The following is a 115,343-nucleotide window of genomic DNA, read 5'->3' on the forward strand; positions in this document are numbered from 1 at the left end:
GTGGCGAGCAGGATGCAATTCAAGCTGCTCGCCAGTACCCCTCCTTGCCAGCCATAACGGTAGGCCATGAATATGGTTGGCAACATGATGATCAGCAGCGCAAATGGCTTCATTTGATCCAGCAGAGTCAGTTCAGCCAGCAACCCTAAGGCGAAGAAAAATAGGCTCCAGACCAGCATTTTTGGCTTCAGTTTTACATCCTGATGGATGAGTTGCGGTGTCAGGGGCGACCAGGTCTGATGGCGCAGGTAGTCAGCGACCAGATAGAGAAACGGCGTCAACACAATTCCGCCGGTCAACGATGCGACCGTGACGGCGGTGATGGTGTCTGCGTTGATGCGAAGTGGCTTACCGAGCAGCACGAACGTCAGTCCGGTGGCGGCGCTATGTACGATGACCAACGCGACAATCAACAACAGTTTTTGCCAATAGAGAGTGAGGTGTTGCCAGCGCTTGCGGGCAAAAGAGGTCGCAAACCAGGCGACAAACGGCATTAGCAACAACACCGAATCCGCCTCGGTGGGCAGATACACCAGAATCGCACCCGCCAGTAGCAGATCGCTGAGGATCAGTACCCAGAGGTAAGCGGGCTTCACCAGCAGATAAACCGCCAATCTCAGGCCCGTGGGAAATAAGAGATACGCGTGCAGTGGGGCTTGACTCAGATATTGGCTGATGTTCCACAAACTGAACTGACTGATGCTGTAGAGCAGAAAGCTGAAGGTCAGCGTAAACACGAGTCCCGGCATACTCAGCCTTCCGCTAACAGATGGTGCTGTATGGCAAAACGAATCAGGTCGACATTATTGGTCAGATTGAGTTTGCTGAGGATGTTTGCGCGGTGCACATGCACCGTTTTGTGGCTGAGAAACAGTGCCTGCGCAATCTCTTTGACCTCTTTGCCTTGTATCAGCTGGTCAAACACTTCCAGCTCGCGTTTGGTCAGATCGGCCAGCACATTGTTGATGTCTGGGTTGCTGAGATTGACCAGCGCATCGGCACACAAATAGCGCTTGCCTGCCGCCACGGTGCGGATGGCGCTCGCCAGTTCACTCGGGCCACACCGTTTAGACAGATAGCCTTGAGCGCCGGCATCAAGCGCCTTTTTAACAAAAGAGGCGGAATCGTAAATGCTGAGAATGATGGCTTTGAACGCTGGATCGTGCTGGCGAAGCCTTTCCAACAGACTCAAACCATTTTCGTCCGGCATCGAGATGTCGATGACCGCCACATCCACAGGCGTTTGAGTTAATCCGCGAAAGGCGTCGCTGGCGCTGTCAAATTCGCCGGCAACAGCAATGTCTTGCTCCAGATTCAGTAACTGAGCGAATCCGGAACGTACGATGGTATGGTCGTCAATCAGAGCTATTTTTATCATTGTGGTTTATTTATGAAGCTTTTGTGAACACTCTCAATAATGATTGGCAGTCTATCGAGTATTGCGTTGCGTTATCGAGAGGTACTGCACAGCGCGATTATTTGCCTATTCGTGTTGTGCAACCTACGGGCTTTCCCTCTCGCCCAGTCTCTTAGTGAAAAGCGTACTCAACAAAGCACTGAAAGTTGATCTGCACAGGGGATTTTATGCAAATGATATGTGTTATCATTCTCGTTAAATTTTCTAAGACAATGTGATACGACAGGCAGGCTTTAACGGTATGAATCAACACGAATGGGATCAGGTCAATATTCGTTGGACGGATCATGATGTTCCGCACATCGAAGCGCAGAATTATGCAAGTTTGGGTTTTGGCTACGGTTACGTGCATGCGCGCGACCGCTTGTGTGAGCTCTCCGGGCAGGTGATCACCTTGCGGGGTGAGCGCTCAAAACATTATGGTGCGGAGCGTTTCTCCACCATCGGTTTTCTCAAAACCACCAACCTGAATTCCGATCTGATGTTTCGTTTACGTCTGCCGCTTGAGTGGGTCGAAAATGAACTGGCAAAGCTCGGCACGCAAACGCGTGAGTACGTGCAAGGCTACGTACGCGGATTGAATCATTATGTTGATCAGATGCCAGCAGAGGAGAAACAGCGTTGGCGCGCCGATGAGCCACTGGTGACCTTTACCGAGCAAGACGTGGTAAGGGCCGCGATGCGTTTTGGCATTATGAAAGAACTGGTGGAAATTGGCCCGCACCTTGTTTCGTCGGCGCAGCAATGGCGTGCGGAATCTGCACCTGACACGGCTGATTCACCGCATGCGACACCGGTTGAAGTGGAAGGCGGCTTTGGCAGTAACGCCTGGGCATTTGGTGGCGATGTTGTCACCGGAGAGCGTGCGATCTTGCTTGGCAACCCCCATTCGGCCTGGAAAAGAACGCCGCATCAGCAACGCATTTACATGCATCAATACCATTTGACTATTCCCGGCGAGCTAGACGTTGCAGGCACGTCATTTCTTGGTTTCCCGCTCCCGATGACTGGCTATAACGCCGATGTGGCGTGGAGCATTTTAGATGCGGCGTCGGTGACGCCGTTTGTGCTGCAGAAAATGGCGATTCACACGTCAGGCAATACACTGAGCTATCGAGTCGATGGCGAAAACCGCCCATTATCGATTCGCGCCGTGGCGGTCGAGGTGTTAGAAGCGTCAGGCGAAATCGCGACACGCCATTATGAGTTTCTTGAATCAGAACTCGGGGTGCTCTATCACCTGCCGCATCGCGCGGGCAAACCGCAAGGTTGGTATGCCATCACCAACCCCGGAGAGCAGAATGCGCGCGGGCTGGATCAGTTTCTGGCAGCAGCGAAAACCACGTCGACCCGGGACTTTGTTGCGGCCATCGAATCGCAGCGGGGGATTTTGTGCCAGTTGGTGGTGGCCGACCGCCACGGTGAGGTGGCTTATGTGGTCGCGGGCAACGTGCCGCCGCTGAATGATGACGCCATGGCCCAGCGTCATGTTGGCGATGCGGAATCGGCGTTTAATGTGCTGGATGGTACTCGATCCGATGCTTTTTTGCGTGACAGCGACGGCCGACCATTGCTGCCACCTGCGTCGTTTTACCCGACGGTTATCTCGCGCGGTATCATTCAAAACACCAACAACAGCTACAAATTTTCCGAATACGGGGCCGTTCAACCGGACTTTCCGTCGGTATTTGGCCAGCATAAAGCGGCGTATCAAGTCGGGAAACACATTGCCGCCGGGCTGCGTTATGACCCAAGGTTGATCATGTCAACGCGCCGACTGGATGAACTCACGGCCGAAGGTTCCATCACGCCAGACAAGGTGTTGCCGATCATCTTTGATAACCGCAACTACGCCGCAGAAACGTTTCTTGATCAGATCTTAAGCGTTGGGCGCATTTCTGCTTCCGCCGCGGTGTGCCAAGCGTGCGAAGTGCTGAGTCGATGGGATCGCAAAAACAATGCGACCAGCCAAGGCGCGCTGTTATTCCATCTGTTCTGGAACCGTATGGTGCAACTCAATGTGTTGAGCGTCCCCAGCAGTGGCGATCCGACACTGGGCTCTCAGCTGGACACCCGTGAGGCGAATGGACCGGTCATCACACAGGCGTTAGCCGATGCCGTTGATGAGCTGAATGCGTTGGGATTTGCGCTCGATACCGCGTGGGGCGAGGCGCTGTTTGAGACGGCGGATAACACCAAAATCGCCTTGCATGGCGGCTCGTATCAAGAAGGGCTCCTCAATGGCGAAATGCCCGCTCCGCTTGAACAAAACGGTTTTCCGCATATTTTGTTTGGCAGTGCGTATATCCAGTTGGCAACGTGGGATGAGCAGGGCATCACTGTTCAAGGCATTCTCAGTCACGGCCAGCGCGATGGTGTTGAATCTCTGGGCAGAACAACGCAGTTGCAGCAGTTTTCCCATAAACAACTGCACGACATTCCCTTTACTGTAGCGCAACTCGACGCGGCAACGTTCACCGAAACTGCTTCGCTGCGGATGAGTTAGTGTCCCTTCTTTGAATGGCATGACTTGAATAAAAAACGGCGCCATCAGGCGCCGTTTGACACATTAGAAAGAGGCTTTGTACCAAGTATTGGGTTGGTATCTAAGCATATCGTCATAAGCGTCTTGTTGTTGCACCGAACTGAGCAGAACGAGTCTATCCGCGTAAGAGGTTGAGTTGATGCTGCTACTGGTAATCGCGTATGCATTGAGGTGGCCATAGATAAATGCATCGTAGCTGTCACTTGAGTCTGCTTTCAACAATGAAATCTCATACGTTGATGCGGTTGCAGCAGACCAGAGGTCATCGATTGTGTCATCAAACGTCATGGTTGGTACTGACGTGTTGTAATCAGAATAAATCACTTGGGTCGCGCTGTTGGTGCCATTCGTGACGGTGATCAATAGGCGCTGGATTGTATCGGCGTGCGCAGTAGTGTCAGAGGTAGTGTCGAGGCAAGTACCGAGTGCGGAGCTGCTGCATCCAACGATCGACACCGTTTCTGGTGATGGCAGTCCGACAGAAGACATCGACGTCGATGAATCGTGTGCTCCAGACGGTGAGTCCAACGATTCGGTGTGGGAGAACGCCCAGCTATCGAACTCACCCGACATATTCAGGAAGTAATTGTCGTCATCAATGTCTGAACTGTAGCTGTACACACCGTCGCTTGAGGAAAGGGGTTGCCACAATAATGCGCCAGTGCCTGACTGGTAAATATACATGTTGGCATCAGTCACTGAAGTTGTGTCGGTGGGTGCAGTCCACGTGAGATTGGTCTCTGAACTGTTGAGTTCTGTCAATACAATTGGGTTGGAAATACTGTAGCTGTCGACTTGGGAAAGTGTCAGTATTTTATACGCTTCTAAACTACCGATGGCAGTGCGGCTACCCCCACTCCCATCGCCATAGCGTACAGCCATCACGCTTTTATTTGATAGCGAAGAGAAAGCGATGCCATCGGCGTTGAGGCCGTACTCTGCGTAATCGTTAGTTAGGTCGGATAAATCCTGATTGTAGGTGTTGAAACCATAGAAATAGTAGCCAGAAGAAGCGTTGCTGATATACGATTCTTTGTCTTTTGTGCTGGTTTCGGTGGAAGCAATACAACTGCTGCCAGATGTTGTTGTTCGGCGCACCGCCAAGTCGAAACTGGTGGGTAAAAGAGATTTGGAGAACGTCGTCACTTCATAGGAGTCAACCGCTGAAGAACTTTTGCGAATGAAACTGACGTAGCCATCAGAAGGCACTGATGATTGTTTGAACTTATAGCTGGTTTTACTGGAACCCCAGTCGGCTGCCGTCATGGTTTTCACGATCGAGCCATCCGCATTGTGAATGACAATCGCGAAACTATACTCATCAGAATCTGCAGTTGCAGCGTAACCGATCACTTTATTCGTTGGCGTTTCATTATCGTCATAACCAAACGTTTGACACTTGGTCGCGCTGCCATAGCTTGTCGAAAACAGTTTAACAAAGTCGACAGAAAAGTATTTTACTGGTGTGGAGGATGAGGAACTTCCACCGCCACCCCCGCCGCCGCCACATGCCGTCAGAAGCATGGTTATTGCTAAACTCGTTGTGGTTAATTTGAAATTCATTTCGTTTCTCTCGATACAAATAATACAACGATAAAGCAAAAATTATGCCTTGTTTTATTTCTATTTAATTCAGCATATTACATTTATTTACGTCGATATTAGTTGCAGTTGGGCAGCTTGTTTCCGCTCGACGATCTTGGGTTGTTATCCAAGAGGCAAGTTTATTCCGCTGAGCTGATGAAAGAGCCTGCCGCATGCTGTGCTCAGGTCTTTCCGAACCTAGAGGGAGAAGAGTGTGAGAGTGTAGTTCGTGCCCTCCTTTGATGTAAGGAGGACACGGGTCAGTTGAAGTTGCAACTACGCTTGGCTTTCGCTGTCCGTTGGATGGCCTCGGTGTCGACGACCTTCACCACGGTGATCGCCGCGATGCATCCCATGACGGTGGTGGGCGTGGCGGCCATGACCGCGGCGACGCAGCGCGCCTTCGTCATCGTGTTCGCTGACGCGGCTTTTGACGCGCTTCACCGTCGACAGGCTGCAATCGCAGATTTGTGCGACTTCTTCCAGAGTTTTGCCTTCCAGCAGCAGGCCTGCGATTTTCATGTGTTTCTCTTTGTTGGCCGGGCGGCCGCGGAATTTCTCTTTCCACGCGCGGCCATCTTCGCGCAGGGCGCGGCGGCCCATTTCTGCGGCGTGTAAGCGATGGCGCGTGTCCGCTTGTCCATACCCTTCCAGCACCAGTGCAATTGCCGCGGCTGTTTCGCTGCCCGGAGTCACTGTTATGGCGGGTTTGGTGGTTTTGAGTGTGACGTTTTTCTCCATCAGCAGTTGCAATACGTGTTGGCACTGTTGGAAATCTTTGCTGATGCTGCTCAGCCAGTTGACGGCCAATGTGTCGCCGCTTTGCAGTGTGTCGACTAACGCGACAAAGTCCGGGCGTTCCATGGCTGGCATACGGCCGCGAGCGGAATCTTCAATGTGTGTGGCGTCGGGAAAGGCCGCTTTGAGCGCTTCCATATCTTGCTGAAAATCTGGGTTGCGGGGTGAAAAGCGCGAGTAGGTATAGATAGTCATTTCATCACCTTTTGGTTTATTTGATGTTATGGCTCATAAATATACGCGCTTGAATTCTGTTGTAAACACCAAATGAACCAATAGAGTTTTCGATTGAGTGCTAACTTTTACATTAATGATTGAATTGAATGAGTATTTTAGCTGTGTAAAATCATGTAAAGAAAGCGGCGCAAGGCCGCTTTGATAGGTCATAAATTATAAAGGGCTGTTTAACTTACAACGTTTAGCTGACAAAGAGCCAAATGCCTACGGCCATCATCAGGGAACCGGAAACGCGATTCATCACACGGACGTTTTGCGATTTGCCCAAGGCGCGTTTTAACCCTTTACCGCCAGTGGCGTAGAGCGTCATACAGACAAATTCGGACACCATGATGATCGACACGAGGAAAATTAATTGCGGTGTCAGGCTGGCCGATTGATCGATAAATGGCGGTAGTAACGAAATCATAAATGCCCAGCCTTTCGGGTTGGCTATTGCGGTGACAAAGCCCTGAACAATTAAGCCCCAATCACTGCCCTGATAGTGCGTGTCGGACTCGGAAGTGAGCGCCAATTTGCCTTTGGATCGCCACATTTGCACGCCAAGGTAGAACAGATAACAAGCACCGACAGTTTTGAAGGCGGTAAACAGCCACGGGTAATTGAGCATGACGGCTGCAATTCCCACCACGGCCGCGACGGCAACCAATGCCACGCCAATCAACTCGCCAATCATCATCCATAGCGTGCGTTTGTAGCCGATGCTCATGCCAAGAGTCAGGGCCAGTGTCATACACATGCCCGGCGTGATTGAGACCAAAAAGAAGGTGGGAATAAACATGCCCAGAAGTGCGGTGTTCATGAAGGGCTCCAAATGAAAAGAGGACGACAAAGGCCAAACAATAAGCGCAGCCGCGCGAATGCGCAATACGATTCACACGCTGGCAACATGAGAATTAGTTATAGCCACTATACCCTTCCTACTTGAAGCTGCAGCGGTGTTGGCTGCATTCATTCACCCCAATCACATAGCGTATCTATGCTCATGGGGACTCACTCATTTGCCGCCTACCTGCACAAGTTGTTTGGGTATATGCCGCCATGGCTCACATCGGCACGAATGCAGTATTTCAGGCTGCCTTGTGGCTAGCAGCCTGCAGGTAGGTGTCGAACCGTATCAGGAAGGCAGATCCTGAAGGGTTTGAATGGCGTCGAGAATACGCTCTGACAGTTTGGCTTTGGTGCCGTTTTTAAAATCAAACATCACCACGGTGGCACTGCCGGTGGTGGTCACTTTGCCGAGCTTTTTACTCACGACTTGGTATTCCATCGAGAAACGGTCCGCCTGCACATCGCTCACCCGTGAGCCGACTAGCAGCGTGTCGGGAAAAGTCACCGGGATTTTGTAGCGGCATTGTGTTTCGCTCAGCACGGGCCCTATTTGCGTGATTGCGATGTCTTCCATCAACTGAATATGACGAAAATAATCGATGCGCGCGGTTTCAAAATAACGGAAATAGACCACGTTATTGACGTGCTGTAAGGCATCCATTTCGCCCCATGCCACCGGGATTTCGGTCACGACTGGAAAGTCCTGCAGTAAGTTTTCCATCTTCTTTTATTCCTTGTTTGGGCTGTGATTAGACTAATTATTCTAGCCGTCATCGCATAGAGTTGTCGGTGAGTGTGTTAACAAAACATTAACCTAATAAGTAAGGCAAAAACTTTACTTAATGAGTGAAGGGGCGTAACGTCACTCAAAGACAATCGGTGAGGAGAAACGTCATGAGTCAATTCGCAGGGTTTAACCCCGTACACGTGATCGAACGTATCGACTGGACGCCAGAGCAGTTTTCGTTGCGCGTTCGCGGCGCTGCGTTGCCATTTGCTGCAGGGCAATTTACCAAATTGGGGTTAAGTGATGAGGAGGGAAACCTCGTGAGTCGCGCCTATTCGTTGGTGAATGCGCCAGAGGCTCAAACGGATGAACATGAATTTTTGATTGTGGCGCATCCACAAGGCAAGCTCTCGCCGCGCCTGCAATCACTTCGCGCCGGTGACGCTTTATGGATGGGCGATTCGGCCTACGGCGATCTGATTCAGCCGTCGATTCCTGAGTTCACACAAGATCTATGGTTATTGGCAACCGGGACGGGGATTGGCCCATTTCTGTCGCTGCTCGCGGATCAGCGCCTGACCCAACCGAATATCGTATTGGTGCACGGCGTGCGTTATGACCGTGACCGCGTGTATCGCGAAGCGATTCAAACGCTGGTGGAACAGTATCAGGGGCGGTTGCGTTATCACAGCGTGGTGAGCCGTGAAGCGGTCGACGATGCGATGAGCGGACGCATGCCAGCTTTGATTGCGTCGGGCGAGTTACAAAACGTGACGGGGTTGGCGTTGGCGCCAGAACGCAGCTTTGTAATGATGTGTGGCAATCCGGAGATGATCAAAGACACCGCCAGTACCTTGCGCGACAAAGGGTTGCCGCCATTTCGTCAGGCGACGGGTGGGAACTACATTCACGAACGTTACTGGTAAAGAAAAACGCGGCCTTTGCCGCGTTTTTCCATTTTACTGTGTTTCCTGCTTATCCCGCTTCCCCATCGAGCGCATCGGCGCTGCCTGTCTGCGTGATGCAGTGCTGCGCGAGTTGCTGATATTGGGTTTGCATGGCGTCGATAAAGTGCTGCGCGCTGGTAAATCCGGTTTGCGGCTCACCGATCACCACATCGCAGTTAAACGGCACCAGCATTGCAGTTCCTTTGGGCAGTGAGCGCCCAAGACCTCGCATCACCACCGGAAGCACAGCGACGCCGGAGTGCTCGCGCACTAAATGATAAATGCCTTTTTTCAAGCCGCTCATGATCTCCGGCTCCCCGCGGCTGCCCTCGGGGAAAATAATCAGAATTTCATCGTTATTTAATGCCGCATGACAAGCGTCAAAAACGGCGTCGCGCTGGGAAGCAGATGGCGCGCGGCGAATCGGAATGATGCCAATCACATTCAGGGACAACCACGCCACAAAGCGATTGGCGAGAAAGTAATCGGCAGCCGCCACCGGGCGCACGCGATGCACCATATGAATCGGAAACAGCGCCAGCAACACCAAGGTATCGAGATGACTGTTGTGGTTGGCGGCGATGATCATCGGCCCCTGCTCGGGGAGATTGTGTCGCTGTATAATGTTGAGCCCCAAACCAATAAACACCAGCGGCTTGACGATCAGCAGCACAAACAGCAGTTTGAGTAGTCTTGCCATGAGGGCCTCAGTAATAGAGATAGTAGATGTAATGGAAGAACAGCGGCGCCGTGAACATCAGACTATCGATGCGATCCAAAATGCCGCCGTGCCCTGGAATAAACTGGCTGGTGTCTTTGATACGCAGATCCCGCTTAACCGATGAAATCACCAAATCGCCAATGAAGCCGCTAAACGCGATGATCATGCCGGCCACCAAGCCTTGCATCGGGGTCAGTGGCGTCAGGTACGGGGCGGCGAAATAGGACACCACAATCACCGTCGCACTGCCACCGATAAACCCTTGCCAGGTTTTGTTCGGACTGACTTTCGGCACGATTTTGTGTTTGCCAAAGCTCTTGCCCCACACGTACTGACACACGTCGTTAAACTGAGTCATCACCAGCAAAAACAGCAACATGCCTAATGACCCCGCATTTGGATTCAGGCTCGGCAGCACCAGCAGATACGCCATGTGGCTGATGCAGAATACCGTCAGCATCATGGCCCAGTGAATGATACCGGCCGAGCGAATAAACCCTTTGGTATCGCCAATCAACACCATCACCATCGGCAGGTACAAAAAGATGTACACCGGAATGAAGATGATGAACATGCCGTACCAACCAATCGACAACCAGTAAAATTGGAACGGAATGGAAAGGTAAGCCCAGAAAATGACGCGGCGGTCGGTCATGCGAGTTGGGACGATAGATAGGAATTCTTTCAGCGCCAAAAAGCTCAAAAATCCCATGAAAAACAGCGTGTAGTTGAGCGGCAGTGCCAACACCACAAACGCGATGGCCACCATCCACCACCAAGAGCGAATGCGCAGTTTTAGCTCGAGATAATCGCGATCTCGATGACGACGTGACAACCACAAATAGCAGCCCGTGCCGACGAGCAGTACGGCGACGATCGCCAGCATGACGTGTTGAGCGTGAACGGGAAGGTTAAACATGTGGCTGGGCGTCCTGCTTTGCAAATTGTGCGTGATGGAAATGATAGATGTGCTCCAAGCGGCGCCACGTGGTGATCACCAAGCCGCACAACATCAGCGCCAGCGCGAAATCGAGGGTATAGCTGAGGAAATGCAGCGGTAGGTGCAGCCCTTGATAGACGCACAAAATCACCAGGGATGCGGTCAGCAAGGCCATGCGATGTTGTTTGGCCATCGGGCCGCAGAAATCGGCTGGGCCGTTCATGCTGACGCCCAGCACGCGTACATACGCCGTGAGGACCGCGAGAATGGCGCAGATCCAAGCCAGATCCATGCCGAACAGTGAGTGTGTGGCAAAGCCTGCTCCGACGATAAACAGCGGATCGGCAATGCGGTCGGGGACATCATTAAACAGTTCGCCAGCGGGTGTTTTTTTCCCGCCTTCAACGGCGACCATGCCATCAAACAAATTGCACAGTAAGCGCAGTTGGATACAGCCTGCGGCCAAGAGTAATAACAGCGCAGACGGATAGAAATGATGCAGCATCAAACTGATAAAACCCACCAGCGCGAACGCGATGCTGAGTAATGAGATTTGATTGGGCGTCACCTGTTTCTGGCTCAGCCAGATGGCGATGCGTTTGGTGAGTTTGAGTTCTCGGACAGCGAGCGGTCGACGGTTCGCCTCTTCCGGTGTTGGGGTAGTCATAAAGCCTCTGACGTGTGATTGGTTATTTTTGATAGATTAATTATTAAACAAGTTTTATAAGAGGCGATGTATTAACATGGATTGGTGTATTTTTGAAGCGTGGTCACGCCAGTTCTGGGAGCAGCTAACACGATTGGCGATCCCACGTAGCCCGTCTCATTCAGCAGCGCTCAGAACCGGCTGGGCACGCGCGAAATATTGATCGCTAAAGCGGGCAAATTCTTCTTTGGTGACCGGTTTAGAAAAGTAGTAGCCCTGAAACTCATCGACGCCTAATTCTTGTAGACGATGAAGCTGCGTTTCATCCTCGACGCCTTCAGCAACCACTTTGATGCCCAATTGATGCGACAGGGTCACAATGGCCGAAATGAAGAACTTCTGTCGCTCCAAACTATTAAGGTCGCGTACAAACGATTTGTCGATTTTCAGTTTGTTAAACCGCAGATGGTTGAGGTTGTACAGCGATGACCAACCAGTTCCAAAGTCGTCGAGGGATAAGCGAATGTTGATGTCTTCCAACTGACGAATAATGCTCACACTGCGATCGATTTCGTCGAGCGTCATGGTCTCGGTGATTTCCAACACGATGGCGTCGAGATAGTTGATGTTGGAGGCAAAAATATCGGACACCAACGCCGGTAACTCTTCATCGAACAGCGAATCGGACAAGTTGATGGCGACTTCAATGCGCGAATTAAACGCAAGCCAATCGACCGACAGCGCTTGATAAACTTGCTGCATGATCCAGCGGCCCAGCGCTTTAGCAAGCCCCGACTCTTCGGCAATCGCAATCAGGTATTCCGGATTGATAAAACCATGAGTGGGGTGATTCCAGCGGATCAACGCTTCGCAGCCTAAGCGTTCGCTTTGACGCAAGATGATGGGTTGAAAGGCCATGTACAACTGCTTTTGATGGCTGGTTTTGAGCAGCACTTCCAATTCTTCTGACAGTTTCCGTTTCTTGCGATGCTCAATCTCCATCTCTTTGCTGTAATACACCACCGATTCCGTGGGGTGGCGCTTGGCGATATGGAGTGCCAAATCGGCGTTGTTGAGGATCACGGAGGATTTTTTCAGGTAGCGTTTGGTGTGCTCGCTCATCTCATGGCTCAGTGCGATCCCGGTTGAGAGCGTCATGCGTTTCGAAGGGTCGAGTCGGTGAAGTACCGTGGTTAAATCGCTTAGCAGTGACTTGACGAAAAACTCAAAGTTGAACTCGCTGCGGTTAATCAGAATCGCAAATTCATCCGCGCCGACTCGCGCGCACAGAAAGGAAAACTTATCGCACTTGTCTTGAATGCGCTCGCTGATTTCCATCAGAATTTTATCGCCATATTCATAGCTGACGATGTCGTTGATCTCTTTGAAGTGGCTGATGTCGAGCAAGATCAGCGCGTAGTGATGGTTGCGTTTGCTCAACTCTTCGATCTGCTTGAGCAGGTAGTTGCGGTTCTTCAATTTGGTCAGCGGATCGTGCCATGCCATAAATTGTTGATACTTCGCATCGCTATAGACCCGCAAGGAAATGTACGCCAGCACAAACAAGATCAGCAGCATGTCGTACAGCACGGTTTGTTTGTTTTGGGCGATGATGGCGCGATTGCGCGCGGATTCTTCGCCGGTGAAATTCACAATCATGAGGTTGCGAATGCCCGGCATCAACGTTTTCAGTTCTGCAGAAAAGTCTTTCAGTGCGGTTAAGTCGGATTTCAGTACCGCATTTTCATACCGACGCAGCACGTCAAACGCAGCGGCAACCACTTCGCCAGAGCCAAATTGTGAGCGAATTTCACGCGTCTCATCACTGTTGAGGAAGGTGTCGTAACGGTTCCACAAAATGTCGTATTTCAAATTGAGTTTGCTGGATGAGCGCGTGTCATTGACCAGGTAGGTGTCGAGTTGCGAGGAAAACTCCAGCGTTTCGATTTCGAGCTGTGCCAGAGCCCACGCCGACAACTGAGTGTGCTTCGTCAGCATGTTATAGGTGTCGTTGAACTTCACCAACGTCCAGATGGAGAAGATGAACAGTCCAAACACACATAAGATGAAGAAAGCGACGCTGCGACTCATAGGGCACCTGCACACTCAGTTGGTTGCGGTTAACGCAACGTTTCGATTTGGCTCACTTGCCACACCATCCGGCTGTGTAGCACTTCGTTATTGAGTTCATTGAACTCGGTGAGCGGGTAAATGACCCAGATCGGCCCTTTGTCACGCACACTCATCACGTCATCGTTCTTTTTGACGGCAAACAGCGGGTTGTATTTTTCGATGTCGTCATAGGGAATCGTCGACCAATAGTTGTTGAGTGCCGTCACTTTGAGATCGGCCTTTTCGACGCCAATCATATGCAGTAACGCTTTGGCTGAAACGCCAACGAATTTGGTGGAATCGTCCGTCCATGGCGTGTTGGTGACGATCTCTTTGTCGGCATGCGTGAGCAACTGCTCAAGGCTGAAATACGCTTTCTGACCTTGATTGTCGACGGTGAGGATCGCATCGCTGCTGGCGAAAGCCGCCAGAGAGGTAAACCACAGAAGCAACACAGCAGATTGACGGGAAACAAGGGCGTTTAACATGGCGTAGTCCTCACCAGTAATTAGGGCATAAAGTGGGATATTGCTCGCAAAAATTTGCGGGTTCTCTATAGGTATAAAAAGTTTATGCACGAAGTGCAAGAGGGGGCATAAGCCACTTATACTAAAGGAGTATGAGTGTTAATTAATTGAAATTTAAAGGGTTGTTGATTTGCAAAATGCGATGCTTGTTGCACACGAGACGTGGGAAGGGGTAACTCGCTGATCGGAAAAGTGGCGTGATTACCAAATTGAAAAAGCATGCGCTCCGCAAAAAATGGGGAGCGCATGCTGGTCAGACTAGTTATTGTGACGGTTCTCAACAAGTTTCATCACTTGGTGTGGGTGAAACCGCCATATAAATCCATGCGCCTATGACGCAAGTTGGTCACCGAACCCTCAGTATTCAATTGCTTTAACTTGTCGAGATCCACATCGGCAAAGATGATCATTTCGGTGTTGGGACTGGCTTCTGCGATGGTGGCATCGTGCGGGAAAAAGACGTCTGACGGCGAGAACACCGCAGATTGCGCGTACTGAATATCAACGTTATCGACGCGCGGCAAGTTGCCGACACTGCCGCCAATGGCGACGTAACATTCGTTTTCGATGGCACGTGCTTGCGAGCACAAACGCACGCGTTGGTAGCCGTTTTTGGTGTCGGTCCAGAACGGCACGAAGATGATCTGCACGCCTTGCTCGGCCAGCATCCGCCCCAGTTCAGGGAATTCACTGTCGTAACAAATCAAAATGCCCACACGTCCGGCATCGGTCTCAAACACTTGAACTTGATTGCCGCCATCAATCACCCAATCGCGTTTTTCGTGCGGTGTGATGTGAATTTTGTACTGTTCATCAATGGTGCCATCCCGGTGAAGCAAATAGGCCACGTTGTACAACTGGCCATCTTCCAACACCGGCATGCTGCCCGCGATGATATTGATGTTGTACGTCACGGCCAGCTTGGAGAATCGCAGCTTAATTTCTTCACTGAATGACGCCAGAAAGCGAATCGCTTCAACCGTATTCTGGTCTTTTTTCAAGCCCATCAATGGCGCGTTAAAGAACTCGGGGAACAGCGCAAAATCGGCCTGATAGTTGGAGAGCGAATCGACAAAAAACTCCGCCTGTTCGATCAGGTCTTCCACGCTCAGCATGGCGCGCATCTGCCACTGCACAATGCCAATGCGCACCAAGGTTTTTTCCACGTCATGAATCGAGTGGATGTCTTCCTCATAAAAGAAATTGTCCCATTCGAGCAAGGTGGCGTAACCGCGCGAACTGTCATCTTCGGGCAAATAATGGCGCATGATACGTTTGACGTCGAAATCGTTGGAGAGTTGGAACGACAAGATCGGATCGTACAGCTCGCGGCGCTTGATTTTCTCAATGTACTCCGGCACGTCCATGGTGTCGGCATAACGACCAAAACCGGGAATGCGGCCACCAGCCAAAATCGCTTTGAGGTTATCGCTACGACACAGCTCTTTGCGAGCGGCATACAGGCGTCGCCCTAAGCGTAACCCGCGATAATCGGGGTGGACGAACACATCGAGCCCATACAAGGCATCGCCGTTGGCTTTGTGTTGAATGACGTTGTGTTCGTTGATGATGTCGGTGTAGACGTGGGGGAGGGAAAAACGGTTGTAGTCGACTTTGATGGTGAGCGCGGCGCCGACGATTTTGCCATTGTCCTCAATGCAGATCTGGCCGTCGGGGAACTGGTGAATTAAATCCATGATGGTCATGCGTGGCCAAGCGCCGCCTACATCGTGAAAAACCAGATCCATGAGTGCTGCTAATTCGGGATAATCACTTTTTTCTATCACACGTAGTGTCAAACGCGGTGTATCACTACTCATACACTTACTGTCCTCAGTGGCTTCCTTCATGGATCCATACTGGACAACTTGTGCGGTCAATTCAAGGTTTGGGCTAAGATTTAACCGCTTGTTTTCATTCGCGGGCTCGCCGTGCATTAGTCATTATTGTATTAGTAACTCGTGTTGTTCCCTTGAGTCACGTCACGCAGTTTGCACTGTAAAGCTAGGCAATTTGAGTCATATTGTAAGGACGCGAAGCGCCGAGCATGGATCATGAAACATTACCCCTTACCGATTTTGTATACGTTAGTCACTTCGGCTCACTTGATGAGAGACCGTTGGCGGATCTTTGTGCGCTGCACTTGGCCTTATCTGGCCGTCACTCTGGTGTCGCAAATGGCTCCCGTGTATGGCTTTGAGACGGATGCATTACCGATGCAGCTCCTGTTTGGGTTGGTGTTTTTGGTGGCTATGGCGTGGGCGACGGTACGCTTGCATCGCGACATTCTGTTGACCCGTTCAAGCGCAGCAAACGACGTGGCGCCAGTGCCCGGCATGCGCGAGCTGCGGATCATCGGGTATTGGTTGCTGATGTGCGTGACGCTGTTGGTGGTGATGCTCAGTTGGGTGTCGGTCAGCGGCGCGATTGGGCTAATTCATGAAGAGAGTGGATTCTGGACGCAGATGCTGATCACGGCAGTGACAGTGCTGATGATGGTGTGGCTGATTTCCCGCTGCGGGTTAGTCATTCCAGCGACGGCGATTGATGATGAGCCGCGCGGGTTGCGGTTTGCGTGGCGCTTATCGCAGGAGCACAAGCGATCTCTGTTCGTGTTAACGGGCCTCATTCCGATGAGTTCGGGCCTTCTGTTCTCGAATGTTCCGGCCGACGGCAACTGGCTTTTGGCGCTGGGATTTGGCCTTTTGTCTTATGTGGCTTGGATGTATGAAATTTGTATTTTATCGTTGAGTTATCAGTGGATTGTGCAGCGTCAAACCATTGATAAACTGCTGCAGCAATCGCATTTGAATTTGCTGGCCTGACGTCATTGCCAGGCCAATGATTTCAAGGTTGACGCGAGGTTGTTCGCGTCATGCGCGGTTCAGGGGTTCAGGATTGTTTTCTAGGTTGCGCGCGAAGCCGGCGTTTACTCACAGGGCGGCGCGAGATGAATCAGTGCCAGCCCGCCCAGCGACGTTTCCCGGTATTTTTTATTCATGTCTTTCCCCGTCTGATACATCGTATCGATCACCTTATCGAGAGAAATTAAGCACTTGCTGGTGCGTTTCAACGCCATACGCGACGCATTAATCGCCTTCATCGCGCCCATCGCATTGCGTTCAATACATGGTACTTGTACCAAACCGCCGATGGGGTCACAGGTCATGCCCAGCGAGTGTTCCATTGCAATTTCTGCCGCGATACACATCTGTTCGTTACTGCCACCGCGCAAAGAGGTCAATCCTGCCGCTGCCATGGACGAAGACACGCCGATTTCCCCCTGACAGCCCACTTCGGCACCGGAAATGGAGGCATTGGTTTTGTACAAAATACCAATCGCGCCTGCGACGGCGAGAAAATCTTTGAGCTGTTTGGTGTCGAGTGGACGAATAAAGCGGTGGTAGTACATCAACACGGCGGGAATTACGCCCGCTGCGCCATTGGTCGGTGAGGTCACGACTTGCCCGCCAGCAGCATTTTCTTCGCTCACGGCAAACGCAAACAAGTTAATCCAATCCATGATTTCCATGGGGTCGTTCTCAATGGCGGCATTGGCTTCCAGCTTTTTGAGTAGCGCAGGCGCGCGGCGAGTCACGTTGAGGCCGCCTTCCAAAATGCCTTCGGTATCAAAACCGCGCTGCATGCACAGCGACATCACTTTCCAAATCTGTTCGGTCTTTTGGTCGATGGTATCGATGTCGCGCCATGCCGATTCGTTGCGCAGCACCAACCCGCCAAGGCTCAAGCCATTGCGTTCAGCCTTTTTCAACAGCTCTTCGGCTGATTTGAACGGAAACTCGACGTGGATGGCTGATTCCGATGTTCCGTGTTCGAGCTCTTTTGCGGTGGCGATGAAGCCGCCGCCAATCGAGTAGTAGGTTTCAAAAGCGACGATGACGCCTTGGGCATCAAACGCGGACAGCGTCATGCCGTTTTCGTGCAGCGGTAAATTCTCACTGTGGAACAGCAGGTCGCTGGTGTAGTGAAATGGAATCTCTTTTTGAGCACCCAAATGCAACACAGCATCGTCCATCGCGCGTTGCATGGCCTGCGTGGCACTGGTCATTTTGATCGTGTCTGGTTGGTTCCCGAGCAAGCCGAGGATCACGGCTCGGTCAGTGTGGTGGCCTTTGCCCGTCAGAGACAGCGACCCAAACAGGTCGATTTGGATACGCGAAACCTGCTGGATATCGGGTATGACAGACAGAAATTGAAAGCCTGCGATCATGGGTCCATTCGTGTGTGAACTGGATGGGCCTACGCCAATTTTAAAAATATCGAAGATCGATAACATACGGTCACCTGTCGTGGTATTCAGCCTCAAAACGCTATTGTGCGCCTTTAAAGCGTAGACGTTAACCTTTGTCTTGGTTGCCTTTTGTCATCTGCGATGTAACAAAAAATTAATATTGTTGGCGCTTGAGAATTGGATGAAACTTCATCATATTGTCATAACAGTGTCACATTCAAAGGGGAGAGACAAATGCACGTAGAAATGATTCAACCGAGTGTATTGGGAGTGATAGGCAGAACGCTCGTGTTCTCCCTGGTCACGGTCGTCGGCGTATTTTGCTTAGTCTAGTGAAGAAAAGTCTAGTGAAGAAAAGTGTAATGAAGAGAACCCCAGCTTGCTGCTGGGGTTTTTACTGCCGTTTAAATTCCCTTTCGCTTCGAGAAGGCGCTTCAGTTAAAACCTAGTATTCCACTCGGGTATTTGCTAACTTGCACGCAAATAGTTGAACAAGAGATGGTGTTATGTCGGTTTGGGACAGCGTCACATTAACAACCCGCTTCAGCACATTACCTGATGCGTTTTTCACGCCGGTGCAACCGCAACCGCTCAGCCATGTTCGTTGGGTCGCGTGGAATCACGATTTGGCGCAGCAATTTGGCCTGCCTCATACCCCCAATGATGAATTACTGCACAGCTTGTCTGGCGCGCATTTACCCGCCGCATTTTCACCATTAGCGATGAAATACGCTGGTCACCAGTTTGGGGTCTACAATCCGGATCTCGGGGATGGGCGCGGTTTATTGCTGGCGGAAATGGCGACGCGGCAAGGCGACGTGTTCGACATCCATCTGAAAGGCGCGGGTCTGACGCCATATTCGCGAATGGGCGATGGTCGCGCGGTATTGCGTTCGTCGATTCGAGAATATTTGTGCAGCGAAGCGATGGCGGGGCTGGGCATTGCCACCACCCGCGCGTTGGCCCTGATGCGCAGTGACACGCCGGTGTATCGCGAAAAGCAAGAGCGCGGCGCGTTGCTGGTGCGTGTGGCGCAAAGTCACATTCGCTTTGGGCACTTTGAATACCTGTTTTATACCGAGCAGTATGACGAACTGAAATTGTTGGCGGACAAAGTCATCGAATGGTATCTCCCGCACTGCGCGAAGACCGCGCAGCCGTATGCGGCGATGTTTGACCACATCGTGGATCGCACGGCGAAGATGATTGCCCAGTGGCAGGCGGTTGGGTTTGCGCATGGGGTGATGAATACCGACAACATGTCGATCCTCGGTCAGACGTTTGATTACGGCCCGTACGGCTTCTTAGACGATTACGAGCCTGGTTATATCTGTAATCACTCCGATTACCAAGGGCGTTACGCGTTCGATCAGCAGCCGCGCGTTGCGTTGTGGAATTTATCGGCGCTGGCGCATGCGCTGTCGCCGTTGATTGAACGCGAGGCTTTAGAAGCAGCATTGAGCGCCTATGAAACGCAGCTCAACGGCTATTTTAGCGGCTTGATGCGTGACAAATTAGGGTTAACGACTCGGCTAGAGGGAGACGGTGAGCTGTTTCATGATCTGTTTGAACTGCTCGAAACACACCACGTAGATTACACGCGCTTTATGCGTCAGTTGTCTGCTCTGGATACTCAGCCTGCGCAGCATGTGGCGGATTTGTGTCTTGACCGTGACGCAGCACTGGCGTGGCTCACGCGCTATTTGAACCGTTGTGCATTAGAGCGCGATGAGCAAGGTCAGGTTGTGAGCGCCCATGAGCGCTGCGCCAAAATGCGCCAAGTGAACCCGAAATATATTCTGCGTAATTACTTGGCGCAGATTGCGATCGACAAAGCGGAGCAGGGCGACGATAGCGAAGTGTTGCGATTGGCGCAGGTGTTGAAGCATCCGTTTGATGAACAACCGGACGCCGAAGCGTACGCCAAACTGCCGCCGGAGTGGGGCAAGAAGCTCGAAATCAGCTGTTCGTCTTAAACACGCCTTCACCGCAGCGTATTGTCTTGAGAGAACCCGGCCTGAGCCGGGTTTTTTATCCCATGCGCGCCGCACGGCGCGAAACATCGCAGAACAGACGGCGTGTTCAAGACACCATCAAAATGTGATCGCCATCTTGGATGGATTCAAACTTTACATAAATATCAATGATGAATAGTGAACTGGATTGTTACACTGTGCCAAATCGTGCTTTCAGTGGGTGGGGAATGGAAAACACGCATATTTTAGTCGTTGATGATGACATCGAAATCTGTGAACTGTTGGATGAATATCTGAGCAAATCTGGTTTCAGCGTAGCCACGGTTTCCGATGGTCGCGCGTTGGCACAATACCTGACGGATCATGGCTATCCAGATTTGGTGTTATTGGATGTCATGCTGCCGGGCGAGGATGGCTTTACCCTGTGTCAAAAGATACGACGCGATTCCAATGTGCCAATCATCATGTTAACGGCGGTTTCGGACGAGACCGATCAAATCATCGGTTTGGACATCGGTGCCGACGATTACATCGCCAAACCATTTAGCCCCCGCCAGTTGATGGCACGAATCAAAGCGCTGCTGCGCCGCGTGCAAGTCAATGAGGAGAAGCCGGAAGAACCCACGCCGTCTCATATTGTGTTTGGTGATTGGCGACTGGATACGCTGACCCATCGCATCGTTCATCTGAAACGAGAAGACGTGCATGAATTGTCGGGCAGTGATTACCTGTTGTTGATGCTGTTTCTCAATCGTCCGAATGAAGTCATTGATCGCGACACTATCTCGTTTGCCACTCGTGGGCGTGAAGCACTGCCTTTTGAACGTGGCATCGACGTGCAATTGAGCCGTTTGCGTCAACGGCTGGGCGAGAGTGCTCAATTCCCGAACTACATCAAAACCATGCGCGGGAATGGCTACATCTTGTCGGTACCGGTTCAACGCGAGTACTGACATGCCGATACATCGCGTATGGACACGCATCAAACCCACGTCGCTGGTGGCGCGAACCTTATTGTTGACCTTGTTGGCCGTGATGCTAGCACAGGGCGTCGCCACATCGATTTGGTACAGTCAATCCAAAGCCAATGAGTTGGAAGGCATTCGTTCGGCTTCCGCCAGTATGGCGGGCATGTTTGCGTCAACCGTGACTTTTTTCCAGTCTCTGCCCGTCAAGTATCGTCACATTGTCCTCGACCAGATCCGCAATATGGGCGGTACGCGCTTTTTTGTTTCGTTTAATAAAGAGCAGCTCATCGTCGAGCCCATTGAAGACACCAGCCTCAAGTTGGCGTCGGTTGAGGCCGTGCAGGACGTCTTGCATCAAAAACTGACGCACGTTGGCAATATTCTGGTGGATTTCACCCGGCCGGAAAAACTGCGTTTGCTAAAAAACGATATTTTATTGAGCGATCTGCCGAAATCGTGGGCGTATCACACCTTAACGCTGGAGCCGCTGAATCCGCCGGTGCTGGTGGTGCAGATTGAACTCGGTGAACACGAATGGATTTACGTTGCGGCTTTGCTGCCCGCGCCGTATGTCAAACTCGATGACAACATTCTCGGGCGTGAGCAGATTCTGTTCCTGTTCTTCTCGACGACGATTTTGCTGCTGCTGACTTATTTGCTGATGCGACGTCAGGTCCGGCCGCTGAAAAATCTGGCACGGGCGGCGAACGATCTCAGCCTCGATATCGCCCAGCGGCCATTACGCGAAGAAGGGGCGAGCGAGTTGGTGACTGCGACTCGAGCGTTTAACCGCATGCAGCAGCGCATTCGTCGTTATGTGTCAGATCGCGAGCATCTCTTTGCTGCCATTTCACACGATCTGAAAACCCCAATCACGCGTCTGCGACTGCGTGCCGAGCTGTTGGAAAGTGATGTCAAACGCGAGAAATTTAACCGCGATCTCGATGAGCTGGAAATGATGGTCAAAGGTGCGCTGCAATGTGTGCGCGACACCGAGCTGCACGAAAACAATGATTACATCGACCTGAACGAACTGATTTTGAACATTGCTGAAGGGTATAACTTTGTGCGTGAAACGGTGCATTTCAAACCGATTGAGATGGAACCTTTGGTCGCGAAACCGCTGGCGATGAAACGTGTACTCACCAATTTGATTGGCAACGGGGTTAAGTATGGTGATGACGTGACAGTCAGCATCCATGAAACGCCGGAATGGGTGGTGATCTCAATTCATGACCAAGGTCCGGGGATTCCGGAGAGCCAATTGGACGCCGTCTTTGAACCCTATTTCCGTCTGTCTGAGGATGGGGAAGGACACGGTTTGGGGCTGGGAATTTGTCGTAACATTCTGCACGGGCACGGCGGCGACTTGATCATCAGTAACTCGCTCCAAGGGGGTTTATTGGTACAAGTGTTTATTCCGCCGACCATCGACGTGTGACGCAACGGATGCTCATCATGAATCGACTAAAATGTTTACTCACCGCGGCACTCTGGCTGTCTGTCTCTCATGCTTCGGCTGGCGAAGTGGAAGTGCTGCACTGGTGGACTTCCGGCGGCGAGGCGAAATCCATCACTGTGTTGAAAGAGATGCTCGAGCAGCAGGGCTACACGTGGAATGATTTTGCGGTCGCGGGCGGGGGCGGCGAAAGTGCGATGACTGTGCTGAAAACGCGGGCTGTGTCGGGCAATCCGCCAGCTGCGGCACAAATTAAAGGCCACGATATTCAGGAATGGGCGAGTTTGGGCTTTCTGACCAACTTAAACGAGGTGGCAACAACTGAAGGGTGGGATTCCTTCATTCCGCCGATGATCACCGATGTCATGAAATATCATCAAGATTACGTGGCGGTGCCAGTGAATGTGCACCGCGTGAACTGGATCTGGGCCAATCCTAAGGTGTTTCAACAGGCAGGCGCCAAGATCCCCACCAACTTGGATGAGTTCTTTGTCGCGGCCGATCAAATTCAGGCCGCCGGGTATATTCCGCTCGCGTATGGGGGACAGCCTTGGCAGGATGTGACGGTGTTTGAAACGTTGGCACTGGATATGCTGGGCGCGCAAGGGTACGTTAAGGCGTTTGTCGACTTAGACATGAAGACCTTGTCCAGCACGCAAATGGTTGAGGTGTTTACGCAGTTTCAGCGGCTGCATCGGTACGTTGACGGCGGCGCACCGGGACGAGATTGGAACGTGGCGACCTCGATGGTGATCAAAGGGGAAGCGGCGATGCAGATCATGGGGGACTGGGCCAAAGGCGAGTTTTCGGCTGCGGGCAAACAACCGGGCAAAGATTATGTTTGCGTGCCCGCGTTAGGCACGGCAGGGGCGTTTATCTACAACGTGGATAGTTTCGTCTTTTTTGAACTGAACGATCACGACAGTATTCAAGCGCAGCAGGTGCTGGCGAAAACCATTCTGGATCCGGAATTTCAAAAGGTGTTTAACTTGAACAAAGGCTCGATTCCGGTACGCACGGACATGGATATGTCGTCCTTTGATCAGTGTGCCGTGGATTCGATGCGTGAGTTTAAATCCTCGGCAAAAACCGCATCGCTGGTGCCAAGTGTGGCCCATGACATGGCAACCACCAACTACGTGCAGGCCGCTATTTTTGATGTGGTCAGCAACTTTGCGGCAGACCGCACTGCCGATCCGCGTGAGGCGGCGCAGCGACTGGCCAAAGCCGTCAAAGCGGCGAGGTAAACCACGTCTGGGTTTGATATCCATGGATTGACGTATGCCATGATGGACGTCAAACCACGCAGACAAATTGTTACAACTGGTCCGTGGTTTTTGGTCTAATATTGTGTGACTGTATACCAATCATCGTGAACATATCGGGGACTTTCGGTTTCCAATGCCTCATGATTTCAACGCTTTAAGTGCACTCTCCACTGCTGCTCAGGGACTCGGGGGAGGTCTGGGCAACCAGCACGGGGGTGCGGCTGGGTCGATGCATGACTCAGACGGAGGGTGCACTTACCTCTTCGAATGGACTGACCTCTTCGAATGGATTGTTAAATAACATATCTATCATTAGTGGCTATAATTGAACCATGTTGCGATCACACATGGAAAACCGTTATGCGCCGAACTACGATTTCTTTCACACTGGCCTCCCTGCTTGTGTCATCTGCGTCATGGGCGGTTGTCCATCCCGGCGTGGATCTGACGGACCGTTACATCGTGGTGCTGAAGAAGGATGCCTCACCCAATGCCGCGCAACACGTGTTGGCCGCGATTGAAAACCAGCGCGGAGCGGTGCTGTTTCGCTATCAACATACCCTGCAAGGGTTTGCGGTGCAGATGCCACTGACAGCGCTACAAGGACTTCAACATCGTTTCCCTGACATTGATTACATCGAGCCGGATCTGGCCGTACAGGCGATGCCGCGTGGGGGCAATAAACCGAACAATGGCGATAGCGGAACGTCGACTGAGCCGCCACAAACCACGCCCTGGGGTATTAAGCGTGTGGGCGGTTTTGTGGACATGAGTGGTGACGATGCCCGAGCGTGGATCATCGATACCGGCATTGACGATAAACATCCGGATTTGAATGTGGATGCTCGATCTGGGAGAAATTTCTCACGCGGCAAGCCCAATCAAACGTCGGATGGAAATGGCCATGGCACCCATGTCGCTGGAACCGTCGGGGCGATCAACAATGCAATGGATGTTGTGGGGGTGGCTGCGGGCGTCACGGTGGTGCCCGTCCGAGTGCTCGACAATGCTGATAGCGGAACGATTTCTGGAGTGATTGCTGGCGTGGATTACGTTGCGGAGGCCGCCGCCTCAGGGGATTGTGCCAACTTAAGCTTGGGCGCGAAAGGCTATTCGCAAGCGTTGGATACCGCGATCAAAACCGCCGCAGATGCCGGGATCTTGTTTTCAATTGCCGCAGGGAATTCAGCAGATGACGCCTCGTTGTATACGCCTGCGAGCACGGTCCATCCCAACGTGTATACGGTGTCGGCCATCGATAACAACGACAACTTTGCGTACTTCTCGAACTACGGATCTGACGTCGAGTATGCCGCGCCTGGGGTGTCGGTGCTATCAACCAAAGCGGGGGGCGGAACAGTCACTTACAATGGAACGTCCATGGCGGCACCACACATGTGCGGCGTACTGCTTGTTACGCGCGGTCAGCCGAGCATGTCCGGTTATGCCGAGGGTGATCCCGATGGCAACCCAGATCCTATCGTCCATCAATAACTCGTTCATCAATAAATCGTTCATCAATAACCAGTATTCATTTTTGGCGGAAATTGACCCAACACCCGATTTTTGATGGGTCATTTTCCACCCATTTTGAGTCACTTGAATTCATCGTGGATGACTCATTCGGCTCATGGATAATTCTAACTTGCTGTTAAATAAGGATTGTTAACAACTTGTAACCACCTGGCTTAGTAATTGCTCTTTAGGAAACATGCAGTACCCATAGATGGGACTGATGCATCCAACCAAGGAGAATTATAATGTTAAAGCCGCTTACCCTGTTAACTGCCTCTATTCTTGCTGTCACAAGCTTCAATGCTGCTGCGAACAGTTGTGATCCGGGTGAAATCGTGATCAAGTTCAGCCACGTGACCAACACAGACAAACACCCGAAAGGGATTGCTGCCTCACTGCTAGAAAAACGCGTTAACGAAGAGATGAACGGTAAAGCCTGTATGCAGGTGTTCCCGAACTCAACGCTATACGATGATGACAAAGTACTGGAAGCGCTGTTGAACGGGGATGTTCAACTGGCTGCGCCATCGCTGTCTAAATTTGAAAAATTCACCAAAAAGTTCCGCCTTTTCGACCTTCCGTTCCTTTTTGATGATGTCGATGCCGTCGACCGTTTCCAGAACTCGGATGCGGGTGAGAAGCTGAAAAATGCGATGAACCGTCGTGGCGTGAAAGGGCTGGAATTCTGGCACAACGGCATGAAGCAGATTTCCGCCAACAAACCCATTCTGGTGCCAGCTGACGCGAAAGGTCTGAAGTTCCGCGTTCAGGCGTCTGATGTGCTGGTGGCTCAGTTCGAACAGTTGGGTGCCAACCCTCAGAAAATGTCGTTTGCCGAAGTCTATGGCGGCCTGCAGACCAAAGTGATTGATGGACAGGAAAACACGTGGTCGAACATCTACGGTCAGAAGTTCTTTGAAGTACAGGACGGCATTACGGAAACCAATCACGGCATTCTGGATTACTTGGTGGTGACGTCAACCAAGTGGTGGGACGGCCTACCAACAGACGTCCGTGACCAACTGGCCACCATCCTGAAAGAAGTGAGCCAAACACGAAACGCAGAATCCAACAAAGTGGAACAGCAGAACAAGCAATACGTCATCGAAGCGGGTGGCAAAGTGCGTGAACTGACGCCAGAGCAGCGCCAGCTTTGGGTTGATGCGCTGAAACCGGTGTGGAAGAAATTCGAGAAAGACATCGGTTCAGACTTGATCGAAGCCGCTCTAGCTTCGAACAACAAGTAATAGAAGTGGGCCTCATTGTATCGGGCAATGAGGCCATTTCTCACCATAATGAAAGCCTTATAGAGCGATGTATCACATGGAACAGTCATTCTTTTCTAAAGTCGGCAACATAACCGATAAGGTCGAAGAGACGTTAATCGCCTTCTTCCTCGGTGCCATGACGTTGTTAACTTTCGTCAACGTTATTATGCGTTATCTATTCAACGACAATATTCTTTGGGCCCTTGAGCTTACCGTTTTCATGTTTGCATGGATGGTGCTGGTGGGCGCTTCCTATGGCGTGAAAAAGCACTTCCACATCGGCGTTGATGTGATGATCAACCTTGTCCCAGAGAGCGGGCGCAAGCTGATGGCCCTGTTTGCGGTCGGCTGCTGTCTTGCTTTCTCCATTTTGCTGTTGATTGGGTCTTGGAACTATTGGTATCCGTTTGTTTCTGAGCGCGCTTGGTATGAAACGGACGATATTCCGATGCCAGACATGCTGCAGTTTCTAGCGGATTGGTTAAACGAAGGCGAAGCGTACGAGAAAATGCCGCGCTTTATTCCTTACATGGCGTTGCCGTTGGGCATGGCGCTGCTGACGTTCCGTTTTCTGCAAGTGGGTTATCAGGTGCTGACGGGCGAGTTGGATCGCATCATTGCGGGTCACGAAGCAGAAGAAGATCTTGAAGCGCTGAAGGAAGAGCTGAAAGGTGCAGGGGAAGCCATGATGGCGACGCCTGAATCGCGCGACAATGGGAAGGAGAAGTAAACCATGGCGATTTTGCTGTTATTTTTGATGGTGGTTGGCTTCATGCTTGCAGGCGTGCCGATCGCGGTCTCACTGGGATTGTCCAGTATTCTGTTTTTGATGTGGCACTCTGAAGCGTCCCTCGCGTCGGTGGCACAAACGTTGTTTAACGCCTTTGAAGGGCACTACACCTTGCTGGCGATTCCGTTCTTTATTTTGGCATCCAGTTTCATGTCGACCGGTGGTGTGGCAAAACGGATTATTCGCTTTGCGATTGCGATGGTGGGTTGGTTCCGTGGTGGTTTGGCGGTCGCTTCCGTGGTGGCGTGTATGATGTTCGCGGCGCTGTCGGGTTCGTCACCGGCTACCGTGGTGGCGATCGGTAGTATCGTGATTGCGGGCATGGTGAAAAATGGTTACACCAAAGAATTCGCCGCTGGCGTGATTTGTAACGCGGGTACGTTGGGCATTTTGATCCCGCCCTCGATTGTGATGGTGGTGTACTCGGCGGCGACCAACGTATCAGTTGGCCGTATGTTCCTCGGTGGCGTGATTCCGGGCTTGCTGGCGGGTTTGATGCTGATCATCGCGATTTACATCACGGCGCGTGTGAAAAATCTGCCTAAACAGCCGTTTGTTGGCTGGAAAGAGGCGATAGCAGCCGCGAAAGATGCGAGCTGGGGCTTGCTGCTGGTGGTCATCATTCTGGGGGGCATTTACGGGGGGATTTTCACGCCCACTGAAGCGGCGGCAGTTGCGGCAGTGTACTCATTTCTGATCGCCAACTTTATCTACCGCGACATGGGGCCGTTTGCCGACAAGACCAACACCAAACCGGCGATCGTCAAAGTGTTTGAGTCACTCATCCATAAAGACACCAAAGCCACGTTATTTGATGCCGGTAAATTGACCATCATGTTGCTGTTCATCATCGCCAATGCGCTGATTCTGAAACACGTGCTTACGGAAGAGCGTGTACCGCAAATGATCACCGAATCAATGCTGTCGGCAGGCTTAGGCCCGATCACCTTCCTGATTGTGGTCAACGTGTTGCTGCTGATTGGTGGCCAGTTTATGGAGCCATCCGGTCTGCTGATCATCGTGGCGCCACTGGTGTTCCCTATCGCGATTGCATTGGGTATTGACCCGATTCACCTTGGCATCATGATGGTGGTGAACATGGAAATCGGCATGATCACGCCGCCGGTCGGGCTCAACTTATTTGTCACCGCCGGGGTGGCGAAAATGTCGATGATGAATGTGGTCAAGGCGGCACTGCCATGGGTTGGTGTGATGTTCTTGTTCCTGCTTATCGTCACGTACGTGCCTTGGGTTTCGACGTGGTTACCGACCATGCTGATGGGACCGGAAATTATCACCAAGTAATCCCGTGCCGTGCATGATTTAGAAAAGTTAGACTTCCTTGTTCACAGGCTTGTGCGACCTCCTTCGCGAGGGCGCCAAGCCTGTTCTTCGTTCGCCAAGCCTGCTCAGGCTTTGTACATCTCTTTATCAATGCGATATTTCTGCATTTTGTCGTATAGGGTTTTACGCGGAATCGCCAGCACTTCCATGGTGTGTTTGATGCTGCCGTTGCACTCAACCAGCGCTTTTTCGATGGCGACTTTTTCAAATTCGGCCACTTGGTCGGTTAGGCTTAGGCTGAGGGTGGTGGTCGGTGCGTCATCCAATTGTGCTAGTTTGCCCAGCAGCACAAATCGCTCGGCCACATTGCGCAGCTCTCGCACGTTGCCGGGCCAGTCGTGATTCATCAAATGTTGTAGATCTTGGCTGGCGAGCGCCGTTGCGGCTTTGCCATAGCGTGCGGCGGCAACGAGCAGAAAATGGTGAAACAGGGTTGGAATGTCTTCTTTGCGCTCGCGAAGCGGTGGTAAATCGAGCGTGACGATGTTGAGTCGATAGTAAAGATCTTGACGAAATGTCCCTTCCATCGCCGCTTGTCGCAGATCGACTTTGGTGGCAGCAATCACCCGAATATTCAGTGGAATGAGCTCGTTCGAACCGACTCGTTCAATCACGCGCTCTTGCAGCACACGCAGCAAACGGATTTGCGCCTGCATCGGCATGGATTCAATTTCATCCAGAAACAGGGTGCCGCCTTGTGCGTGTTCAAACTTACCGATGCGTTTGGCATCGGCGCCAGTAAACGCCCCTTTTTCGTGGCCGTACAGCTCACTTTCAATCAGATTTTCCGGCACTGCGCCGCAGTTGACTGCAACGAAATTCTGCTCGCGGCGCGAGCTCTGTTCATGTAGCGAACGGGCAATGAGTTCTTTTCCTGTGCCAGTTTCGCCAAACAGCAAAATGTCAGCATCGGTATCGGCGATATGCGCAATGGTCTCGCGCAGTTCTTGAATGCTAGCGGTTTCGCCGATGATACGCGGGCCAAGTGTTTGGCTGGCTTTCAGGCTACGTTTGAGCTGTTGGTTTTCGATCGTCAGTTTGCGCTTTTCCATCGCGCGGCTGACAGTTTCCATCAAGCGCTCGGGGGCGAAGGGTTTCTCGATGAAGTCGTAGGCGCCGTCGTGCATTGCTTGTACTGCCATCGAAATATCGCCGTGCCCGGTAATTAAAATCACGGGTACGTCCGCGTCTTGATGACGAATGGTAGCCAGCAGGTTTTGACCGCTCAATCCCGGTAAACAAATATCGGTCACCACCACCAGCGGTAACCCCGCTTGTTTGATGGCCAGCAGCGCTTCTTCGGCGCTGGCAAAAAAACGCGCGCGAATATCTGCCAGTTCAAAACTCTGTTCAATGGCAATGCGAATATCGGTTTCATCGTCGATAAAAAATACGTCGCACATATTACGTTCCTTGCGTTGATTCTGTGGTGGGGGCGGCCAATGCAGGCAAATGAATGGTGAAGCGCGCGCCGCCAAGGGGCGAAGTTGATGCGGTGAGGTTGCCATTCATGCTTTGCATAATTTGTTGGGAAATCGACAAACCCAGCCCCAACCCATTCTGTTTGGTGGTAAAAAACGGTTCGAACAGATGCTCAATTTTGTCTTGGCCAAGGCCGGGGCCGTTGTCATCGACATGAATCAGCGTGCCGTCCTCTTCGCTCAGCAGCGTGATGGCGACGCATCGAGATTCTTGCCCGTCCAAAGCCTGCATGGCGTTGGTCAGCAGGTTGATCAGAACCTGTTCCAACTGAATCGGATTGACACTGGCCCACACAGGCGCTTGCGGCGTCTGAATGTTGAGGTCGATATAGTGCGATTTGAACTGGGGCTGCATCAGCTCTTTGGCATACACCACAATCGGGTAGAGTTGGACGTCCGCGGTTTCATCGCTGCTACTTTTGCGTGCAAAAGATTTCAACTGCTCACTGATTTTCGCCATGCGCTCGGTGAGGCCAGAAATGCGCGCGAGGTTTTCATCGGTGCGCTTTGACTTGCCGCTGGCGAGAAAACGACGGCCATTATCGGCAAAGCTACGAATCGCGGCCAATGGGTTATTCAGTTCGTGACTGATACTGGCCGACATTTGACCGAGTACCGCCAATTTGGCCGCTTGAATCAGCTCGTTTTGCGTTTGACGTAACGCTTGTTCGGCTCGAATGCGTTCGTCGATTTCAGCGTGCAGTTTGGCGGTGCGTTCCATCACCAAAAATTCTAGCTTCTGTTTGGCTTCCACCTGCAATTGCTCAATTTGGCGTTGGCGCACCTGACGATGGTGCGCAAGCAATAGCACGAGATAGACAATCGCAAACACCATGGTCAGAATCATCACAAAGCCAAACACATCCCAGAATACATTCATCTTAGGTGAGAGGACGCGAATGGTGAGATCGGGGTTACTCAAGCTACGGCTGGAGACGATAAAGTCGCCTTTGATCCAACCTTGTCGATAGTTGAACCACTCCGTTTCTTGCGCGGTAAAGTCGCCGTTTAAGCCTAGCGAGGCGATCGGTTTGTCGAGGTATTGGCGACTGCTGCGAATGCGATCGCGTGTTGCGTTGTTTAAGTCTTCCACGCTTTTAAACAGCCATTCTGGCTGACTGGACATGAACACCACTTGATTGGGGTCGGTGGCCACAAAATAACTGCGCTGGTTTTGCCAGTTCTCTTCGATGGCAGATAGATCCATTTTGACCACCACCACACCGAGTATTTCTGCGGCATAAACTACCGGGTAGGCATAGTAGTAGCCGCGCTGCCCGGATGTGGATCCAAGTGCAAAATATTGGCTGTTCGCCCCCGCGATCGATTGATAGAAATAGGGACGCCAAGCGAAATTACGGCCGATAAACGAGCGATCTAAGTTCCAGTTGCTGGCGGCAAGCGTGTTGCCATATTGATCGAGCAGATAGGTGTCCGCGGCTTGAATCACGTCGTTGACCTGTTCCAGATACCGATTGGTGACTTCAATTTGAGCGGTGTTGGTGGGGTGCATGAGTGCATCCACCAGTTCCTTATCTTTGGACAGTAAGCGCGGAATGTGGGCGTATTTGTCCAACTTGGCGGTGATCAAGCTGGAGAATTTATCCAACTGTGATTGATGGTCAAGCAGCAACGTCTGGTACTGATACCGCCAAACCAAATGCGTGGCAATGGCCGTTACCGTGATAAAGACAATAAAAAACAGCAGGCTAAGCCTACGAATTGACAACATCCTGAGTGTCCAATATTTACAATCCTTCTGAAGGAGTCATGATACTGGGTGTTGTCGCTGCCGTGCTCAAAAAGATGGCAAAATGAGAGTGCAAAACAAGAGCAAGATCTCTTTTTAAGCTTTTGAGGAAAAAAAAGCCTCGATTCCCTTGAAAAAGCCTTTATTGTCCCCATTTCAGAGCCATCCACACTTTCTATCTGGTGGAATTTTTAGCACTTGGTTGAGTTTTTAGGACATTGACCTTTCCCTGACGGGGGATTAGCTCGACAGCTAAACTTGAGGTCGGTAGAATGTCGCGTCTAAATTTTTGTCCTGAGACTAATCAGAGATACCTTTATCCGACGTGAATCGACAAAGATATCACTCATTAGTCCGGTATTCAGGCTAACTGAGCTTTTGAATATCGATGCTCAATATTTACAGTTAAAAGTGCTCTTAGGAGTGCAACACAAGGATGCAGCCGAAACGTAGTTTTGGCTCATGACGCTCAGGAGCCCTGAGCCAGTTTTGAGGTTTATAAACAATGCAAGTTACTGTTGAAACGCTAGAAGGCCTAGAGCGCCGTCTGAATATTACTGTTCCAGCTGCAAACATCGAAGATGCAGTGTCAGCTGAACTACGCAACATCGCGAAAAACCGTCGTTTCGATGGTTTCCGTAAAGGCAAAGTGCCAATGAAGATGGTTGCTAAGATGTACGGCAAAGCAGTACGTCAAGACGTTCTTGGTGAAGTGATGCAACGCCACTTCATCGAAGCGATCGTAAAAGAAAAGATCAACCCAGCTGGCGCACCAACATTTGCGCCAGTGGAAGCGAAAGAAGACGCAGATCTAGTCTTTACAGCAACTTTCGAAGTTTACCCAGAAGTTGAACTGAAAGGTCTGGAAAACATCACTGTTGAAAAACCAGCTGCAGAAATCACTGAAGCTGATGTGGCTGAAATGCTGGAAACACTGCGTAAGCAACAAGCAACTTGGAAAGAAGTTGACGAAGCTGCAGAAGAAGGCAAACGCGTTTCTATCGACTTCGTTGGTTCAATCGACGGCGTTGAATTCGAAGGCGGTAAAGCTGAAAACTTCCCTCTGGAAATGGGCGCAGGCCGCATGATCCCAGGTTTTGAAGACGGTATCGCGGGTAAAACCAAAGGTATGGAATTCGAAATCGACGTGACTTTCCCAGAAGATTACCACGCTGAAAACCTGAAAGGTAAAGCAGCGAAGTTCGCGATCAAAGTGAACAAAGTTGAAGCACGTGAACTGCCAGAAATGAACGACGAATTCGTTGCTAAATTTGGTGTTGCTGACGGCGGCGTTGACGCACTGAAAGCAGAAGTTCGTAAGAACATGGATCGCGAACTGAAACAAGCGATCAAAGCGCGTATCAAAGAGCAAGCGATTGAAGGTCTAGTCAAAGAGAACGACATCGACGTTCCTTCTGCACTGATCGACCAAGAGATCAACGTACTGCGTCAGCAAGCTGCACAACGTTTCGGCGGTAACATGGAAGCGGCTAGCCAGCTACCACGTGAACTGTTCGAAGAACAAGCAAAACGCCGCGTTGTTGTCGGCCTTCTGCTGGGTGAAGTGATCAAAGCTGAAGAGCTGAAAGCAGACGAAGAGAAAGTGAAAGCGCTGATCGAAGAGATGGCGACTGCTTACGAAGATCCAACTGAAGTGATTGCTTACTACGAGCAAAACGAGCAAATGATGAACAACATGCGTAACGTTGCTCTTGAAGAGCAAGCGATCGACGCTATCATTGCTAAAGCACAAGTAACTGAGAAAGCGATTAGCTTCAACGAGCTAATGAACCCACAAGTTGCTGCGTAATAAGCAAGTTGTCACGTAGAAAGGTTGACGACACGTCGCCTATTCTGCTAACAATGGTCCGTGTGATACCCATCATCCGGGCCATTTATTTTAGGGACATAAGACTATGAGCTACCAAGAAAAAAATGTAATGTCGCCAATTATTGACGCGCTAGTACCCATGGTGGTGGAACAGACGTCTCGTGGAGAGCGTTCATACGACATTTATTCTCGCTTGTTAAAAGACCGCGTGATTTTCTTAACGGGTCAAGTGGAAGATCACATGGCAAACCTTGTCGTGGCTCAACTGCTTTTCTTAGAATCTGAAAACCCTGATAAAGATATTTTCCTATACATCAACTCTCCGGGCGGTAGCGTGACTGCGGGTATGTCGATTTACGACACCATGCAGTTTATTAAGCCAAACGTGAGCACGCTGTGTATCGGACAAGCTTGTTCAATGGGCGCATTCCTGCTGGCTGGTGGTGCACCAGGTAAGCGTTATGTGCTGCCGAATTCACGTGTGATGATTCACCAGCCTTTGGGTGGTTTCCAAGGCCAGGCTTCAGACATTCAGATCCACGCTCAGGAAATCCTGACCATCAAGAACAAGCTGAACCGCTTGTTGGCAGACCACACCGGTCAGCCACTTGAAGTGATCGAACGTGACACCGACCGTGACAACTTCATGTCGGCGCAACAAGCAGTAGACTATGGTTTGGTGGACGCACTTTTGACCCATCGCGGCGAGTAACAGTTCCGGGAATTGTTTAACGCAATTTGGTTCAAATTGTTATACACTCAAACCATAACGAGTAAAGGCTAAGAGGTTAGCGAATGACAGACAAAAGCAAAGAGGGTGGTAGTAGTAAACTGCTGTACTGCTCTTTCTGTGGCAAAAGCCAGCACGAAGTTCGCAAGCTAATCGCAGGTCCATCTGTTTACATTTGTGACGAATGTGTCGACTTATGTAACGACATTATCCGTGAAGAAATCAAAGATGTGTTGCCGAAGAAAGAATCTTCAGCACTGCCGACTCCTCGTGAGATTCGTGAGCATCTAGATGACTATGTGATTGGCCAAGAACACGCGAAAAAAGTGCTCGCGGTTGCAGTTTATAACCACTACAAGCGTTTACGTAACGGTGATACAACGAGTGAAGGTGTGGAACTGGGTAAGAGTAACATTCTTCTTATCGGTCCAACTGGTAGTGGTAAAACACTGCTGGCGGAAACACTGGCTCGTTTCCTAGACGTACCGTTCACTATGGCGGACGCGACCACACTGACGGAAGCTGGTTACGTGGGTGAAGATGTAGAAAACATCATCCAGAAACTGCTCCAGAAATGTGATTACGACGTTGCTAAAGCTGAACGCGGTATCGTCTACATCGATGAAATCGACAAGATTTCACGTAAAGCTGAAAACCCATCGATCACGCGTGACGTGTCTGGTGAAGGGGTTCAGCAAGCGCTTTTGAAACTGGTTGAAGGCACAGTCGCTTCTGTACCACCTCAAGGTGGTCGTAAGCACCCTCAACAAGAGTTTCTGCAGGTAGATACTTCGAAGATCCTCTTTATCTGTGGCGGTGCATTCGCTGGCCTAGATAAAGTGATTGAACAACGTGTGGCAACGGGAACCGGTATCGGTTTCGGTGCTGAAGTTCGTTCTAAAGATGAAAGTAAATCACTGAGTGAGCTGTTTACTCAAGTGGAACCGGAAGATTTGGTGAAATATGGTTTGATTCCAGAATTCATCGGTCGTCTGCCTGTGACCGCAACATTGACAGAATTGGATCAAGAAGCACTGATTCAAATTCTGTGTGAACCAAAGAACGCATTGACCAAGCAATATGCTGCTCTGTTTGAGTTGGAAAATGTGAATCTGGAGTTCCGCGAAGATGCACTTCGCGCCATTGCCGCTCGTGCAATGAAGCGTAAAACAGGGGCTCGTGGCCTGCGTTCTATTCTTGAGAACGTTTTGCTTGAGACCATGTATGAACTGCCTTCGATGACCGAAGTAGAGAAAGTGGTGATTGACGAATCCGTGATTAACGGTGAGTCTGAGCCGCTGCTGATTTACACCGGAAGCGAAAGTCAGGCCGCTGGCGCTGAGTAAAACAGAACGTTAAAACATCAAAGGAGGTATTTAATACCTCCTTTTTTTTATTCTGTCATTGAATCCAGTTAGTTAGCCCCCATATACTGCGATATATAGAAAAGCGGAAGAGAGATAAATATGAACTTGGAACGTTCCGAGCGTATCGAGATCCCTGTACTACCTCTGCGCGATGTGGTGGTGTATCCACATATGGTAATTCCTCTGTTTGTTGGTCGTGAAAAGTCGATTCAATGCCTAGAAGCAGCGATGGACAACAACAAACAGGTTCTTCTGGTCGCGCAAAAACAGCCGGAAACCGACGAACCGAAAATCACCGATCTATTTGATGTCGGTACAGTTGCAACCATTCTCCAGCTACTGAAACTGCCAGATGGCACTGTGAAAGTGCTTGTGGAAGGTCAGCAGCGCGCGAAAATCACCCAAATCCAAGAGGGTGAGTTCTTCTCGGCAGAAGCTGAGTACATGCTCACCCCAGAACTTGATGACAAAGAGCAAGAAGTGATCGTTCGCAGTGCGATCAATCAGTTCGAAGGCTTCATCAAGCTGAACAAAAAAATTCCACCGGAAGTGCTGACGTCTTTGAACGGCATCGATGAGGCGGCGCGCCTTGCCGATACCATCGCAGCACACATGCCTTTGAAACTCATCGACAAGCAAAAAGTGCTGGAAATTTTGGACGTCTCTGAGCGTTTGGAATTCTTGATGGGTCAAATGGAATCTGAAATCGATCTGCTGCAAGTTGAAAAGCGCATTCGCAACCGCGTGAAAAAGCAGATGGAGAAATCTCAGCGTGAATACTATCTGAATGAACAAATGAAGGCGATTCAGAAAGAGCTGGGTGAAATGGATGACGCGCCAGATGAATTCGAAGCGCTGAAACAGAAAATCGATGAATCGAAGATGCCAAAAGAGGCACGCGAGAAAACTGAGCAGGAACTGCAAAAGCTGAAAATGATGTCTCCGATGTCAGCCGAAGCGACAGTTGTGCGCAGTTACATTGATTGGATGGTGAGCGTGCCTTGGAACAAACGTTCCAAAGTGAAAAAAGATCTCTCGAAAGCAGAAGAGATTTTGAACGCTGATCACTACGGCCTAGAGCGCGTGAAAGAACGTATTCTGGAATACCTCGCGGTACAAAGCCGTATCAACAAGCTGAAAGGCCCGATCTTGTGCCTTGTTGGGCCTCCAGGTGTGGGTAAAACCTCGCTGGGTCGCTCAATTGCAGCAGCCACGGGGCGTAAATACGTTCGCATGGCGCTGGGTGGTGTTCGTGATGAAGCGGAAATCCGTGGTCACCGTCGTACATACATCGGCTCACTGCCGGGTAAATTGATTCAGAAAATGGCTAAAGTTGGGGTAAAAAACCCACTGTTCCTGTTGGATGAAATCGACAAGATGTCGTCTGATATGCGCGGCGACCCTGCTTCTGCGCTGTTGGAAGTGCTTGACCCAGAACAGAACAACTCGTTTAACGACCACTACCTTGAAGTGGACTACGATTTGTCGGATGTGATGTTTGTTGCGACCTCAAACTCAATGAACATTCCAGGTCCTTTGCTCGACCGTATGGAAGTGATTCGTTTGTCGGGTTACACCGAAGATGAGAAACTGAATATCGCGAAACGCCACTTGGTGAACAAACAGATCGAACGTAACGGTTTGAAACCTAGCGAAATCGTGATTGAAGATTCAGCAATTATTGGCATCATTCGTTACTACACACGCGAAGCGGGCGTGCGTAGCCTAGAGCGTGAGATTTCTAAGATCTGTCGCAAGGCCGTGAAGAAAATTCTGCTCAATGGCGGCGTGAAAACGGTCACCGTGAATCAAGAGAACTTGAAAGAGTTCCTTGGCGTGCAGCGTTTCGACTTTGGTAAAGCGGATGAATTCAACCGCATCGGTCAGGTCACTGGCTTGGCCTGGACCGAAGTTGGGGGCGATCTGCTGACCATTGAAACGCAGTCAATGCTGGGTAAAGGGAAGCTGACGCAAACCGGTTCGCTGGGCGATGTCATGCAGGAATCGATTCAGGCGGCGATGACCGTGGTACGTTCTCGCGCAGACAAACTGGGTATCAACCCCGATTTCTACGAAAAACGCGATATTCACGTACACGTGCCGGAAGGAGCAACACCGAAAGATGGCCCAAGTGCCGGTACCGCGATGTGTACTGCTTTGGTTTCATGTTTGACGGGGAATCCGGTAAAAGCGGAAGTGGCGATGACTGGCGAAATTACCCTGCGTGGTGAAGTCTTGCCTATTGGTGGTCTGAAAGAAAAACTGTTGGCCGCACACCGTGGTGGCATCAAAACGGTTCTGATTCCGAAAGACAATGAACGTGATCTGGAAGAGATTCCGGACAATGTCATCGCTGATCTGAAGGTGATCCCAGTACGCTGGATCGATGAAGTGTTGAAGGTTGCACTTGAAAATGACCCGACTGGTGTCGAGTTTGACGCTAAAAAATAGTGATGTGCAGCAAAAATAAGTAAAAGTTTACGCTGATAGGCTGAAAAAGGCTTGTCAGCGTTTTTTTTGGGCGCTAACGTTACTCACTAGGCCTCCAGCCCAGTTGTAACAAGGCTTTAGGCCAGTTTTTAACATTAATGGAACGAAATAGGCGCCGAACAAAATAATAATTGGTGACCGAAGGGGAATTCACAGTGAATAAAACACAATTAGTAGAACAAATCGCAGCGAACGCTGACATCTCTAAAGCTTCAGCTGGCCGTGCACTTGATGCATTCATTGAAGCCGTAAGCGACACGCTTCAATCTGGCGATCAGGTGGCTCTTGTTGGCTTTGGTACATTTGCAGTCCGTACTCGCGCTGCTCGCACAGGTCGTAACCCGAAGACTGGTGAAGAAATCCAAATCGCAGAAGCTAAAGTTCCTGCGTTCAAAGCAGGCAAAGCACTTAAAGACGCTTGCAACTAATTAGAATTATGGTTTTGCCGCTTTGAGGCAAAATTAATTCGAACCTTTTGAAATTATGCGCATCATACTGATGCGCATTTCTTTTTCTGATATTATCGCGCTATTCAATTTTGGCTGAAGTGTGTCACTTCAAACCCGGAGAGCAGTAAAACTATGATGGATCGATTACGCGAAGGCGTGAACAGCATCGCGGTAAAAATTATCCTAGGACTAATCATCCTTTCTTTTATCTTCGCAGGGGTAGGTAACTACCTGATCAGCGGCAGCAATAACGCAGCAGCCAAAGTCGGCGGCACAGAAATTGGCCGCGGTGAATTCGAACAAGCCTACCAGAACGAACGCAATCGCATGCAATCGCAACTGGGCGATTACTTCTCTAATTTATTGGCAGATCCTGAATACGTCGCATCTTTCCGTAAATCTGTACTGGATCGCATGATCAACGATTTGCTATTGGACCAACACGCGCAAGCGCTGGGTCTACGTGTGAGCGATACCCAAATTCGCCAAATGATTCTGGATATGCCGCAGTTCCAAACCGATGGCAAATTTGATCAAGAGATCTATCAATCTGCATTACGCCGTGCTGGCTTCTCACCTGACTCGTTCGCTGAATACATGCGTCGTGACCTCGTGCGTAACCAGCTTCTGTCTGCATTGCAAGGCAGCGAATTCACACTGAAAGGTGAAGTGGAAGCGCAAGGTGAATTGATCACACAAACGCGTGACATTCGCACCATCACGCTGTCACCGGCAGAGTTTGCAAAAAGTATTGAACTGAGCGATGACGAAATCGAGCAGTACTACAAACAAAATTCTGAACGTTACACGCGTCCAGAACAGGTCAAACTGTCTTACATCGAATTGTCGGCTGAACAGCTGAAGAACGCGATCACCATTAGTGATGAGCAAGCCAAGCAGTACTATGAAAGCCACATGGACAAGTACTCATCTGCAGAGCAACGTCAAGTGAGCCACATTCTGATTCAGGGTGATGATGAGAAAGCCGCGCAAGCCATTCTTGACGAGTTGAATGCAGGTGCCGACTTCGCAACACTCGCGAAAGAAAAATCGCAAGACATCGGCAGTGCAGAAGAGGGTGGCTCATTAGGTTGGATTGAACATGACACCATGGATCCTGCGTTTGAAAGCGCAGCGTTTGCACTCAAGAAAGCGGGTGACGTGAGTGGTTTGGTCAAATCAGATTTCGGGTACCACATCATCAAACTAGACGATGTGAAAGCGCCCGTTGCGAAGCCGTATGCAGAGGTCGCAGCAGACATCAAATCTGAGCTAAAAGACCAACAGGCGATCGACAAGTTCTATGAGTTACAGACCGAACTAGAAAAAGTGGCGTTTGAATCTCCAGATTCGCTGGACGATGCAGCCAAAGCGATTTCTGCGCACATCGTCAGCACGGACTTCGTCTCTGAACAGCAGCTACCTAAAGCGCTTAACAATGCAGATGTATTGAAAGCGATTCAATCACCAGAAGTGAAAGAAGACGGCCTGAACTCCGAAGCCATTGAAGTGGCGCCTGAACACGTGGTTGTGGTTCGTGTTGAAGAGTCTCGTCCTGAAATGGTATTGCCACTGAACGAAGTGAAAGACCAAGTGGTTGCGCAGCTGTCGAAATTGAAAGGTGAACAACAAGCTTTGGCGTTGGCAAGTCAATTGGTGGATGGTCTGAAAAAAGGTGATCTGTCATTACTTGAACAACATCAACTGGCGTTCGGTGAACTGAACATGATCGACCGCAGTTCTCCACTGGCTGGTACGGTGTATGCGATGGCTAAACCTGCTGATGGTGCCGTGACTTACGCGCAGGCGAAAGACTTTGATGGCAACATCGTGGTGGTTGAGTTGGATAAAGTGGAAGCGAAAGTGAATCCACAATACAACGAGCAGATTGGTGCGCAATTGGCACGAATGGGCGTTCAACAAGATCTGGCGGGTGTGCTCAGCGTATTGCGCCAAAATGCGGATATCAAATATTACGCTGTGAGCCAGTAATTGCTCTGAGTGTAATTGATATGTTTGACAAAATGGGCTGCGTTTGCAGCCCATTTCATTTCTGTTTAAACCCTCTGTGCTGAATGAAAGTGCTTGCTCTATCATCGCTGCTCTGATGATTTGCAAGGAGCACATGAGATGAAGTTCAACACATATTGGCTGGCCTTTCTGCTGGCGATTTGTTGGCCCGTCACGCATGCGATGGCCGCTGATAGCGCGCAGGTGAGTGATGAAATTGAAATCACGGTCAACATCAACACCGCCCCTGCCGAAGAGTTGGCAACCTTACTCAAAGGCATTGGATTGAAAAAAGCACAGGCCATCGTCGAGTACCGTGAAGCCAATGGCGCTTTTCAATCCAAACAGGAATTGACTCAGGTAAAAGGTATCGGTCCTTCGATAGTGGCCAAAAATAACGACCGCATTCTGTTATAAGTTGCCGTTATCACTGTTAAAAACTCAGGTCTTCGATCTGAGTTTTTCTTACGTAGTTTTTGCTTAAAAATGCGTCCTTTTTTACATCCATCCTAGCGCCTGACCTCGAATCCCTTTATAATTTGCCGCCGGTAAATCGCAGACAACGTCAGTCGCGAACAAAAATAAAGTGGAGTAAAACATGTCCTCTCATACACCGGTGATTACCGTTGATGGACCAAGCGGAGCGGGTAAAGGCACACTTTGCATGCTGTTGGCTAACAAACTCGGTTTTCATCTTTTAGATTCTGGAGCCATCTACCGTGTGCTTGCGCTTGCTGCAATTCATCATGGTGTCGACACCGAATCCGAAGACGCACTTGTGCCGCTAGCGACGCATCTGGATGTTCAGTTCATCGCTGAGGGTGATTTGGTGAAAGTCATTCTGGAAGGCGAAGATGTCTCGAAAGAGCTGCGCAAAGAAGAAACCGGCATGGCTGCGTCGAAAGTGGCTGCTTTACCCCGTGTTCGTGAAGCGCTGCTGCGCAGACAACGCGCATTTGCCGACGGCAAAGGCTTGGTTGCCGATGGCCGTGATATGGGAACCGTGGTCTTCCCTCAGGCTGAAGCCAAAATTTTCCTCGATGCAAGTGCGGAGGAACGCGCCCGTCGTCGTTTCAAGCAGTTGCAACTCAAGGGGCTTGATGTTAAATTTGACGCCCTTTTGAGCGAAATCCAAGAGCGTGACGATCGCGATCGTAACCGCCCAGTGGCGCCACTACGCCCTGCTGAGGATGCGCTGTTGCTGGATTCCACTGAAATGTCTATCGACGAAGTGGTGGTAAAAGCACTACAATATATCGAATCGAAGCTGGCGGAATAAACCACGTCAGTTAAGAGCGTCGGTCGCAAGGATGATGACTGGCGAATTTAATAACCCCATGTGGTAGGACACCCGTGGACGTTTACTTATTGAAGATTAATTAAATGACTGAATCTTTTGCTCAACTCTTTGAAGAGTTTCTAAACGAGACTGAATTCCAACAAGGTACTATCGTTAAAGGTACTGTAGTAGCGATCGAGAACGGTTACGTTCTTGTTGATGCTGGTCTTAAGTCTGAGTCTGCTATCCCTGCTGAACAGTTCAAGAACGCTGCTGGCGAACTTGAAGTTGAAGTTGGTTCAGAAGTTGACGTAGCTCTAGACGCTGTAGAAGACGGTTTCGGTGAAACTCAACTTTCTCGTGAGAAAGCGAAACGTCACGAAGCTTGGATCGTTCTTGAGAAAGCTTACGAAGAAGCTGAGACTGTTGTTGGTATCATCAACGGTAAAGTTAAAGGCGGTTTCACTGTTGAACTGAACGGCATCCGTGCGTTCCTACCTGGTTCACTGGTTGACGTACGTCCTATCCGTGACACAGCTCACCTAGAAAACAAAGAGCTAGAGTTCAAAGTAATCAAGCTAGACCAGAAACGTAACAACGTTGTTGTTTCTCGTCGTGCTGTTATCGAATCAGAAAGCAGCGTTGAGCGTGACGAACTTCTTGAGACTCTACAAGAAGGTACTGAAGTTAAAGGTATCGTTAAGAACCTTACTGACTACGGTGCATTCGTTGATCTTGGCGGTGTTGACGGTCTTCTGCACATCACTGATATGGCGTGGAAACGTGTTAAACACCCATCTGAGATCGTGAACGTTGGTGACGAGATCCTAGTTAAAGTTCTTAAGTTCGACCGTGACCGCACTCGCGTATCACTAGGTCTGAAACAGCTTGGCGAAGATCCATGGGTAGCAATCGCTAAACGTTACCCAGAAGGTCACAAACTGACTGGTCGTGTAACTAACCTGACTGATTACGGCTGCTTCGTTGAAATCGAAGAAGGCGTTGAAGGTCTGGTACACGTTTCAGAAATGGATTGGACTAACAAGAACATCCACCCATCTAAAGTTGTTAATGTTGGCGACGAAGTTGAGGTTATGGTTCTTGATATCGACGAAGAACGTCGTCGTATCTCTCTAGGCCTGAAACAGTGTAAAGCTAACCCATGGCAGTCATTCGCTGAAGCGCAAGCTAAAGGCGACAAAGTTACTGGTAAGATCAAGTCAATCACTGACTTCGGTATCTTCATCGGTCTAGAAGGCGGCATCGATGGTCTTGTTCACCTGTCTGACATCTCTTGGAACGTTCCAGGCGAAGAAGCTGTACGTGAGTACAAAAAAGGCGACGAGATCTCTGCAGTAGTTCTAGCAGTAGACGCAGAGCGTGAGCGTATTTCTCTAGGCGTTAAGCAAATGGAAAATGACCCATTCAATGCTTACGTTGCAGACAACAAGAAAGGCGTTCTAGTAAACGGTACTGTAACTGCAGTTGACGCGAAAGGCGCAACTATCGAGCTAGAAGATGGCGTTGAAGGTTACATCCGCGCTTCTGAAGTTTCTCGTGACCGCGTAGAAGACGCTTCTCTAATCCTGAGCGTTGGCGACAAAGTTGAAGCGAAATTTACTGGCGTTGACCGTAAAAACCGTGTAATCAACCTGTCTATCAAAGCGAAAGACGAAGCTGAAGAGCAAGAAGCAATGGCATCTATCAACAAACAAGATGACGCTGCATTCGGTAACGCAATGGCAGACGCTTTCAAAGCTGCTAAAGGCGAATAATTCCGTATCGCTAATTAAAAAGGAGCCGTGAGGCTCCTTTTTTTATGTTTCATTCAACACCTCTCTTATCTTTCCTCTGACTTGTAATCTCGAACTGCCAAGTAAAATAAATCTTGTAAGCAAAAAAAAGATTTAGCTAAGCCGTAGAAATTTTCTACAATATTAAGCAAGTGTTTGTTGGAATTGATATTACTGACTATAATCAGGATAAAAACTCGATGAGGGAAACTATGACTAAGTCTGAATTGATTGAAAGACTCTGTGCTGAGCAAACACATTTGTCTGCAAAAGAGATCGAAGACGCGGTAAAAGATATTCTTGAGCACATGGCAAACACCCTAGAGGCAGGAGACCGTATCGAAATTCGTGGATTCGGCAGTTTTTCCCTGCACTATCGTGAGCCAAGAGTCGGGCGCAACCCGAAAACTGGTGAGAAAGTAGAGTTGGAAGGTAAATTCGTTCCACACTTCAAACCAGGCAAAGAACTCCGTGAACGTGTAAACGAAAATATCTGATTTACGTAAAGATTCTTGGATAAAGCGGCATGCTGATTTAGCGTGCCGCTTTTTTGCGGGTGTGTGCTCGATAGCCATGGTTTGTCGGGCGGTTTTCCTGCATAATCAGGTAGCCAATTCGTGAATAGGTAATAGATTATGAAAATAATAAAAATCGTGGTGTTACTTGCTCTCTTTCTGATCGCGTTGGCGTTAGGATCTCAAAATCAGGAGATCGTGACGTTCAATTATCTGTTGGCGCAGGGTGAATTCCATCTGTCAACGCTGCTCGGATCGGTCTTTGTGATCGGCTTTCTGATCGCTTGGATCATTTTTGGTAGTATGCACCTAAAATCCAAACTTGAGATTCGCAAGCTGAACCGAAAACTGAAAAAACAAACATCGTCTCACGATGTGTCAGAGCAAAAAGCGAATATCGGGTAAGGTCGTTTTTAGATGTTAGAAATTCTCTTCTTGTTATTGCCAATCGCCGCCGCTTACGGGTGGTATATGGGTAATCGTAGTGCCCAGCAAGACAAGCAGAAACATTCCCATCAGATCTCCCGTCAGTACGTGACGGGGTTGAACTTGCTTTTGTCTGATCAATCAGACAAAGCGGTTGATCACTTCATTGAACTATTGCAAGTGGATAACGAGACCATCGATACCCACTTGGCATTGGGCAACCTGTTTCGCTCTCGCGGCGAGGTTGACCGCGCAATTCGTATCCACCAAAACCTGATCTCTCGTTCGGGTTTAACCATCGAACAGAAAAACTTAGCGCTGCAACAGTTGGCGAAAGACTACATGGTCTCCGGTTTCCTCGATCGCGCTGAACGCATTTTCGAACAATTGGTCGATGAACCTGAGCACCGCGAATCGGCTCTGCAACAATTGACCGCAATTTATCAGCAAACTCGTGAGTGGCATAAAGCCATTGATTGCGCTCATGCACTGGTCAAAATGGGGCGTAAACGTATGAAAGCGAGCATTGCCCACTTCTGGTGTGAATTGGCGATGCAAGAAAAAGCCGACGGCCACGATAACAAAGCGATCCAACTTTTTAAGAAGGCACTTCAGGAAGACCCGAAGTGCGTTCGTGCCAGCATTTCATTGGGTAAGTTGTACCTAGAAAGCGAAGACTACAAAAAAACGATTCAATACATGGAAATGGTGTTGGATCAAGACATCGACTTTATCGGCGAAGTGCTGCCAACGTTGGCGGAGTGCTACCACCATCTTGGGCAAGAGCAGGAGTTGGTGCAGTTTCTTCGCCAATGCATCTCCGATAAAGCTGGTGTATCGGCTGAGCTGATGCTGGCTCAATTGGTGGCACAGCATGAAGGGGTGGCATCGGCGCAAGAATTACTGACTCGACAGTTGGTGAAGAACCCGACCATGAAAGGCTTCTATCGCCTGATTGACTACCATATTGCTGAAGCGGAAGAGGGACGGGCAAAGGCCAGTTTGTCGACGCTGCAAAAGCTCGTGGGTGAGCAGTTGAAAGCAAAACCACACTATCGTTGTCGTCGATGTGGGTTTTCCACCCATTCCCTGTATTGGCATTGTCCATCTTGTAAAGGATGGGGCTCGATCAAACCGATTCGTGGTTTGGACGGAGAATAATCAAAGAATTGGCTAACCGCCGGTTTGATAAGACATGCAGCTGTAGAGGCTGCATTTTTTTAGGCTCAACGCGTATCTTAGGAGTAGAAATGAACGACCAAAAAGTGATCGTGGCACTGGATTATGACAATCAAGCGGATGCGCTGGCATTTGTCGATAAAATCGATCCTGCAAGCTGTCGATTGAAAGTGGGCAAAGAGATGTTTACCTTGTTTGGTCCAGAGTTTGTACGCGAGCTGCACAAACGCGGGTTTTCCGTTTTTCTTGACCTCAAGTTCCACGACATTCCGAACACCTGTTCTAAAGCTGTTCGCGCGGCTGCAGAGCTTGGCGTTTGGATGGTGAACGTGCATGCCAGTGGTGGTGAACGCATGATGGCTGCATCTCGTGAAATCCTTGAGCCTTATGGTAATGATCGCCCGTTACTGATCGGTGTGACGGTGCTGACCAGCATGGAACAGCGTGATCTGGCTGGTATTGGCCTAGATGTAGTGCCGCAACAACAAGTGATGCGACTGGCCACCCTGACCAAAAACTCAGGTTTAGATGGAGTGGTGTGCTCGGCGCAGGAAGCGGCCATGCTCAAACAGTCGCTCGGGCAGGCGTTTAAGCTGGTGACGCCGGGGATTCGTCCTGCTGGTTCTGATGTCGGCGACCAACGCCGCATTATGACGCCGTATGAGGCGATTCAGGCCGGTTCCGACTATTTGGTAATTGGCCGCCCAATCACGCAAGCTGCGGAGCCTGCAAAGGTGCTGGCGGCGATTAACGCATCATTGCTATAACGTTTTGGACGTTCCAGACCGTCATGATCAAAAAGGTCAGCACATGCTGACCTTTTTCTATTCGGTTCGGTGAGTAGGAACACCGCTGTGGAATTTGAAATCCTCATCGTCTGACAGGATTAAATCCGCTTCGAGTTGGCCAAAGTAAGCAATGCGTGCGCTGATATCACAACCGGCAATTTGCTCCGCCAAGGCCAAATAATCTTGATAGTGGCGCGCTTCAGAGCGTAATAAGGACACATAAAATTTGGCGATGTCGTCATCAAGATGAGGTGCGAGACGCGCAAAACGTTCACAAGAACGGGCTTCGATGTAAGCGCCGATGATCAGTTTGTCGATCAACGTTTGTGGCTCATGAGTTTTCATGTGTGACAGCAAGCCTTTGGCATAACGGCTGGCAGGAATCGATTCATAAGCGATGCCACGGCTGTCCATGATTTCCAATACTTGATAGAAGTGATGCAACTCCTCTTTGATCAACAACACCATCTTGTCGATTAAGTCTTGGCTGTAAGGGGATGCAGACTTCGCCATGATCGCTTTAGAAATCTGGCTTTTGCCTTTCAGTGTTTCAATGGATCCCGTGTTGCGATACGCAAAATCTTCGTAGGGTTTAAACCATTCCAACAGCGAGTGTTGACTCTCTTTATCCACGGCATATTTGCGGATCAGGTACATGGCGGATTGGCCAGCCTTGAGCTCGCACAGCAGGTGATCCAACAGCAACGTTGGTAAGTTGTGTGGTTGGCGTGCTTCTTCGATCCACGCGTCCGGTGTTTCGCAGTGCAAGAACTGGTTAATCGGCTCTAGAAGTTGTTGAATTGCTGGGGTATTCGTCATGATCTTATTAATAAAAAAGGCCGCATTGGCGACCTTTGTTTCAATGAATCGGTACTCTTAGTGCGAGTATATTACCATTTTTTCTTTTCACCAAAGAGCGCTTCCATATCGCTATTGCGCTCTTTCTCTTCGATTTGTTGCAGTTCTGCCGCACTTTTGGATTGACGACGTTGCTGTAATTCATCGTACATGCCTTGTAGCTTTTCTCGTGCTTGGTTGGAGTAGGTGTCATTTTTGGTGCTTAACACTTCTAGCCCTTTGCGCAGAAGCTGCACGGCGGTGCCCGGTTGGCCACGCACAATGGCATCATTTGAACGCTTAATGACGTTTTCGATGTTGATGCGAATTTGAATGGTTTCTAAGCGCGCATTTTCTGTGACGTAGGCTTGCGTATCAAAGCGGCCTTTGTTGTGCTCACTGCGAATGGTATCGCGTAGGCGCTTCACCAACTTCAACATCACGATCGCTTGTTTATCACTGCTTGGAACTTTAAACGTTGTGCTTTCATTACCCGGATGGTTGTCTTGCAGGTTTTTGATTTGCGCGGCCATATTTTCGATACGCTGCGCCAACTGCTTGTTCTTCGGATCCAGCTCGTACATGCTTTGTAGCGCGTCCAAAATGCGATTGTTCAGACACACCAAGAGATCTTTACTAAAGGGCATGTGATGCGCATTGCCAATCAGATCTTCAGTGGCATCAATAATCGTCAGGTAACGCGAAGATTCCTGCTTCTTAGCGGTTTCTACTTTGACTTTATACTGGAGCATAATGTTATAACCCAGAATCAAAACCAGCAGAATGGCAATCAGAGCGATAATTAAACCGATATTCATATAATCCGTGTCTACATTTCCCAAGGCCTAATGATGAAGGATACACTATCCTAACTTTTCACTACACCTACTATTTTATAATTTTCATTATTCCTGTTTTACCACCAAAAAACTGCAACAGAATGCTGAGTTTGGGTGCTCGGTGGCAATTTTTTGTTCAATACGCAAAAAGGTGAATACATTCAAAAACAATTTCGGGGTTGTGCTTTGAATTATGTTCTCGACGCGTTATAACTAATAATTATAAACTATAAACACGTGATGTAGCACTCCGTAAGGATACACAGGTCAATTATGAAGTTGCAGCAGCTGAAATACATCGTTGAAGTGGTCAATCACAACTTAAACGTCTCTGCCACCGCTGAAAGTCTTTATACCTCACAACCCGGCATCAGTAAGCAGGTTCGTTTGCTGGAAGATGAACTGGGCATTCAGATATTTGAACGCAGTGGGAAGCACTTAACGCAGGTGACGCAAGCTGGCGAAGACATTGTTCGCATTGCAACTGAGATTTTGTCGCGGGTCGAAAGCATCAAGTCGGTCGCGGGGGAACATACGCATCCTGAAATGGGGATGCTGAATATCTCAACCACGCACACGCAGGCGCGATACGCGCTACCCGAGGTGATCAAAGGTTTCACGGCGCGTTATCCGAAAGTCTCTTTGCACATGCATCAAGGGACGCCGGCTCAGATGTCAGAATCGATTGCCAAAGGATCGGCGAGCTTTGCCATCGCCACTGAAGCGCTACATCTCTATCACGACGCGATTATGCTGCCGTGTTATCACTGGAACCGAGCCATTGTGGTGCCGAAAGATCACCCTTTAGCAAAGAAAGATCACATCAGTGTTGAAGAACTGGCGAATTACCCATTGGTGACTTATGTCTTTGGTTTTTCTGGCCGTTCAGAATTGGACGCTGCGTTTCACCAAGTGGGGTTGACGCCGCGCGTGGTCTTTACCGCCACGGACGCTGACGTGATTAAGACGTATGTTCGCATGGGGATTGGGGTCGGCTTGATTGCCAGCATGGCGATGGATGCAATTCAAGACAGCGATCTGGTGGCCATCAATGCCAGTCATATCTTTGGGGCCAGCACAACCAGCATTGGTTTTCGTCGGGGGACATTCCTGCGCACTTATATGTATGATTTCATGGAACGTTTTGCGCCGCACTTAACGCGTCCGGTGGTTGAACGCGCGATCTCGTTGAAATCTAACCATGAAATTGAAGAAATGTTTCGCGATATCGAGTTGCCGGTGCGCTGATTTGTCGCATTGATCTTCCTCGTGTTGGCTCTACAATAGCGCCTTCAATTCGGGGGCCGCATGCGCGAACTTTTTCTACATCTGGATCACTTTCTGACTCACACACAGCCGTTGTGGCGGTTTGAGTCATTTCATGCAAGCGCGCAAGCCTGTGCGCCTTGGGCGCAGGCCTATCCTTTACTTGACCAGTGGCTGCATCATTTAGACGAGCCAACAATCGAGCAGCTAAAAAACTCTCCATCTGAGCTGTTAGCGAGTCTGTCGCCTTTGGTCGACGGTTTGGCAGAAACATGGCAGCGTATTCAATTACCGCCAGCGCCTTTGATGGATTGCCAGACGAGCGCGATTGAAAGCGGGATCCCGGGGCGAAAGTTGGAGCAGATTCGTCGACTCGGTGGTGCGGTTGTGAGCTTGCATCGCGGGCAGGCGTGGTTGGAGTGGTGCTCGGGCAAAGGTTATTTAGGGCGCGTGTTGGCGAGTCAAACCAGGCAACACGTCACCAGTTTTGAATTTCAAACCGAGCTGTGCGAACGAGGGCAGCAAGACGCCGACGCGTTGCATTTACCGATGCGCTTTGTGCAGGGAGATGCGTTTGATGAACAAAGCCGAGCGTGTTTTTCTGCGCAGCAGCATGCAGTAGCACTGCATGCGTGCGGCGACTTGCATGTTCGTTTGATGCAGTACGCGACCGATGCGTCATTGCAAGCGATCAGCTTTTCTCCCTGCTGTTACCATCTCACCCAGTCGTCGAACTATCAATGCTTATCGCAGCTCGCGCAAACGTCTTCTCTGTCGTTGACTCGCCAAGAGTTGAGAATTCCATTACAAGAAACGGTCACGGGCGGTGAGCGTGTGCGGCGGCATCGATTTGAAGAGATGAGCTATCGGCTCGGCTTTGATGCATTGCTGAAGGCGGAATTGGGCATTGCCGCCTATCAACCCGTGCCAAGTATCAAAAAATCGCAATTGAGTGATGGATTTACAGCATTCTGCCATTGGGCTGCGCAACACAAAGGAATCGCGTTGCCGACGGTCGATTTTGCACATTATCAATACCAAGGCGAGCAACGTTTTTGGGAAATGGAGCGACTCAGCTTAGTGCAATTGGGGTTTCTGCGTCTGATCGAAATGTGGCTGGTCCTGGATAAAGCCATGTATTTGCAAGAGCGGGGCTATCAGGTTGAAGTGTCGGAGTTTTGTGAACGAACTGTGACGCCAAGAAATATACTCATCCACGCTTGGCAGGCATGATAACCGGGCATTCGCCCGGCTATTGCACGCGGTCTGATTTAGTTGAACATCGCGATGGCTTCGGCCGGAGCGACATACGCCAAATTGAAATTCTCGGCGACTTCTTTACACGTTACTTTGCCGTGAATGACATTCAGCCCTTTCATAAAGCCGGGATCGGATGTTAACGCGGCTTGATAACCTTCATTTGCCAATTTAACAATGTAAGGCAAGGTCGCGTTGTTGAGCGCAAAGGTTGAAGTGCGAGCCACTGCGCCGGGCATATTGGCAACACAGTAATGCACCACATCGTCGACGATATATGTCGGGTCGGCATGTGTGGTGGCGTGCGAGGTTTCAAAGCAGCCTCCTTGGTCAATCGCCACATCCACGACTGCAGAACCGGGTTTCATGCGACGAATGTGCGCTTTGGTGACCAATTTCGGCGCAGCCGCGCCTGGGATTAATACGGCGCCAATCACCAAATCGGCATCCAACACGTAGTGTTCAATCGCATCTTCGGTGGAATACACCACGTTGGCACGACCTTGGAATTCTTCATCCAGTCTGCGCAGCGTATCAATGTTGCGATCAAGAATGGTGACATCGGCACGTAAGCCAATCGCCATGCGAGCAGCATTGGCTCCCACCACGCCACCGCCGATGATCGCCACTTTTGCCGGTGCGACACCGGGGACGCCACCGAGTAATAAGCCACTGCCACCATGCGATTTTTCCAGTGTTAGGGCGCCGGCTTGAATCGACATTCGGCCCGCAACTTCAGACATTGGTGCTAATAGTGGCAAGCGACCCATATTATCTGTTACAGTCTCATAGGCTATGCAGACAGCTTTGCTCTTGATTAGCTCTTCAGTTTGTGGAAAATCTGGAGCGAGGTGTAAATACGTAAATAAAATTTGCCCCTCTCGGAGCATAGCTCGCTCGACAGCTTGAGGTTCCTTAACCTTTACAATCATGTCTGCTTTCGCAAATACGTCTGCAGCAGTAGGAAGAATGGATGCGCCTACAGCGATGTAATCATCGTCTGAAAAGCCGATGCCGGCACCGGCATTTGTTTCAACAAAGACTTGGTGCCCATGTGAGGCAAGCTCTCTCACGCTTGCTGGAATCATACCCACACGGTATTCGTGGTTTTTGATTTCCTTTGGTACGCCAATGATCATCCTGACTCCTTATGTTTGTGTGGTTGTATTGACTATTGTAGGGTTTTTGTATCGAATTTATGGCTAGTATAGTTAGTGTAATAAGTAATTTGATACTGAATATTAAAAAGTTGTAGTATATTTTTTTGCAAGGAAGTAATAAGGTGGAATAAAAAATGGCAGACAACTATAAAAGGCCGTCCAAGGATTTAGACCGTATCGACCGCAACATTTTGAATGAGTTGCAGAAAGACGGTCGTATTTCGAACGTAGAATTGTCTAAGCGTGTGGGACTCTCTCCAACCCCATGTTTGGAACGTGTTCGTCGATTAGAACGTCAGGGTTATATCACGGGGTATACCGCGTTGTTGAACCCGCAATATCTTGACGCTTCGCTTTTGGTGTTTGTGGAAATCACGCTTAACCGTGGTGCTCCTGATGTGTTTGAACAGTTTAATACCGCGGTTCAGAAACTGGATGATATCCAAGAATGTCATCTTGTATCAGGTGATTTCGACTATCTTCTCAAAACTCGCGTATCCGACATGGGTGCCTATCGTAAACTACTCGGTGATACATTGCTGCGCCTGCCTGGCGTGAATGACACTCGAACTTACGTGGTAATGGAAGAAGTGAAGCAGACCAACCAGCTAGTGATCAAAACACGTTAATTAGAATCTGTCAGAATAGTGGTACTTCTTTCCACATTCTGACTTTCGCTAATTGGGTTTTTGACCTTGATATGGTTAAATCTTCGAACAAACCGAGCGGCTTTTGCCGCTCGGACTGTTTTCACCCCACCAATGTGCGTATAGTGTGAGTCACATTGGCCATAATCATAATCAAGTTGGTTTATGTTCAAAGAGAACAACAATAAAGTCGAAACCATTATCAAAACGAGTGAAGAGCCTCAGTCTCCTCGTTTGAATGGTGCTCAACGTCTCCGTGAGTGCGGTCTTATTCTGGCTGTGCTTGCATCCATTCTACTGGCAGTCGCTTTACTCACCTTCAATCCCGCCGATCCGTCTTGGTCGCAAACGGCTTGGGGATCGGATATTCAAAATGCAGGCGGTATTGTTGGCGCTTGGGTGGCCGACACGCTGTTTTTTGTGTTTGGGTCGCTGGCTTATCCTTTGCCGATCATCTTGACCGCAACTGCGTGGATCCTGCTGCGTCATCGTGATGAAGATGAGTCGATTGACCTCATGTTGTGGGGGACTCGTCTACTGGGTTTGGTGGTACTGCTGCTAACAAGCTGCGGTTTAGCCGACATCAACTTCGATGATATTTGGTACTTTTCATCCGGTGGTGTGGTTGGGGATGTCCTCACGAGCTTGGCTTTGCCGACGCTGAACGTCTTGGGAACCACCTTAGTGCTGCTGTTTTTGTGGGGCGCTGGTTTCACGCTGTTGACGGGGATCTCTTGGCTGAGCATGGTGGAGCGCCTCGGTGAAAACAGTATCCGTGGCTTCCATTGGTTGATCAATCGCCTGCGTGGTGAAAAAGAGGAAGTTGTCGCGCCGCAACTGGTAACCCCTGTGGTTGCCGAGCCGAAGGTTTCGCAAGCGAGTGAGCCGGTGCTGAACTCGTCGGTTGATATGGAACCGATTGCGCCTCAACCTGCGTTTGAGGCCGCTATTGAGCCTGAAGAGCGTCGCTTTAACATTCACATCCCAGAGCGCCAAGAGCCGATTCACACGACGCCACCACAGGTTGAGCCAGAGCCGGTGGTCAACACCGCACCCCTGTACACTTATACGGAAGAAGATGACGATGACCTTGAGCACTCGAGAAGTCGTCAGCTTGGTGCAACTATTGAAGAGTTAGAAATGGTCGCGCGAGAAGAAGATGACTTCGCTGATGCGCTGCCATGGGAAGAATCGCCACCAGTATCGCAAACGCCGGTGTTTGAACCTGAACCATCGATTTCCGAACCTCTGCCACCACGAGTGGATCCGGTGGCGTTGACACAGACCATTGATGACGTGGAAGACGATCACTCACACATCGAACCGACGATTTCCAATTTTGATATTCTGGATGAGGAAGAAGAGCCTGCCTTGAATGTGCCTGCGGCGGTGAATGAGGCGATAGACGATGCGCCACACTATTCTGTAGAACCTGTCGATGACGCAGACGAAGATGATGAAGGTGACGGCGACGGCGATCAGGATGTGGCTGCATTCCAGAATTTGGTGTCGGAAGCACAAGCGAATATGGCTGCGAAACAGAACCCGTTTTTGGTGCAGCAAAATGTGAACCTGCCCAAACCGGCAGAGCCGATGCCAACACTGGAGCTGCTGTACCATCCTGAAAAACGTGAAAACTTCATTGACCGTGATGCGTTAGAGCAGATCGCTCGTTTGGTTGAATCTAAATTGGCCGATTACAAGATTCAGGCACAGGTGGTGGATATCTTCCCTGGGCCTGTCATTACGCGTTTTGAACTTGATTTGGCGCCGGGCGTTAAAGTGAGCCGTATTTCTAGCTTGTCGATGGACTTGGCCCGTTCTCTGTCTGCGATGGCCGTGCGTGTGGTTGAAGTGATTCCGGGTAAACCTTATGTGGGGCTGGAACTGCCAAACATGAGTCGCCAGACGGTTTACTTGTCTGATGTTATCAGCAGCACGCAGTTTAAAGAATCGAAATCACCGACCACCGTGGTGTTGGGGCAGGACATTGCGGGCGATGCCGTGGTGGCTGATTTGTCGAAAATGCCGCACGTGCTGGTGGCGGGTACCACGGGGTCGGGTAAATCCGTGGGCGTGAACGTGATGATTCTGAGCATGTTGTACAAGTCGACGCCGGAAGATGTTCGATTCATCATGATTGACCCGAAAATGTTGGAGCTTTCGGTATACGAAGGCATTCCTCACTTATTGTCTGAAGTCGTGACGGACATGAAAGATGCCTCGAATGCCCTGCGTTGGTGTGTGGGCGAGATGGAGCGTCGCTACAAATTGATGTCCGTCTTGGGTGTGCGGAACATCAAAGGCTTCAACGACAAGCTAAAAATGGCCGCAGAAGCTGGGCACCCCATTCATGATCCATTGTGGCAAGAAGGGGACAGTATGGATCCTGAACCGCCGCTGTTGGAAAAACTGCCTTATATCGTGGTGGTGGTCGATGAATTCGCTGACCTGATGATGGTGGTCGGTAAGAAAGTCGAAGAGCTGATTGCACGTTTGGCGCAAAAAGCGCGTGCTGCGGGGATTCACCTGATTCTGGCGACACAACGCCCATCCGTTGATGTGATTACCGGCCTGATCAAGGCGAACATTCCAACGCGTGTCGCGTTTACGGTGTCAACCAAAACGGATTCACGCACCATCCTTGACCAAGGCGGCGCAGAATCGCTGCTGGGGATGGGGGATATGTTGTATCTGCCACCGGGTTCCAGTCATACCATTCGCGTTCACGGTGCATTTGCATCCGATGATGACGTGCATGCGGTGGTGAACAACTGGAAAGCGCGCGGTAAACCGAATTACATCACAGAAATCACCAACGGTGATCAAGGTCCAGATGCTTTGTTGCCGGGAGAGAAGATGGAAAGTGATGAAGAGATGGATCCACTGTTTGACCAAGTGGTGGAGCATGTGGTTGAAAGCCGCCGTGGTTCGGTTTCTGGTGTCCAACGCCGCTTTAAGATTGGTTATAACCGTGCTGCTCGCATTGTGGAGCAGCTTGAAGCTCAGGGCATTGTCAGCGCCCCTGGACACAACGGTAACCGTGAGGTGCTCGCGCCCCCTCCGGTAAGAGATTAATCTGACATCCAAAGAAAAGGCGCCTGATGGCGCCTTTTTTCTACCCGCTGTATTGTCCTAAATAAGGTTTGTAACGGTCTCAATCAAGTTGACACGTTGAGGTCGGGTGATGGAATGCTCGAGACTTATGCACGTTTCGCATGAACAAACTGCGCAATCACAATGACTGCCAGAGCAATTAAGTTGGCGGCAAAAATTACCACCAACCATTGGGGCATGGACAAATTCAAAAACTGCCACACCACTTTACTGCAATCACCATACGCTTCAAACATCCAAGGGAACCACTGATTCAATGGCGCCCAACTGGGAAGCATGACAAACAGGTCACACGTTGCAAATGGAGACGGGTGAAATTGGTACTCGACATGCTGCATCGCCAGCGTTAAGCCTTTATAAGCGCTGCCAGCCCATGCGGCCAGTCCAAGCCAACGAAACAGTGGGTTGTGTGGCGCAATCAAGCCCAGCACGGCGGCTCCGCCGATGCCCAGCATCGCAATGCGTTCATAGATACACATGACGCAGGGCGCCAGCATCATGACGTGCTGAAAGAACAAGGCACAGGCTTCAAAGAACACCACGAAAGCCAGAAGCAAGGCCCAAGAAAGACGAGATCGAGAAAAAGAGTTAAGGCTGGATAGAAAGTTCACGTAACAATCCTTAGTGGTTCAACATAAAAAAAGCTCTGATAACTCAGAGCTTTTTATCTCGGAAAAGTTTCCGGTTCAACACATTTTTAGTGACCGCCAGACACGACTGTTCCCATCGCGGGTACACTGTGGTGTGTGATCCATCCCATGTCGTAGAAATAGCTAGTCATTGGGTCAACAAAAAATACGATGCCCGCCAAGCCAACCAGTGTCAGAACCACGGTGTATGGCAGAGCCATCACAACCATGCGACCGTATGACAAACGAATTAGTGGTGCCAGCGCCGACGTCAGCAGGAACAAGAAGGCCGCTTGACCGTTCGGTGTCGCGACCGAAGGAAGGTTGGTGCCAGTGTTAATCGCCACGGCCAGTAGGTCGAACTGATCGCGTGTGATGATGCCTTCCATCATGGCCGTTTTGACTTCGTTGATGTAAACGGTGCCAACAAAGACGTTATCCGAAACCATCGACAGCACGCCATTGGCAATGTAGAACAAGGCAAGCTGCGTTTCGCTATCTTCAATGTGCAATACCGCATCAATGATGGGCTTAAATAGCTCTTGGTCGATGATCACTGCAACAATCGAGAAAAAGACGGCCAGCAGGGCTGTAAACGGCAGCGCTTCTTCAAACGCTTTGCCCATTGAATGCTCTTCAATCACCCCGGTAAAGGCGGTCGCAAGAATAATGACCGACAAACCAATCAGACCAACAGCGGCCAAATGCATCGCCAAGCCGACAATCAACCAAACCGCGATGGCGCCTTGAATCCACAGCTTCGCAACGTCTTGGTTGGTTCGGGTTTTGCGTTCTTCGATATCAAAGTCGATCAGAATCTGACGTACGTTGGCTGGCAGACGAGCGCCATAACCGAAGACTTTAAACTTCTCGACCAGCACACAGGTGACGATACCACACAGGAATACGGGCAGGGTCACCGGCGCCATGCGGATCAGGAATTCACCAAAGAACCAGCCTGCTTGGTCTGCAATGATCAGGTTTTGTGGTTCACCCACCATGGTGGTCACCCCACCAAGTGCTGTCCCCACACCGGCATGCATTAACAGTGAGCGCAAGAAGGCGCGGTAGTTCTCTAAGTCATCACGTGTGAGTTCAGGAATATGCTCATCCTGCGTGTGGTCGTGTGCAGAGTGAAACGACTGTCCTGAGGCGACTTTGTGGTAAATCGAGTAAAAGCCAACTGCAACGCTAATGATGACCGCGATGACCGTCAATGCATCCAAGAAAGCGGAAAGAAAGGCTGCTGCGACACAAAACGCTACGGAAAGCAGCGCTTTTGAGCGGATGCCAAGTAAAATTTTGGTAAAAATAAATAGCAGCAGATGCTTCATGAAGTAGATGCCTGCCACCATAAAAACCAGCAGTAATAACACTTCAATGTTGGCGACTAATTCATGCTTAACTTGCGCAGGACTAGTCATTCCAATTGCGATTGCTTCAATTGCTAATAAACCACCAGGTTGTAGCGGGTAACATTTTAATGCCATAGCCAACGTGAAAATAAATTCAACGACTAATAGCCATCCAGCGACAAACGGATTAATAAAAAAGAACACAATCGGGTTGATAATAAGGAAGGCAATAATGGCAACTTTGTACCAATCTGGCGCTTTACCTAAGAAGTTTTTGATAAATGCGCTTCCTAGCGACATCGGCATGGTGATTACTCTTACTTTAGTTATTAATAGACTAAGTTATGTGCCCGTTTTGGATCTAATTCAAGAAATTAGACGGACGTCTATACAAAAATCTTTTCCAACAATGACTTAGAAAATCAACAAGTGGATGTTATCCGACCGATTTACTGAGTCACTCCCTGAGAAAAACAAGCACTCCGTGCTTTGACCGCAACAATACAGTGAGACGTGATTTAGTCAATAACGAAGCATCAATTGACAAACCACTCACCGGTTTTTCGTGAAGAAACGCGATCAAAGTGGCGCCAGCATACCATAAAACTTATAAAAAATTCATTTGGAAGGTGATAGGGAATGACATTGCCAGTAAAGGAAAGTTTAACGATGAAAAATATGACTTTCTGGTAAGTTAAGTTTGAAATTTATCAAAATAATAATGTGAGCAATCTCTCTTTATCTTGGGTTTTATTATGGCTGGAATATTTATTTTGAAATACTTTGAAACATATTGAAACGTTTATTTCACAATAAAACAGCCTTAATACAAAGAAATAAATTTCATATAGAGCTAAAACTCTAATTGAGTGGTTGTTACCAGTTTACCAATGGTTTGTTTCCGCTGAATGAAAACTAGTGGTATGATGAGTGCCATTCGACCCAAAAAAATAGAAAACTGGAAAAGTACTTAATGGTCATCAAGGCAAAAAGTCCAGCAGGTTTTGCAGAAAAATACATTATTGAAAGCATTTGGAATGGCCGTTTTCCACCAGGCTCCATTCTCCCTGCCGAACGAGAGCTCTCCGAACTGATTGGTGTAACACGTACAACTCTTCGCGAAGTCTTACAACGCTTAGCTCGTGATGGGTGGTTAACCATTCAACATGGCAAGCCAACGAAAGTGAACCAGTTTATGGAAACCTCCGGTTTACATATTTTGGATACGTTGATGACGTTGGATGCAGAAAATGCAACCAGCATTGTTGAGGATCTTTTGGCGGCGCGTACCAACATCAGTCCTATCTTTATGCGCTATGCATTTAAGGTGAACAAAGAGAACAGCGAACGCACTATTTCGAACGTGATTGAATCGTGTGAATCACTGATGGAAGCGACGTCTTGGGATGAATTTATTGCGTCATCGCCATACGCTGAGAAAATTGTGCAACACGTGAAAGATGATGGTGAGAAAGATGAAGCGAAGCGTCAGCAATTGTTGTTGGCTAAAACCTTCAATTTCTACGATTACATGCTATTCCAACGTTTGGCGTTCCATTCTGGTAACCAAATCTATGGTTTGATCTTTAATGGTCTGAGAAAGCTATACGATCGCGTGGGAAGCTACTACTTCTCCAACCCAGAAGCGCGCCAACTCGCGATGAAGTTTTACCGTGAGTTATTGGACATCTGTTCTACCGGCGACCGCGAACAAATTCCGGCAGTCATTCGCCAATATGGTATTGCCAGTGCGCACATCTGGAACCAGATGAAAACGACGTTGCCTTCGAACTTCACCGAAGACGATTGCTAAGTCGTTACCGCCGAATACTAAAAAGCCCGCTTAGCGGGCTTTTTTCATGGGTTAGATTTCTTCGCTACCACCGGCAGCGGCAAACCAGTTTTTCAGATGCGTTTTCAAATCTTTGAGCTCATCGGGGCCAATCAAGGCCAGACCAAGGTCTTCTGCGCGAGTGATGTCGTTGTGGCGCAGTGGACGGAAGCTGACGAGCATGGCACGCGCTTGAAGGCCACCTAATAAATCACGCAATGATTCCAGCTTATACAGCGTGTCATCGCCGTCATCTCGCATGCCTTTGGTTTTACATTCAATGATGTGCAGTTTGTTGTTCACCACGGTGGCCACGTCAAGTTCGTTGCGCACTTCGCGATCGCCCAACTGGCGATACACTTGCACGTTCAGCGAACGGTCTTGAATGGTGGGCATATCGTCTTGGATTTGACGTACGGTGCTGTGCACCAGCGTTTCAAGCCATTCACCGTTTGAGAAGCGTCGTGCATCTTCATTCGCGAAGGTCAAAATGCCTTTGTCATAGGTGGCGATGTTCGCTTCCACCAAATCGCTCAGTAGCAAGTTGAGTTCACGGTAGCCTTGTTGTTTGTCTGACAATTCAACGTCCAGTCGCTGCTCTTTGCGGCAAGTGGTCGCCAAGTAGTTCAGTGTGGCAAGGCCTGGGCCAAGTTCCAACGCGTTACTCGCCCAACGTTCACCCAATTCATACAATTTTTGATCGAGTTGTGGTGGCAGGCTTTGTTGGTTGAACTCGCCGCGCGCGCCAAAGATGGTGAGATAATCGGAAATGGTGATGCGGTCTTGCACTTGCGTGTCTTTATTGCCATCAGGATAGAGCCAGCATAAGCGGTCGCTGTTTGGTTCGACGACAAAAATAGGCCAATGGTACGTCCGAAAAACTTCATAGACCGACAACAAACGGTGACGAAGACCACAACTTGCGTTGAGTTTGACGTCCATGTTGCGTTGCTTCAGATCTTCTGCGAGTTCGCGGATTGAGGCTTTGATGTCGGCAATGTTTGAGCCGGAAGGAATTTCGAAAAATTCAGAAGTAATATCGCGCTCATTGAGTACCGTGTGCAAACGGGTGTACATCGTTTCTTGCGAGCTGTCGCCAATGAACACAATGTGGCGACTGATGGTTCGGTTATCCAGTAGTGGAGTGACCAAGCGAACCGGATCCTGGTCAATGATGCCAACATGAACGGCCATACGTTATCCTCATGTTTGGCTTGCAAAAATTGAGATGTTTGGAGAAGTTGTGTTGCAAGCCGTATTACTCATATAACGACGCAGCGCACAAAAAACAAGGGCGACTCCGAATAAAAGTCGCCCAAGGTCAATATTTGACACCGCGCTAACACAGCAGGCGGTGTGAGACGAATCTCTGTTAGAGTTTAAATCGGTGAACCAAATGACTTTGCTGGTTCGCCAGTTGTGTCAGGTTACTGCTGGTTTGTGCAATTTCGCTCATCGCTTGATAGCTCTTGTCGGCAATCAGGTTAATGTCTTCAATGCTTTGCGCAATGGCGGTGGTGGTTTCACTTTGCTCAGCTGCGGCTTGAGAAATGTGCGTACTCATCTGACTGATCTCAATGATCAACGCTTGAATCTCTTCCATGGCACTGTTGGCTTGCGATGCTTGTTCAACCGACTGTTCCATGTCCTGCATACAGCTTTCAATCACTTTACTGGCCGAGCTGGAGCTGGTTTGCAGGTTGCTGATCATAGTTTCGATTTCAGACGTTGACTCCGTGGTCCGCTGCGCCAACACGCGCACTTCATCGGCGACCACGGCAAAGCCACGCCCTTGTTCACCGGCACGCGCTGCTTCGATGGCCGCATTGAGGGCCAACAGGTTGGTTTGTTCAGCGATGTTACGAATCACATCCAAAATCGATCCAATTTGGCTACTCATTCGGCGCAACTGACTGACTGCATCCACAGAATCATTGAGGCGGGTTTCCAATTGGTTAATGGTGCTGATGTTGTTGCTCATGATCTGGCGACCGGATTCAGACGCACTTTCCACCTGTTGAACCATTTCCAGTGAGTTTTGCGCGCTGTGCGCAACTTCCTGCACCGAGTGCGCCATCTCCGTCATGGCGGTGGCCACGCTGGCGGTTTGCTCGCGTTGCGTACTCAGTTGGGATTGCGCGCCTTGCGAGGTCGATTGGTTCTGATTCGCGGTGTCTGTCAAATCATCGGATGCTTGATTGAGCTGGCGTAGGATGTCGTGCAGGTTATCCGCCAGAGAATTGATGTGGCCGCTGAGGCGGGAAAACTCGTTTTGATGTGTAATCTGAATGCGCGGCGTCATGTCACCTTGTGTCAGGCTTTCTAAGGTCGTTAAGATCGACTTAAGTGGTGAACGAACGCTATGGGCGATGTGGTACCCGATCCCCGCCGCAAGCAAGACCACGACCAAGCTAATGCCAATGGCTTTATAAACCCCTTGCTGATACACGTTGCCAGCTTCCGCCAGCGAGTTATCCAAATCTTGGGTGGCGGTTTGGTTGAACGAGTCCAGAATCGTCATCGCATTGTCGACTTCCGCGGCGAGGTTGGCGATGTTGTCGTACAGTGCGTTGCGGGCTTTAAGGTACTCGTTGTGCTGATCCAGTACGCCGCCTTTTTGGCCAATGTCTTGCGTGAATTTTTCGACCGATTCATCAAACACTTTTTTCAGTGCCGGCAATTGCGTTGTCAGGCCGCGGTAAGCGTAGTTTAGATGCGTCACCGCTTTTTTGTTTTTCAACACCGCTTTTTCAACGAAGTCCATATCCGAGCTTGCCAATGCATCGGACGTGATCACTTCGGCATCTTTCAATTTAATGAAGTAGCTCTTGGCCATGACTTTGACCGAGATGCTGCTTTGATCGTCGACGTACTCTTTCATGCCAACACTTAGCTCAGAGTGCAAACGTTGGAATTCACGGGTTGATTTTTGCACCTGATCTTGCGCCGAGAACATCGCTTGATAGTTGTTCATGGCTTCGTTGGCTTCATCAAAGTAGCGAGCTTCCAGTTGCTTGAGCGCCTCGATTCGCTCTTGTAAATCGGGATGGCTGGTGCTGGCTTTGGCCAGTTCGTTTAACACCGCACTGAAATCGTCCTTGGCTTGGGCAAATTCATTGCGGGTGACGGTCATGCGTTCACGGTTCTGCGTGGTCAAAAAGTCCTTAAATGATTTGTCTGCGGAAAGCAGTTGAACGCTGGTTTTGTTGGATAGTGAGACGAGTGGTAAGGCGGTGTTGGAGACGCCTTCGAAATTGGAATGGATCTGGCTCATGCCTTGCATCATGGTTGCCACAGTGACGACAAACATAATGATGATCAGCGCAAAGCCGGCGTACATGCGCCTGATTACAGAACCTTGCATAGTTCTCTCCCTTGATACAATCGTTCTTTTATAAGAATAGTAATGACAAATATAAAAATAATGGTGACAAAATTTTCGTAAAAAATTAACAAAAGAATCATTATTGTATGGAGCAAGAGAAGCACATTTTATGACGTATATGGCAAAACTATTTTTTTGTGGGTGGCCAAAGTGGGTTTCTGTTAAGTGAACAGTGTTTTTTATTGAGCTTTCATACGCCTTGTCGCATACTCAGTCAAACTACGATATTTCAAAACACGTCTGATGGAGCCCTTCATGTCTGAAGAAACCATTTTTAGCAAAATTATCCGTAAAGAAATCTCTGCTGATATTCTGTATCAAGATGACTTAGTCACCGCATTTCGTGACATCAATCCTCGTGCGCCAAGTCATGTCTTGATCATTCCGAACAAGTTGATCCCTACCGTGAACGATGTTGAAGAAGCAGATGAATTGGCGTTGGGTCGTATGTTTACTGTGGCGAAGAAAATCGCTGAGCAGGAAGGCATTGCAGAAGATGGATACCGTTTGTTGGTGAACTGCAACTCGCATGGCGGCCAAGAAGTGTACCACATTCACATGCACCTCGTCGGCGGCCGTCCGCTTGGCCCGCTATTAATGAGTTAATTTCTAACACAGCTCGGTTGACGCCGGGCTGTGTTGTCATCGCCGTTCAGCGGAGTTTGTAGTGAAGTTTCATATACGACACCTGACCATTTCGCTTACGTGTGTCTGGCTGAGCGCCTGCGCCAATTTTACCGCCGGAAATCTGTTTAGCCACTACAGTGCGCAGAACGCTGATTTGTACCAGTCGGTCAAGTCGGGGGATTATCAGCAGGCGACCGACGAGTTTTCCGATTACGTGGCCGGAGATATTCTGGATAATCTGGAAAAAGGGCGCGTCTATTTTCTCAATCGCCAATACCCCGAGAGCAAATCGGCGTTTGAGCTGTCTGACACGGCAATTCGTCGTCAACAGGATCAAGCCGTGATCTCCCTCAGTTCAACCGCAAGCAGCGTTGGCGCCTTGGCGGTGAACGACAACCTCAATGAATACACACCTGCCGATTATGAGTTGGGATTTTTGCATCTTTACCTCGGTTTGAACTATCTTCAAAACAATAGTTTAGAAGGTGCGCTGGTGGAAATGCGCCGAGCAAATCAGGTGCAAGAGCAAGCGAGAAAATCGCGCGAGGCTGAGTTGGAACGGGCGCAGCAAGAGATGCAGTCTAAAGGGGTGACGCCGAATTTGGGCAGCGTGCTGGCACGCTATCCCGATGCGGGCAAAACCTTACAGGCCGTCCAAAACGGGTATTTGTTGTATCTTTCCGCGTTGTTGTATGAAGCCTCGAACGACTTAAACAGTGCCTACGTGGATTATCGCCGTGCACTGGCCGTAGCGCCGGATAACCGCGCGGTGATAGACGGCACGATTCGCGTGGCTCAGCGGCTTGGCATGCGTGAGGATTTAGCACAGTTAACCCAGCGCTATGGCCAAAGCCAATCGCTGAGTGATCAACAAGGGCGCGTGATTGTGCTCGATGAGCAAGGCGTCGTGCAAGCGTTGGAAAGCTGGCGACTTTCTTTACCGCTTTTTGACAGCCGTGGGAATACGGCATTGTATTCTTTGGCGCTGCCTTACTATGGCACGCAGAGTGCGCCGCGTTTTTCCGCCTTGGTACTCAATGGCGAATCACTGGCGAGTGATCGCCTGACCGATGTCGATTTGATGGCGCAGCGCGATTTGCGTGAACGTATGCCGACGATCGTGATACGCCAAGCATTGCGTGTGGTGGCGAAAGATCAATTGCGTAAAGAAGCGACCAAAGGCGATGATGTGGGGAGCTTGATCTTCAATATCTTTAATACGTTGACTGAGCAACCGGACACGCGAAGTTGGTTAACGCTGCCGGGCGCCGTGAGTGCAACCAGCACGGTGGTGACAGCCGGTGAACAAAGCCTGCAGGTTGGTGGTCAAACTTATACGTTTTCCGTGCCGTCACGCGGCACAACTCTGGTGTGGTTATCACGTCAGGGCAACCATGCTACGTTATGGCACAAACAGTTGGGAAGATTGTGATGAAAAAATGGTTCGTGAGTGTATTGACGGCGCTTGCATTAATGGGGTGTGCAGACAATACCGCCGGCTTGAGAGTCGATGGCAACACGCAACGGGTTCTGATTGGCGATAATGTGCTGGCAGGGCGTTTGCAGATTGAAGATATCGCGACCACGGCCTTTGATGGCCATACGCGTGGTGTGGTGCGTCTGCTGAGTAACTACCGTGGCGACCAACATCTGCAATACCGTTTTTATTGGTATGACGATGAAGGGCTCGAAGTGAACACACAGCCAAGCCCATGGAAGCAAGTGATTATTCGTGGCGAAGAGACCGTGTCCCTGTCTGAAGTTTCTGTGAATCCGAATGGAACTCAGTTCCGTGTTCAGATTCGTGCATCAAATGATTGAGCTGTGTAAGTTTAGAGGATTTGAAATGAAAAAAAGTATTATTGCATTGTTGGGTCTAGCCGTGATCCTTGGCGGTTGTTCAAACAAAGTCAGTTATGGTGATGCACAAGCGGTTGAAACAGTCACGGTGGATTTCGGTTCGACCGACTTGCAGAAAATCGCTGCGGATATGATCGACAGCATGATGATGTCTGGCTCTGTGTCGGCGATCACGCGTGATTCTCGCCCGATCGTCTTTGTTGAGCGCATCAAGAACAAAACCAGTGAACACATCGATACCGAATCCATCACGGATACTATCAGCACCAAAATGCTGAACTCCGGTAAATTCCGTTTTGTTGATATGGACCGCGTTGAAGCGGTTCGCGATCAGTTGAAGTTCCAGAACAACGACGAGCTTGTGAACCAAAGCACCGCGATTCAGTTTGGTAAAATGGTGGGCGCGGAATACATGTTGTATGGCAACTTGTCGAGCATCGTGAAAAATGCGGGCAGCAACACTGACGTGTATTACAAAATGACCATGCGTTTGATGGATCTAAAAACCGGTCTCATTGAATGGGCCGATGAAACTGAAATCCGCAAACAGCAGTCTAAAAGTTTCTTTGGAATGTAAACAGCCACGATAAGAGGTGAGTTATGGCGAGAATGTCATGGCGAGAAGCGTGTCAGCTCGATCCGACGCTGCAGTCCTTAACTCATTTCTTTGCGTACCCTCCTGAATACGCACAAACGCTGACGGGAGGGCTCACCAATCGGTGCTGGAAAGTGATGTGCCAGCATGGCCTGGCTTACGTGTGGCGTCCCGCCACAGCCATCACAAAAGCCTTTTCTATTTCCCGCTTTCAAGAATTTCAGATTCTCAAATCGATTGAATCCACCCAGATTGGCCCAGCGCCTGTCACCATCAATGATCAAGGGTTATTGGTGGAATGGATTGAAGGGGAATCGCTGACCCATCACTTGCCATTTGATTCTTTGCTGCGTACGCAGATTCGCATTCACGAGCTCACCATCTCACGCATTCCCGTGGCGCCGTTTAGCTTCACTGCACGGGTCGACCATTATTGGATGCAACTCAAAGCCGAACTGAAAACGGATGAAATCGAAAAGCTCTATCGCGATTGGCGTCATCCGCCCAACATTGAAGACGTACCTTATGCGCTGTGCCATTTCGATTTGGCGGGCTACAACATGGTGAAGACGGAGCACGGCAATAAAGTGATCGATTGGGAGTATGCCGCTATCGCCGATCCGCGGATGGATTTGGCGCTGAGTATCAATGTCGCGGGCGAAAAAATACTGGATTCGGTTTTTCGCTACTGCCAGTTGCGAGACATCGATGATGTCGATGTGTGGGTCGATGGTGTGAAAGCGTGGTTACCGCGCACCACCATGATGGCGATGCTGTGGTACTTGTTGGCGTATCAGTTGTGGGGCGATGACAGCTATTACCAGCAGGCGTTGCATATTAAAGATACATTCTGTAGTTAGGATCACTGTTTGCACGCATTGTTGCGGTAAATTAAGTGCTAAGCCGTAGAAACCATGCGGTTCGTGGTAGATTAGAAATCCAAGGGAATCGGGGGATATTATGATTATTTATTTGCACGGGTTTGACTCAACCAGCCCAGGGAACCACGAGAAAGTCTTACAGCTTCAATTCATCGACGACGATGTACGCTTCATCAACTACAGCACGCTGCACCCTAAACACGACATGCAACACTTATTGAAAGAAGTCCATAAAGCGATTGAACAGTCGAATGATCCGCATCCTATTGTGTGTGGCGTTGGATTGGGGGGCTACTGGTCTGAGCGAATCGGATTTCTGTGTGGTATCAAGCAGGTGATTTTCAATCCGAACCTGCATCCGGAACGTAACATGGTTGGCCGAATTGACCGCCCAGAAGAATACGACGACATCGCCACGAAATGTGTGGAACAGTACCGAGTGAAGAATAAAGGTCGCTGCTTGGTGATTTTGTCGCGTGAGGATGAATTCCTCAACAATCAGGACACGGCGAACGAACTTCAAGACTACTACGAGATCGTTTGGGATGAAGCGCAATCGCACAAGTTTAAGAAGATTTCACAGCATTTGCAGACCATGAAAGCGTTCAAAAATGCGTAAACGGTACAAATAATCAACGTTTTAACGGCCCCTGATTGGGGTCGTTTTTTTTCGCAAAAAAAGTACCGAATTCAGAGAATTCTTAGGTTGCGCCGGGAATTTACCTCTATATAATGTGCTTTCGCACAAAATAATTTGATAGATATCAAAAAAACAGAAAGAGCAAGCAAGAAAACTTGCCCGAATTTTTGCGTTAACCACGCTTTAGCCCAATTGACGTGTCGATAAATAAAAACAACAAAAGTTAAAACTGACATCGATACCCAGACGACAGTTTACAAAGAATTCTTTCGGTGCGAGTCATCGTGCCGAGCCATAGTTATTGATATTTGTTTTGAGGATTGTTGTTGTGACACGCATTATTGTAGTAGGCGGCGGCGCTGGTGGTCTTGAACTTGCGACCAAACTGGGCCGCACACTGGGCCGCAAAAACCGCGCAGACATTACACTGGTAGACCGTAAATCTTCCCACCTATGGAAACCGCTGTTGCACGAAGTGGCAACCGGCTCTTTGGATGAAGGGGTGGATGCGCTGAGTTACCGTGCCCACGCCAAAAACCACAGCTTTGAGTTTCAATTGGGTAGCCTTGAGTCGATTGATCGCGACAACAAAACCATTACGTTGAGCGAACTCAAAGACGAGCAGGGCGAATTGTTGATGCCAAAACGTGAGCTGCCATACGACCTTCTGGTACTGGCGATTGGTTCCACGTCTAATGATTTCAATACCCCTGGTGTTCGCGAACACTGTATCTTCCTAGATAGCCCTGAACAGGCCAATCGCTTCCGCACTGAAATGAATAACGAGTTCCTGAAACTGCATGCCAAAAATGGCAACGGTACCGTGGACATCGCAATTGTGGGTGCAGGTGCGACCGGCGTTGAGTTGTCAGCAGAGCTGCACAATGCTGTGAAAGAGCTGCATGCGTATGGCTTTGGCGACTTAGATTCAAGCAAACTGAACGTGAACCTGATTGAAGCGGGTGAACGCATTCTACCTGCTCTGCCACCACGCATTTCTGCTGCGGCGCACAGTGAACTCACCAAGTTGGGTGTGCACGTTCGCACCGCGACTATGGTGACTCAAGCGGACGCCGATGGCCTGACCACCAAAGATGGTGAAAAAATTCCCGCACAAATCATGGTTTGGGCTGCAGGTATCAAAGCGCCTGATTTCATGAAAGACATTGCGGGTTTAGAAACCAACCGCATTAACCAGTTGGTGGTCAAAGAGACACTGCAAACCACACGTGATGAGAACATCTTCGTGATTGGTGATTTGGCACAATGCACACAAGCGGATGGTTCATTTGTTCCGCCGCGCGCTCAGGCTGCGCACCAGATGGCAAGCCTCGCGTTTAAGAACATCGTGGCGAAACTGATTGGACGTGAAATGAAACCGTATGTCTACAAAGATCACGGGTCGTTGGTGTCACTGAGTCGCTTTTCAACCGTGGGTAGCCTGATGGGCAACCTGACCAAAGGGTCGATGATGGTGGAAGGTCGTATCGCGCGCGTGGTGTACATTTCACTCTATCGCATGCACCAAGTGGCGCTGCATGGCATCTTCAAAACGGGTTTGATGATGTTGGTTGGACGAATTAACCGCGTGTTGCGTCCAAACTTGAAGTTGCACTAAGCCATCGCATGAATGGCTTCTAAAAAGCCCCTTTCGGGGCTTTTTTATTATTCCGGAATCAGTGAATAGACAATGCCGTCTCTGGGCTCACCATCGAACAGAAAACGATTTCGAGCGATGCTCTCTTGCTCGGCGCCACAGGCGATGGCAAGGCGCTGACTGGCTGCGTTGAGCGGATCGCACACGATCTCCAGCCGCGTCAATTCAAGGCGACTAAAACAGAACTCAATCAGCGCATCTAGCGCTTCCTTTCCCATGCCGTGATGCTGATATGCATCGGCGATCCAATAGCCGAGGCTGGCCATATTAAACGTGTGGTAAAACTCGTTGATGGCAACCATGCCAATCAGTGTCTGCTGCTTTTTATCAAACACCCCGAATCCGTAAGCGTCGGCTTTGACCCAGTTCAGACGCGTGGCGAGAATAAAGCGTTCGGCCTCTTGCAGGGAAAATTGCGCGGAGCACCAATCAATCCATTGATGAAGGGAAGGGGAGTGACAGACACAGCGTCTCAGCTCCGTGGCTTCATCGAGGCTGATCAAGCGTAATTGTAGGCGCTGGGTGATGATCTGAAAATCAGGGCTCATAAGTCTCGACGGATAGGCGATGGACTGGCTTAAGTATAGAGAACCTGTCGGTATAAAAGAAACGCCCACAAGGGGCGCTTCTTTTCGGTTGATTTAGTTCGGATTGACGCGGCGAACTTGAATGATCATGCCCATCAGTGGGTGATCCAAGTAGTGCGTTTCACCACTGCGCATGCGACGCTTTTGATCCATGCGGTAGCTCTTGAGGAAGGATTCCACATCCACCGTTGGCGATACCGACTCCAAGTTGCCGGCTTGCACGGTGGCGTTTTGATCGTCTGGCGCGACATTCAGGTTGAGTTGCGCATCTTGCATCACCACATCACGTACGCTTGGCTCTTTCAAATCGAGCATGGCTTCGGCATATAAGTAGTGTTGAACGTAAATTTGTAGTGTGCCGTCAAGTTCATACAGGGGCTTGGCGATGCTCTCTTCCACCACGCCGCTAACGGGCGTATCCGTGGTTGCCTGTTTGCCCACTTCGCTGCCGTCAGGGTTATACTGCTGCGAATAGTCTTTGCCCGCTTGAATATGGAAGATGGGTGCAGAGGCTCGGCCTTGGTCACCTTGACGCCATGCGGTGTGCAACAACACTTGGAAGCCGGCATGGTTTTTCAGTTTTTGGACTTCGTCGTTCAACTGATATTGAGAGTAAGCCAGCATTTGCACGCCTTTTGATTGACGGTAGCTGGTATCACCGAAGCTGCCCGCGCGCGCGACGTTGATTTCTGGCAGGCTGTTTGGCCATGATTCACTCACTTTTTCTGCATCCACTGCGCGTTTGAAGAGGATCACTTCAATATCGAACTGTCGCTGCGCCAAGCTTGGCATGGACACCAGCAAAAGTAATAGTGGGATCAGCTTTTTCATTATGACTCCGTAATTCGTGCCACAGCACGGTCTTCTTGTCCCGATTGAACAGAGCGTGGCGCCTGAGGCCACGCTGAGTCAGTCAGGTATATCAAAAGAGCGTCACGCTCTTAGGCTGCTGGAAGTAGATTTTGCTGGAATTCATTCAGCATGTCTGCAACAAATTGAATTCTTTCTCTGCGATCGACCAGAGGTAAGGCAAATTTGAACTTGGTCGGCCCTTCCATTGCGAATTTCTTCGGCTGCGATTGCAGTAGTTTAACCAAAAACATCGGGTTAATGTCAGCATTTGGATAGAACTCAATGTAACCCCCTTTCTCGTGCGCTTCAATTTTTCGAATTTTCAAACGCGCCGCATCGAGCTTGAGATCGGCGATGGCCAGTAAGTTCAGCGCCGCATCCGGCAGTTTACCAAAGCGGTCAATGAGCTCAACTTTCAGTTCGGTGAGCTCGTCGCTGTCAGCGACGCTGGCAATCTGCTTGTACATCGACAAACGCGTGTTGATGTCTGGAATGTAATCATCTGGCAGCAGCGCAGGAATCCGCAGTTCCACTTCCGTTTGCTCGCGCAGCAGGTCGTCTAACGATGGCTCTTTGCCGGACTTCAATGCCTCAACCGCTTGTTCCAGCATCTCCATATAGAGTGTAAAACCAATCGACTGAATTTGACCGCTTTGCTCATCGCCCAGCAGTTCACCTGCGCCGCGAATTTCCAAATCGTGAGTCGCGAGAGTAAAGCCCGCGCCGAGGTCTTCCAGGGAGGCGATTGCTTCAAGGCGTTTCACTGCATCTTTGGTCATCGCTTTCGGATGCGGCGTCAGTAAGTAGGCGTATGCTTGATGATGCGAACGACCCACACGCCCACGCAACTGGTGCAACTGCGCTAAGCCCAAAGAGTCGGCGCGATCCATGATGATGGTGTTGGCGGTTGGTACGTCGATTCCGGTTTCAATGATGGTGGTACACACCAACAGGTTAAAACGCTGGTGATAGAAGTCGTTCATCACGCGTTCCAATTCGCGCTCACGCATCTGCCCATGGGCCACTGTGATACGAGCCTCTGGGATCAGTTTCTCCAGATCTGCTGCGACTTTGTCGATGCTTTCGACTTGGTTGTGCAGGAAGTACACTTGACCACCCCGCATGATCTCACGCAGTACTGCTTCGCGGATCACGCTGTCTTCGCTTTGACGAACAAAGGTTTTGATTGCCATACGGCGCGCGGGTGGCGTGGCGATGATCGACAGATCGCGCATGCCACTCATGGCCATGTTCAGCGTTCGCGGAATCGGTGTGGCCGTGAGGGTGAGAATGTCGACGTCCGCACGCATCGCTTTGACTTTCTCTTTCTGGCGCACACCAAAACGGTGTTCTTCATCGACAACCAGTAAACCCAAATCAGCAAACTTGATGTCGCTTGAAAGCAGTTTGTGGGTACCGACGACAATGTCTACTTTACCGTCGGCCACGTCTTGCAAAATGGCTTTCTGTTCTTTGGCCGATTTAAAGCGCGATAGCACTTCCACACGAATGGGCAGGTTGGCAAAACGGTCGCGGAAGTTTTCGAAATGTTGCTGGGCAAGCAGGGTCGTCGGGACCAACACCGCCACTTGTTTCCCGTTATCAGTGGCAACAAACGCAGCGCGCATTGCGACTTCGGTTTTCCCAAAGCCCACATCGCCACACACCAGACGATCCATCGCTTTGGGCTGACACATGTCCGACATCACGGCGTTAATCGCCATTGCTTGATCGTCGGTTTCTTCAAATGGGAAACCCGATTTAAATGTGGCGTACTGGTCGCGATCGAGCTGGAATTTATAACCCGGTTTGAGTTCACGTTTGGCGTATACATCCAGCAGCTCGGCGGCCACATCTCGCACTTTTTCGGCGGCTTTACGGCGCGCTTTCACCCAAGCTTCACCGCCCAATTTATGCAGCGGCGCGCTTTCTTCGGCACCGCCAGAGTAACGGCTGATGAGGTTTAGTGACGAAACCGGCACGTAGAGCTTGGCGTCATTTTGATATTCCAGCGTGACATATTCGGTGGTCATGCCGCCCGCTTCAAGGGTTTGCAAACCCACGTAGCGGCCGATGCCGTGATCGATATGCACCACCGGTTGACCGGGTTTCAGCTCTGCCAGGTTACGAATCACAGCATCGCTGTTGGTGACTTTGCGTTCTTTCTTGCGTCGCTGAATGACGCGATCGCCCAACAAGTCGCTTTCGCAAATCAGCGCCAGTTGCTGATCACCGAAGATAAAACCGTGTTCGGCAGAGCCCAAGATCAGCGAGAACTTATCGTCGCTCTGATAGGCTTGCATAAAATCAGCTTTGCTTTGCGGGCGCAGCTTGATGCGTTGCAGCAGTTCAAGCAGGGCTTCACGGCGACCTTCCGATTCAACCGAGAAAATCACTTTACCGGCAAAGCTTTCGCTAAATTGGCGCAGGGCCGCCAGAGGTTCTTTGTTCTGATGCTGCACCGCAAGATCGGGCAGGGGTTGCACGCGAGGGTTCACGCGTCCGGCTTTCTCTTCTACCGGCGCTAAGCTGAGTTGGATTTGTGGCAGCGTTTTAAAGCGCGCAAACAGCTCATCTTTTTTCAGCCACAATTCATCGGGCGGCAACAGCGGACGCAGCGGATCAATTTTGCGTTGATCGTAGCGGTAGTCGACATCGCTGAGGAAGTTGTCGATCGCGTTCTCTAACTGGCCGACACTCAGCAGTTGACTGCCAGCGGGCAGATAATCAAAAAGAGTTTCAGTGTGGTCAAAAAACAGCGGTTGCCAATATTCAATCCCCGCCGGCCAAGTGCCTTTGGACACTTGCATGTAGACCGATTCTGGCTCGCGACGCGCTTCAAATCGGCCGCGCCAACGGGTACGGAATTCCTCAATCGCCTGTTCGGTGGTGGGGAATTCATGCGCAGGCAGCAGGCGGATCGCGTCGATCTCATCAATGGAACGTTGGTTCTCGGGATCAAAGGTGCGAATGGTGTCGATTTCATCATCGAAGAAGTCGATGCGATACGGATCCGCACTGCCCATGGGGAACAGATCCAGAATCGACCCACGGCTGGCGTATTCACCCGGGCCAAAAACTTGGTCGACATGACGATAGCCAGAATTTTCAAGTTGCACGCGTAATTTATCTAATGAGAACCGATCGCCTCGGTTAACCATCAAGGTATGTTGCAGCAGATAATCACGCGGCGTTTGACGTTGCAGTAGTGTGCTCACTGGCACAATGGTAATGCCTTGCGACAGCGACGGCAGTTGATACAGGCGCGAAATACGCTCAGAAATGATTTCTTGATGCGGTGAGAAATTATCGTACGGCAATGTTTCCCAATCGGGGAACAGGGCGACGTTTGCTTGACTGAACTGTTCAATTTCCTGCAACAGTTTGAGCGCCGTTTGTGGATCCGGCACGGCAAGCAGTGTGTGGCCTTGATGTTGATTGGCCAACTCGGCAATGGCTAACGCCAAACTGGCGCCATGAAGATTACCAACGTGTTTTTTGTCTCCCGCACCAGAGGCGGCAGGCAGAGAGAATAAAGTTTGTGTTGTCATGGTAACGCTTATGATTTGTCTCGGTCTAAAGAGCGTTGACGCAGCAGCTTTTGCTGTTGGTAGAGCGCGGCTTTGATCAACAGATCTTGATCGGCATCGCGCAGTAGTTCGTAACGTACCGTCACGATAAACTGATTGTCTTCAGCTTCGCAAGCCGTCACTTGGCCATAGCAGTAAATCGCTGCGGCTGGGTGTTCCAAAAACAGTTTGGCGCGTACTTGTTGTCCGGCTTGCACCGCGTTTTTGGCGCGGTAGGTAAATTGGCTGGCGCCGAAGCTGATCGTGAAGGTGCGATAGGCCGGATCGTCTTGCTGCGACAGCATAAAGCTCAGGAGCAAATTCAGCTTGGAGTTTTGTGTTTCCAACAGCTGAATAACATGTTTGAAATCGCTGCTTTTGAGTTCGAGTCTGGCGGCATCGTTGAGTTGATCCAGTTGGCTGAATTCGCTTGCCACGACGAAAGGCGCCGGAATTTCAGCTTCAAAATCCAGTGGAGAAGGCAGCAGAAAGTCGGCCGGCATCGGCTCAACATTGATGTTCAGTGCGTGATGCACCGTGAAATATTCTTGGTCAATCATAGTGTGTTCCTTCTCACCTCTGTGTTGATTATCGTCATACGGACCAAGTAATCAAGGTATGTCATTGTTATCGGTGTGAATTAAAGCGCCTCTTACAGAGATTTAGCAAAGAAAAACTACAACCTTGGCTGGATTCTCGTTACAGTAGCGCCATCCTATTTGATTGGTTTTCATTATGTTTCATCCGATTTCTACCTTCATCGGGCTACGCTATCTGCGCGGACGTTCCGGTGACCGGTTCAGTCGATTCGTGTCTTACATGTCCACCGCCGGCATCACCATCGGTGTGATGGCGTTGGTCACGGTACTCTCCGTGATGAATGGCTTTGAAGCGCAGCTCAAAAGCCGCATCCTTGGCGTATTGCCACAAGCGGTGATTTCCCAAGCGCAGGACAAAACGGCGCTGACCGATACCGCGCCAGCCTTTATCCGCGCACTCTCTACGCAACGTGAACCCGAACCCATTGTTCGCAGTGAAGCTGTGATTCAAAGTGCCTCTCAACTTTCGGCCGGATTGATGGTCGGCATCGCGCCGAACCAACATGACCCGATTGGCGACTATTTGATTGCAGGGCGTTTGGCATCGTTAATGGAAGGGGAATATCGCGTCTTTCTCGGCCATACGCTGGCGCGCAATCTGAATGTGTCGGTGGGCGACAAAGTGCGTTTGATGGTCACCAGTGCGAGCCAATTTACACCGCTGGGTCGCATTCCAAGTCAGCGCAATTTCACTGTCGCTGGCATTTTCAACACCGGTTCCGATGTGGATGGTCAGTTAATGATTACGCACATTCATGATGCGGGCAAACTGCTGCGCTTTGACGATCAAACGGTCTCGGGTTGGCGCTTGTTCTTTAACGATCCGTTTGTGGTGGGGGAATTATCGAAAACGGCCCTGCCTGATGGGTGGCAATGGAGCGACTGGCGCGATCAACGCGGTGAACTGTTTCAAGCCGTGCGTATGGAAAAGAACATGATGGGTTTGATGTTGGGTCTCATCGTTGGTGTGGCGGCGTTCAATATTATCTCGGCGCTGATCATGGTGGTGATGGAGAAGCAGGCAGAAGTCGCCATTTTGAAAACCCAAGGCATGACCGATCGCCAAGTGCTGGCGATTTTCATGGTTCAGGGCGCCAGTAGTGGGGTGATCGGCGCGATGGTCGGCGGCGCGTTGGGGGTGCTTGTGGCAAAGTATCTCAATACCATGATGGCGACACTTGGTGTGGCGCTGTTTCCGATGGGCGGCGAACTGCCGGTGCTGATTAATCCGCTGCAAATTTGTGTTGTCGTGCTGTTAGCGATTGTGCTGAGCTTACTGGCAACGTTGTTTCCTTCTTACCGCGCATCTTCTGTCAAACCCGCTGAGGCTCTCCGTTATGAATAACCTTTTACGTTGTCACCACGTTTGTAAAACTTATCAAGAAGGCGATCTTCAGACGCAGGTGTTGAAAGGGGTGAGCTTTGAATTGCAACAAGGCGAACTCGCATCGATCATTGGTACGTCGGGGTCGGGCAAAAGTACGCTGCTGCACATTCTTGGGGCGCTGGATGATGCGTCTGAAGGCCATGTGGAGTTCTTGGGCCAGCAACTCAGTTTACTCAGCTCAAACAAGCAAGCCAAAATTCGTAATCAGCATTTGGGTTTTGTGTACCAGTTCCACCACTTGCTGGCGGACTTTAGTGCGCTGGAAAACGTGGCGATGCCGCTGCTGATTGGCGGTCAAAAAGTGGCGCAGGCGAAACAAGAAGCGGCAGCATTGCTGGCTCGAGTTGGCTTGTCGCATCGTCTGGAACATCGACCTGCTGAACTGTCTGGTGGTGAACGTCAGCGTGTGGCGATTGCGCGCGCGTTGGTGAATAAGCCGGATTTGGTACTGGCGGATGAACCGACGGGCAACCTTGACCACAACACCGCCTTGTCCATTTACGATTTAATGCGAGAGCTCAATCGTGAGTCTGGCACGGCCTTTTTGGTGGTGACGCACGATGGTGAATTGGCGGCGAAAATGGATCGTCAATTGCACATGCAAGATGGTCTGCTACTGAATGTGGGGGAAGCGTAAGTGTTGGCTTCTCTGTCGCTGTTCATCGGCAGTCGTTTTAGTCGCGCGAAACAGCGCAATAAAATGGTGTCGTTTATTTCCCTCTCGTCAACCATTGGCATTGCTGTCGGTGTGGCGGTGATCATCATTGGCTTATCGGCCATGAATGGGTTTGAACGCGAGCTGCAAAATCGCGTGTTGTCGGTCATTCCGCATGGGGAGTTTGAAGGGGTGCGCGGCCCGGTGCAAAACTGGCAAGCCGTCGTGGCGCAGGCGACCCAGGATCCTGAAGTGTTAGCGGCTGCGCCATACGTGAAATTTACCGCGCTGGCTGAGCGAGGCACGCAACTCAAAGCGATTGAAGTGCGTGGGGTTGATCCAAGCATGGAACAAGCGGTGTCGCGTTTGTCGCAGTTTGTGACGGATGAGGCGTGGTCCCGGTTTGTGCCTGGCGAGCAACAAGTGATTCTGGGCAAAGGTGTGGCCGATCAACTGGGCGCCAAAGTTGGTGACTATGTCACGTTAATGATCCCCACCGCCGATGGTTCGTCGCGCGTGCAAGCGCCGCGCCGCATTCGTGTGCAGATCACGGGCTTGCTTGCGCTCAATGGTCAGATAGACCACAGCTTGGCCCTGTTGCCCTTGGAAGATGCGCAGCAATACGCGCGTTTGGATCACGCGGTGACGGGCGTGTCGATCAAAGTGTCAGATGTGCTGCGTGCCAATCAGATCGTACGTTCTGTTGGCAATACATTGAACGAGTACGTGTACCTGCGCAGCTGGCAGCAGAAATTCGGTTTTCTCTATCGCGACATTCAGATGGTGCGCACCATCATGTATTTGGTGATGGTGCTCGTGATTGGGGTGGCGAGTTTTAATATTGTTTCCACGCTGATGATGGCGGTGAAAGACCGCGCCGCGGAAATCGCTATTCTGCGCACCATGGGCGCGACGGATGGGTTGGTGAAACGAATTTTTGTTTGGCAGGGCGTCTTCTCTGGCGTACTGGGTAGTATTGTCGGTAGCGTGTTTGGTGTTGTGGTGGCATTTAACCTGACGCCATTGGTCAAAGGGTTGGAAACGCTGATTGGCCACCATTTCTTATCGGGGGACATCTACTTTGTCGATTTTCTACCGTCGCAGGTCGACAGTGGGGATGTCCTGTTGGTGTCGGGCACGGCGATTGTCTTAAGCTTGCTTGCAACATGGTATCCCGCTGCGCGCGCCAGCAAACTGAATCCGGCGCGAGTTCTGAGCAGCAAGTAGCCGCGATGAAGTCAATGCCAACGCAATAAAAAAGGACCCATCGGGTCCTTTTTTCATACTGAGTCTACAACGAATTGCAGACCAGAATTCTTCATCGCTCTCAGCGTTGCACAAAGCTTACTTCATGCCGACGTGTTCAGATTATCTTAGATGCCACTTTGCTGGTACGACGTTTTTTCCAACTGCGCACCACCGAATAACGCCATAGACCGCGAATACCAAAATAGCCCAGTAGCGAAGCGGTTACACCGCAGACGGCACACCCAAGTAAGAACGGAGGGCCGATGGTGCTCATTTGTTGCATGATGAAGTCCCACGTCGCCTCAAAATGAAACGGTTGAGGCGGCACGTTCATCAGCAAGGCACCGACTTTGTAACAGAAGTAGAAAATTACGGGCATCGTGATGGGATTGGTAATCCAGACCAAGGCGATGGATAAAGGCAAGTTGACACCGAACAGAATCGCGAGACCGGCAGCCATGATCATTTGGCTTGGCAGTGGCACAAATGCCATGAATAGACCAACAGCAAATGCACCGGCAGCAGAGCGTCGATTGAGACACCACAAGTTTGGGTTATAAAGCACATTGCCAAAAACTTTTAATGCCTTTTGACGTTTGATGACGTCGTGGTCAGGCATAAACCGCTTAATGAATTTTCTTGGCATAGGGGAACATGACTCTCTATTCGAATTATTGGATGCTCATTTCGTTCTCGCTCACCGTCTTGTCTGCACCCTATTGGCCGCGGATGCCAAGTTGGGGTTTTGCATTCATTTGCCTAGTCGCTCTGATGGGCACCGTATTAGTCACTCGGCTCAGAGGATGGGGCGGGCTCGCGTTTGCCGTGTTAGTGATAGTAACACATGGCAACGTAATGAGATCTCAATCCAACACTATTTTTCAAGCAGGGCAGGATATTACCATAAAAGGTGAGGTTGACAGCTTTTTTAAGCAAATAAGTTACGGGAATGAAGGCAGTATCGTGGTGAGATCAATTAACGGTCAACAATTGCCCACCTTTCGTCAGCCGATTGTTCGATTGATCGCGCCCATCGCTCTCCATATCGGCGATCAGGTGACGTTTTCAGTCACGGTGAAACCGATTTATGGACGCCTCAATGAAACCGGATTTGATATAGAAGCATACTATCTCAGCCAAGGTTGGGTTGCTCGCGCGACCGTCAAACCGCAGTCGGCGTTTTCGGTCGTCTCTCGACCCAGCTGGCGGGACACTTTGCACCAAAAAATCCAAGTTGCTACGCAACATCTCCAAGCACAAGGCATGATTTTGGCGCTGACGTTTGGCGATCGCAATAGCATTCAGGAAGATGACTGGCGCGCGCTTCGCGACAGCGGATTAATCCATTTGGTTGCGATATCTGGATTGCACATCGGCATGGCTTTCGCTGTGGGTTATTTGTTGGGAAGCGCGTTGATGCGCATCCACGTGAACGCGCTGTGGCTGCCATGGATCGTCGGTCTGCTGATGGCCACGGTGTACGCGTGGTTGGCTGGATTTACCTTGCCGACACAGCGCGCGTTGCTCATGTGTACGCTGAATGTACTATTGACGATGAGCGGGTGGCGCATCACGGCTGTGCAGCGCATTCTGTTGACACTGGGCGCGTTGCTGCTGGTGTCGCCATTTGCGCCGCTGTCGATGAGTTTTTGGTTGTCGTTCTTGGCCGTCGCGGTCGTGCTGTATCAACTTGCGAGTCGTTCATCGACGCAACGTGGATGGCGACAGCTTGTCATAACGCAGTGCACGTTGGTTCTATTGATGACGCCGATCTCTGCGCTGTTTTTCTCTGGTTTTAGCCTATCGTCGGCGCTCTACAACTTGGTGTTTATTCCGTGGTTCAGTGTGGTGATTGTGCCGCTGCTGTTCTTGGGGTTGGTCCTGACGTCGCTGTTTGAGCAAGTCGATTGGATATGGACGCTGATTGATCTCAGCTTTTGGCCTTTGAGTCAGGCATTAACACTCTCTGAATCCAGTTGGGTGGCAGTCAGCCATGCCACCACGTTCGTGTTGTGCGCTGGCGGGATCGGTTGGGTGCTGCGTCCACTACTGAGTCGCGATGCACGAATCGCTGTGGCACTACTCGCGCTTGGCATGTGGGCATTCAATTCGCCCAAGGATCGCTGGCGCATTGATGTGCTTGATGTCGGCCATGGTCTAGCGGTGCTGATTGAGCGCCAGCAGCGCGTGTTGCTCTATGACACCGGCAGTGGCTGGCCTGATGGCAGTTACGTGCGCTCACTGGTGGTGCCACTGCTTCACCAACGTGGCGTGCATCAACTGGATGGGTTGATTATTAGTCATATGGATAGTGATCATGCCGGCGGTTTGGCGGATGCGCAGCAATGGTTGTCTCCGTCATGGATACTGGCCAGTCAACGTCAGCCCCAATGGCGAACGTGTGTTGCAGGGCAACAATGGGATTGGCAGGGGCTGAGATTACAGGCGTTGTGGCCGCCGAAAACGGTCTCTCGCGCACACAATGTGCACTCCTGCGTGCTGAGGCTCAGCGATCCTGAATATGGTCATTCCGTGTTGTTGGCTGGCGATGTGACGGCAGTCGGTGAGTGGTTACTCAGTCGCCAAGCCAAAGATATCAAGAGCGATATCATGATTGTGCCCCATCATGGTAGCAAAACTTCCTCGACCGCTCGCTTTATCGAACACGTGGCGCCGCAGGTGGCCATCGCCTCGCTGGCCAAAGGCAATCAATGGCATCTGCCCGATCAAGACGTGGTTCAACGCTATCAAGCGACTGGAGCAAAGTGGCTGGATACGGGAGAGGTGGGGCAAATCACCCTCAGCTATCGCGCAGAAACTCGTCTATTATCAACATTGCGCCAGTCAGGATATCCCCCTTGGTATAGGCAGATGCTACGTAAAGGGGTAGAATGACCGCAATATTGTCATCAAAATAAAGCTTATTTATGTCACTGAATTCTGACGAAACCACTTGGCAAACTTTTAAACGCTTGTGGACCTATATTCGCCTTTACAAAGCGGGCTTGGTGGTTGCAGTAATCGCACTGGTGGTGAACGCTGTTTCTGATACTTATATGATTTCGTTGTTGAAGCCTTTGCTGGATGAAGGTTTTGGCCAAGCGGAATCCAATTTTCTGAAAACGCTGCCGTTTATCATTCTGGGGTTGATGATGGTGCGCGGCATCAGTAGCTTTGTCTCTTCCTATTGCCTCAGTTGGGTGTCGGGGAATGTGGTGATGTTGATGCGTCGCCGTATTTTCAATCAGTTCATGCACATGCCGGTCAGCTTCTTTGACCGCGAGTCTACGGGCGGATTGCTCTCACGCATTACCTACGATACCGAACAAGTCGCTGGCGCAACCAGTAAAGCGCTGGTGAGCATCGTACGTGAAGGTGCGAGCATTGTCGGCCTCCTCGTGTTGATGTTTTGGAACAGCTGGCAGTTGTCGCTGGTGCTCTTGGTGGTCGCGCCTGTCGTGGCGATGGGGATCAGCGTCGTGTCGAAGCGCTTTCGTAAGATCTCCAAAAGCATGCAAACCACGATGGGGCATGTGACGTCTTCTGCCGAGCAGATGTTGAAAGGCCACAAAGTGGTGCTGAGTTACGGTGGCCAAAACGTGGAAACAAAGCGTTTTGAAACCGTGAGTAATAAGATGCGCCAGCAAACCATGAAGCTGGTTTCCGCGCAGTCCATTGCCAACCCAGTGATTCAAATGATTGCATCAATGGCGCTGGTCGCAGTGCTGTACTTAGCAAGCTTTGATTCCATTCGTGACCAACTGACTCCTGGGACGTTCACGGTGATTTTCTCGGCCATGTTTGGCTTGATGCGTCCACTCAAAGCATTGACCAACGTGACTTCTGATTTCCAACGCGGTATGGCTGCAAGCCAAACGTTGTTCCAACTGATGGCGCTAGAAACCGAAAACGACACCGGTAAATTTGAAACCGATAAAGTGCGCGGTGACATTGCAGTGAAGGATGTGACGTTCACTTACCAAGGCAAAGAGAAGCCCGCGTTGTCGCATGTGAGTTTTACCATTCCACAAGGCAAAACCGTGGCACTGGTTGGGCGTTCTGGGTCGGGTAAGTCGACCATCGCCAATCTGTTTACACGCTTTTATGATGTGGATTCTGGCTCGATCACGCTTGATGAACATGACATTCGCGATTACAAACTGACCAACCTGCGCCAGCATTTTGCTTTGGTTTCGCAAAACGTTCACCTGTTCAACGACACCATTGCCAACAACATTGCGTATGCGGCGGAAGGCAACTACACGCGTGAACAGATTGAAGAAGCGGCGCGTTTGGCGCATGCGATGGACTTCGTGCAGAACATGGATGACGGCTTGGATACCATGATTGGTGAAAATGGTGCGAGCCTGTCTGGTGGTCAGCGCCAACGCATTGCGATTGCGCGAGCTTTGCTGCGCGATGCGCCGGTCTTGATTCTTGATGAAGCGACATCTGCGCTGGACACCGAATCGGAACGTGCGATTCAAGCGGCTCTCGATGAGCTGCAGAAGAACAAAACTGTGCTGGTGATTGCGCACCGCCTGTCGACGATCGAACAAGCCGATGAGATTCTGGTGGTTGATGAGGGCGAAATTATCGAACGCGGTAAGCACGCTGAATTGCTGGCTAAAGATGGTGCTTACGCGCAATTGCACCGCATTCAGTTCGGTGAATAATTCGTGATTGAAAAGATCTGGTTTCAGCGTCACTGGATGTCTTATCTGCTGTGGCCACTATTGTGGCCACTGAGTGTGCTCTTCGCTGCGGTGAGTCGCTCGCGCAGACACCGTTATCAACGTGGCCTAAAACAGAGTTACAAAGCGCCAGTTCCCGTTCTTGTGGTGGGGAATATCACCGCCGGAGGCAACGGTAAAACGCCTGTGGTGGTGTGGCTGGTGGAAACCTTGCAAGCGTTGGGTTACAAGCCGGGGGTGGTGTCTCGCGGTTATGGAGCCAAAGCGCCGTCTTACCCGCTGGTGGTTGATGCGCAAACACCAGCAGCCCATTGTGGCGATGAACCGAAGCTGATTCATCAGCGCACAGGGGCGCCCGTGGCAGTCGATCCAATACGTGCTAATGCAGTGAAGGCGCTCTTGGCGCAGGCGATCGATGTCGTGATCACCGACGATGGCCTTCAGCACTACGCGTTAGAGCGCGATATTGAATTTGTCGTGATCGATGGTGTTCGTCGTTTTGGAAATGAACAGATGATCCCACTTGGCCCACTGCGTGAACCGATTGCTCGGCTCAAAGAGGTTGACTTCATCATGACCAACGGTGGTGTGGCTCAAGATGGTGAAATTGCCATGCGCCTTCAACCTGAGCGGGCTGTCAATTTGGTCACGGGGGAGAAAGTGTCGGTCAGTGAACTGACCAATCTGGTTGCTTGGGCGGGGATTGGACACCCACCTCGCTTCTTCAACACATTAGAACAGCTCGGCGCAACCCCGGTGGTGACGCATGGGTTTGCAGACCATAAAGAATTTGATGTCTCTGAACTGCGCGTATTAGCCAGTCGCGGAGACCATGTCATCATGACAGAAAAAGATGCCGTCAAATGCACCGGCTTTGCCGAGAACAACTGGTGGTATTTACCTGTTTCAGCGGAAATTGCCGCCGAAGATAAACAGTGCATTCTGGAAACAATTAAAGAGGTAATGGAACAGTATGGATCACCGTCTGCTTGAAATCGTGGCTTGCCCAGTCTGTAAAGGCAAACTGACGTACGATAAAGATCACCAAGAGCTGATTTGTAAATTGGATCGCCTCGCTTACCCGATTAAAGAAGGGATTCCAGTGCTGCTGGAAAATGAAGCTCGCACCATGTCGATGGATGAGGGGCGCTAATGTCGTTTACGGTTGTCATTCCTGCGCGCTACCAGTCGACGCGTTTACCGGGCAAACCGCTGGCGGATATCGCAGGCAAGCCAATGGTGCAATGGGTCTATGAACAAGCGATGCAAGCGGGCGCGGATCGCGTCATTGTCGCGACAGATGATGCGCGAGTAGAACAGGCGGTGAACGCCTTTGGCGGCACAGTATGCATGACATCGCCGGACCACCAGTCAGGTACTGAACGCTTGGCCGAAGTGGTGAAACGAATGGGCATCGAAGATGACCACATCATCGTCAATGTACAAGGTGATGAACCGCTGATCCCGCCGAGCATTATTCGTCAAGTGGCCGATAATCTGGCCGCGAGCCAAGCGCCGATGGCAACCCTAGCGGTTGAAATTAGCGATGCCGAAGAGGTGTTTAACCCCAATGCGGTGAAAGTGGTGACCGACAAAGATGGGTATGCGCTGTATTTTAGCCGCTCTTCGATTCCATGGGATCGCGACAACTTTGCCAATGACAAAACCATCGTTCAACCCCTGATGCGTCATATTGGGATCTACGCGTATCGCGCTGGTTTCATCAATACTTACATCCATTGGCAGCCAAGTCAGTTGGAAAAAATTGAAAGCCTCGAACAGCTGCGCGTGCTGTGGTACGGCGAGAAAATCCACGTGGCCGTTGCGCTTGAAGCGCCGCCAGCGGGTGTCGACACGCCAGAAGATTTAGAAGCGGTGCGTCGCATCGTGGGTTAATTGTGTGAGTTCATCGCACGAACCAAATAAGAAAAGCCCCGCAATCGCGGGGCTTTTGATTACAAATTGCATGTTAGATGTTGTGTTTTGCCCGTTTAATTATGACTCTCGAAGTCATTCCTCTTCGGGCAGGTTGCGAGGATCTCTCTTCTTCCTGTTTCCTTGACCTCCTCTAGTTTGACTTCAAAACCCCACAGGCGATGCATGTGTTTCAGCACCTCCTCGTAGCTTGGATCTAAAGGAATACGATCATGCGGTACGTATTGCAGCGTGATGGAACGATCGCCACGCACGTCGACGCTGTAGACCTGAATATTCGGTTCTAAGTTGCTGAGGTTGTATTGAGCGGCCAGTTTCTCCCGGATTTGGCGGTAGCCCAAGTCATCATGGATTGCGCTTACTTCGATAAAGTTTTTGTGGTCATCATCGGAGATAGCGAACAGTTTAAAGTCACGAATGATCTTCGGTGACAGGTATTGGCTAATGAAGCTCTCGTCTTTGAAGTTATGCATCGCGAAGTGGAGCGCTTCCAACCAGTCGGATCCCGCCAATTCAGGGAACCATTCACGGTCTTCATCTGTCGGCTCTTCACAGATGCGTTTGATGTCGCGGAACATGGCAAAGCCTAACGCATAGGGGTTAATGCCACTGTAATACTGACTGTTGTAGGATGGTTGTGCCACAACGCTGGTGTGGCTATGCAAAAACTCAAGAATGAATTTGTCAGACACCAGTCCTTCATCATACAGATGATTGAGAATGGTGTAGTGCCAGAAGGTCGCCCAGCCTTCGTTCATCACTTGCGTTTGCTTTTGCGGATAGAAGTACTGACTCACTTTACGCACAATACGCACAATTTCGCGCTGCCACGGTTCAAGCAGGGGGGCGTGCTTTTCAATGAAATAGAGAATGTTCTCTTGGGGCTCGCTAGGGAAACGATGCTGATTTTCAGTTTCCGCTGTTTTTTTCGGCACGGTCCGCCACAGTTCGTTCACCTGCGATTGCAGATAGGCTTCGCGTTCTTCCTGGCGAGCTTTCTCTTCCGCAATGGATATTTTTTCGGGTCGTTTGTAGCGATCCACACCGTAGTTCATTAAAGCGTGGCAGGAGTCGAGTAACTGTTCCACTTCGGCGACGCCGTACCTCTCTTCACACTGGCTAATGTAGTTCTTGGCAAACAACAAGTAGTCGATGATCGAGCTGGCATCCGTCCACGTTTGGAACAGGTAGTTGCCTTTAAAAAACGAGTTGTGTCCGTAGCACGCATGGGCCATCACCAACGCTTGCATGGTGACGGTGTTTTCCTCCATCAAATAGGCAATACAAGGGTCGGAGTTGATGACAATTTCATAGGCAAGGCCCATTTGGCCGTGCTTGTAGTTCTGCTCTGTTTGAATGAATTTTTTACCGAATGACCAGTGGTTATAGTTAATCGGCATCCCAATGCTGGAGTAGGCATCCATCATCTGTTCTGCGGTGATCACCTCAATCTGATTCTGGTAAGTGTCGAGTTTGTAATGTTCAGCAACCCGTTTAATTTCAACGTGATACTGCTCGAGCAGGTCGAACGTCCAATCCGGTCCATCGGGCAACATATTGCTTTTGGTTTTGCGCTTTGAGGTCGCTTTGGTCTTTGTCGTCATGTGCGCGCTCCCTATGCTGTTTCCTTGTGGAATAGCTCCCTGAACACAGGGAAAATGTCTTCCACATTGCGAATATTCTTCATCGCGAAGTTGTCGAATGAAGGCTGCAGTTTTTCATATTCGTGCCACAGAGTTTGGTGCGAACGTCGCGTGATCTCGATGTACGCGTAGTACTGACAATACGGCAAGAGCTTGTTGGTGAGCAGCTCTTTACAGCGGGGGGAATCATCGGCCCAGTTGTCGCCATCAGATGCTTGTGCGCCGTAAATGTTCCATTCTCCAAGTGGATATCGCGCTTCAATAATTTCGTTCATCAACTTCAAAGCACTGGAGACGATGGTGCCCCCGGTTTCTTGTGAATAGAAGAACTCATGTTCATCGACTTCTTTGGCTTGGGTATGGTGACGAATGAAGACCACTTCCACGTTCTCGTACGTTCGCGTGAGGAATAGATACAACAACACATAAAACCGTTTGGCGATATCTTTGGTGGCTTGATCCATCGAGCCAGATACGTCCATCAAGCAGAACATCACGGCTTGGCTAGAAGGGACGGGTCTCTTTTCATAGTTCTTGAAGCGTAAATCGAACGTATCGATAAACGGCACGCTATCAATTTTGGCGCGTAACGCTTCAATTTCCTGTTTGAGGCGACGTTCTTCCAGCAGCTGCGCCGGTTCGGCGTGCTGAATTCGCTCCAGTTCGGCTTCCAGTTCGTTCATTAAGCGGCGTTTACCTGCGGTCATTGCCGTGCGACGAGCCAAGGATTGTTGCAATGAACGCACCACGGAAATGTTGGCTGGAATCCCGGTGGTTTGGAAGCCGGAACGGTGGGTTTTCCATTCCGTAATTTTGTTGACTTGATTCTTCTTGAGGTTTGGCAGTTCCAGATCCTCAAACAGAATATCTAAATATTCGTCTTTGGAGATTTGGAATACAAAATCGTCTTCGCCTTCACCATCCGGGCTGGCTTCCCCTTCACCTGAGCCGCCCCCTTGGCCACCTTTCGGCCGTTCGATTTTGTCGCCGCGGATGAATTGATCATTTCCCGGGTGCACGCGTTCACGCAGGCCACCTTTGCCTTGATGGAAAACGGGCTCTTTAATGTCACGATGCGGAATAGAAACGTCTTCGCCGGTTTCCGTGTTGGTGATGGAACGACGATTGACGGCATCAGCGACCGATTCCTTGATCTGCTCTTTGTAACGGCGTAAGAAACGCTGTCTGTTGACTGCGCTCTTGTTCTTGCCGTTCAACCTTCTGTCGATAAATTGCGCCATGAGATTCTCCCTGTATACGTCCCCCAGTGAGCGTTGTTCGCTCAAACGACTTCGGGCCTGCCCTGTGTTAGACCAGCAGAAGTGGCATCCTATCCGAATGCCACCGCAACTGAGGCCAGGGCTGATTGACTGCTAAGAGGATTTACGTACGCGTAAATACCACTCAGACAGCAATCGGACTTGCTTCTCTGTGTAGCCCTTCTCCATCATACGGGCGACAAAGTCGTCGTGTTTCTTCTGATCGTCAGAAGAGGTTTTCGCATTGAAGGAGATAACAGGAAGTAACTCTTCGGTATTCGAGAACATTTTTTTCTCGATCACGGTGCGTAGTTTTTCGTAACTGGTCCAAACCGGGTTTTGACCGTTGTTGTTGGCACGCGCACGCAACACGAAGTTGACGATTTCGTTACGGAAATCTTTCGGGTTACTGATGCCGGCCGTTTTCTCGATTTTTTCCAGTTCGCTGTTGAGTGCCGAACGGTCAAACAACTGACCGGTTTCTGGATCGCGGTATTCTTGGTCTTGAATCCAGAAGTCGGCGTAGGTGACGTAGCGATCAAAGATGTTCTGACCGTATTCAGAGTAAGACTCAAGATAAGCGGTCTGAATTTCTTTGCCGATGAATTCAACATAACGCGGTACCAGATACCCTTTGAGGAATTCTAGATAGCGTTCTGCGGTTTCTTGTGGGAACTGTTCGCGCTCGACTTGTTGCTCAATGACGTAGAACAGATGCACTGGGTTGGCGGCCACTTCACTGTGATCGAAGTTAAACACGCGAGACAAAATTTTGAACGCGAAACGGGTCGACAGCCCCGACATCCCTTCATCGACGCCGGCGTAATCACGATATTCCTGATAGCTTTTTGCTTTCGGGTCGGTGTCTTTGAGTGTTTCACCATCGTAGACCCGCATTTTCGAGAACACGGACGAGTTCTCGGGGGTTTTTAGGCGTGACAGTACGCTGAACTGGGCCAGTAGATCCAAGGTGCTTGGCGCGCAAGGGGCTTGCGACAGCTCACTGTGATCCAGCAGTTTTTGGTAGATTTTGACTTCTTCCGACACACGCAGACAGTAAGGCACTTTGACGATGTATACACGGTCGAGGAACGCCTCGTTGTTTTTGTTGTTACGGAAGGTTTGCCATTCGGACTCGTTCGAGTGCGCCAGAATCATGCCGTCAAACGGCAGGGCAGAGAGGCCTTCGGTCCCGTTGTAGTTGCCTTCCTGCGTGGCAGTTAGTAGGGGATGCAGCACTTTGATCGGTGCTTTAAACATCTCAACGAATTCCATCAAACCTTGGTTGGCTCGACACAATGCGCCGGAGTAGCTGTAGGCATCTGGATCATCTTGTGAGAAGTGCTCGAGTTTACGAATGTCGACTTTACCGACCAGTGATGAAATATCTTGGTTGTTCTCGTCGCCCGGTTCGGTTTTGGCGACCGCAATTTGGTCGAGAATCGAAGGACGGACTTTGACGACTTTAAATTTGGTGATGTCGCCACCGAATTCGTGTAGGCGTTTGGCTGCCCAAGGCGACATGATTGAACGCAGATAGCGTTTTTCAATACCATATTCCTGTTTCAATAGGTCACCGTCTTCGGTGACGTCAAACAGGCAAAATGGGTGGTCATTCACCGGGCTGCGCTCCCCGTTGACGGATAACACATAAATCGGCATTTGTTGCATCAAGGCTTTGAGTTTTTCAGCCAGTGATGATTTACCCCCGCCCACTGGGCCGAGTAAGTACAAAATTTGTTTCCGCTCTTCCAATCCTTGGGCCGCGTGTTTGAGGTAAGAGACGATTTGTTCGATAGCGTCTTCCATCCCGTAGAAGTCTTCGAACGTTTTGTAGCGAGAAATCACACGGTTTGAAAAGATTCGGCTAAGTCGTGGGTGTTTCGATGTATCGACAAACTCAGGTTCGCCGATGGCCATTAGCAAGCGCTCCGCTGCATTGGCGTAAGCACTTTTGTCTTCTTTACACAGAGCTAGAAACTCCTGAATGGAAAGCTCTTCGTCCTTGGCTGCTTCATAGCGTGCCTGAAAGTGGTCAAAAATACTCATAGTGATTCCCCTCTGAAAATGTCGTGATGACATACAACCGCTTAAAAACACAAATCCCTAACAAATTAAGCCTAGTTCGCAATTGTCGATTTTGCTTAGAGATTATGTATTTATTTCAAATTCGTGACTGGAATGACGTCTTTTCTATTATCTATTTTTACGATGAATACGAGCGAAATGTTCAATTGATTCTGCAGGAGAATGCGAGGCGTTTTCGCTGAAATTGGCACTTCGCTGACTGAAAATTGGCGAATTTCCGGTCAAAGATTGTGTGCTGGGGGGACACGTCGTATCATTTGTCTCTCATCCTTTTTATACAATAATTTCACAAGGTCAGTATGCGCTATCCAATTTTCAAAGCGGCTTGGGCGGTTTCGGCTCTCGCGGCTTCATCCTTTGCACACGCAGAAATGAACCAATGGTCAGTCGGGGTTGCTGCGGCATACTCACCTGCGGTGTATAAAGATACGTCGTCAAACCGTACGGTCATTCCTGTGATTGGCTATGAAGGTGAACACCTATTTTTGCGTGGTTTTACCGCCGGTTATCGTTTGATGCCGATGGGCTCTGAACAGAACATTGTGTTTCGTTTGGCCTACGACCCACGCACACTCAAACCGGAAGATTCGGATGACCCGCAAATCCGGTTGTTGGATAAGCGCAAGTCGACGGTACTCGGTGGTGTGAGTTATCAGCTCCGTACCTTGGTGGGCATGTGGGAAGCCTCGGTGGGCGCCGATGTGGCTGGTCGTCACAACGGGATGTACGGTGAAATTGCTTGGCGTTTGCCGCTGCGTTTCTCGAACTGGGGCATTACGCCGGCGATCGGTTATTCATACAACTCCGACAAACTCAACAACCACTTGTACGGCGTCTCGGCCAGTGAATCGGCACGCAGCGGTTTGCAAGAATATGATGCCGGATGGGATGGGCAGTACTTTATCGGTGCGTCAGCCTACTGGTCGATTACGCGCAGCGTACGTGTCAATGGCGGCATTCGTTACTCTAACCTCGACAGTGATTTGTCTGACAGCCCCGTGGTTGGCCGCGATACCAGCGTGATGGGCACTTTGGGCATCGCTTACGTGTTCTAATGGCGGGTGAGCAAAGGCGATGACATCGTTGCATGCTCACGATGAGGTTTGAATCATGACAAAAGGCTGGGATTCCCAGCCTTTTTCGTTCCGCTTATGCGTTAAAAATCTGTCTCAGTTCACTGGCAGACAAGTGGTATTGACGTGGGCAGTTGCGCCACGTGGTCAACATACGGCGATATTTCTCCTGCATTGGCATTTGGCTGTTGAAGTGGTGATCGCCTTTATCGAATTGCGGGTAGAGGCCTTCAGCGTTCACAAGGAAGCGAACGTAATTCACCAATTGTGCTTCCGACGCAATGTCGTAGCCAAGGTAGTTCAGGCGACGAACATCCACATCTTTGCGCTCATCCTCTTCCAACATGTTGAACGACTCTTGCATCGCGTGGTACATCTCCATGATGTCGATCACTTCGCGGCATTGCGCTTCAGAGATGCAGCCAAACTCTTTATTCAGTTCGCACATCTGCAACTCGTAACCACGTTCAACGATGGTTTGCAGACGTTTGTATTTGGCAGCGTTCTGCGGATCAAGCTGAGACATTAATGTGTATTGGTTAGACAGGATCAGACGTTGTGCGTTTGTCATTTCCATAGCTGGCCTCACTAAAAGTTAAACTGTGTCATTTTTTTCTGAGTTAAGGTTAACAGTACGGGTAGGCCTGAAACATGATCTCAACACGGATTTAATGGAGAAAGTACAAAATATCTGCATCTTTTATCGTTTTCGTTGAGGCAGTGCTCGGTGCGCAGCGTGTCGTCGTTGGCGGCCTGCGGGACTTACTTGTGATAGTGATTGTAGATGTAATCTCGATCGGAAAAGACGCGTAACCATTCGGGCTTAAACACACAAAGAATCGCCAGTGCCATGCCGTTGAGCAGGCCTTCAGGAAACGCCAATAACGGGACAAGAATCAGATAATTGTCGTAGATGGTTTGCCAATCGTGCACGCCTAATGCCAGTTGGTAGAGCGTGTTCAGCAGCAAATGCAAACTGCCGGTCATTCCGCCATTAAAAAAGCCCGCAACGAAGATGAACACAAAGATGTTACGGGGCAGGTAGTGATAGCTGAGCGCGAAAATTGCGTAGCTGATGAGAATGGGCAGCAGCGCAGAAAGTAGCAAATATTCGGGCACGTCATACACACCCAGTTTCCCCACCACGACCAGTGCGGCGGTGACGGGAATGGTGAGAAGGAATGCGCAGCGCCAGCCATACATCATCGTCAGGGTGGTGAGGGCAAGGAAGTGAATGTGTAACCCTTCTTTGACGCTGGCTTGTGCGGACCAAAGCAAAAACAGGGCAAACATCACGAAATAGGTGAGGTGCTGAAATGTTTTCTCATGCGTGAATTTGGGCCAGAACGAAGTCCGGACATCACGTGCAGTCCCTACAATAAACAGTAGGATCACGACCAGCGAGGCCAATTCTTCCAGTTGCACGCGAACTCCTTTCCATAAAAATACCAGCGCTATGGCTGGTATTTTTTACGATTCGCGCGTGGGATTGAATCAGTATTTTACGTTTGAGTGATACTGCTCAAGGATTGACACGATTTTATCCATGGTTTCTTTGCTCGGTGGGTTCACACCTTCCAGTGGATACGTTTCACCCATCGCTTCCCATTTGTGAGCGCCCAATTTGTGGTATGGCAACAATTCGATTTTTTCGACGTTGTCCATGTCTTGAATAAATTGACCTAGCAGGTGCGCCGATTCTTCATCGTCCGTGTAGCCAGGAACGACCACGTAACGAATCCACGTCTTCTTGCCCATCTTTTGCAGATAGCGGGCAAAATCCAGTGTGCGTTTGTTCGATACGCCAATCAGATCTTGGTGAATTTCGTCTTGCATCTGTTTGATATCAAGCATCACCAAATCGGTCACGTCCAAGACTTCATCGATTACAGGGGTGTATTTACGAATGTAGCCATTGGTGTCAAGACAGGTATGAATCCCTTCAGCTTGTGCAGCGCGGAAAAAGTCGCGCACGAATTCCGGTTGCAGCATCGATTCACCGCCCGAACACGTCACGCCGCCGCCAGATGCGTTCATAAAGTGACGATAAGACTTCGCTTCTGCGATGATTTCTTCAACAGACACTTCTTTACCTGTGTGGGTATCCCAAGTGTCTCGGTTGTGGCAGTACTTACAACGGAATAAGCAACCTTGCAGAAAAATAATGAATCGAATGCCGGGGCCATCAACAGTGCCGCAAGATTCAAATGAATGGATACGACCAGTAGTAGACATAAGCTGCTCTCGTTTGCTGAATGTGTTCGTTATTTTATTACAAAAGGTAGGGTTTAAATAGGTTTTCCTTGTCCAATCTGTTGGCGACGAACGTTGGGCATAAAAATAATCGATTATAGATAAAATTATGTTATAAACTTGTTATTAATTATAAGAAAAGCAAACACAAGATTTACGTTTTCCTTGATGTCGTCAGTCATTTGCACCGTGGTAAGGAATGAATGCATGGAAGTATTTAATCTCTCTCAAAAACAGAAAATCATCGCGTTTATCGTGATTCTTTGTATCGGGTTTAGTGCGTTGGGGGTTTACACCGCCAGCAGCTTGTCGAGCATGAGCGCGCAGTATCAACAAAGCCGAAAAATCACCACCGGCGCGGTCGCTATCCACGCCACTCAAGCTAAATTGCTGACGTTGGCTGCCGAACGTGATGATCTCAGCGCCGCCCAAGTGAGCGAGACCACCACTCAGCTCAGTGAATTGCTGTCGGAAGTGGCCAACGATGTACAGTTTCTACAATCGAGCGGATTGAATGATGAAGCCAATCAACTCGGCCAAGCCACTCAGGAATTTGGTGATGCGCTGCGCCCTTGGATGAACATCAAATCGGAGCTGGGCTTTAATGTTGAAGAAGGCAAACTCGGGGAACTGAAATCACTGGCCGGAACCATTGAAAAGAAAATTGCAGAAACCGGCATGGTGACGTTGAACTCGGACTTTCAAGCGATGATCAAAGCGCAACAAAATTATCTGTTGCAACCCAACGATCAAAACCTCAAGTTGTTTAACCGCGCCATGGCTGGATTCGTCAACATGTCGAATACCTACGCCATGCTAGAGCTGTATGAAAAAGAGGTTGAGCAGTTCAAAGCGACGTTCGCGCGCGTCAGTGAGTTGTCTCAGCAGGTGAAAGTGCAGGAAGCGGCATTGGTGAACAGTGAAATGCAAGCGCAGTCGCTCATTGAATCGATTTCTGAAAAACTCGAAACCATGAGTGGTCGCTATCAAAGCGCGGCAGACCGAGCGGGCAGCAATACGTTGTGGTCGGTGCTGGTGGCTTGCGCGGTGTTGGCGGTGATCACCATTTCCATTTTTGTGATGCTCAGTCTTTCGTTGTCGCGTTCGTTGTCGCAAACCAAAGCGATTTTGGAACGTTTATCCGGCGGCGATTTGTCGCAACGTTTGACCATTACGCGCAATGCCAACGATGAATTTAATCAACTGGCGGTGGCGATCAACCAAAGCTGTGAGAACCTGGGTGAGTTGGTCAAAGCGGTGCAAGATCGCAGCCAAGCGTTGTCCGGTGATGCGGCTGAGCTCAATGCCGGGGTGGACAACTTGGCGCGCAGTCAGTCGGATATCTTGGGGCAGACACAATTGTTAGCGTCCGCCACAGAAGAGGTGAGTGTCACCACGCAAGAAGTGTCGAATTCACTGGAGTTTGTGTCGGATGTGAGTAAATCCTCGACCCAAGCGGCAGAAGATGGTTCGAAAGTTATCGCCGCGGCAATTGGTTCGCTGGAAGACGTAGGCAAAATTTTGAGCTCGGCAGCAGGGCACATTCAACAGCTTGAACAAGCGTCGTCGAAAGTTGATTCCGTAATGGAAATCATCAATGGCATTGCTGAGCAAACCAACTTATTGGCGCTCAACGCGGCGATTGAAGCAGCCCGGGCTGGCGAGCAGGGAAGAGGTTTTGCCGTGGTGGCTGATGAAGTTCGCAGCTTAGCGGTGCGCACGGTTGATGCGGTGACCGAGATTTCCGGCACCATTGAAACGATGAAAAAAGAGAGCGCTGAGGTGATTCAGTACATTGGTCAGTCCGAGCACAGCATGAAGACCGGCCAAGAGCGCGGGATGGAAGCGATGGAAGCGCTGACGCACATTACTGAAAAGGCGGAACAAGCGGCCCATCAAACAGAGGTGATTTTTGCGTCGATGAAAGAGCTGGCAACCACCAGTCAATCGATGGCCGACAGTATGACGCAGATTTCCAGTGCGATGAAACAGCTGGAAGAAAACAACGATCAGTTGCGTTCAACCAGCCAGATTGTGGATCAGCGTTCGACCAGTCTAAACAGCGATTGTCAGCGCTTTACGATTTAACTGGCATCAATTGACTCATCGATGCAATCATCGATCAGAAAAAGCCATAGAGTGTAAAAGAGCCGGTACTGTGTAGAGCGTCCCGGCTCTCTTTATATTCCGCGCTGTTGGCAGCAACCGCAAGGCTCGCCCCCATTCGTGAACCGTACCAAGCGGCGCCAAAGACGGCTGTCGCTTGAACCGGTTCGACAGTGACTTCGTAGTAATTGGGTTCGTGGTCTAAGTCGTTCAGCGGTCGGTGCCCTTCAATGGTTAAATCGTTAAAGCGATATCGTGCTTCAATACCCGTGTAAACAAACCACCCTTGGCTGGATGCGCCAATCATGCCGGGCAAAAATGGCTTTTCTGCGGAGATTTGCGCGCTGCCAAAGTTGCCTGCGAGATCTTGTCCCCAGCGCAGCATGATGCCAGTGGCGATGTCGCTACGAAAGTTACCTACATTCACTTCCGACACGTTGGAGACGTCCCACTCCAAGCCATGCCAAGTCCTTGAACGCATCCAATTAAAATGGCCGAGATAACCGACGCTGCCTGCGACTTTATCTTCCACTTGATAATCCCAACCGTTGGGATCGTCGGAGTTGGTGATGCTATGTACTAGGGTTTGTGCGCGCTCCGAGAGCGAGCTGTCGCCTGTGGTACCGATCGTCAGGTTAAAGCGCTGTGCTTGTTGCGGGTGAAGGCTGAGGTAGTTGAACTCCGCATGCAAATAACCCGCATAAGGACGTTCGTTGGCTTGCGGTTTTTCCAAGGTAATGTCGGCTGGAGTCCACATTTTGTGGCCCACGCTGATTTCCCATTTATCAAGGCTGCTGGCTCCCCAAGCGGACACGCTTAAGGGCTTTACCCACCAAGGGGGACGAATGCCTTGAGAAGTATAGGTGAAAAAAATACCGTTGGTGTAATCTTCATCAACCCCAAAAATGCCGTCATTGTCCAAGTGCATCGACAAGGTGGCTTGCGTGGAAGCCAATGCTGGCCCGCAAAGCAAAGTAAGAGGTAATAGGCGCAATAACTTCATAGAAGGCTACATCATTCCGTCAGAGAGTGATGATGGTAGCGTAAAAGTCGATTCAAGTATGAATAAAGCGGATTTGATGCAGTGGAATTGAGGTGTAGGTTACATTAATATGCAACTTGTTTATTTAACTGATTTTTAGATTGAAATAAAAGAAAATCCCCGCTCAATGAGCGGGGATTGATCATCGACTATGTCGAGACTGAAACTTATAGTGATTCAGTGAAAGTACGAGCGATAACGTCTTGCTGCTGTTCAGTAGTCAGAGAGTTAAAGCGTACTGCGTAACCAGATACACGGATAGTCAGTTGTGGGTACTTCTCTGGGTGTTTCACTGCGTCTAGCAGAGTTTCACGGTTCAGTACGTTCACGTTTAGGTGCTGACCACCTTCGATGCCAGATTCGTGGTGGAAGTAACCATCCATCAGACCAGCAAGGTTAGCGCGTTGTGAGCCTTCTTCTTTACCCAGTGCGTTTGGCACGATAGAGAAGGTGTAAGAGATACCGTCTTTAGCGTGTGCAAATGGTAGTTTACCTACTGAAGTCAGTGATGCAACAGCACCTTTCTCATCACGGCCGTGCATTGGGTTTGCACCAGGACCGAATGGAGCGCCAGCACGACGACCGTCAGGTGTGTTACCAGTTTTTTTACCGTATACCACGTTTGAAGTGATAGTCAGGATAGACTGAGTAGGAATCGCGTTGCGGTAAGTTTTCAGTTCACGAATCTTGTTCATGAATACTTCAACTAGTTGACATGCGATGTCATCAACACGTGCATCGTTGTTACCGAATTTAGGGTAATCGCCTTCGATTTCGAAATCGACTGCAACGCCATCTTCGTCACGGATTGGTTTAACAGTTGCGTATTTGATTGCAGACAGAGAGTCAGCAGCAACAGACAGACCAGCGATACCACAAGCCATTGTACGTTTAACATCACGATCGTGCAGTGCCATCAGTGACGCTTCGTAGCTGTATTTGTCGTGCATGAAGTGGATAGCGTTCAATGCAGTGACGTATTGTTTTGCCAACCAGTCCATGAAGTGGTCCATTTTGTCCCATACTTCATCGTAATCCAGAACTTCTGAAGTGATTTTTGGCATTTTAGGACCAACTTGTGCTTTAGATTTTTCATCCACACCACCGTTGATGGTGTAAAGCATAGTTTTCGCCAAGTTTGCACGAGCACCGAAGAACTGCATTTGTTTACCAACAACCATTGGAGATACACAACATGCGATCGCGTAGTCGTCAGAATCGAAGTCTGGGCGCATCAAATCGTCGTTTTCGTATTGGATAGAAGACGTGTCGATTGAAACTTTTGCACAGAATTTTTTGAAGCCTTCTGGCAGTTTTTCAGACCAAAGTACAGTGATGTTTGGCTCTGGAGAAGGACCCATGGTGTATAGGCTGTTCAGGAAGCGGAAGTTAGTTTTGCTAACTAGAGTACGGCCGTCAAGACCCATACCACCGATAGATTCAGTTGCCCAGATTGGGTCGCCAGAGAACAGTTCATCGTACTCAGGAGTACGTAGGAAACGAACCATACGCAGTTTCATCACGAAATGGTCGATCATTTCTTGCGCTTGTTCTTCAGTGATTGTGCCTGCTTTCAGGTCACGTTCGATGTACACGTCTAGGAAAGTCGAAGTACGACCTAGAGACATTGCAGCACCGTTTTGTGATTTAACTGCAGCTAGGTAGCCGAAGTAAGTCCATTGGATTGCTTCTTGTGCAGTTTCTGCTGGGCGACCGATGTCAAAACCGTATTTCGCAGCCATTTTTTTGATTTGGCCAAGAGCACGGTGTTGCTCTGCGATTTCTTCACGCAGTTGCATGGTCATTTGCAGATCTTCGCCGTTTTCAAACTGCTCTTGTAGAGAAGTGAATTGAGCGAATTTGTCAGCCATCAGGAAGTCGATACCGTAAAGTGCGATACGACGGTAGTCACCGATGATACGACCACGGCCGTATGCGTCTGGAAGACCAGTCAGTACGCCTGATTTACGACAAGCAAGAATTGCTGGTGTGTAGATGTCAAATACACCTTGGTTGTGAGTTTTACGGTACTCGGTGTAGATTTTTTTAACTTCAGGGTCTAGTTCACGGCCGTAAGCGTGGCAAGAACTCTCAACCATGCGGATACCACCGTTAGGGATAAGAGCACGTTTCAGAGGTTTTTCGGTTTGAAGACCAACGATTGTTTCTAGGTCTTTATTGATGTAGCCCGCATCGTGAGCTGTGATGGTAGAGATAACAGAAGTATCGAAATCAACAGGAGCGTGAGTTGAGTTTTCTTGTTTGATACCTTCCATTACTTGTGCCCAAAGCTTGTTAGTTGCTTCGGTGCCTTCAGAAACTAGGAAAGATTCGTCACCCTCGTAAGGAGTGTAGTTCTTTTGAATAAAATCACGAACATTGACTTCGTTTTGCCAGTCACCTGCTGCAAAACCTTCCCAAGCTTTAGCAAATTGCTCTGCCATGACATACCTACCTTTTTAGTAGAAAAAACACGTACTGTTTCGCCGTTGAGCCAGCTATCCTGCATGTAATGCGGGAGGCAGTACACTCATTGAATAACAATATCTATATTCAATCTATACGCAAAAATTATACTCATCTGTTTGAATATAGATATTGTTATTTGTTCCCCTTGATTGGCAATGTAAGCTAAAAAAAACTCGTAAACCTTAAACTAAATCAATAAAAGTTAAAAATTTCAAATAAAGTTTGGGTAGTGCTAAGCACTACCCAAAGTATTGTTGAATCCCGAGTTGCCGGTTTACAGCCAAGCCTTGAGGCCATATTGGCTTTCCAGCATACCCACAGCAAGCATAGCAACTAAACAGATAATAAACACGCCGACTGGGATAATGATTTTATCGGCGAATGACAGGCGTGATGCACGCTCTTTGTCACCAATCAAACCATTGTTATCCAAGAACATGGTCAGCGCCCATGCTAAAACTGGGTTCGTAACAATAGAAGCAAAGATACAAATACCAGCTGCTTGTGAATCTTTCGTGTCACGGACCATTTGCATACCCGCTTCAAGTAGCGGTAGGGAGACACCAACTAATAGTGCCACACGCATCACTGGCGGCCATACCGCAACGTCCATTGGGAAACCAAGAATCGCAACAATGATACAGAATGAACCAAGTAGGATGGCACCAGCTGGGATCGGACGCTTCGCGATCGCCGCTGGAATCATGTATGTCCCCCAAGACGACGTAATGTTACCGCCACCAACGGCAGTCCCCACCATCTGGCGTACAGAACACATGGTCATGGTGTCATCGACATCCATCAGCACTTTCTCAGTTTTGCGCGGGTAGTTCAGTTCTTGGAAGATGCGGTGACCGAGGAAGTCAGGTGACCACATGGCAACGGCAAGAATCGCGAACGGTAGCGAAGCAATAAAGTGTTCTACGTTCGGCAGACCCAGCATCCAACCTTGTTCAGTGCTACCCCACCAGTAAACAGGGTTAAGGTTTGGTAAGCCCATTTGGGTTTCAAACTTGATGTCAAAACCTGCACCCAGAACCAGCGCAATCGCCAGACCGGTAAAGGCACACACCGGGATGGCCAGCCAGCGTTTGTTCACTTTGGCAAGGTACGCATAAATAGCGACAGTCACACCCAGAACAATCAAGCCCACATAACCCATGCTGCCCGCTTCAACGCTCGCCGATTGCAGACCAACGGCCCACTCTTGGATGGAGGTGATCTGACTCATGGTGCCGGTCAATCCTAAGAAGATGAGCAAGCCACCGGCGGTTCCTTCCGAGGTGAGGTTCACCAGTTTTGAACCACCTTTTAAGAAGCTCAGAATCAGGCCAAACACACCGATCAGAATCGCCAGCGCCAGTGGGTGAGCACCCGCCAGAGCGATCGTTCCGATCAATGGGATCATTGGACCATGGTTCCCCGCAAGGTTTGCGCGTGGGTTGAGAAAGCCTGAAGAAATGATACAGAACAGCAGTGCTGGGATCAGCATTTCTACACGTGCCACTTCAATCGCAAAGTCTTTACCAAGCGAGACATGATCCCAAGCTTGGGTCAGCCCCTCAGCCCAAGACATCATGACGGCAGAGTACATCGCGATAATGCCGATGGTACCAGCAAGTGCTGGCACTAAGTCTTCAAGTTCAAAACGGAAGTCACGACCAGGCAGGTTCAGGCCGAAGCGACGTGGCTTCATGATCTGCAGTTCGTGGTCTAGGTAATCGGAGCGGCTTGCAAACTCAGATGCTGGACGGTGGAGCTCTTTATAGCTCTTTGTGTCGATGTCTGAGCGCTCTTGATTGACTACGTCTGACATAGATTCCTCATATGTTAAAAGTAAGTAATTCTTGATTGAATTCTAAATAAATTGCCGAAGCGAAACGGTTTAAACTGCATAAGTGTTCATTTTTGCAATGACTATGCATAACCAACTGATTGAATACAGAGTTTTTATTTACTCTTTTATTTGTTGGCGAGTTTAGCGTGCTAACCCCTTAGGGTGATTGATCTTGATCACTTTAAGAATAGATATGAAATTAAGCTACATTAAACGAATGAAATCAGTCACATACTGGCGATTAAGTGTGAAATTTAATTTCAAATTGTAAGTATTCTTTCCAAAAATTTGTTCAGTTTGAGAGATGTATCACTTGGTGACAAATGTTGCCCAGAAATCTTGCGGCAGGTCTTACTTTTATAAAAATGTTAATAAATGTCAGTAAATTTTTCTTCTGGTTTCGTGTGATTCTATGCGGTGTTTGGAGAAGAATTGGCTAAAACTTGAATTACTAGTCAGATTAAATAACTAAATATACCGATTTTTTAGGTTAATGATTTGTTGCATGTTATTGGGGAGAGTGCTAGTTTGTATCCGAAATTGAGCTGGAATGCTCGGCAGTGATAAAAAATACAGGGAGTTAGAGCGCATGACTGATGTAGCCGCGCTGGATATCAAAAACCTGCACAAAACGTTTGGCCAGAACGAGGTTCTGAAGGGCATTTCACTTCAGGCTCACAAAGGTGACGTGATTTCGATCATCGGTTCATCGGGTTCTGGCAAAAGTACCTTTCTTCGATGCATCAACTTATTGGAAACACCCACTGCAGGTGAAATTTGGGTCAAAGGTGAACTGATCCAAATGAAGAAAAACCGACAGGGGGAATCGTCTCCAGCCAATGAAAAGCAAGTCCAACGCATCCGTTCGCGTCTGGCGATGGTTTTTCAAGGTTTCAACTTATGGTCGCACATGACCGTGCTGGAAAATGTCATTGAGGCTCCCGTGCACGTCCTTGGCGTCCCCAAAGCTCAGGCGATCGAGAACGCAGAGATCCTGCTCAAAAAAGTTGGTCTTTACGAGCGTCGCGATTACTACCCAGGTCACTTATCTGGTGGTCAGCAACAACGTGCGGCGATTGCTCGCGCGCTGGCAGTGGATCCGGAAGTGATGCTGTTCGATGAACCAACATCCGCGCTTGACCCTGAATTGGTTGGCGAAGTGCTTGGCGTGATGCGTGATCTGGCTGAAGAAGGACGCACCATGTTGGTGGTAACCCACGAAATGGCGTTTGCGCGTGATGTCTCTAACCACGTGATGTTCTTGCATCAAGGGCGTGTCGAGGAGCAGGGGAATCCGGCCAAGTTGTTCAGTGACCCAGATTCAGAACGTCTGAAACAGTTTATTTCATCAATTTATTGATTTTTATGCCCAAGGTTTGTCGTCGGAATGCCGCGGTGGCACCGAAGTATGAACTCGCAGCGTAGAGCAACAACAAACACAACAATACAATCACAGGAGTATGGAAATGAAAAAGTGGTTATTAGTGGCGGCTTTGGCAGCAACAGCAGCAACGGGCGTCGCCCAAGCGAAAGAATGGAAAACCGTTCGCTTCGGCATTGAAGGCGCGTACCCTCCGTTTAGCTGGACAGAAGCAGATGGCTCTCTGAAAGGCTTTGACGTGGATATGGCCAACGCTTTGTGTAAAGAGATGCAGGTGCAATGTAAGATCGTTCCACAGGATTGGGATGGCATCATTCCATCGCTGTTGGCACGTAAATATGATGCCATCATCGCGGCGATGTCCATCACTGAAGAGCGTAAGAAAAAAGTCGATTTCACCAACAAATACGCGCTGATCCCTAATAAATTTATCGCGAAAAAAGGCGCACAGCTCGACTTCACGAAAGAAGGTTTGAAAGGGGTGAAAATTGGTGTTCAACGTGCCACTACACACGATAAATACCTGACTGACAATTATGGCGATGCGGTTGAAATCGTGCGTTATGGTTCATTTGATGAAGCGTATTTGGATCTGGCGAATGGCCGTATTGCAGCCGTTCTGGGTGATGCGTCGGCACTGGAAGATGGCGTACTGAACAAACCGGGTGGTGAAGGCTATGAATTCGTGGGCCCTTCATTGACCGATCCGAAATGGTTCGGTGACGGCTTCGGTATCGCAACACGTAAACAAGACAAAGATCTGACAGAGAAACTAAATGCTGCGATCGATGCCCTACGTGCGAAAGGCGAATACCAACAAATCGCCGCGAAATACTTCAAATATGATGTTTACGGCGAATAATCAGCCGAACACAACGCGACCGTTCGTGTTGAGATAATAAAAGGCATTCCTGGTTGCTGGTTCCTAGTTCGTAGCAGTACCCAGCAACCAGGCTTTCAGGGACTAGGAACATTGTTATGCTGGATTTACAGGGATACGAAGCCTCCATTTTCAAAGGAGCCGTGCTGACCATCGAAGTTGCCGTGCTTTCACTGCTGCTAGCGATGCTGTTAGGCATGTTAGGTGCGTTGGCCAAACTCGCACCGTACCGTTGGGCGAGAGCCATTGCGACCGTTTATACCACCATCATTCGCGGTATTCCGGACTTGGTTCTGATGATGCTCATTTTCTTTGGTGGTCAAATTCTTCTCAACAACAGTTTGTATGCCATCAACGAATGGTTGAACAACTGGTTTATGTCTAGCGACCCGAACCACGAATGGGTCTCTTATCTACCGGATTACATTGATGTCAGCCCGTTTATCGCGGGGGTGCTGACCATCGGTTTTATCTTCGGCGCGTACATGGCAGAAACCTTTCGCGGCGCCATTATGGCAGTCGACAAAGGCGAACTTGAAGCTGCAAAAGCTTATGGTATGAGTGCCGCACTCGCGTTTCGTCGCATTCTCTTACCGCAAATGATTCGTCACGCGTTGCCCGGTTTTGGCAACAACTGGCTGGTGCTGCTGAAAACCACGGCGTTGGTGTCGATCATCGGTTTGGAAGATATGGTGCGGATGAGTTCGCTGGCAGCAGGTTCCACCAAAATGCCATTTACGTTCTACATGGCGGTCTCGATCATCTTTCTTTTATTTACCAGTGTTTCCACCGGTCTGTTGAAGATCGTTGAACGAAAATTCAGTATTCACACGAGGTAAACGACTATGGATTTTTCTCTCATTATCGGAAGTTTGCCTATTTATTTCAGTGGCCTGTGGACGACGGTTTGGCTGGTGGGGGTTGCACTGGTCATCGGGCTCAGCATTGCGATTCCATTGGCGATTGCGCGCAACAGTCGCAATTATGCGATTAGCACGCCGGCGTGGGCATATATCTACTTTTTCCGTGGAACGCCGCTGCTGGTTCAGTTGTATCTCATTTATTACGGCATGGATCAGTTTTTCCCAGTGAAAGACACTTTGTGGGAAAATGCATGGTTTTGTGCGTTGGTCTCGTTCGTGCTCAATACATCGGCTTACACCGCTGAAATCATTCGTGGCGCCATCAACGGGTTACCCAAAGGTGAAGTGGAAGCGGCCAAAGCGTATGGCATGAGCACGTGGAAAACCTATCGCCGAGTGGTGTTGCCAAGCGCATTGCGTCGTGCATTGCCGGCCTACAGTAATGAAGTGATCTTCATGTTACACGGCAGCGCTGTGGCGGGGATCGTCACCATCATGGATTTGACGGGGGCAGCGCGCTTGGTCAACTCGCGCTACTACGCGCCATTTGAGTCATTCCTTACCGCTGGTCTGTTTTACATGTCGCTCACGTTTATCATTATCTTCTGCTTCAAAAAAGCAGAGAAACGCTTCCTCGCGTATCTACGTCCTCTGAGTTAACGTCTTGAGGCGAACGCCTCGACGGAGCGACAACGCCATGAGAAAAGCCCCGAATTCGGGGCTTTTTGATCTATCGCAGGTGCAGTTTAATTTGAAAAGACCGACCAAATCGGTGCGTGGTCAGAAGGTTTCTCAATGCCGCGTAGTTCGTAGTCGATTCCAGCTTCGACACATGTTGCGGCCAACGATGGCGTGGCCAGAATCACATCTATGCGCAGGCCGCGGTTGTCATCGAACCCTTTTGAGCGGTAATCGAACCACGAAAACTGATCGTTAACCGCCGGGTGCAGTTTACGGAATGTATCTTCAAAGCCCCAATCTAGCAGGGTTTTTAACCACTGACGCTCTTCAGGTTGGAATGAACATTTGCCCGTTTTTAGCCAGCGTTGACGGTTCGGCTCACCAATGCCGATATCCAAGTCAATTGGGCTGATGTTGATGTCGCCCATCACAATCAGTTGATCGTCTTTCGTGTGGTAGTCATTCAGATAGGTCATCAGATCCGCATAGAACTGGCGCTTATAGGGAAATTTCGTCTCATGACTGATGTTGTCGCCCTGAGGGAAGTAACCGTTCATAACCGTGACTTTTTGGCCTTGTTCATTGAGGAAGGTCGCCATGATCATACGTTTTTGATGATCATCATTATCGGTTGGAAAGCCTTTGCGGACCTCCAAGGGCGTTTGCTTGCACAGCATAGCGACGCCGTAATGCGCTTTTTGACCGTGGAAGTAAACCTTATAGCCCATCGCTTCCACGTCTTCGAGTGGAAACGCTTCATCATGAACTTTGATTTCCTGTAGGCCAATTACGTCAGGCTGATGTTTATCAATGACTGCTTGAAGTTGGTGTAGTCGAGCACGCAAGCCGTTGATATTAAAGCTGATGACTTTCATGGTTTGTCCTTTCTTATGGTTTTAATCAACGATGTTACCAGCTTCAAAAGTGATCACAAGACGAAAAACCTCTGCAATACTGTCTGAGTCAGGAAGTTGTAAAAACGGTGTAAACTTTCAGTTGATAAATCGATAGATTGTGGTCTAATTTCAAGCTTCCTTGTTCGATTAAAGGGCAAATGGCGCAAGCATAAGGATGTTGTATGCGAACACTATCAGTTCAGTGGAAAATTACGCTGATGGCGGGAATCTGCCTTCTCGTGACGTCACTTTCTCTTATTGGCTTTTCGGTTTATAACGCAGTCAATAATCAAAAAATCATCAAACAGCAAAGTGCTGCTTCGGTGATCAACAAATCTCAGCAACTGCTGCAGACACGTGCTCAGTTAAATGCGACTGAAATTTCTGAATTCCTCAATGAAGCCATTTATCGAGCGGAAATGCTCGCGTCCAATGCGCTGTTCTTAAAAACCAATGCTGAAGAAAATTTCGGCGACAGCGAAGAACTGCGCACATCGCTGGACGACATGGTGCGCAAATCGGTGCTGAACTTTGCGACCATCGATGGGGCGTATCTGGTTTTCAAGCCCAACATGCTTGATAGCGAGGACGACAACTACATCAATGCGGATTACGTTGGCTCGAATGAAAAAGGTCGTTTTGCGCCTTACTGGATGACGACTGCCAATGGTGAAAATGTGGTGGCGAATGTGCTGACTGAAAAATCGCTGGCCGATTCAGCCAACAGCGAGCGATTTTATTGTCCGCTCAGTAGCGGTGAAGCGTGTGTCACCACGCCGCGTTTGATTGAACAAGACAATGGCGGGCTCTTGGCGACATCGATTTCCGTGCCGATCAAAATTGATGATGTTGCGGTTGGTTTTTACGGGATTGATCTAAAGCTCAATCCGCTACTGAAAATTGCTCAAGATTCGGATCGCAGCCTGTTCGGTGGCAATGGCCGAGTGTTTATCATTAGTTTGGATGGGACGTTGATCGCAAGTGATGACAACGCATTACCGATCGGTCAGCCGTTTTCAGGTTCGACCTTAAGCGGCGATCAAGTGACGGATCTGTTGTTTGGCAATGAAGTCAAAACACAATGGACGGATGATCGTGCGTGGCTAACGGTGTTTGCACCGATTCATGTAGCCAATCAAACGTGGGGCGTGATCTTTGAGATGCCACGCAGCAGCGTGTTGGCAGATGCCAATGAACTCGATAGCGTGATTTCCACACAAGTGGAAAATGGGGTGAAAGCAGAGCTTATCGCCGGCTTGTTGTTTGTTGTACTCGGTCTGCTGATTATTGCCCTGACTGCGTCGCGCATTGTGAAACCGATTCGGGCCGTCGTGGTTCGTTTGAAAGACATTGCTTCAGGAGAAGGGGATTTGACGCAGCGTTTGGCGGTGGCTTCCCAAGATGAAGTCGGCCAACTGGCATTGGGATTCAACCAATTTCTGGATAAGTTGCAGTCGACCATTCGTAAGGTGGTGGATGCGACCCATTCCGTGGCGGCGACTTCTGAGCAATCCAAAGTGGCGGCCGCGCAAACTCGCTTACGTAGTGAATCGCAGTTCAAAGAGGTTGACTTGGTGGCGACGGCGTCGGAAGAGATGACCCAGACGGCAAGTCTGGTGGTTCATAATGCTGAAAACGCGGTGAAGGCGGCAGAGCAAGCGAATCATTCGGCGCAGTTGGGGCAAAATGTTATCGAAGCATCGGAGCAAGAAATGCTCAAACTGGTGCAGAAAATGAGCGAAGCCGTGCCGGTGGTGGAAGAATTGGCGCAGAACAACGCCAACATCACGGAAATTCTGGAAGTCATCGAAGGTATCTCAGAGCAGACCAACTTGTTGGCCCTGAATGCGGCAATTGAAGCTGCACGGGCAGGGGAGCAAGGACGAGGATTTGCGGTAGTCGCAGATGAAGTGCGTAATTTGGCCAGCCGAACACAAGATTCCGTCGGCGAAATTCGTTTGGTGATTGAGCAAGTTCACAAAGGCACGCGAGATGTGGTTGCCGCAATTCAAGACAGTAATCAACTGGCCAATGGGACTGCGCAACAAGTTCAGAACGCCGTGGCTGAACTGGGACAGGTGTTTGATGCCATCGCCTCGATCAATGACATGAATTCGCAGATTGTGAAAGCGGCGGAGGAGCAGCAAACGGTGTCGGCAGAAGTCAATCAAAGTGTGGCCAACATTCGAGATCTCAGCGCGCAAATCCTAGAGCAAGCCGGGGAATCGGAAGCGGTCGGAACGCAGATCAGTGAGCTGAGCCAAGAGCAACAACGGCTGGTGTCACAGTTTAAAGTCTAAATCGAAACAAGAGCGCAGTGGCGCTCTTTTTTTCACTGAAATTTTCGCCCATGCGATGACGATGCCATATCAGTGGTTGTCGAGCTTTTGTTGAAGGTCGGCTTTGACGATCGCCAGTGCTGCCAAGGCAACTTTGGGATCAACGCCGTTGCTTTCTAGCAGGTAGATCAGATCAACGGCCAATTTGATTTCATCAGGCGCGTCGCTGAGGGGGACAGATGGTTGCGTCATTACTGGTGCTTCTCTCGGTAGGTGATTTGTCTTTCAATTTTGGCTTTGGCATCTTGGCAGCGTTTCAGGCGTTGCTCAACGGCCAGCAATGCCTGCTGCGCCGCTTGTTTGTGATACACCGAGGCCTGTTCAAGTGCCTGCTGTTTATCGAGCACCATTTCCATCAAGCGACGTTCCCAATCTTGATGCTGCGCGAGATCTTGATACAAATCGCTGATGGGTTTGCGGTAATAGCTACTGTGTTTCGGTTCATTTTTGCGGATGGATTGTGTCGACAATTCACGTTGAATCGCCCCGACTTGCGCCAGCAGCCGTTCGGTGAGGTACTCGGCTCGGTGTTGCGTCAGCTTCCCCGCATGTTGTTCACGCGTAATTGCATTTAGTGTGCTTTCTGCTTCCTGCACGCACGGTGTGAGCAACTTCCCGCGACAGTGAAACAGAACATCATCAAACAGGGGCTGATGATGCTCTCCACGAACACGGTCGACTTGTGCGGCGTGGTGCTTTAGTTCATCCAATAGCGAGTTTAGTCTCGATAAATCACTCATGTTTCTACGGTCCAGAAAACTCAGTATTCAATGGTGCGTTTAAACGGTGGCAGCGAATCCAATAAGGCTTTGCCATAGCGTTTTGACACCACGCGGCGGTCAAGTATCACGACTCTACCACAATCGCGCTCTTTCCTCAGTAAACGGCCTGCTGATTGAATCAATTTCTTACTGGCTTCCGGGACGGTGATTTGTAGAAACGGGTTGCCGCCGCGATGCTGAATGTATTCAGCATGTGCCTGTTCTACGGGTGAGGTTGGTACGGCAAACGGAATCTTGGTGATGATAAGGTTTTCCAGTAATTCTCCGGGTAAGTCGAGCCCTTCTGAAAAGCTTCCTGTACCAAACAACACACTGGTTTTTCCGCATTGGACTAGGGTTTTATGTTTATTTAGAATTTCTTTTCTGGATTTTTCGCCTTGAACTTGCAGCGCCCAACCTTTTTTTATAAATAATTTAGATAATTTCTCCGCAACTTCTTTCATTTGCCAATAAGACGCAAATAAAACGAGGTTTGCTTTGCCATCTTGGATGTAATCGGCCACTTTATCGGCCAGATAATCGGTGTATTCGGGAGCCTGAGGTTCGTATTGCATCTTAGGAATCAGCAATTCAGCCTGATTTTGATAATCAAATGGTGAAGCAAGGGCTAAAAATTGAACACCGTCCTCGGCTTTTTCGCTGATGCCGGCTTGGCGGCAGAAAAAATTGAATGAGTTGAGCGCGCGCATGGTTGCCGAGACCAAAATGGCGCCGACGCAACGACTCCAGATCTGTTGATCGAGTTGCCAACCGATTTCAAGTGGCGATACGTTCACGACGTAATCCCCCTCACGTTCAGGGCTGAGCTCCAACCAGCGAGCGAGCGGGGCTCCTTTTTCGCGCTTGGGTTCCGCCATCAAGTGCCATACCTGCGCCAAATTTTCCAAACGTTGGATGAAGAAACCAAGTTCGGCCAAGGCAGGCTCAGCAAGGCGTGGTGCCAGTTCACCATCTTTAACCCGTTCACCAATTAAGTCGGCGATTTTTGCCACGGCTTGATTGGCTTTCTGACTTTGTCGTTTCAGGTCTTTTGCTTGTTCTTCAAGCCATGTCGGCAAATCGCCGTGTTCGAATCGATAACGTTTTTCTTCAAATGCGCTGGCATCAAACTGTTTGGGGAGTTGGCTCAAGCTCGGTATCAGCGCTTGTATTGCATCTTGCGCTTCATTTCGAAAGCGGGAGACACGTTTCTCGTCGGCCAGATTTGCGAGCTTAGATAAAGATTGATTGAGTTTTTCTAACCAAGCTGCTGCGCCCTTCATGGTCGCTGCCGCGGAGGCGTGCTCGCGCGCCACATGAGGTAAATGATGTGCTTCATCGAATACGTAAATCGTATTTTCTGGTTCAGGAAGGATCACACCACCACCAAGATCGGCATCAGCCATGACTAAGCTATGGTTGGCAATGATGATGTCCGCTTTATCAAGCTCTGAGCGCGCCTTTTGAAACGGGCACTGACGATGGGCTGAAAAGCTGCCATTACAGCTGTGTTTGTCGCTGACGATACTGTTCCAGACCGTCTCTGAGATAGGCTCTGGCCATGAATCACGGTCACCATCCCACTTACCTTGAGACAATTCGGTGTAGAGCTGCTGAAGCTGTTGTATATCCTTTTCTGCAGGTTTGGACTCAAACATGGCCATTTGTCCGCCATCAGCGCCGGAGGCCGCGGCCAGTTTTTCGGTGCAACAATAACGTTGTCGACCTTTCGCGAGTATAAAAGAGAATTTTTGGTCTGTGATGCGGCGAAACAGTGGCAGATCTTTGTGCACAAGCTGTTCTTGAAGCGCCACGGTCGCCGTAGAAATGACGATTTTTCGATTGTTGCTCACCGCAACAGGAATCACGCCCATTAAATAAGATAACGACTTGCCGATTCCGGTCCCCGCTTCTGCGACCAGCATACGAGTAGACTTGTGATAGCTACCACAAAGCGTTTTTGCAATTTCTGCAACAAGATAATTTTGAGCTCGACGAGGAACAAAGTTATCGAGCTGGTTTTGAAGGTTTTGATAGCTGTTGCGTATGGACTGTTGAATTTTGGTAGTAAGCATAATGTGACCTGCGTATCGGGTCCCGGATGTTAGCACAGTTTACTAAGCGATACGTAGTTCACGAAATCGTGTGCTTTTAGAACAAATCTAGATCTCCTTCACAAAAAAAAACTGAACCTTCATACACTTAAATTTAATTTGAATGATAAAAAATATAAAACTCCATTTGTGGGTATTTTGCTGAATTAAATGCTGTTTGATTTTGTTTTTTTGAGTATTAACAACACGAAAGACTATTATGTTAAAACATTTAACATTTACCTATTCTTATTTTTTTGATTAGAACTTCGCCGAGATATTGTGAAATTTATATGTAAGTCTATGATTTAAAATGATTTATGTGTCGTTTAGAAATATTTTTTTTCACATTTGACACGCAGCATAATCTTTTGCAATCTAAACCTCGAATTAAGTGGTCGACGGTAACTAACCGCAGAGTTAGGAGACCGTCATCTAAAAAACAAAAGGGAATCGAAACGGACTTCCCATTTAAGAAAAGGCAGTGGATTAATATGAAAAAGACGCTACTAGCTCTAGCTGTTATTTCAGCAGCAAGCTCTGTAAACGCAGCAGAAATTCTGAAGACTGATGACGGCTCAGTAGATTTTTACGGTCAACTACGTACTCGCGTAGATTTCCGTGATGACGCTGATTACGATGCAAACCTGACTACAGGTTCTTCTCGTCTAGGCGTAGATGCTTCTTACGCAGTGAACGACAGCGTGAAAGCACTGGGTAAGATTGAGTTTGGTGTACCAGCTAACTCAAGCACTGATATGAAAGTTCGTGTTCACATGGTTGGTTTTGCAACTGACTACGGCACAATCCGTGTTGGTCGTGACTGGACAACTTCAGATGACATCGGCGGTACTGACTACTCTTACGTATATGGTGGCTCTGCTAACATGTACAGCACTCTAAACGGTGCGCTGCATGAATCTCAAATCAAATACGCTCTAGACCTTGATAACCTGTGGGTTAAAGCAAGCGTAGGCGTTGCTGGTGGCGACGGTGCTGACGGTCACGATCTGGCTGAAGCGTTCGTTGGTTCTTCTTTCGGTCCTGTAGCAATTCACGTTGGTGGTGGTAAAGACCAAGTAGACGGCCTGTCTAACACTTACTACGAATTGACTGCTGTATTTACTGCAACAGATGCTCTAGAGCTGAGCGGTACTTACTATGGTTCTCAACTGAAAAACGAATCTGGCAACGAGAAAATCACTCAAAACGGTTACTCTCTAGGCGCTTACTGGACATTCGTAGAGAAAACTTCTCTATACGGTGGTTACGAATTCGTTCAACAAGATGCTAAAAACATCTACAACGACAAAGACGAAGACGGTACTAACATCTTTGTTGGTCTAGAATACAAATTCGCATCATGGGCTCGCCTATTTGCTGAAGCGAACTACGCAGATGGTACAACTCTTGGCTTCACCAACGAGTCTGACATCACTGTTGACCCAACTCAAGTTGACTCTGAATTCAACTACTCTCTGGGTATGCGCGTATACTGGTAATTTTGATTACCTAAGTTATTATAAACCCGGTCTAGACCGGGTTTTTTTTTAAGGTAAATTTATGAAAGTTTTGAAGTCTTGCCTGATTTTGGGTATCAGTGCATTCAGTGTTGCAGCTCACGCTGACGCCAAACTCGAACTACCAGAGTTTATTGATCTTATCGCTGTCAACGGAATGAAGCCTGTTATCGATAAAGCATACACCGACAGCAGAAGCGTCACGTTACCTGATGGAACAAACCAAATTGTTTTTAAGTTTGAACCTATGGTTGAAGATAATGATGGTATGCGCCGCGTCTATAGCGATGTTGTGGTCACCAAATTCGCCACTGCGGATACATCACTGACTTTTGAACTGCCTAAATATCGCCGACTGAGTCAAGCTCGTAAAGACATCAAAACCTTCGAGTGGGCATTGAAAGATGCGTCAGGGAAATCGATTGATCTCATCAGTGACACGTTGGACTCAAATGGTGTTCAGTTGGGGCGCAACTATATTCAGGACGTTTTAGATTACAACCAAAAGGGTGGTGTGGCGTCGATTCCAGTGGCTGGCTTTACCTACGCAAAAACCTTGCCTGTCAATGCGCAGCAACGAGAGTTGACGGACACTGAAAACGTCGCGCAGTTGAAGTTGTGGTACACCAAAGCAAGCGTGGAGGAGCGCGAAGCGTTTCGTCAGTGGGTTGTTGATCAGGATTAAAACTCTTTCGTATCGGATCAAAAAGCCAAGCTATCGTCACTTGGCTTTTTAAATTCAACCACAACACTTCTTAAATTTCTTTCCACTACCGCAAGGGCAAGGGTCGTTGCGGCCGACTTTGTGTGCCGGTGCCTGTTGCGGAAACTCACCATCCACGTAGTACCACAGACCTTCCTCACGTAAAAATCGCGAGCGCTCTTCTAAGCACAATTCCTGCTGTTGATCGCACAGGTATGCTTTGAAATGCACGAAACCCTCTTGATCGTGTGAACCCGCTGAAGCGCTGATAACGTCCAATCGTTGCCAGTCACTATGGACGGACTCTGCAATGGCGCCGCGTTGCGATTCGGCATGACACGATGGGTGATAGGTTGCAACCACAAAGTCGACCAAGCCGAGGACGTGTGCACTGTAGCGTGCGCGCATCAGTTGTTCGGGAGTGAGTGCGTGCTTGTGATCCTGATGAATAGGTTGACAGCAGTTGGCATAGGCTGCGCCGCTGCCACAATAACAAGGGGTCATGGTGTTGTCTCGGATACGCTGATAAAAACGCCCATAGTTTATGGGCTTGCACGCAGCGTGTCGAGTGTTGGAGAGGTTTGCTTAGGTATTGAGATTGAGCAGGTCTGCTGTCCAGCTCACCGCTTCATCATAACAGCTGCTAAGGACCTCATCGCTAATGTTGAGCCGCGTGGCAATGGTCGATACTTTCTCCCAATCGGCCTGTTCGTAGGCTTTTGTCAGCGACAAAATATCGCCCAGTGTGCCGCTTTCAGCAACCAAAGCTTGTTTGACACTCTCTTCGACAGGCATTTCGTTGATGATCGATTCAAGTGATTGATCCAGTAGGCTATCAAGCAGCGAGAACATGCCCGTCAAAAAGGCATTGCCCATGTCGCTGTTTTCACTCAGACGTGAGTACACCAGTTCGCAGTAACGGGCCCGTTGAATCGACAAGCCATAGAGGTAATCGGGTTTATCGCTGTGTGTGGAAGCAATCGCAACCAGCGACACGAATTTACGCAGTCGTTCCTCGCCCAGATACACCAACGCTTGTTTGAATGACTGAATTTTCGAGCTGACCACCGCCGATGAATTGACAAACGTCAGCAGCTTGTACGATAACGTGACGTCTTTGGCGATCAAGGCTTCGAGTTCTTTATAGTCGATCTCGTCTTTGGCAATCTCTTTACACAGTTGGACGACGGTCAGAAACGCCGGTTCGAGCGATTTACGTTGAATAATCTCAGGTTTGCTGAAGAAATACCCTTGAAAGTAACGAAACCCAGCGGCCTTCGCTTGTTCGAACTCTTCGTATGTTTCCACTTTCTCAGCGAGGAAGATAATTTTAGAGCCTTTGAGTTTGTTGATGAACAGGCGAGCTTTTTCGATGGGAATGATGCGAATGTCGAACTTAATGATCGACACATACGGCAAAAATGCCTTCCACTCTGGGCTAGGTACGAAGTCATCCAGCGCGATTTTATACCCCATGTGAGCCATTTTTCGCACTGCCTGAAGCAACTCCCCAGTCGGTTCGCAATCTTCCAATACCTCGACCACCAAACTGTTGGTGGGAAACAGGGTCGGGATCATGTTGATCAAACTTTGATAGGGAAAATTCACAAAGCCCAAATGATTCCCGAGCATGTTGTAATGCGTCGACAGAAAATGATCAGACAGCAACCGGCTGGTTGCCAGATCTGGGTCAATCTCAGGGAAAGTATTTTTAGGCCCATCCCGAAACAGCAACTCATAACCCACGGTTTTTCGGTCGCTGTCTAAAATGGGCTGTCGTGCAATATAAGAGTACGTCAAGGCTGATTGATTCTTATCGTGGTTGCTTCGTATTGTGAATAATATCAGTACACATATTCATTGCTTAGCATCATCGCAAAAGTTTGCGTGGTAGATTGCGATTTAAATCATAATTGCGATTCGAAACGTCGCTTTTCCAATGAATAACCGCTTTCAGAATAGACCAATACCGAGCCTTGGGTATACCAGTCGCCCAGAACAATCCGCGTTTTTTGCGGGGCGTCACTGATGTGATGAATGGCAGGGCGATGGGTGTGGCCATGAATCATCAGTGGGACCTGATATTTGTCCATCACATGAACCACTTCGTCCGGCGTCACATCCATAATTTCCATCGCTTTTTGGCTTTTATCTGAGCGAATGTCGGTTTGAATTTTGGCCACGATGCGTTGTTTGATGAAGAACGGCAGGCGGTTAAAGAGCCATTGCAACCAAGGCTGATGCACTTTTGCGCGAAACGCCAAATAGCGTACGTCTTGGGTACACAAAGTGTCGCCGTGCAAAATAACAGCCGAAGTGCCGTACAGGTCAATCACCGTTTCGTCGGGCAGTAACGTGACGCCCGTTTGTTTTGCAAAACGGCGGCC

At 49.7% G+C, this 115,343-nt stretch carries 96 protein-coding genes and 1 pseudogene (2 of these 97 running past the window's edge); 54 read left to right on the top strand and 43 right to left on the bottom strand.

What is annotated here, in order from left to right:
* Both uhpB and ACS18Q_RS04575 read right to left on the bottom strand, forming a co-directional pair.
* Window positions 1–749: the start of a signal transduction histidine-protein kinase/phosphatase UhpB gene (gene uhpB, locus ACS18Q_RS04570; RefSeq protein ID WP_441257454.1), read on the bottom strand. It extends 817 nt beyond the left edge of the window; the window shows 749 of its 1,566 coding nt (coding positions 1–749); it begins with the start codon at window positions 747–749; its stop codon lies beyond the left edge, outside the window.
* 2 nt (window positions 750–751) lie between these two features.
* Entirely contained in the window at window positions 752–1,378 is a 627-nt protein-coding gene (locus tag ACS18Q_RS04575) for a response regulator transcription factor (RefSeq protein ID WP_020327853.1), read from the bottom strand.
* A gap of 280 nt (window positions 1,379–1,658) precedes the next feature.
* On the opposite strand from ACS18Q_RS04575, the gene ACS18Q_RS04580 reads away from it, so the two are divergent.
* Entirely contained in the window at window positions 1,659–3,923 is a 2,265-nt protein-coding gene (locus ACS18Q_RS04580; protein ID WP_441257455.1) for a penicillin acylase family protein, read from the top strand.
* A gap of 63 nt (window positions 3,924–3,986) precedes the next feature.
* On the opposite strand, the gene ACS18Q_RS04585 is transcribed toward ACS18Q_RS04580, so the two are convergent.
* The 4 genes from ACS18Q_RS04585 to ACS18Q_RS04600 all read right to left on the bottom strand — a co-directional run bounded on the left by ACS18Q_RS04585 (window position 3,987) and on the right by ACS18Q_RS04600 (window position 8,133).
* Complete coding sequence (locus ACS18Q_RS04585) at window positions 3,987–5,486, bottom strand: hypothetical protein (protein WP_441257456.1); 1,500 nt, start codon at window positions 5,484–5,486, stop codon at window positions 3,987–3,989.
* Window positions 5,487–5,822: 336 nt separating this feature from the next.
* The gene (locus ACS18Q_RS04590; protein WP_441257457.1) at window positions 5,823–6,539 is read right to left on the bottom strand and encodes a recombinase family protein; all 717 of its coding nucleotides are present in this window, start codon (window positions 6,537–6,539) and stop codon (window positions 5,823–5,825) included.
* A 223-nt stretch (window positions 6,540–6,762) separates the two neighbouring features.
* Window positions 6,763–7,383, bottom strand: coding sequence for a LysE family translocator (locus ACS18Q_RS04595; RefSeq protein WP_014205428.1), 621 nt, complete (start codon window positions 7,381–7,383; stop codon window positions 6,763–6,765).
* A 315-nt stretch (window positions 7,384–7,698) separates the two neighbouring features.
* Complete coding sequence (locus ACS18Q_RS04600; protein ID WP_014205427.1) at window positions 7,699–8,133, bottom strand: acyl-CoA thioesterase; 435 nt, start codon at window positions 8,131–8,133, stop codon at window positions 7,699–7,701.
* Between the two features lie 173 nt (window positions 8,134–8,306).
* On the opposite strand from ACS18Q_RS04600, the gene ACS18Q_RS04605 reads away from it, so the two are divergent.
* A complete protein-coding gene (locus tag ACS18Q_RS04605) occupies window positions 8,307–9,065 on the top strand; it encodes a ferredoxin--NADP reductase (RefSeq protein WP_143679237.1) in 759 nt (252 codons plus the stop codon).
* Window positions 9,066–9,114: 49 nt separating this feature from the next.
* Here the strand turns inward: ACS18Q_RS04605 and ACS18Q_RS04610 are convergent, their stop codons facing one another.
* The 6 genes from ACS18Q_RS04610 to ACS18Q_RS04635 form a co-directional block, all read right to left on the bottom strand.
* Window positions 9,115–9,786, bottom strand: coding sequence for a lysophospholipid acyltransferase family protein (locus ACS18Q_RS04610; protein WP_004726550.1), 672 nt, complete (start codon window positions 9,784–9,786; stop codon window positions 9,115–9,117).
* 7 nt (window positions 9,787–9,793) lie between these two features.
* Entirely contained in the window at window positions 9,794–10,726 is a 933-nt protein-coding gene (locus ACS18Q_RS04615) for a phosphatidate cytidylyltransferase (protein WP_238810138.1), read from the bottom strand.
* A complete protein-coding gene (locus ACS18Q_RS04620) occupies window positions 10,719–11,414 on the bottom strand; it encodes a CDP-alcohol phosphatidyltransferase family protein (RefSeq protein ID WP_014205424.1) in 696 nt (231 codons plus the stop codon). The genes ACS18Q_RS04615 and ACS18Q_RS04620 overlap by 8 nt, the downstream gene beginning before the upstream one ends.
* A gap of 156 nt (window positions 11,415–11,570) precedes the next feature.
* Entirely contained in the window at window positions 11,571–13,484 is a 1,914-nt protein-coding gene (locus ACS18Q_RS04625; protein WP_441257458.1) for a putative bifunctional diguanylate cyclase/phosphodiesterase, read from the bottom strand.
* Window positions 13,485–13,513: 29 nt separating this feature from the next.
* Window positions 13,514–13,993 carry a hypothetical protein gene (locus ACS18Q_RS04630; RefSeq protein ID WP_004726541.1) on the bottom strand — a complete coding sequence of 160 codons (480 nt, stop codon included), beginning with the start codon at window positions 13,991–13,993 and terminating at the stop codon, window positions 13,514–13,516.
* Between the two features lie 329 nt (window positions 13,994–14,322).
* Window positions 14,323–15,852, bottom strand: coding sequence for a bifunctional GNAT family N-acetyltransferase/carbon-nitrogen hydrolase family protein (locus ACS18Q_RS04635; protein WP_038151344.1), 1,530 nt, complete (start codon window positions 15,850–15,852; stop codon window positions 14,323–14,325).
* 234 nt (window positions 15,853–16,086) lie between these two features.
* Here ACS18Q_RS04635 and ACS18Q_RS04640 point away from each other — a divergent pair, with 234 nt between their 5' ends.
* Window positions 16,087–16,857, top strand: coding sequence for a sugar transporter (locus tag ACS18Q_RS04640; protein ID WP_441257459.1), 771 nt, complete (start codon window positions 16,087–16,089; stop codon window positions 16,855–16,857).
* Window positions 16,858–16,961: 104 nt separating this feature from the next.
* Here the strand turns inward: ACS18Q_RS04640 and ACS18Q_RS04645 are convergent, their stop codons facing one another.
* On the bottom strand, window positions 16,962–18,329 hold the full coding sequence (locus ACS18Q_RS04645) for an L-serine ammonia-lyase (RefSeq protein WP_041942586.1): 1,368 nt from the start codon (window positions 18,327–18,329) through the stop codon (window positions 16,962–16,964).
* 461 nt (window positions 18,330–18,790) lie between these two features.
* On the opposite strand from ACS18Q_RS04645, the gene ACS18Q_RS04650 reads away from it, so the two are divergent.
* From ACS18Q_RS04650 to ACS18Q_RS04685, 8 genes are all read left to right on the top strand, one after another.
* Window positions 18,791–20,260, top strand: a complete 1,470-nt coding sequence (locus ACS18Q_RS04650; RefSeq protein WP_441257460.1) for a protein adenylyltransferase SelO — start codon at window positions 18,791–18,793, stop codon at window positions 20,258–20,260.
* Between the two features lie 227 nt (window positions 20,261–20,487).
* Window positions 20,488–21,213 (top strand): response regulator, encoded by a 726-nt coding sequence (locus ACS18Q_RS04655; protein WP_014205417.1) that lies wholly within the window; start codon window positions 20,488–20,490, stop codon window positions 21,211–21,213.
* A 1-nt stretch (window position 21,214) separates the two neighbouring features.
* Window positions 21,215–22,669, top strand: coding sequence for an ATP-binding protein (locus ACS18Q_RS04660; RefSeq protein WP_441257461.1), 1,455 nt, complete (start codon window positions 21,215–21,217; stop codon window positions 22,667–22,669).
* A 17-nt stretch (window positions 22,670–22,686) separates the two neighbouring features.
* On the top strand, window positions 22,687–23,934 hold the full coding sequence (locus tag ACS18Q_RS04665) for an ABC transporter substrate-binding protein (RefSeq protein WP_286280226.1): 1,248 nt from the start codon (window positions 22,687–22,689) through the stop codon (window positions 23,932–23,934).
* 381 nt (window positions 23,935–24,315) lie between these two features.
* Entirely contained in the window at window positions 24,316–25,449 is a 1,134-nt protein-coding gene (locus ACS18Q_RS04670; RefSeq protein ID WP_441257462.1) for a S8 family serine peptidase, read from the top strand.
* A gap of 266 nt (window positions 25,450–25,715) precedes the next feature.
* On the top strand, window positions 25,716–26,717 hold the full coding sequence (locus tag ACS18Q_RS04675; RefSeq protein ID WP_014205414.1) for a TRAP transporter substrate-binding protein: 1,002 nt from the start codon (window positions 25,716–25,718) through the stop codon (window positions 26,715–26,717).
* A gap of 76 nt (window positions 26,718–26,793) precedes the next feature.
* Window positions 26,794–27,468 carry a TRAP transporter small permease gene (locus tag ACS18Q_RS04680; RefSeq protein WP_004726518.1) on the top strand — a complete coding sequence of 225 codons (675 nt, stop codon included), beginning with the start codon at window positions 26,794–26,796 and terminating at the stop codon, window positions 27,466–27,468.
* Window positions 27,469–27,471: 3 nt separating this feature from the next.
* Window positions 27,472–28,833, top strand: coding sequence for a TRAP transporter large permease (locus ACS18Q_RS04685; protein ID WP_014205413.1), 1,362 nt, complete (start codon window positions 27,472–27,474; stop codon window positions 28,831–28,833).
* Window positions 28,834–28,937: 104 nt separating this feature from the next.
* On the opposite strand, the gene ACS18Q_RS04690 is transcribed toward ACS18Q_RS04685, so the two are convergent.
* The gene (locus tag ACS18Q_RS04690; RefSeq protein ID WP_441257463.1) at window positions 28,938–30,275 is read right to left on the bottom strand and encodes a sigma-54-dependent transcriptional regulator; all 1,338 of its coding nucleotides are present in this window, start codon (window positions 30,273–30,275) and stop codon (window positions 28,938–28,940) included.
* A 1-nt stretch (window position 30,276) separates the two neighbouring features.
* A complete protein-coding gene (locus tag ACS18Q_RS04695; RefSeq protein ID WP_441257464.1) occupies window positions 30,277–32,085 on the bottom strand; it encodes an ATP-binding protein in 1,809 nt (602 codons plus the stop codon).
* 69 nt (window positions 32,086–32,154) lie between these two features.
* Here ACS18Q_RS04695 and ACS18Q_RS04700 point away from each other — a divergent pair.
* From ACS18Q_RS04700 to pyrF, 14 genes and pseudogenes are all read left to right on the top strand, one after another.
* Window positions 32,155–32,298, top strand: a pseudogene (locus ACS18Q_RS04700) (TolB protein); the annotation flags it as partial.
* Between the two features lie 310 nt (window positions 32,299–32,608).
* Window positions 32,609–33,913 (top strand): trigger factor, encoded by a 1,305-nt coding sequence (tig, locus tag ACS18Q_RS04705; RefSeq protein ID WP_441257465.1) that lies wholly within the window; start codon window positions 32,609–32,611, stop codon window positions 33,911–33,913.
* 106 nt (window positions 33,914–34,019) lie between these two features.
* Window positions 34,020–34,646 carry an ATP-dependent Clp endopeptidase proteolytic subunit ClpP gene (gene clpP, locus ACS18Q_RS04710; protein ID WP_004726508.1) on the top strand — a complete coding sequence of 209 codons (627 nt, stop codon included), beginning with the start codon at window positions 34,020–34,022 and terminating at the stop codon, window positions 34,644–34,646.
* Between the two features lie 83 nt (window positions 34,647–34,729).
* A complete protein-coding gene (gene clpX, locus ACS18Q_RS04715; protein WP_004726506.1) occupies window positions 34,730–36,010 on the top strand; it encodes an ATP-dependent protease ATP-binding subunit ClpX in 1,281 nt (426 codons plus the stop codon).
* 120 nt (window positions 36,011–36,130) lie between these two features.
* Window positions 36,131–38,482 carry an endopeptidase La gene (lon, locus tag ACS18Q_RS04720; RefSeq protein ID WP_004726504.1) on the top strand — a complete coding sequence of 784 codons (2,352 nt, stop codon included), beginning with the start codon at window positions 36,131–36,133 and terminating at the stop codon, window positions 38,480–38,482.
* 194 nt (window positions 38,483–38,676) lie between these two features.
* Entirely contained in the window at window positions 38,677–38,949 is a 273-nt protein-coding gene (locus tag ACS18Q_RS04725) for an HU family DNA-binding protein (protein WP_004726502.1), read from the top strand.
* A 153-nt stretch (window positions 38,950–39,102) separates the two neighbouring features.
* Window positions 39,103–40,962: a peptidylprolyl isomerase gene (gene ppiD / locus ACS18Q_RS04730; protein ID WP_055466333.1), complete on the top strand. Its 1,860-nt coding sequence runs from the start codon at window positions 39,103–39,105 to the stop codon at window positions 40,960–40,962.
* A 138-nt stretch (window positions 40,963–41,100) separates the two neighbouring features.
* On the top strand, window positions 41,101–41,397 hold the full coding sequence (locus ACS18Q_RS04735) for a ComEA family DNA-binding protein (protein WP_441257466.1): 297 nt from the start codon (window positions 41,101–41,103) through the stop codon (window positions 41,395–41,397).
* Between the two features lie 181 nt (window positions 41,398–41,578).
* The gene (cmk, locus tag ACS18Q_RS04740; protein ID WP_038151335.1) at window positions 41,579–42,259 is read left to right on the top strand and encodes a (d)CMP kinase; all 681 of its coding nucleotides are present in this window, start codon (window positions 41,579–41,581) and stop codon (window positions 42,257–42,259) included.
* 104 nt (window positions 42,260–42,363) lie between these two features.
* On the top strand, window positions 42,364–44,034 hold the full coding sequence (gene rpsA / locus ACS18Q_RS04745; RefSeq protein ID WP_004726493.1) for a 30S ribosomal protein S1: 1,671 nt from the start codon (window positions 42,364–42,366) through the stop codon (window positions 44,032–44,034).
* Window positions 44,035–44,264: 230 nt separating this feature from the next.
* Entirely contained in the window at window positions 44,265–44,549 is a 285-nt protein-coding gene (gene ihfB, locus ACS18Q_RS04750; protein ID WP_004726491.1) for an integration host factor subunit beta, read from the top strand.
* 138 nt (window positions 44,550–44,687) lie between these two features.
* Window positions 44,688–44,972, top strand: coding sequence for a LapA family protein (locus ACS18Q_RS04755; protein WP_004726490.1), 285 nt, complete (start codon window positions 44,688–44,690; stop codon window positions 44,970–44,972).
* A gap of 12 nt (window positions 44,973–44,984) precedes the next feature.
* Window positions 44,985–46,154 carry a lipopolysaccharide assembly protein LapB gene (lapB, locus tag ACS18Q_RS04760; RefSeq protein ID WP_004726488.1) on the top strand — a complete coding sequence of 390 codons (1,170 nt, stop codon included), beginning with the start codon at window positions 44,985–44,987 and terminating at the stop codon, window positions 46,152–46,154.
* Window positions 46,155–46,243: 89 nt separating this feature from the next.
* On the top strand, window positions 46,244–46,939 hold the full coding sequence (gene pyrF / locus ACS18Q_RS04765; protein ID WP_441257467.1) for an orotidine-5'-phosphate decarboxylase: 696 nt from the start codon (window positions 46,244–46,246) through the stop codon (window positions 46,937–46,939).
* 57 nt (window positions 46,940–46,996) lie between these two features.
* Here pyrF and miaE read toward each other — a convergent pair whose 3' ends face one another.
* Together miaE and ACS18Q_RS04775 are read right to left on the bottom strand one after the other, a co-directional pair.
* Window positions 46,997–47,779, bottom strand: a complete 783-nt coding sequence (gene miaE / locus ACS18Q_RS04770; RefSeq protein ID WP_441257468.1) for a tRNA isopentenyl-2-thiomethyl-A-37 hydroxylase MiaE — start codon at window positions 47,777–47,779, stop codon at window positions 46,997–46,999.
* Window positions 47,780–47,850: 71 nt separating this feature from the next.
* Window positions 47,851–48,615, bottom strand: a complete 765-nt coding sequence (locus tag ACS18Q_RS04775; protein ID WP_004726483.1) for a hypothetical protein — start codon at window positions 48,613–48,615, stop codon at window positions 47,851–47,853.
* A 294-nt stretch (window positions 48,616–48,909) separates the two neighbouring features.
* Here ACS18Q_RS04775 and cysB point away from each other — a divergent pair, with 294 nt between their 5' ends.
* Window positions 48,910–49,884, top strand: a complete 975-nt coding sequence (gene cysB / locus ACS18Q_RS04780) for an HTH-type transcriptional regulator CysB (protein ID WP_004726481.1) — start codon at window positions 48,910–48,912, stop codon at window positions 49,882–49,884.
* 60 nt (window positions 49,885–49,944) lie between these two features.
* Window positions 49,945–51,135 carry a methyltransferase gene (locus ACS18Q_RS04785; protein WP_441257469.1) on the top strand — a complete coding sequence of 397 codons (1,191 nt, stop codon included), beginning with the start codon at window positions 49,945–49,947 and terminating at the stop codon, window positions 51,133–51,135.
* Between the two features lie 38 nt (window positions 51,136–51,173).
* On the opposite strand, the gene ald is transcribed toward ACS18Q_RS04785, so the two are convergent.
* On the bottom strand, window positions 51,174–52,298 hold the full coding sequence (gene ald / locus ACS18Q_RS04790; RefSeq protein WP_441257470.1) for an alanine dehydrogenase: 1,125 nt from the start codon (window positions 52,296–52,298) through the stop codon (window positions 51,174–51,176).
* Window positions 52,299–52,453: 155 nt separating this feature from the next.
* On the opposite strand from ald, the gene lrp reads away from it, so the two are divergent.
* On the top strand, window positions 52,454–52,948 hold the full coding sequence (lrp, locus tag ACS18Q_RS04795) for a leucine-responsive transcriptional regulator Lrp (protein WP_004726475.1): 495 nt from the start codon (window positions 52,454–52,456) through the stop codon (window positions 52,946–52,948).
* A 183-nt stretch (window positions 52,949–53,131) separates the two neighbouring features.
* Window positions 53,132–56,044 (top strand): DNA translocase FtsK 4TM domain-containing protein, encoded by a 2,913-nt coding sequence (locus tag ACS18Q_RS04800; RefSeq protein ID WP_441257471.1) that lies wholly within the window; start codon window positions 53,132–53,134, stop codon window positions 56,042–56,044.
* A 125-nt stretch (window positions 56,045–56,169) separates the two neighbouring features.
* Here the strand turns inward: ACS18Q_RS04800 and dsbB are convergent, their stop codons facing one another.
* On the bottom strand, window positions 56,170–56,694 hold the full coding sequence (gene dsbB, locus ACS18Q_RS04805) for a disulfide bond formation protein DsbB (RefSeq protein WP_143679224.1): 525 nt from the start codon (window positions 56,692–56,694) through the stop codon (window positions 56,170–56,172).
* A gap of 86 nt (window positions 56,695–56,780) precedes the next feature.
* A complete protein-coding gene (gene nhaB, locus ACS18Q_RS04810) occupies window positions 56,781–58,373 on the bottom strand; it encodes a Na(+)/H(+) antiporter NhaB (RefSeq protein ID WP_441257472.1) in 1,593 nt (530 codons plus the stop codon).
* 667 nt (window positions 58,374–59,040) lie between these two features.
* On the opposite strand from nhaB, the gene fadR reads away from it, so the two are divergent.
* Window positions 59,041–59,880, top strand: a complete 840-nt coding sequence (gene fadR / locus ACS18Q_RS04815) for a fatty acid metabolism transcriptional regulator FadR (protein ID WP_004726470.1) — start codon at window positions 59,041–59,043, stop codon at window positions 59,878–59,880.
* 51 nt (window positions 59,881–59,931) lie between these two features.
* On the opposite strand, the gene ACS18Q_RS04820 is transcribed toward fadR, so the two are convergent.
* Entirely contained in the window at window positions 59,932–61,092 is a 1,161-nt protein-coding gene (locus ACS18Q_RS04820; RefSeq protein ID WP_004726469.1) for a DUF1887 family protein, read from the bottom strand.
* Window positions 61,093–61,270: 178 nt separating this feature from the next.
* Complete coding sequence (locus ACS18Q_RS04825) at window positions 61,271–63,262, bottom strand: methyl-accepting chemotaxis protein (RefSeq protein ID WP_014205400.1); 1,992 nt, start codon at window positions 63,260–63,262, stop codon at window positions 61,271–61,273.
* Window positions 63,263–63,538: 276 nt separating this feature from the next.
* On the opposite strand from ACS18Q_RS04825, the gene hinT reads away from it, so the two are divergent.
* From hinT to ACS18Q_RS04860, 7 genes are all read left to right on the top strand, one after another.
* Window positions 63,539–63,889 carry a purine nucleoside phosphoramidase gene (gene hinT, locus ACS18Q_RS04830; protein ID WP_004726467.1) on the top strand — a complete coding sequence of 117 codons (351 nt, stop codon included), beginning with the start codon at window positions 63,539–63,541 and terminating at the stop codon, window positions 63,887–63,889.
* Between the two features lie 61 nt (window positions 63,890–63,950).
* Window positions 63,951–65,342, top strand: coding sequence for a COG3014 family protein (locus ACS18Q_RS04835; protein ID WP_038151333.1), 1,392 nt, complete (start codon window positions 63,951–63,953; stop codon window positions 65,340–65,342).
* The gene (locus tag ACS18Q_RS04840) at window positions 65,342–65,731 is read left to right on the top strand and encodes a YcfL family protein (protein WP_004726465.1); all 390 of its coding nucleotides are present in this window, start codon (window positions 65,342–65,344) and stop codon (window positions 65,729–65,731) included. Before ACS18Q_RS04835 ends, ACS18Q_RS04840 begins: the two co-directional genes overlap by 1 nt.
* Window positions 65,732–65,756: 25 nt before the next feature.
* A complete protein-coding gene (gene lpoB, locus ACS18Q_RS04845) occupies window positions 65,757–66,347 on the top strand; it encodes a penicillin-binding protein activator LpoB (RefSeq protein WP_004726464.1) in 591 nt (196 codons plus the stop codon).
* A 23-nt stretch (window positions 66,348–66,370) separates the two neighbouring features.
* Window positions 66,371–67,225: a phosphotransferase gene (locus tag ACS18Q_RS04850; RefSeq protein ID WP_232658590.1), complete on the top strand. Its 855-nt coding sequence runs from the start codon at window positions 66,371–66,373 to the stop codon at window positions 67,223–67,225.
* A 100-nt stretch (window positions 67,226–67,325) separates the two neighbouring features.
* Window positions 67,326–67,865, top strand: coding sequence for an alpha/beta hydrolase YcfP (gene ycfP / locus ACS18Q_RS04855; RefSeq protein ID WP_004726462.1), 540 nt, complete (start codon window positions 67,326–67,328; stop codon window positions 67,863–67,865).
* A 349-nt stretch (window positions 67,866–68,214) separates the two neighbouring features.
* Window positions 68,215–69,504, top strand: a complete 1,290-nt coding sequence (locus ACS18Q_RS04860; RefSeq protein ID WP_004726461.1) for an NAD(P)/FAD-dependent oxidoreductase — start codon at window positions 68,215–68,217, stop codon at window positions 69,502–69,504.
* Window positions 69,505–69,551: 47 nt separating this feature from the next.
* Here ACS18Q_RS04860 and ACS18Q_RS04865 read toward each other — a convergent pair whose 3' ends face one another.
* The 4 genes from ACS18Q_RS04865 to ACS18Q_RS04880 all read right to left on the bottom strand — a co-directional run bounded on the left by ACS18Q_RS04865 (window position 69,552) and on the right by ACS18Q_RS04880 (window position 75,111).
* Window positions 69,552–70,091 (bottom strand): GNAT family N-acetyltransferase, encoded by a 540-nt coding sequence (locus tag ACS18Q_RS04865; RefSeq protein WP_014205396.1) that lies wholly within the window; start codon window positions 70,089–70,091, stop codon window positions 69,552–69,554.
* Between the two features lie 93 nt (window positions 70,092–70,184).
* Complete coding sequence (locus ACS18Q_RS04870) at window positions 70,185–70,961, bottom strand: peptidoglycan binding protein CsiV (protein ID WP_441257473.1); 777 nt, start codon at window positions 70,959–70,961, stop codon at window positions 70,185–70,187.
* A 110-nt stretch (window positions 70,962–71,071) separates the two neighbouring features.
* Entirely contained in the window at window positions 71,072–74,533 is a 3,462-nt protein-coding gene (gene mfd / locus ACS18Q_RS04875) for a transcription-repair coupling factor (RefSeq protein ID WP_238810159.1), read from the bottom strand.
* Window positions 74,534–74,541: 8 nt separating this feature from the next.
* Window positions 74,542–75,111, bottom strand: a complete 570-nt coding sequence (locus ACS18Q_RS04880) for a hypothetical protein (RefSeq protein ID WP_014205394.1) — start codon at window positions 75,109–75,111, stop codon at window positions 74,542–74,544.
* A gap of 175 nt (window positions 75,112–75,286) precedes the next feature.
* On the opposite strand from ACS18Q_RS04880, the gene lolC reads away from it, so the two are divergent.
* Genes lolC through lolE form a run of 3 tightly spaced genes read left to right on the top strand, consistent with a single transcriptional unit; the run spans window position 75,287 to window position 78,419 of the window.
* The gene (gene lolC / locus ACS18Q_RS04885; RefSeq protein ID WP_041942585.1) at window positions 75,287–76,495 is read left to right on the top strand and encodes a lipoprotein-releasing ABC transporter permease subunit LolC; all 1,209 of its coding nucleotides are present in this window, start codon (window positions 75,287–75,289) and stop codon (window positions 76,493–76,495) included.
* Window positions 76,488–77,174: a lipoprotein-releasing ABC transporter ATP-binding protein LolD gene (gene lolD, locus ACS18Q_RS04890; protein WP_172562049.1), complete on the top strand. Its 687-nt coding sequence runs from the start codon at window positions 76,488–76,490 to the stop codon at window positions 77,172–77,174. The genes lolC and lolD overlap by 8 nt, the downstream gene beginning before the upstream one ends.
* Window positions 77,175–78,419 carry a lipoprotein-releasing ABC transporter permease subunit LolE gene (gene lolE, locus ACS18Q_RS04895; protein WP_154180978.1) on the top strand — a complete coding sequence of 415 codons (1,245 nt, stop codon included), beginning with the start codon at window positions 77,175–77,177 and terminating at the stop codon, window positions 78,417–78,419.
* A gap of 136 nt (window positions 78,420–78,555) precedes the next feature.
* On the opposite strand, the gene ACS18Q_RS04900 is transcribed toward lolE, so the two are convergent.
* Entirely contained in the window at window positions 78,556–79,086 is a 531-nt protein-coding gene (locus ACS18Q_RS04900; protein ID WP_004726453.1) for a DUF2062 domain-containing protein, read from the bottom strand.
* An 8-nt stretch (window positions 79,087–79,094) separates the two neighbouring features.
* Here ACS18Q_RS04900 and ACS18Q_RS04905 point away from each other — a divergent pair, with 8 nt between their 5' ends.
* The 5 genes from ACS18Q_RS04905 to kdsB are packed head-to-tail and all read left to right on the top strand — an operon-like array spanning window position 79,095 to window position 85,030.
* Complete coding sequence (locus tag ACS18Q_RS04905) at window positions 79,095–81,335, top strand: DNA internalization-related competence protein ComEC/Rec2 (protein ID WP_441257474.1); 2,241 nt, start codon at window positions 79,095–79,097, stop codon at window positions 81,333–81,335.
* 32 nt (window positions 81,336–81,367) lie between these two features.
* A complete protein-coding gene (gene msbA / locus ACS18Q_RS04910; protein ID WP_004726451.1) occupies window positions 81,368–83,116 on the top strand; it encodes a lipid A ABC transporter ATP-binding protein/permease MsbA in 1,749 nt (582 codons plus the stop codon).
* Window positions 83,117–83,119: 3 nt separating this feature from the next.
* Window positions 83,120–84,127, top strand: a complete 1,008-nt coding sequence (gene lpxK / locus ACS18Q_RS04915; protein ID WP_441257475.1) for a tetraacyldisaccharide 4'-kinase — start codon at window positions 83,120–83,122, stop codon at window positions 84,125–84,127.
* Window positions 84,108–84,287, top strand: a complete 180-nt coding sequence (locus ACS18Q_RS04920; RefSeq protein ID WP_004726449.1) for a Trm112 family protein — start codon at window positions 84,108–84,110, stop codon at window positions 84,285–84,287. Before lpxK ends, ACS18Q_RS04920 begins: the two co-directional genes overlap by 20 nt.
* Window positions 84,287–85,030: a 3-deoxy-manno-octulosonate cytidylyltransferase gene (kdsB, locus tag ACS18Q_RS04925; RefSeq protein WP_441257476.1), complete on the top strand. Its 744-nt coding sequence runs from the start codon at window positions 84,287–84,289 to the stop codon at window positions 85,028–85,030. The genes ACS18Q_RS04920 and kdsB overlap by 1 nt, the downstream gene beginning before the upstream one ends.
* A 95-nt stretch (window positions 85,031–85,125) precedes the next feature.
* Here the strand turns inward: kdsB and ACS18Q_RS04930 are convergent, their stop codons facing one another.
* From ACS18Q_RS04930 to ACS18Q_RS04940, 3 genes are all read right to left on the bottom strand, one after another.
* On the bottom strand, window positions 85,126–86,673 hold the full coding sequence (locus ACS18Q_RS04930; protein WP_004726447.1) for a SpoVR family protein: 1,548 nt from the start codon (window positions 86,671–86,673) through the stop codon (window positions 85,126–85,128).
* Between the two features lie 11 nt (window positions 86,674–86,684).
* A complete protein-coding gene (locus ACS18Q_RS04935; protein WP_441257477.1) occupies window positions 86,685–87,953 on the bottom strand; it encodes a YeaH/YhbH family protein in 1,269 nt (422 codons plus the stop codon).
* Window positions 87,954–88,085: 132 nt separating this feature from the next.
* A complete protein-coding gene (locus tag ACS18Q_RS04940) occupies window positions 88,086–90,020 on the bottom strand; it encodes a PrkA family serine protein kinase (protein WP_004726445.1) in 1,935 nt (644 codons plus the stop codon).
* A 338-nt stretch (window positions 90,021–90,358) separates the two neighbouring features.
* On the opposite strand from ACS18Q_RS04940, the gene ACS18Q_RS04945 reads away from it, so the two are divergent.
* Entirely contained in the window at window positions 90,359–91,114 is a 756-nt protein-coding gene (locus ACS18Q_RS04945; RefSeq protein WP_055466346.1) for a MipA/OmpV family protein, read from the top strand.
* A 94-nt stretch (window positions 91,115–91,208) separates the two neighbouring features.
* On the opposite strand, the gene ACS18Q_RS04950 is transcribed toward ACS18Q_RS04945, so the two are convergent.
* From ACS18Q_RS04950 to pflA, 3 genes are all read right to left on the bottom strand, one after another.
* Entirely contained in the window at window positions 91,209–91,709 is a 501-nt protein-coding gene (locus ACS18Q_RS04950) for a YfbU family protein (RefSeq protein ID WP_004726443.1), read from the bottom strand.
* A 185-nt stretch (window positions 91,710–91,894) separates the two neighbouring features.
* Entirely contained in the window at window positions 91,895–92,533 is a 639-nt protein-coding gene (locus ACS18Q_RS04955; protein WP_395212271.1) for an energy-coupling factor ABC transporter permease, read from the bottom strand.
* 93 nt (window positions 92,534–92,626) lie between these two features.
* Window positions 92,627–93,367 carry a pyruvate formate lyase 1-activating protein gene (gene pflA / locus ACS18Q_RS04960; protein ID WP_004726441.1) on the bottom strand — a complete coding sequence of 247 codons (741 nt, stop codon included), beginning with the start codon at window positions 93,365–93,367 and terminating at the stop codon, window positions 92,627–92,629.
* 225 nt (window positions 93,368–93,592) lie between these two features.
* On the opposite strand from pflA, the gene ACS18Q_RS04965 reads away from it, so the two are divergent.
* Entirely contained in the window at window positions 93,593–95,473 is a 1,881-nt protein-coding gene (locus ACS18Q_RS04965; RefSeq protein ID WP_441257478.1) for a methyl-accepting chemotaxis protein, read from the top strand.
* A gap of 34 nt (window positions 95,474–95,507) precedes the next feature.
* Here the strand turns inward: ACS18Q_RS04965 and ACS18Q_RS04970 are convergent, their stop codons facing one another.
* From ACS18Q_RS04970 to ACS18Q_RS04980, 3 genes are all read right to left on the bottom strand, one after another.
* Window positions 95,508–96,494, bottom strand: a complete 987-nt coding sequence (locus ACS18Q_RS04970; RefSeq protein ID WP_441257479.1) for a lipid A deacylase LpxR family protein — start codon at window positions 96,492–96,494, stop codon at window positions 95,508–95,510.
* A 206-nt stretch (window positions 96,495–96,700) separates the two neighbouring features.
* On the bottom strand, window positions 96,701–98,977 hold the full coding sequence (gene pflB, locus ACS18Q_RS04975; protein WP_143679211.1) for a formate C-acetyltransferase: 2,277 nt from the start codon (window positions 98,975–98,977) through the stop codon (window positions 96,701–96,703).
* Window positions 98,978–99,276: 299 nt separating this feature from the next.
* Window positions 99,277–100,818 (bottom strand): DUF3360 family protein, encoded by a 1,542-nt coding sequence (locus ACS18Q_RS04980; protein ID WP_004726437.1) that lies wholly within the window; start codon window positions 100,816–100,818, stop codon window positions 99,277–99,279.
* Between the two features lie 610 nt (window positions 100,819–101,428).
* Here ACS18Q_RS04980 and ACS18Q_RS04985 point away from each other — a divergent pair.
* The 4 genes from ACS18Q_RS04985 (at window position 101,429) to ACS18Q_RS05000 (ending at window position 104,623) form a co-directional block, all read left to right on the top strand.
* A complete protein-coding gene (locus tag ACS18Q_RS04985; protein ID WP_038151475.1) occupies window positions 101,429–102,199 on the top strand; it encodes an ABC transporter ATP-binding protein in 771 nt (256 codons plus the stop codon).
* Window positions 102,200–102,305: 106 nt separating this feature from the next.
* Complete coding sequence (locus ACS18Q_RS04990; protein WP_004726435.1) at window positions 102,306–103,082, top strand: ABC transporter substrate-binding protein; 777 nt, start codon at window positions 102,306–102,308, stop codon at window positions 103,080–103,082.
* Window positions 103,083–103,198: 116 nt separating this feature from the next.
* Entirely contained in the window at window positions 103,199–103,939 is a 741-nt protein-coding gene (locus ACS18Q_RS04995; protein ID WP_004726434.1) for an ABC transporter permease, read from the top strand.
* 6 nt (window positions 103,940–103,945) lie between these two features.
* Window positions 103,946–104,623, top strand: a complete 678-nt coding sequence (locus ACS18Q_RS05000) for an ABC transporter permease (RefSeq protein ID WP_004726433.1) — start codon at window positions 103,946–103,948, stop codon at window positions 104,621–104,623.
* A gap of 86 nt (window positions 104,624–104,709) precedes the next feature.
* On the opposite strand, the gene xthA is transcribed toward ACS18Q_RS05000, so the two are convergent.
* A complete protein-coding gene (gene xthA / locus ACS18Q_RS05005; RefSeq protein WP_004726432.1) occupies window positions 104,710–105,519 on the bottom strand; it encodes an exodeoxyribonuclease III in 810 nt (269 codons plus the stop codon).
* A 203-nt stretch (window positions 105,520–105,722) separates the two neighbouring features.
* On the opposite strand from xthA, the gene ACS18Q_RS05010 reads away from it, so the two are divergent.
* Window positions 105,723–107,840: a methyl-accepting chemotaxis protein gene (locus ACS18Q_RS05010; RefSeq protein ID WP_441257480.1), complete on the top strand. Its 2,118-nt coding sequence runs from the start codon at window positions 105,723–105,725 to the stop codon at window positions 107,838–107,840.
* A 69-nt stretch (window positions 107,841–107,909) separates the two neighbouring features.
* On the opposite strand, the gene rsmS is transcribed toward ACS18Q_RS05010, so the two are convergent.
* The 3 genes from rsmS to dinG are packed head-to-tail and all read right to left on the bottom strand — an operon-like array spanning window position 107,910 to window position 110,715.
* Window positions 107,910–108,071 (bottom strand): pleiotropic regulatory protein RsmS, encoded by a 162-nt coding sequence (gene rsmS / locus ACS18Q_RS05015; RefSeq protein WP_014205375.1) that lies wholly within the window; start codon window positions 108,069–108,071, stop codon window positions 107,910–107,912.
* Window positions 108,071–108,619 carry a primosomal replication protein gene (locus ACS18Q_RS05020; protein WP_004726429.1) on the bottom strand — a complete coding sequence of 183 codons (549 nt, stop codon included), beginning with the start codon at window positions 108,617–108,619 and terminating at the stop codon, window positions 108,071–108,073. Before ACS18Q_RS05020 ends, rsmS begins: the two co-directional genes overlap by 1 nt.
* A 20-nt stretch (window positions 108,620–108,639) precedes the next feature.
* On the bottom strand, window positions 108,640–110,715 hold the full coding sequence (gene dinG, locus ACS18Q_RS05025; protein WP_004726428.1) for an ATP-dependent DNA helicase DinG: 2,076 nt from the start codon (window positions 110,713–110,715) through the stop codon (window positions 108,640–108,642).
* Between the two features lie 512 nt (window positions 110,716–111,227).
* Between dinG and ACS18Q_RS05030 the strand changes: the two genes are divergently transcribed.
* Together ACS18Q_RS05030 and ACS18Q_RS05035 are read left to right on the top strand one after the other, a co-directional pair.
* Window positions 111,228–112,235 carry a porin gene (locus ACS18Q_RS05030; protein WP_158140930.1) on the top strand — a complete coding sequence of 336 codons (1,008 nt, stop codon included), beginning with the start codon at window positions 111,228–111,230 and terminating at the stop codon, window positions 112,233–112,235.
* A 61-nt stretch (window positions 112,236–112,296) separates the two neighbouring features.
* The gene (locus ACS18Q_RS05035; RefSeq protein WP_441257481.1) at window positions 112,297–112,938 is read left to right on the top strand and encodes a DUF2057 family protein; all 642 of its coding nucleotides are present in this window, start codon (window positions 112,297–112,299) and stop codon (window positions 112,936–112,938) included.
* 54 nt (window positions 112,939–112,992) lie between these two features.
* On the opposite strand, the gene ACS18Q_RS05040 is transcribed toward ACS18Q_RS05035, so the two are convergent.
* The 3 genes from ACS18Q_RS05040 to lpxH form a co-directional block, all read right to left on the bottom strand.
* A complete protein-coding gene (locus ACS18Q_RS05040; protein WP_441257482.1) occupies window positions 112,993–113,460 on the bottom strand; it encodes a YchJ family metal-binding protein in 468 nt (155 codons plus the stop codon).
* A gap of 81 nt (window positions 113,461–113,541) precedes the next feature.
* A complete protein-coding gene (locus ACS18Q_RS05045) occupies window positions 113,542–114,756 on the bottom strand; it encodes an EAL and HDOD domain-containing protein (protein WP_055466354.1) in 1,215 nt (404 codons plus the stop codon).
* Window positions 114,757–114,863: 107 nt separating this feature from the next.
* Window positions 114,864–115,343 carry the 3' portion of a UDP-2,3-diacylglucosamine diphosphatase gene (gene lpxH / locus ACS18Q_RS05050; RefSeq protein WP_038151324.1) on the bottom strand. It continues 252 nt past the right edge of the window, so 480 of the gene's 732 nt are visible here — the last part of the coding sequence; its start codon lies beyond the right edge, outside the window; it ends in the stop codon at window positions 114,864–114,866.

Origin of the sequence: Vibrio sp. Vf1514 (assembly GCF_052076135.1) — a bacterium.
Lineage (GTDB): Bacteria > Pseudomonadota > Gammaproteobacteria > Enterobacterales > Vibrionaceae > Vibrio > Vibrio furnissii.

Bases quoted from the DNA above. Each gene is read 5' to 3' on its own strand.
- ACS18Q_RS04785 (WP_441257469.1), top strand. From the start codon at position 49,945: ATGCGCGAACTTTTTCTACATCTGGATCACTTTCTGACTCACACACAG.
- clpX (WP_004726506.1), top strand. From the start codon at position 34,730: ATGACAGACAAAAGCAAAGAGGGTGGTAGTAGTAAACTGCTGTACTGC.
- ACS18Q_RS05020 (WP_004726429.1), bottom strand. From the start codon at position 108,619: ATGAGTGATTTATCGAGACTAAACTCGCTATTGGATGAACTAAAGCAC.
- ACS18Q_RS04820 (WP_004726469.1), bottom strand. From the start codon at position 61,092: ATGGCCGTTCATGTTGGCATCATTGACCAGGATCCGGTTCGCTTGGTC.
- lpoB (WP_004726464.1), top strand. From the start codon at position 65,757: ATGAAAAAAAGTATTATTGCATTGTTGGGTCTAGCCGTGATCCTTGGC.
- ACS18Q_RS04695 (WP_441257464.1), bottom strand. From the start codon at position 32,085: ATGTTGTCAATTCGTAGGCTTAGCCTGCTGTTTTTTATTGTCTTTATC.
- ACS18Q_RS04610 (WP_004726550.1), bottom strand. From the start codon at position 9,786: ATGGCAAGACTACTCAAACTGCTGTTTGTGCTGCTGATCGTCAAGCCG.
- pflA (WP_004726441.1), bottom strand. From the start codon at position 93,367: ATGTCTACTACTGGTCGTATCCATTCATTTGAATCTTGCGGCACTGTT.
- ACS18Q_RS04935 (WP_441257477.1), bottom strand. From the start codon at position 87,953: ATGGCGCAATTTATCGACAGAAGGTTGAACGGCAAGAACAAGAGCGCA.
- ACS18Q_RS04965 (WP_441257478.1), top strand. From the start codon at position 93,593: ATGGAAGTATTTAATCTCTCTCAAAAACAGAAAATCATCGCGTTTATC.
- clpP (WP_004726508.1), top strand. From the start codon at position 34,020: ATGAGCTACCAAGAAAAAAATGTAATGTCGCCAATTATTGACGCGCTA.
- ACS18Q_RS05000 (WP_004726433.1), top strand. From the start codon at position 103,946: ATGGATTTTTCTCTCATTATCGGAAGTTTGCCTATTTATTTCAGTGGC.
- ACS18Q_RS04605 (WP_143679237.1), top strand. From the start codon at position 8,307: ATGAGTCAATTCGCAGGGTTTAACCCCGTACACGTGATCGAACGTATC.
- ACS18Q_RS04825 (WP_014205400.1), bottom strand. From the start codon at position 63,262: ATGCAAGGTTCTGTAATCAGGCGCATGTACGCCGGCTTTGCGCTGATC.
- ACS18Q_RS04590 (WP_441257457.1), bottom strand. From the start codon at position 6,539: ATGACTATCTATACCTACTCGCGCTTTTCACCCCGCAACCCAGATTTT.
- ACS18Q_RS04650 (WP_441257460.1), top strand. From the start codon at position 18,791: ATGTCGGTTTGGGACAGCGTCACATTAACAACCCGCTTCAGCACATTA.
- rsmS (WP_014205375.1), bottom strand. From the start codon at position 108,071: ATGACGCAACCATCTGTCCCCCTCAGCGACGCGCCTGATGAAATCAAA.
- ACS18Q_RS04970 (WP_441257479.1), bottom strand. From the start codon at position 96,494: ATGAAGTTATTGCGCCTATTACCTCTTACTTTGCTTTGCGGGCCAGCA.
- ACS18Q_RS04870 (WP_441257473.1), bottom strand. From the start codon at position 70,961: ATGAAAAAGCTGATCCCACTATTACTTTTGCTGGTGTCCATGCCAAGC.
- pflB (WP_143679211.1), bottom strand. From the start codon at position 98,977: ATGGCAGAGCAATTTGCTAAAGCTTGGGAAGGTTTTGCAGCAGGTGAC.
- ACS18Q_RS04655 (WP_014205417.1), top strand. From the start codon at position 20,488: ATGGAAAACACGCATATTTTAGTCGTTGATGATGACATCGAAATCTGT.
- ACS18Q_RS04900 (WP_004726453.1), bottom strand. From the start codon at position 79,086: ATGCCAAGAAAATTCATTAAGCGGTTTATGCCTGACCACGACGTCATC.
- tig (WP_441257465.1), top strand. From the start codon at position 32,609: ATGCAAGTTACTGTTGAAACGCTAGAAGGCCTAGAGCGCCGTCTGAAT.
- ACS18Q_RS04670 (WP_441257462.1), top strand. From the start codon at position 24,316: ATGCGCCGAACTACGATTTCTTTCACACTGGCCTCCCTGCTTGTGTCA.
- ACS18Q_RS04995 (WP_004726434.1), top strand. From the start codon at position 103,199: ATGCTGGATTTACAGGGATACGAAGCCTCCATTTTCAAAGGAGCCGTG.
- ACS18Q_RS04660 (WP_441257461.1), top strand. From the start codon at position 21,215: ATGCCGATACATCGCGTATGGACACGCATCAAACCCACGTCGCTGGTG.
- hinT (WP_004726467.1), top strand. From the start codon at position 63,539: ATGTCTGAAGAAACCATTTTTAGCAAAATTATCCGTAAAGAAATCTCT.
- lrp (WP_004726475.1), top strand. From the start codon at position 52,454: ATGGCAGACAACTATAAAAGGCCGTCCAAGGATTTAGACCGTATCGAC.
- lapB (WP_004726488.1), top strand. From the start codon at position 44,985: ATGTTAGAAATTCTCTTCTTGTTATTGCCAATCGCCGCCGCTTACGGG.
- ACS18Q_RS04775 (WP_004726483.1), bottom strand. From the start codon at position 48,615: ATGAATATCGGTTTAATTATCGCTCTGATTGCCATTCTGCTGGTTTTG.
- ACS18Q_RS04585 (WP_441257456.1), bottom strand. From the start codon at position 5,486: ATGCTTCTGACGGCATGTGGCGGCGGCGGGGGTGGCGGTGGAAGTTCC.
- ACS18Q_RS04595 (WP_014205428.1), bottom strand. From the start codon at position 7,383: ATGAACACCGCACTTCTGGGCATGTTTATTCCCACCTTCTTTTTGGTC.
- ACS18Q_RS04800 (WP_441257471.1), top strand. From the start codon at position 53,132: ATGTTCAAAGAGAACAACAATAAAGTCGAAACCATTATCAAAACGAGT.
- miaE (WP_441257468.1), bottom strand. From the start codon at position 47,779: ATGACGAATACCCCAGCAATTCAACAACTTCTAGAGCCGATTAACCAG.
- ACS18Q_RS04920 (WP_004726449.1), top strand. From the start codon at position 84,108: ATGGATCACCGTCTGCTTGAAATCGTGGCTTGCCCAGTCTGTAAAGGC.
- lon (WP_004726504.1), top strand. From the start codon at position 36,131: ATGAACTTGGAACGTTCCGAGCGTATCGAGATCCCTGTACTACCTCTG.
- ACS18Q_RS05010 (WP_441257480.1), top strand. From the start codon at position 105,723: ATGCGAACACTATCAGTTCAGTGGAAAATTACGCTGATGGCGGGAATC.
- ACS18Q_RS04865 (WP_014205396.1), bottom strand. From the start codon at position 70,091: ATGAGCCCTGATTTTCAGATCATCACCCAGCGCCTACAATTACGCTTG.
- ACS18Q_RS04680 (WP_004726518.1), top strand. From the start codon at position 26,794: ATGGAACAGTCATTCTTTTCTAAAGTCGGCAACATAACCGATAAGGTC.
- ACS18Q_RS04840 (WP_004726465.1), top strand. From the start codon at position 65,342: ATGAAAAAATGGTTCGTGAGTGTATTGACGGCGCTTGCATTAATGGGG.
- cysB (WP_004726481.1), top strand. From the start codon at position 48,910: ATGAAGTTGCAGCAGCTGAAATACATCGTTGAAGTGGTCAATCACAAC.
- ACS18Q_RS04850 (WP_232658590.1), top strand. From the start codon at position 66,371: ATGGCGAGAATGTCATGGCGAGAAGCGTGTCAGCTCGATCCGACGCTG.
- ihfB (WP_004726491.1), top strand. From the start codon at position 44,265: ATGACTAAGTCTGAATTGATTGAAAGACTCTGTGCTGAGCAAACACAT.
- ACS18Q_RS04675 (WP_014205414.1), top strand. From the start codon at position 25,716: ATGTTAAAGCCGCTTACCCTGTTAACTGCCTCTATTCTTGCTGTCACA.
- ycfP (WP_004726462.1), top strand. From the start codon at position 67,326: ATGATTATTTATTTGCACGGGTTTGACTCAACCAGCCCAGGGAACCAC.
- ACS18Q_RS05030 (WP_158140930.1), top strand. From the start codon at position 111,228: ATGAAAAAGACGCTACTAGCTCTAGCTGTTATTTCAGCAGCAAGCTCT.
- nhaB (WP_441257472.1), bottom strand. From the start codon at position 58,373: ATGCCGATGTCGCTAGGAAGCGCATTTATCAAAAACTTCTTAGGTAAA.
- xthA (WP_004726432.1), bottom strand. From the start codon at position 105,519: ATGAAAGTCATCAGCTTTAATATCAACGGCTTGCGTGCTCGACTACAC.
- ACS18Q_RS04630 (WP_004726541.1), bottom strand. From the start codon at position 13,993: ATGTTAAACGCCCTTGTTTCCCGTCAATCTGCTGTGTTGCTTCTGTGG.
- ACS18Q_RS04625 (WP_441257458.1), bottom strand. From the start codon at position 13,484: ATGAGTCGCAGCGTCGCTTTCTTCATCTTATGTGTGTTTGGACTGTTC.
- ACS18Q_RS04990 (WP_004726435.1), top strand. From the start codon at position 102,306: ATGAAAAAGTGGTTATTAGTGGCGGCTTTGGCAGCAACAGCAGCAACG.
- ACS18Q_RS04945 (WP_055466346.1), top strand. From the start codon at position 90,359: ATGCGCTATCCAATTTTCAAAGCGGCTTGGGCGGTTTCGGCTCTCGCG.
- ACS18Q_RS04635 (WP_038151344.1), bottom strand. From the start codon at position 15,852: ATGAGTAGTGATACACCGCGTTTGACACTACGTGTGATAGAAAAAAGT.
- msbA (WP_004726451.1), top strand. From the start codon at position 81,368: ATGTCACTGAATTCTGACGAAACCACTTGGCAAACTTTTAAACGCTTG.
- ACS18Q_RS05040 (WP_441257482.1), bottom strand. From the start codon at position 113,460: ATGACCCCTTGTTATTGTGGCAGCGGCGCAGCCTATGCCAACTGCTGT.
- ACS18Q_RS04985 (WP_038151475.1), top strand. From the start codon at position 101,429: ATGACTGATGTAGCCGCGCTGGATATCAAAAACCTGCACAAAACGTTT.
- lolC (WP_041942585.1), top strand. From the start codon at position 75,287: ATGTTTCATCCGATTTCTACCTTCATCGGGCTACGCTATCTGCGCGGA.
- ACS18Q_RS04580 (WP_441257455.1), top strand. From the start codon at position 1,659: ATGAATCAACACGAATGGGATCAGGTCAATATTCGTTGGACGGATCAT.
- kdsB (WP_441257476.1), top strand. From the start codon at position 84,287: ATGTCGTTTACGGTTGTCATTCCTGCGCGCTACCAGTCGACGCGTTTA.
- ACS18Q_RS04620 (WP_014205424.1), bottom strand. From the start codon at position 11,414: ATGACTACCCCAACACCGGAAGAGGCGAACCGTCGACCGCTCGCTGTC.
- ppiD (WP_055466333.1), top strand. From the start codon at position 39,103: ATGATGGATCGATTACGCGAAGGCGTGAACAGCATCGCGGTAAAAATT.
- ACS18Q_RS04665 (WP_286280226.1), top strand. From the start codon at position 22,687: ATGAATCGACTAAAATGTTTACTCACCGCGGCACTCTGGCTGTCTGTC.
- ACS18Q_RS04940 (WP_004726445.1), bottom strand. From the start codon at position 90,020: ATGAGTATTTTTGACCACTTTCAGGCACGCTATGAAGCAGCCAAGGAC.
- ald (WP_441257470.1), bottom strand. From the start codon at position 52,298: ATGATCATTGGCGTACCAAAGGAAATCAAAAACCACGAATACCGTGTG.
- pyrF (WP_441257467.1), top strand. From the start codon at position 46,244: ATGAACGACCAAAAAGTGATCGTGGCACTGGATTATGACAATCAAGCG.
- ACS18Q_RS04575 (WP_020327853.1), bottom strand. From the start codon at position 1,378: ATGATAAAAATAGCTCTGATTGACGACCATACCATCGTACGTTCCGGA.
- ACS18Q_RS04905 (WP_441257474.1), top strand. From the start codon at position 79,095: ATGACTCTCTATTCGAATTATTGGATGCTCATTTCGTTCTCGCTCACC.
- rpsA (WP_004726493.1), top strand. From the start codon at position 42,364: ATGACTGAATCTTTTGCTCAACTCTTTGAAGAGTTTCTAAACGAGACT.
- cmk (WP_038151335.1), top strand. From the start codon at position 41,579: ATGTCCTCTCATACACCGGTGATTACCGTTGATGGACCAAGCGGAGCG.
- dinG (WP_004726428.1), bottom strand. From the start codon at position 110,715: ATGCTTACTACCAAAATTCAACAGTCCATACGCAACAGCTATCAAAAC.
- ACS18Q_RS04615 (WP_238810138.1), bottom strand. From the start codon at position 10,726: ATGTTTAACCTTCCCGTTCACGCTCAACACGTCATGCTGGCGATCGTC.
- ACS18Q_RS04930 (WP_004726447.1), bottom strand. From the start codon at position 86,673: ATGACGACAAAGACCAAAGCGACCTCAAAGCGCAAAACCAAAAGCAAT.
- fadR (WP_004726470.1), top strand. From the start codon at position 59,041: ATGGTCATCAAGGCAAAAAGTCCAGCAGGTTTTGCAGAAAAATACATT.
- ACS18Q_RS04950 (WP_004726443.1), bottom strand. From the start codon at position 91,709: ATGGAAATGACAAACGCACAACGTCTGATCCTGTCTAACCAATACACA.
- ACS18Q_RS04685 (WP_014205413.1), top strand. From the start codon at position 27,472: ATGGCGATTTTGCTGTTATTTTTGATGGTGGTTGGCTTCATGCTTGCA.
- lolD (WP_172562049.1), top strand. From the start codon at position 76,488: ATGAATAACCTTTTACGTTGTCACCACGTTTGTAAAACTTATCAAGAA.
- ACS18Q_RS04755 (WP_004726490.1), top strand. From the start codon at position 44,688: ATGAAAATAATAAAAATCGTGGTGTTACTTGCTCTCTTTCTGATCGCG.
- ACS18Q_RS05035 (WP_441257481.1), top strand. From the start codon at position 112,297: ATGAAAGTTTTGAAGTCTTGCCTGATTTTGGGTATCAGTGCATTCAGT.
- ACS18Q_RS04980 (WP_004726437.1), bottom strand. From the start codon at position 100,818: ATGTCAGACGTAGTCAATCAAGAGCGCTCAGACATCGACACAAAGAGC.
- ACS18Q_RS04645 (WP_041942586.1), bottom strand. From the start codon at position 18,329: ATGTTATCGATCTTCGATATTTTTAAAATTGGCGTAGGCCCATCCAGT.
- ACS18Q_RS04735 (WP_441257466.1), top strand. From the start codon at position 41,101: ATGAAGTTCAACACATATTGGCTGGCCTTTCTGCTGGCGATTTGTTGG.
- mfd (WP_238810159.1), bottom strand. From the start codon at position 74,533: ATGACAACACAAACTTTATTCTCTCTGCCTGCCGCCTCTGGTGCGGGA.
- ACS18Q_RS04880 (WP_014205394.1), bottom strand. From the start codon at position 75,111: ATGATTGACCAAGAATATTTCACGGTGCATCACGCACTGAACATCAAT.
- ACS18Q_RS04600 (WP_014205427.1), bottom strand. From the start codon at position 8,133: ATGGAAAACTTACTGCAGGACTTTCCAGTCGTGACCGAAATCCCGGTG.
- ACS18Q_RS04640 (WP_441257459.1), top strand. From the start codon at position 16,087: ATGAAACATTACCCCTTACCGATTTTGTATACGTTAGTCACTTCGGCT.
- ACS18Q_RS04690 (WP_441257463.1), bottom strand. From the start codon at position 30,275: ATGTGCGACGTATTTTTTATCGACGATGAAACCGATATTCGCATTGCC.